A 115,343-nucleotide genomic window follows, 5' to 3' on the forward strand; every position below is an offset into this window, starting at 1 on the left:
GGTGCCGGGCGACCACGCGCCCAAGCCGCCGCTGCCGGTGCGGCAGCGGTCCACGGCGGACGGCGTCTGATCCGCGATGCCACGCTTCCGGCTCCAGGGCACCCGGGTGCTCGCCGTGGACCTCACCGGCGACACCGTCAAGGCGAAGAACGGCGCGATGGTCGCCTATGAGGGCGAGATGACGTTCAAGAAGATGACCGGCGGCGGCGAGGGCCTGCGCGGCCTGGTCACCCGCCGGATCACCGGTGAGTCGATGGCCGTCATGGAGGTGAAGGGGCACGGCACGTGCTACTTCGCCGACCGGGCCACCGAGATCAATCTGGTCCGGCTGAACGGCGAGAAGCTGTACGTCGAGGCGAGCAATCTGCTGGCCACCGACTCCGCGCTGCGCACCGGCACCACCTTCACCGGGCTGCGCGGCGCCTCGCAGGGCAACGGCCTGTTCACCACGACCGTCGAGGGCACCGGGCAGGCGGCCGTGATGTCCGACGGGCCCGCGATCGTGTTGCGGGTGTCGGCCGCGACGCCGCTGATCGTGGACCCGGGCGCGTACATCGCGCACACCGGGAATCTGCGGCAGCAGCTCCAGCAGTCCGTGGGCTGGCGCACGGTGATCGGCGAGGGGTCGGGCGAGAGCTTCCAGATCCGCTTCGAGGGCGAGGGGCTGGTGTACGTGCAGCCCAGCGAGCGCACCACGATCGGGGGTCAGCTCTGATGCCGTTCACCAGGATCAACTCCAAGATGGTGGAGGCCGCGATCGCCCCGGGCCAGCGGATGTTCAGCCAGCGCGGGGCGATGCTGGCGTACCGCGGTGAGGTCTCCTTCACGCCGAGCATCACCGGCGGGCAGGGCGGTGTGATGTCGATGATCGGCCGCCGGGTCGCCAACGAGGCGACGCCGCTGATGACCATCGAGGGCGACGGCTCGGTGATGTTCGGGCACGGCGGGCACCACATCCACTCCATCGACCTCGCGGGCGAGACGCTGTACGTCGAGGCCGACCGGCTGCTCGCCTTCGACGGCTCGCTCCGGCAGGGCACCATGTTCATGGGTTCGCAGGGCGGTGTCATGGGCGTCATACGCGGTCAGGTCACCGGGCAGGGCCTGTTCACCACCACGCTCCAGGGCAAGGGGTCGGTCGCCGTCATGGCGCACGGCGGTGTCATCGAACTGCCCATCGCCCCGCAGCGCCCGGTGCACGTCGACCCGCAGGCGTATGTCGCCCACCGCGGCGACGTACGCAACAAGCTGTCCGCGGCGCTCGGCTGGCGCGAGATGGTCGGGCGCGGTTCGGGCGAAGCGTTCCAACTGGAGCTGTCCGGGCAGGGAATGGTCTACGTACAGGCGTCGGAGGAGAAGCTGTGAGCGGCGGTCCGATGGGCTGGGGCCCTCCGGGGGGCGGCGCACCGGGCGGCGCGCCGGGCGACAGCGGCGGTCCCGTGGTGTACGACCCGTACACGCTGCCGGTGAACGACAACGTCAACCCGTACGCCTTCTGCGTGGAGTTGGACGGGCAGTGGTTCCTCCAGAAGGGGAAGATGATCGCCTATTACGGGCAGGTCGACTTCCACGCGATCGGGCACGGCCCGCTGGACCGGCTGGTCGCCACCAGCTTCCACTCGCCGCTGCACGCCGCGGACTGGGTGGTGGCGCAGGGGCGCGGCAAGATGCTGCTCGCCGACCGGTCGTACGACATCAATTCGTACGATCTGGAGGACGGCAATCTGACCATCAGGTCGGGGAATCTGCTGGCCTTCGAGCCCACGCTGGCGCTCAAGCAGTCGATCATTCCCGGCTTTCTGACGCTGATCGGCACGGGGAAGTTCGTGGCCGCGTCCAACGGCGCGGTGCACTTCGTGGAGCCGCCGATCCGGGTCGACCCGCAGGCGCTGGTCGGCTGGGCGGACTGCCCGTCCCCCTGCCACCACTACGACCACGCGTATCTGCGCGGTGTCCTCGGCGGTATCCGCGCGATGACCGGGATCGGCGGGGCGTCGGGCGAGGAGCACCAGTTCGAGTTCGTCGGCGCGGGGCAGGTGCTGCTCCAGTCCACCGAGACGCTGATGGCCGAGGTCGACACCGGCGGCGTGCCGGGACAGGCCGGACCCGGCGTCCCCGGCGCGGGCGCACCCGGGCAGGGCCGTTTCGGACGGTGACCGTCCCGCTACCCTGACGATCATCCGCGGTGTGACCGCCGGTAGAATTCACTCTATGGAGACCGTGACAGCAGAAGCTGAAAGCGCTACGGCTTGGCTCACCGAGGACGAGCAGCGCGCCTGGCGCATCCATCTGGACGTCAGCCGGCTGCTCATGTACCAACTCGAGCGGGACCTCCAGTCCTTCGGCCTGACCAACAACGACTACGAGATCCTGGTCAACCTCTCCGAGGCCGAGGAGCGGCGGCTGCGCATGAGCGATCTGGCGCGCTCCACGCTCCAGTCCAAGAGCCGCCTCTCGCACCAGATCACCCGCATGGAGGCGGCCGGTCTCGTCCGCCGCGAGAACTGCGAGTCCGACCGCCGCGGTCTCTACGCGGTCCTCACCGACCAGGGCTGGGCCACCATGCGCCAGGTCGCCCCCCGTCATGTCGCCGCGGTCCGCGCGCACTTCATCGACCTCATCGCCCCGGAGGACCTCGCGACCTACCGCCGCGCCATGGCCCCGGTGGCCGACCACCTCCGCACGGTCCGCGAGAAGTAGCCCCGCGGGCCTCAGCGCCTCAGGGGCTCAGTGCCTCAGGGGCTCAGGAGAGGTCCCGGGGCTCGTTCGAGGTGAGGCCGGCGATCAGTTCGTCGGCCGCCGCGTAGGGGTCGAGGGTGCCGTCGGTGACGCGCTCGGCGAGGGAGTCCAGGCGCTGGTCGCCGCGGAGGTCGCCGATGCGGGAGCGCAGGGCGGTGACGGCGATGTGCTCGACCTCGGTGGCGGCCCGGGCCCGGCGGCGGGTGGCCAGGACGCCGCGCTCCTCCATCCAGGCGCGGTGCTTCTCCAGGGCTTCGACGACTTCGTCGATGCCCTCGCCGCGCGCGGCGACGGTCTTGACGATGGGGGGCCGCCAGTCCCCCGCCTCGCGGGCTTCGCCGAGGCCGAGCATGTGGTTCAGCTCGCGGGCGGTGGCGTCGGCTCCGTCGCGGTCGGCCTTGTTGACCACGTAGACGTCGCCGATCTCCAGGATTCCGGCCTTGGCGGCCTGGATGCCGTCGCCCATGCCGGGGGCGAGCAGCACGACGGAGGTGTCGGCCTGCGCGGCGATCTCGACCTCGGACTGCCCGACGCCGACGGTCTCGACGAGGACGATGTCGCAGCCCGCCGCGTCCAGCACCCGGATGGCCTGGGGGGCGGCCCAGGCGAGGCCGCCGAGGTGGCCGCGGGTGGCCATGGAGCGGATGTAGACGCCGGGGTCGGAGGCGTGCTCCGACATACGGACGCGGTCGCCGAGCAGGGCGCCGCCGGAGAACGGCGACGACGGGTCGACGGCCAGGACGCCGACCCGCTTGCCCGCCTTGCGGTACGCGGTGACCAGCGCCGAGGTCGACGTGGACTTGCCGACGCCGGGCGACCCGGTGAGGCCGACCACGTACGCGCCGCCGGTCAGCGGCGCGAGTGCGGCCATCACCTCGCGGAGTTGCGGGGACGCCCCCTCCACGAGCGAGATCAGCCGGGCCACGGCCCTCGGCCGCCCCTGCCGCGCCTGCTCGACCAAGGTGAGGACGTCCACCACGTCTGTTCGCTCCCTCTTCCCGCTCACTACCGAAAAAGCCCGAAAAGACCCGGGAAGAACCCGGAAAAGCCGTGGAGCCGAAGGGCCGGGGCCCGTCAGTTCCCCGCGACCGTGATGATCAGCGCGTCGCCCTGTCCGCCGCCGCCGCACAGCGCCGCCGCTCCCGTACCGCCGCCGCGCCGCTTCAGTTCGAGGGCCAGGTGCAGCACGATACGTGCTCCCGACATGCCGATCGGGTGGCCCAGGGCGATGGCGCCGCCGTTCACGTTCACCTTTTCAGGGGTGACGCCCAGGTCCTTCATCGACTGGACGGCGACGGCCGCGAACGCCTCGTTGATCTCGATGAGGTCGAGGTCGTCCACGGTCAGGCCCTGCTTGCCGAGCGCGTGCCTGATGGCGTTGGACGGCTGGGACTGGAGCGAGTTGTCCGGGCCGGCGACATTGCCGTGGGCGCCGATCTCGGCGAGCCATTCCAGCCCCAGCTCCTCCGCCTTGGCGCGGCTCATGACGACCACGGCGGCGGCGCCGTCGGAGATCTGCGAGGCCGTACCGGCGGTGATCGTGCCGTCCTTCTTGAAGGCGGGCCGCAGCTTGCCCAGCGACTCGGCGGTGGTCTCGGGGCGGATGCCCTCGTCCTGGCTGAAGACCACCGGGTCGCCCTTGCGCTGCGGGATCTCCACCGGGGTGATCTCGGCGTCGAAGACGCCGTTCTTCTGCGCGGCGGCGGCCCGCTGGTGGGACAGCGCGCCGAACTCGTCCTGCGGGGCGCGCTCGATGCCGAGCCGCCCGTTGTGCGTCTCGGTCGACTCGCCCATCGCGATGTTCTCGAAGGCGTCGGTCAGCCCGTCGTACGCCATCGCGTCCAGCATCTCGATCGCGCCGTACTTGTGTCCCTCGCGGGACTTGGGCAGCAGGTGCGGGGCGTTGGTCATGGACTCCTGGCCGCCCGCGACCACGATGTCGAACTCGCCGGCCCGGATGAGCTGGTCGGCCAGCGCGATGGCGTCGAGGCCGGACAGGCACACCTTGTTGACGGTGAGCGCGGGCACGCTCATCGGGATGCCGGCCTTGACCGCCGCCTGCCGGGCCGGGATCTGGCCCGCGCCCGCCTGGAGCACCTGGCCCATGATCACGTACTGCACCTGGTCGCCGCCGATTCCGGCGCGGTCGAGCGCGGCCTTGATCGCGACACCGCCGAGGTCCGACCCGGAGAAAGTGCGCAGGCTGCCCAGGAGCCTGCCCATCGGGGTTCGGGCACCTGCGACGATCACGGATGTACGTGCCTGGCTGGTCATGGTGCGGCCCCTTCGGCTGAAGAGAGAAGTTAACGAGGGTTATCGTCAATGTACTGAGGGGTAGGCCGCTCGGTCACCCGTCGGAACGTGTGACGGCGCGCACGTTGCGTGACCACGTACCGGTGCGGTGCACTGTGTCCATGGCTACTGGGCTGACCCGCATCGACCACATCGGCATCGCCTGCTTCGACCTGGACGCGACCGTCGAGTTCTACCGTGCCACCTACGGCTTCGAAGTGGCGCACAGCGAGGTGAACGAGGAGCAGGGCGTACGCGAGGCCATGCTCAGGATCAACGGCACCTCCGACGGGGGCGCCAGCTACCTCCAGCTCCTGGAGCCCACCCGGGAGGACTCCGCGGTCGGCAAGTGGCTGGCCAAGAACGGCGAGGGCGTGCACCACATCGCCTTCGGCACCGCGGACGTGGACGCCGACTCCGCCGCGATCCGCGACAAGGGCGTACGGGTGCTCTACGACGAGCCGCGCAGGGGCTCGATGGACTCCCGGATCACGTTCCTGCACCCCAAGGACTGCCACGGCGTACTGACCGAGCTGGTCACCTCGGCGGAAAAGACCACGGCAGAGACAGCGAAGGGCTCCCGGGACCACTGACCCAACCCCCGTCCTGCCCGGTAGAGTGACCGGGCCGACCGGGGTGGGCACGCGGGTACGCTCGCGCTCCGCGACGTTGATCTGACACCATTCTTCGTAGAGCTCTGTCTTCAAACGGAGTGACGAGGAATCTCACCCGGTTGGCGGGTGAGTACGCCAGGAGACCGATGGGACCGCGGAGTGCGGGGCAACGACAGCTACCAGGCTGACGACCACCTCTCTCAGCTCGAAGCCGAGATGGAGCGGCTTCGTACCGAGCGGGGCAAGGCCGTCGACCACGCCGACGACCTCGGATACCAGGTCGAGGTGCTGCGCGCCAAGCTGCACGAGGCGCGCCGCAATCTGGCGTCCCGCCCTGCCTACGACAACATCGGCCACCAGGCCGACCAGCTCCTGCGCAACGCCCAGATCCAGGCCGACCAACTCCGCGCCGACGCCGAGCGCGAGCTGCGCGACGCCCGCGCCCAGACCCAGCGGCTGCTCCAGGAGCAGGCCGAGCACCAGGCCCGCTTCGAGGCGGAGTGGCACGCCGAGGCCATCGCCCGGCGGCGGCAGCTCGACGAGGAGCTGGGCGAGCGCCGCGCGACCGTAGAGACGCACGTCAACGAGAACGTGGCGTGGGCCGAGCAGCTGCGGGCCCGCAGCGAGTCGCAGGCCCGCCGCCTGCTGGACGAGACCCGCGCCGAGTCCGAGGCCGCGCTGGCCGCCGCCCGCGCCGAGGCCACCCGGGTCGCCGAGCAGACCCGCGAGCGGCTGACCTCGGAGGCGCAGGCCGCGCGCAACGAGGCGGAGCAGCTGCTGCGCCGGGCCCGCACCGACGCCGAGCGGCTGCTGACCGCCGCCTCGACGCAGGCGCAGGAGGCCACCAGCGAGGCCGAGCAGCTGCGCACCTCCACCCGCAGCGAGTCCGACGAGGCCAGAAGCCGGGCGATCGAGCTGTCCCGGCTGGCCGAGGAGCGGCTGCGGGAGGCCGACGAGGCGCTGCGCACCGCCCGCGCGGAGGCCGAGCGGCTGCGCGAGGAGGCCACGGCCGGCGCCGCCAAGCGCCTGGCGGCCACCGAGACGGAGAACGAGCAGCGCACCCGTACGGCAAGGGCCGAGATCGCCCGCATGGTCGGCGAGGCCACCAAGCAGGTGGACAGCGCCAAGGCCGAGGCCGAGCAGACCGTCGCCGACGCCCGCGCCGAGGCCGAGCGCATCCGTACCGAGGCGCAGGAGACCGCCCGCGCCGCCGCGTCCGAGGACGCCGCCGCCCAGCTGGCGCAGGCCGCCAGGTCGGCCGAGGAGATCCTGACCAAGGCGTCGGAGGACGCCCGCTCCACCACGAAGTCGGCGGGCGAGGAGGCCGAGCGGATCCGGCGCGAGGCCGAGGCGGAGGCCGAGCGGCTGCGCAGCGAGGCCGAGGCGTCCGCGCAGGAGCTGCGCGGCGCCGCCCAGGACGACACCGAGGAGTACCGGGCCAGGACCGTCGAGCTCCAGGAGGAGGCCAGGCGGCTGCGCGGCGAGGCCGAGCAGCTGCGGGCCGACGCGGTCGCCGAGGGCGAGCGGATCCGCGGTGAGGCGCGCAGGGAGGCCGTCCAGCAGATCGAGGAGGCCGCGAGCCGCGCCGAGGAGCTGCTGGCCAAGGCGAAGGCCGACGGCGACGAGCTGCGGCAGGGCGCGGCCGCCGAGGCCGACCGGATGCGGACCGAGTCCGTCGAGCGGGCCTCCGCGCTGAACACCAAGGCCGAGGAGGCCCTCCAGCACGCCCGCGCCGAGGCCGAGGAGCTGCGCCAGGAGGCGGAGCGGCAGGCCGCGACGGTCAAGGAGGAGGCCGAGCAGGCCGCCGAGCGGCAGCGCACGGAGGGCGAGACGCTCGTCGCCCGGATGCGCGAGGAGGCCGAGACCGACCTGGTACGGCTCCGCGAGGAGGCCGAGGCCCGGCTCGCCGCCGCCGAGCAGTCGCTGCGCGACGCGGACACCGAGGCGGAGCGGCTGCGCCGGGAGGCCGCCGAGGAGGCCGAGCGGCTGCGCCAGGAGACCGCCGAGCGGGTCCGCACCCTCCAGGAGCAGGCCGAGGCCGAGGCGGTACGGCTGCGGGACGAGGCCGCGGCGGACGCGGCGCAGACCCGCGCGGAGGGTGAGAGCGTCGCCGTACGGCTCCAGGCGGAGGCGGCGGCGGAGGCCGAGCAGCGGCGCGCGGAGGCCAAGGAGCACGCGGACCGGGTCCGCGCGGAGGCCGCCGCGGCGGCCGAGCGCCTCGGTACGGAGGCCGCGGAGGCGCTGGCCGCCGCGCAGGAGGAGGCGGCCAGGCGCCGCCGCGAGGCCGAGGAGCTGCTGGGCGCCGCCCGCGGCGAGGCCGAGCAGGAGCGCGCGCAGGCCCGCCGCGAGAGCGAGGAGTTGCTGGCCGCCGCCCGCAAGCGCGTCGAGGACGCGGCGGCGGAGGCCGACCGGCTGGGCGCGGAGGCCGACCAGCGGGCCGCGGAGGCGGTCGCGGCGGCCGAGGCCACCGCGCAGCAGGTCCGCGACTCGGTCGCGCATCTGCACCAGGAGGCCGAGGAGGAGATCGCCGGGCTCCGCTCGGCGGCCGAGCACGCGGCCCAGCGGGTGCGCGGCGAGGCCCAGGGCGAGGCGGACCGGCTGCGCGCGGACGCCAGCTCCGAGCGGGAGCGGGCGTCGGAGGACTCGGCGCGGATCCGCCGGGAGAGCCAGGAAGAGGCCGACGCGGCACGGCAGTTGGCCGACCGTACGGTCACCGAGGCGATCGAGGAGTCCGACCGGCTGCGCGCCGAGGCCCGCGACGACGCCAACCGGATGCGTACCGACGCGGCGGGCCAGGCCGACCAGTTGGTCACCAAGGCCCGCGAGGAGGCCGAACGGCTCGGTATCCTCGCCAAGGACGCGCTGGACACCGCGGAGCGCGAGGCCGAGGAGGCGCGGACGCATTCGCAGCGCGTCCTCGACGAGGCGCGCGAGGCGGCCAACAAGCGCCGCAGCGAGGCCGCGGAGCAGGCGGACGAGCTGATCGGCAAGGCGCAGGCGGAGGCCCGCAGGACCGCGGCGACGGCCGAGGAGCAGGCCGACGCGATGGTCGGCGCGGCCCGCGGCGAGGCCGAGCGGCTGGTCAACGAGGCGACGGCAGAGGGCAACAGCCTGGTCGAGCGGGCGCGGACCGACGCGGACACCATGCTCGGCGAGGCCAGGCACGACGCGACGGCCATAAGGGAACGTACCGAGGAGCTGCGCCAGCGCGTGGAGTCCGAGGTCGAGGAGCTGCACGACCGGGCCCGCAAGGAGGCCGCGGAGGCGATGAAGACCGTCGGCGAGCGGGTCGACAAGCTGGTCACCGCCGCGACCGAGCAGCTCGCCGAGGCGGAGCAGAAGGCCGCCGAGATCAAGTCCACGGCCACCTCCGAGGCGAGCAAGGTCCGTATCGCCGCGGTGAAGAAGGTCGAGGGCCTCCTGAAGGAGGCCGAGCAGAAGAAGGCCGAGGCCGAGCGCGAGGCCGAGCGGGTCAAGGGGGAGGCCCGCAGCGAAGCCGATCGCATCGTGACCGAGGGCAGACGAGAGCTGGAGATCCTCGTGCGCCGCAGAGAAGACATCAACGCGGAGATCTCTCGCGTCCAGGACGTGCTGGAGGCGCTGGAGTCGTTCGAGGCACCCGGTGGCGGTGTCACCGCTGGTGCGGGCGCGGGAACCACTCGTTCGAGTGGCAAGCGCATCGACGATGCTCCACTCGATTGAGCGGACATTCTCCATACCTAATAGGCAATGGCTCGGTGACACGCCGCCTGGGCCCCTAGGATTCCCCCTATCACCTCAACCGGTCTGAATCGACAGGATCCCCATGAGCGACACTTCCTCCCCCTTCGGCTTCGAGCTCGTTCGGCGCGGATACGACCGCGGACAGGTGGACGACCGCATCACGAAGCTCGTCGCCGACCGTGACAGCGCACTGACGAGGATCACCGCGCTGGAGAAGCGCATCGAGGAGTTGCACCTCGAAACCCAGAACGCCCAGGCCCAGGTCAATGACTCGGAGCCGTCGTACGCGGGTCTCGGTGCCCGTGTCGAGAAGATCCTGCGCCTCGCCGAGGAGGAGGCGAAGGACCTGCGCGAGGAGGCCCGCCGCGCCGCCGAGCAGCACCGCGAGCTGGCCGAGTCGGCCGCCAACCAGGTGCGCAACGACGCGGAGGCGTTCGCCGCCGACCGCAAGTCGAAGGCCGAGGACGAGGGCGTCCGTATCGTCGACAAGGCGAAGGGCGACGCTTCGCAGCTCCGCGCCGACGCCACGAAGGACGCGCAGAACAAGCGCGAGGAGGCGGACGCCCTCTTCGAGGAGACCCGCGCCAAGGCCGCCCAGGCCGCCGCGGACTTCGAGACGAACCTGGCCAAGCGCCGCGAGCAGTCCGAGCGTGACCTGGCGGGCCGTCAGGCCAAGGCCGAGAAGCGCCTGGCGGAGATCGAGCACCGCGCCGAGCAGCTCCGCCTGGAGGCGGAGAAGCTGCGCACCGACGCCGAGCGTCGCGCGCGTCAGACGGTGGAGACCGCTCAGCGTCAGTCCGAGGACATCGTCGCGGACGCGAACGCGAAGGCCGACCGGATCCGCAGCGAGTCCGAGCGCGAGCTGGCGGCGCTCACCAACCGCCGCGACAGCATCAACGCTCAGCTCACCAACGTCCGCGAGATGCTGGCGACGCTGACCGGTGCCGCGGTCGCCGCGGCCGGTGCTCCGGCCGACGACGAGCCGATCTCGCGTGGCGTCCCGGCGCAGCAGTCCCGCTGATCTCCCGATCGGAAGCTCGGGCCCGGTCAGGAGCCACGGCCGCAGGAAGGGCCAGAGCGTCTGAACACGGGCTGAAGCCTCTGAACACGGGCTGAACGTTCGCCGACGGGTCGCCCGACACCCCCGCCCATCCCGGGCGGGGGTTTCGGTTTACTCCGGGGCGGTTGCTAGCCTCGCCACCATGATTGAGTTGCAGGGGCTCACCAAGCGGTACGGGGACAAGACCGCCGTCGACAATCTGACCTTCACCGTGCGCCCCGGCGTGGTGACCGGCTTCCTCGGGCCCAACGGCGCGGGCAAGTCCACGACGATGCGCATGATGCTCGGGCTGGACAACCCGACCTCGGGCAACGTACGCATCGACGGTCAGCACTACGCGCAGCTCAGCGAGCCGCTGAAGTACATCGGCGCACTGCTGGACGCCAAGGCCATCCACGGCGGGCGGACGGCGTACAACCATCTGCTGTGCCTGGCGCAGTCCAACCGCATTCCGCGGCACCGGGTGGACGAGGTGCTGGAGACGGTCGGTCTGACGGCCGTGGCGAAGAAACGTTCCAAGGGCTTCTCGCTGGGCATGGGCCAGCGGCTCGGCATCGCGGGGGCGCTGCTCGGCGACCCCGAGATCCTGATGTTCGACGAGCCGGTCAACGGTCTCGACCCCGAGGGCATCCACTGGATCCGCAACCTCATGAAGGGGCTGGCCGCGCAGGGCCGTACGGTCTTCGTCTCCAGTCACCTGATGAGCGAGATGGCGCTGACCGCCGAGCATCTGATCGTGATCGGCCGCGGCCGGCTGATGGCCGACACCTCGATGGCCGACTTCATCGAGAAGAACTCCCGCTCCTACGTGCGGATTCGCACCCCCCAGCCGGAGCGGCTGAAGGACGTGCTGGCCACGGCGGGGTTCACCCCGGTGACCACGAGCGACGGCACGTTCGAGATCCAGGACGGCGACACGGCGCAGCTCGGCGAGCTGGCCGCGCAGCATCAGGTGGTGCTGCACGAACTCAGCCCGCAGCGGGCATCGTTGGAGGAAGCGTTCATGCAGCTCACCGCGGACTCGGTGGAGTACCACGCGGGCGGTGTGCTCGCGCCGCCGCCCGGTCCGGGTGGTGCCGCGCCACAACCCGGCGCCCCGCAGTGGGGTGCGGACTGGCGCAACTCCGGCTCCGGGAAGGGGAACTGACATGGCGTCTCCTACCGCCGTCCTCCAGTCGGAGTGGACGAAGATCAAGTCGGTACGGTCCACGGTCTGGACGCTGGCGCTCGCCTTCATCGTCACCGTGGGTCTGGGCGCGCTGATCTGTCTGGTGGTCAACAACACCTTCCACGACAGGTCCGCCACGGACAGGGCGACCTTCGACGCCACGAACACCAGCTTCTTCGGCATGTCGCTCGGCCAGTTGGCACTGATCGTCTTCGGTGTGCTGGTGATCTCCAGCGAGTACAGCACCGGCATGATCCGCACCTCGCTTGCGGCCGTCCCGCAGCGCGGGATGTTCTACTTCTGCAAGGTCGCCATCGCGGGCCTGCTGGGCCTGGTGGTCGGCATGGCCACCAGCTTCGTCGCGTTCTTCCTCGGCCAGGCGCTGCTCGGCTCGCACAAGACGTCGATCAGCGACTCGGGGGTGCTGCGGGCCGTCTTCGGCGCGGGGCTCTACATGACGCTGATGGTGCTGCTGTGCGTCGGCGCCGCCGCGATGATGCGCAGCCCGATGCTGGGTCTCGGCATCCTGATGCCGTTCTTCTTCCTGGTCTCGCCGATCCTGTCGGCGGTGCCGAAGGTGAAGACGTTCGCCAGGTACCTCCCCGACCAGGCGGGCCAGAAGATCATGCAGGTGGTGCCGGATTCGGGCGACCACACCGCGTACGGCCCCTGGGGCGGTATCGGCATCATGGCGATCTGGGTGATCGTGGCGCTGGTCGGCGGTTACGTGGTGCTGGCCAAGCGCGACGCCTGACGCGGTAAGGGGCCGCCTCCCGGGCGGCCCCGCACGTCGGCCGAGTCCCGACTGTCGCAATGGGGGCACCTCCCGGGTACAACTTCGGGGGACGGTGGGGGGAACCAACCCCCACCGGCTACGCTTCCTCCCTCACGGGGGCGAGTCGCCTCCGTTGCAGCGAGGGGCGGAGCATGATCCAGGCAGTCGGCCTGACCAAGCAGTACGGCGCGAAAACAGCCGTGTACAACCTGTCGTTCCAGGTACGGCCTGGCACCGTCACCGGATTCCTCGGCCCGAACGGGTCGGGCAAGTCCACGACGATGCGGATGATCCTGGGCCTGGACGAGCCGACCTCCGGCCAGGTGACCATCGGCGGAGTGCCGTACCGGCGGCTGCCGAACGCGCCGCGCAAGGTGGGCGCGCTGCTGGACGCCAAGGCGGTGCACGGGGGCCGCAGCGCCCGCCAGCACCTGCTCTGCGTGGCGCAGCTCTCCGGCATCCCGGCCCGCAGGGTCGACGAGGTGCTGGGCGTCGTCGGCCTCCAGGACGTGGCCTCCCGCCGCTCGAAGGGCTTCTCGCTGGGCATGGGCCAGCGGCTCGGCATCGCGGGCGCGCTGCTCGGCGACCCGGAGGTGCTGCTCTTCGACGAGCCGGTCAACGGCCTCGACCCCGAGGGCATCCACTGGGTGCGCAATCTGATGCGCAAGCTGGCGAGTGAGGGCCGTACGGTCTTCGTCTCCAGCCACCTGATGAGCGAGATGGCGCTGACCGCCGACCACCTCATCGTCATCGGCCGCGGCCAACTGCTCGCCGACATGAGCGTCAAGGACTTCATCGCGCACCACTCGACCGGCTACGCGCTGGTCCGCACGCCCGCCGAGGGCGGTGAGCGGGAGAAGTTCAGCAAGGCGCTCACCGACGCGGGCGCCGCCGTACAGCCGGAGCAGGACGGCGCGCTGCGCGTCACCGGCCTCGAACTGCCCAGGATCAGCGACATCGCGTACGACGCCGAGGTCCGGATCTGGGAACTGTCGCCGCACCAGGCGTCGTTGGAGGAGGCGTACATGCGCCTGACCAGCGGCGCGGTCGACTACCGCTCGACGCAGGACCCGCGCCAGGGCCTCCAGCACGCGGCGCCGTACGCCGTCCAGGGCCCCGGCGGCTACGCACCGCCGCCGGGAGCGCAGGGCTGGCAGCAGCCGTACGGACAGCAACAGCCGTACGGGCAGCCGGGTTACGGGCAGCAGCAGCCCGGCTGGGGGTACCAGCAGCAGCCGGTGGCCGCGCCCGTACCGCAGCAGTCGTACGCTCCCCAGCCGCCGCCGGCCGCTCCCGCCGCTCCCGCACCTCAGCCCGCACCCGCCGCACCGCCCGCACCCGCCGCTCCGCCCGCACCCGCCGCCCTGAACATGGACAAGTCCGACAGCGAGGACGCCCGATGACCGCCCCGGCCCAGTTCCCGGCCTCCGCCCCCCACGGCGGCTACCAGCAACAGCAGCCGCCGCAGCCGCAGTTCGCCTCGCAGTTGCCGGTCGCGCAGACCACCCTCGGGCAGGCGGTGCGCTCGGAGTGGACGAAGATCCGCACGGTGCGCTCCACGGTGTGGACGCTCGGCGTGATGCTCGTCCTGGTCATCGGCATCAATCTGCTGGTGGTCGTGCCGATCGACCACAGCAACGACACCAGCGTGCCGGTGCTCGCGCCCGGCCTGTTCGGCCTGATCCTGGGCCAGTTGGCGATCATCACGCTGGGCGTGCTGGTGATCACCTCCGAGTACGGCACCGGCATGATCCGCACCACCCTGACCGCGTGCCCGCGGCGCTCGCGGGTCCTGACGGCGAAGGCGATCGTCTTCTTCCTGCTGTCCTTCGTGACCACCACGGTCGCCTGCACGATGACCGCGCTCATCAGTTGGAGCGTGATGTCCGGCAAGCGGGTCTCCGGATACGACCTGGAGGACCCGCACCCGGGCGTCGTCATCAAGGACGGCGTGACCGCCGCGAGCGGCACCGAATGGCTGGGCGCGACCGTCGGCGTCGGCCTCTACGTGGCGCTGCTCGGCCTGCTGGCGCTCGCCGTCGGCACGCTGCTGCGGCACTCGGCCGGGGCGATCACCACCATGCTGGGCGTCGTCCTGCTGCCGCTGCTGATCGCGATCTTCCTGCCGTCCAGCCTGGACGGGGCCCGCGACAAGCTGGTGCGGTTCTCCGCGCCCAACTCGCTGGCCTCGCTCTACCACTTCCCGATGATCGGCGAGGGCGACCAGAACGGCCTGCCCCAGCTCATCACGCTGGCCTGCGTCACGGCGGTGCTGCTGGGAGCGGCGTACGCGACCCTCAACAGCAGGGACGTCTGAGCGCCAGGAACGTCTGAGCGTCAGCAACGTCTGAGCGTCAGGGGCGTCTGAACACCGGCGCCGCCCGAGGCGTACCGGACCGCTCAGCCGCTTCAGCCGCCGCCGGACATGGCCCCGGTTCAGTGCCGGGGGGCGTTACGGGACCGCTGCACCTTGCTGGTGCGGCGGTCCCTCGCGTTCCAGCACGCCCGGTGCCAGTGCCGCCGGTCGTCCACTCCCCCGTACTCCCGCCAGGCCACCACGTGCCCGACGCCGGGCGGGATCTCCTGGTCGCAGCCGGGGCAGCGGTAGTGCTTGCCGGAGGCGCTGCCCGCGACCGGGCGCACCACCCACTCCTCGCCCTGCCACTCCACGGTGCTGCCGGCGCCGAACCCCGACTCCTGCTGCTCCGTACGGTCGGCGGGGCGGCCTCCGCCGGGCGGGCGGTTTCGACGCGGCGACACGGGACACCTCGCGCTCTGCTGGGCTTCGCGGACTCTCCGTCAAGGGTACGCGGCCGGTCGGTCCATACCGGAACACCCGCCTCGCGCACACCAGAACGGCTCATCTCCAATATGACTGCCGAAAATCATGAAAACGTCCCAGAAAGCCGTGCCTTTGGCACGTGCCAAGCGTTACCAAGGGAGGAGGGATGAGCAATGCGAGTTGGGACTTTCGTCATAGCGGCCCAGTTCCCCGGTCAGGGCCAGGGAGAGGCGCTGCACCGGGCGATATCCTCGGCCGAGGCCGCTGACGCCGCGGGACTTGACACGGTATGGCTGGCAGAGCACCACTTCGTCCCGTACGGCGTGTGCCCGTCGGCCGTCACCCTCGCCGGGCTGCTGCTCGGGCGTACGCGGCGGATCGGCGTGGGCACCGCGGTGAGCGTGCTGCCGACCGCACATCCGGTGGCGCTGGGCGAACAGGCCGCGCTGCTGCACCTGGCGTCCGGCGGACGCTTCACCCTCGGGGTCGGCCGCGGCGGCCCGTGGGTGGACCTGGAGGTCTTCGGCACCGGACTGGCCGCCTTCGAGGCCGGTTTCCCCGAATCGCTCGACCTGCTGCTGCGCTGGCTGCGCGAGCCCGCGGTCGGGGCGGACGGTCCGCGCTACGCCTTCCGCGAGGTGTCCGTCGTACCGCGCCCCGACGAGCTGTACGACCCGGCGGCGGAGCCGGTGGCGGGCTCGGGGCCGCCCGTCGTGGTCGCCTGCACCTCCCCCGCCACCGTCCGGCTGGCCGCGGAGCGCGGGCTGCCGATGCTGCTGGGGATGCACTGCGGGGACGAGGAGAAGGCCGCGATGGTGGCGGTCTGGCGGGAGACGGCGCTGGCCGCCGGGCACTGCCCCGACGCCGTGTCGGCCGCCGGTCATGTCTCGGCGGGCGTGGCCCAGGTCGGGGACACCAGGTCGGACGCGGTGGAGACGCTGCTCAAGTCGATGCCCGGCTGGCTCCAGCGCGGGCTCGGCGCCCACCGCACGGTGGACGGCAGCGCGCGGGCCATGCGCGACCCGCACGCCTACACCGAACTGCTCTGTGATCTGCACCCGGTGGGTCCGCCGCGGCTGTGTGCCGACCGCCTCGCGGCGACCGCGGAACGGACCGGTATCACCCGGTTCGCCCTCCTGGTGGAGGGCTCGGGGGACCTCACCGCCACCTTGGACAATGTGGCCAGGCTGGGCGCCGACGTGCTCCCGGAACTGGCCTGATTACGCGGGCGGGTCCGGTTGCGGGAGCGGGCCGCATTGTGCCGACGCCCAGTGCGCGCTAGGGCCGTGACCGGCGGTGTTCGCCGGGCGGGGCGTTACGTCAGCAGTCCCTGAACTCCGGTGACTGGTTGAGCACTTGGGACCTGACGGAAGTGAACTTGCCGTAGCTCTCGGCGATCCCGGGGTCCACCGTGTCCAGTGGGAAGACCGCCACGCGGTGGCAGTTCTGGAAGGCGAGCCGCACCCCGAAGTGCCGCTGTAGGGCCCCTCGTATCGCGTCGCTGGCCAGTGCACGGAGCAACTGGCCGCGTTCCTTCTCGCTCGGCGGCGGCACCTGGTTGTCGGCGAAGGCTCCGCCGTCGACCTTGAGCTGTGCCACCAACGAGCTGATCATCTCCCACGCGTAAGGGAGGGACGTCCTGACGCAGTCGACGAATTCCTGTTCGTCGACCTCGCCTCGCTCGGCCTGTTCGAGGAGGGCCGGTGAGACGTCGAGCGACATGGGTACTCCTCTCGTGACCCCGTGATCACACGGAGCCAGACGGACGGGTTGCCGGCGGCCGGACCAGCGTTCCCGCACGTCCGGCCTCCGCTTCAACCGTAGGGTCGTTGGTCCGACCGCACCAGGAGGTAGCACACTTAACCGGCCAAGTTTCCGCAGTCGTCCGGAGTCGTACGCACAGGGGCGGACGGGACGTGCGGGGGCGAAACGTGCGGCGGTGAATCACACGGGGCCGAATCGCGTACGGGGCGGCGCGTCCAGTAGCGTTGCGCACCATGCGTCTCGTCATCGCCCGCTGCTCCGTCGACTACGCGGGCCGGCTCTCCGCCCACCTGCCCTCCGCCACCCGGCTGCTGCTCATCAAGGCGGACGGCAGTCTGTCGGTGCACGCCGACGACCGGGCCTACAAGCCGCTCAACTGGATGTCCCCGCCCTGCACGCTCAAAGAGGGCGACGACGGCGTCTGGACGGTCGTCAACAAGGCCGGTGAGCAGCTCATCATCACCATCGAGGAGGTCCTGCACGACTCCTCGCACGAACTCGGTGTCGACCCCGGCCTGATCAAGGACGGCGTCGAGGCGCACCTCCAGGAGCTGCTGGCCGACCGGATGGAAGTCCTCGGCGAGGGCTGGACCCTGATCCGCCGCGAATACCCCACCGCCATCGGCCCGGTGGACATCCTGTGCCGCGACGCCTCGGGCGCCACCGTCGCCGTCGAGCTGAAGCGGCGCGGCGACATCGACGGTGTCGAGCAGCTCACCCGCTACCTCGAACTCCTCAACCGCGACCCCCATCTCGCCCCGGTCCGGGGGGTGTTCGCCGCCCAGGAGATCAAGCCTCAGGCCCGCGTGCTGGCCACGGACCGCGGCATCGGCTGTGTCGTCCTGGACTACGACGGCATGCGCGGCATCTCCGACGACAAGCTGCGGCTGTTCTAGCCCGCCCCATTGACTCGCCGCGCTGGCCCGCCCCTTTGACTCGCCCCTTTGCCTCACCGCTTTGGCCCGCCGCGCTGGTCCGCGGCTTCGAGGGAGTCGAGCCGGCGCGGGAGGCGGGCGCCGGCCCGGGCGGGGGTCAGTCGAGGCAGAATTCGTTGCCCTCCGGGTCGGTCATCACGATGTGGCCCGGACTGAGGAGGGCGGGCTCGTGGCGGGCGAGGCGGGTGGCGCCGAGGGCGACGAGGCGGTCGGCCTCCTTCTCGTGGGCCGCCATCCGCTCGTCGCCCTCCAGGCCGGGGGCGGCGCGGACGTCGAGGTGGACGCGGTTCTTGGCCTGCTTCCCCTCGGGGACGCGCTGGAAGAAGAGCCGGGGCCTGACACCCGAGGGGTCGACGGCGGCGGAGCGTTCGTTGCGCAGCTCGGGCGGTACACCCATCGACTCCAGGGCCTCGTCCCAGGACGAGAAGCCCTCGGGCGGGTCCTGGAGCCGGTAGCCGAGGGCCTCGGCCCAGAAGACGGCCAGCGCGTTCGGGTCGGCGCAGTCGAAGGTGATCTGGATGTCGCGGACTTCCTGGTGCTCGTTCATGATCCCAGCGTGACGCATATAGCGGACAGATACGTTCCGTGATGGCCGGGCGGTGTGGAACGATCACCCGATGACCGTAGAAGCGACGACCGAACGGGTGCTGCGGCTGCTGTCGCTCCTCCAGCACCGCTCGTCCTGGACGGCCGGTGAACTCGCCGCCGAGCTGGGCGTCACCGACCGCTCGGTGCGCCGCGACGTGGAGCGGCTGCGCGCGGTCGGCTACCCCGTGCACGCGGTCCCGGGCGTCGGCGGCGGCTACCGGCTCGGCGCGGGCACCCGGCTGCCGCCGCTGCTGCTGGACGACGACGAGGCCATCGCGACGGCGGTCTCGCTGCGGCTGGCGTCGGGCGGCACGGTCGCGGGCGCGAGCGAGGCGGCGCTGCGGGCCCTCGCCAAGCTCGACCAGGTGATGCCGCCCCGGCTGCGCGCCGAGGTGCGGGCCGTCCAGGGCGCCACCGACACCCTGGTGGGCCCCACCGACGAAGTCGACCCGGACCTGCTGATGACCTTCGCGCGGGCCTGCCGGGACACCGTACGCGTACGGTTCGCGTACAGCGGCCGGGACGGCGGCACGGCGCGCGAGCGTACGGTCGAGCCGGTGCGGATGGTCACCACGGGACGCCGCTGGTACCTGATGGCCTGGGACGTCGACCGCGACGACTGGCGCACCTTCCGGCTCGACCGGATGCGCGACGCGCAGACGACCACCTGGCGCTTCCGGCCCCGCGAGCACCCCGACCCGGTCGCCTACGTGCGGCGCTCCGTGACCGAGTCCCCGTACGCGCACCTGGCCCGCGTCCGGCTGCGCGCCCGGACGGAGCTCGTGAGCGACATGGTGCCGCCGCAGGTCGGACGCGTCGAGGACGACGAGCGCGACGGCTGGTGCGTCCTCGTCATCGGCGCGGATTCCCTGGAGGTGACCGCCGCCCGCGTGGCCGCGCTGGGCTTCGAGGCCGAGGTGCTCGAACCGCCGGAGCTGCGCGAGGCCGCCGCCCGCCTGGCCCGCCGCCTCGCCGCCATGGCGGAGGGCGGCTGACCTCAGCCGGTCGGCGCGACGGTGTCCGTGGGTGCGGGGCCGGTGGCTCCGGGGCCGGTGGCTCCGGCTTCCGTCGTCGGCGGGGTGAAGGTGCCGGTCCTGGTGGGGGCGGCGCCGGAGGGGGTGAGGTTCGGCGGAGAGGAGACGTCGGCCGATGACGAGTCCGTCGTCGGCGGAGTCGTCGGGGTATCCGTGTCCGTCGGCGACGGCGACCCGGTATCGCTCGGCGTCGGACTACTTGTCACCGTCTTCGTCGGCTTGGTGGACGACGTGTGAGTCGGGCGAGTCGTCGTGTGCGGCGGCGAGGGCGGCGTGTTCCCGCCCGGTGCCGACGTCAGACCGCCGTCAGGGGGCGTGAACGGGGCTCCGGGGGCCGTTGTCGGGCCGCCCGTCGTCCCGGCCGGTGTCGACGGCGTCGGGGACGTGGCGGAGGCGGACGGCGAGGCGGCCGTGGGGCCGTCCGTCGAGGGATCGTCCGTCGGGGCGTCGGTCGAGGGGTCGTCCTGCTGGGCGGACTCGACCGGCTGGACCTGGTTGGGCTTGGGGCCGTCGCCCGAGGTGGCGCCCATGGTGACGATGGTGGCGAGGGCCGCCGCGAGCGCGACGCCGGTGCCGACCACCACCAGATTGCGGCGTCGGCGGTGCGTGGCGGGGCGCCCGGCCTCGCCCTGCGGTGCCGGGGCGCCGCTCTTGTTGATCACCGTCAGCGGCGTCGTGGCCGCCGTGATCGCGAGCGGCGCCGTACCGCCGGAGCCGCCCGGCGGGAGTTCGAGCAGCGCGGGCAGGTTCGGGAGGCCGCCGCCGTCACGGTCGTTGACCAGCGCGAGCGTACGGCGGCCGACGACGGTGCCCTGCCGGTCGGCGAGGGCCCCGCGCAGGGCGATGGACGCCTCCAGTTCGGCGCGGGCGCGGTCGGTGTTGCCGGTGCACAGCGCGAGGACGCCCAGCTCGTGGTGGAAGTACGCCTCTTCGGCGACCTCGCCCGACAGCCGTGCGGCCTCCTGGCCGATCCGCAGTGCCCGCTCCCAGGCGCCCCAGTGCAGCGCGGCGGCGAAGGCGGGCGCGACGGTGCGGGCGAGCAGGACGGCCGCGCTGGGGTTGCCGCCGTCGCGGCAGGCGGACATCGCGGCGAGGATCGCCTCGGACTCGGCGGCGGCGCGCTCGGGGCCGACCGAGGGGTGCCCGGTCCACCAGGCGTAGTGCAGGGCCGCGGTGTGCGACTGGACCGCGCTCAGCTCGCCGTCGGCGGTGAGCCGCGGCGCGAGCTGCTGGACGACTCCGGCGGCGAGGCGGAAGTGCGCGGAGACCGGTACGGCCAGGCCGACCGCGGTGAGTTCGCCGAGGGCCGCGTCGCCGTGGGTGTCACCGACGAGGGCGGGCAGGTGCGAGGGGTGCGGGCACTCGCCGTCGAGTGCCACGGCGAAGGCGAGGGCTTCGCGGGCCGATTCGCTCAGCCTGCTGGCGAGCAGTTCCGCGGGTGCCGCGCTCTCGGCGAGCGACGGCAGCGGCAGGTCGACGGGCGGGCCGGTGTATCCGGCGGGGCCGGGCTTGGGGGCGGACCCCGGTATCTCCGGTGTCGCGGAAGTCGCCGCGGTGTCCGGGCCGGTGGAAAGCGCGTCCTCGGGGTCCTCGGCGCCGTGCCCGGAGGCTGCGTCGGGACCCTGGAGTATGTCGAAGCCGGTGAGGTCGGGTATGGGCGGCGTTCCGGCGCCCTGCGGGCCGGTCGGCGAGCCGTTCTCCCACACCGAGTCGTCCCAGTCGGGCTCGGGCGGCTGGCGCAGCGCGTCCCGCTGCCGCAGCAGCGCGCCGGCCTGCACGAAGCGCAGCGGCAGGCCCTCGGACTCGAACCACAGGTCGGCCGCCCACGCGGTCTCGTCCTCGCCGAGGGGCCGCCCGGTGACGAATTGCAGCAGGTCAACGCAGGCGACGCGGGTCAGGCCCGACAGGAAGACCTCTTCGATCATCGAGTCGGCGGACGGTGTGGTGACGTCGGGCGTCGCGGACATCAGGAAGGCGCACTCGGGGGCCGCGGAGAGCAGTTCCTCCAGCCCCGCGCCGCCGAATTCCAGGTCGTCGATGACGACGACGGCGCCGGTGTCGCGCAGCAGGCCCGGCAGGTCCGCGCGGTCGGGGCGGTGGCCGTCGGTGGCGTAGACGGTGGCGAAGAGTTCCTGGAGCACGTCGGCGGGGGTGCGGCGGTAGCCGGACAGCCAGAGCACGCCGTCGGGGGCGAGGTCGGCGCAGGCGTTGGCGACGGACTCCAGCAGCGCGGTGCGGCCCGCGCCGGACGGTCCGGTGACCCGTACGGAACGGCCCCTGGCCAGCAGCCGGATCAGCCGCTCGCGCTCCTCGTCGCGCTCCAGCAGCGGCAGTTCGGGGGCGGGCGGTCCCGGCGGCGGCGAGGGGCGGCCCGCGGCCAGGTGCGCGACGCGCTCCTCGGAGGTGCGGCGCAGCGGCAGCGGGCGCTCGGCGGGCGGGCAGAGGGTGACCTCGGTGCCGTCGACCGGGTTGACGGTCAGCAGGTAGTCGGAGGTGGTGACGCGCAGCACGCGGGCGTTGCCGCCGCTGGAGGTGCCGCCCAGTTCCGGGGTGAGCGGGTCGCGGGAGGCGCGGGGGCCGCGCAGCGCCAGGGTGCTGTCCGTGAGGGCGGGCAGGGACCCGGTGGCGTGGCCGTTGCCGTGGCCATTGCCGTGGCCATTGCCGTGGCCGTGGTCGGCGGGGGCACTGAAATCGGAGCCGGAGCCCGCGGCGAAGTCGGAGCCGAAGCCGGTTCCCGGGCCGGGCGTGGGGGCCGGGCCGAAGTCGGCGGCGAAGTCCGCGCCGTGCCCGAATTCGACGCCCTGGCCGAAGTCGGGGCCGGTGGCGGGGCGCGCGTCGGCGTCGGCGACCGTCAGGTCGTCGACGTCCGGTATCGGGCGTTCGCCCGACTCGCCGGTGCGGTGGTCCATCTCGTACGCCCCCCAGGTGCGTGACGTGCGGGGGCCCGATCGGGCCGCCCTGTGTCCGCTGCCGGACCCGGCCCGATTCCCCTTTTCTGGCGTACGGGGTGGCACGCCTGCTGGCAATCTGCGGCAAACTCTAAAGGCTGCCACAGTATTCATGAAGTGCCGGGGCCACGGTGCCGCCCTTACGTCACCTTTCGGCCTCGATCGCGAGGATTCGGTGCAGCCGGGTGGCGACCAGCAGGCGCTGCATTCGCGGCGGGACCCCGCGCAGCACGAGCCTCCGGTTGGCGCGGCCCGCTCTGCGGTGGGCGCCCATGATCACGCCGAGACCGGTGGCGTCCCACGAGTCCAGCTCCGTGAGATCGAGCACCAGGTCCCCGCGGCCGGAGTCGACGGCGGTGTGCAGGGCCGAACGGGCGTCCGCCGCGCTCCGGACGTCGAGGCGGCCCCCGACGACCAGCTCGGCGTGGTCGCCCTTGATGTGCATAGTCGCTCCCCGAGGAGTGCCGGCTCGTGGGCCCGGCTCGTGGCATGGCCGCCGCGGGACGGCGACGGCACGGATCATCCGTATGTCTTCACACAACTGACGGTCCGTCGTATGGAGAAGTTGCCGTCTGTGAGCGAACCGATACCGAATTCACTCCTGGGGGTGACGTTGTTTAGTACGCGTGCCCAGGATGCGCGTTCCGTACGGTGCCCCGGTGCGGGTGGAAACTCAGTACGAGTAGAAGCCCTTGCCGCTCTTGCGGCCGAGGTCGCCCGCGTCGACCATGCGGCGCATGATCTCCGGCGGCGCGAACTTCTCGTCCTGCGACTCGGTGTAGATGTTGCCCGCGGCGTGCAGCAGGATGTCCACGCCGGTGAGGTCGGCGGTGGCGAGCGGGCCCATCGCGTGCCCGAAGCCGAGCTTGCAGGCGATGTCGATGTCCTCGGCGGAGGCGACGCCCGACTCGTAGAGCTTGACGGCCTCGACGACCAGGGCCGAGATCAGCCGGGTGGTGACGAAGCCCGCCACGTCGCGGTTGACGACGACGCAGGTCTTGCCGATCTCCTCGGCGAAGGCGCGGGCGCGCTCCAGCGTGGCGTCGCTGGTCTTGTAGCCGCGGACAAGCTCGCAGAGCCGCATCAGCGGGACCGGCGAGAAGAAGTGGGTGCCGACGACGCGTTCGGGGTTGCGGGTGACGGCGGCGATCTTGGTGATCGGGATTGCGGAGGTGTTGGAGGCGAGGACCGCGTCGTCGCGCACGATCGTGTCGAGGGCGCGGAAGATCTCCTGCTTGACCTCGATCCGCTCGAAGACGGCCTCCACGACGATGTCCGCGTCCGCGGCGGCGTCGAGGTCGGTGGTCGCGGTGATCCTGGCCAGCGCCGCCTCGGCGTCCGCCGCGTCCAGCTTGCCCTTGGAGACGAACTTCTCGTACGAGGCGCGGATGCCGTCGGTGCCGCGCTTGAGCGCCGCGTCGGTGACGTCCCGCAGGACCACGTCGTACCCCGCCTGGGCCGACACCTGCGCGATACCGGAGCCCATCAGTCCCGCTCCGACGACGGCGAGCTTCTTCGCCACGGCACACACCTCTCCATTGGGGCCGAGCCATTGCGGCCGACTGGCCGAATTCGCTGATCTCGCCGGACCTTAACGCCCGTTCACCTCCGCGCGCAGCAGGAAGTAAGCGGTGTCACCGTGTGTCCTTCGTCGCACTGGGCGTCAACCGGCTGTCGGACGGGGGCGGGAGACGGCCCGTCGGGCGGGCACGCTCTACGCTCGACCGTATGGTCAACCTCACCCGCATCTACACCCGTACCGGCGACGACGGCACCACGGCGCTCGGCGACATGAGCCGGACCGCGAAGACCGACAGCCGGATCGCCGCCTACGCCGACGCCAACGAGGCCAACGCCGCGCTCGGTGTGGCGCTCGCGCTCGGCGCGCTGCCCGAGGAGGTCGCCACCGTCCTGGTGCGCGTGCAGAACGACCTCTTCGACGTCGGCGCCGACCTCGCCACTCCGGTGGTCCCCGACCCGGAGTACCCGCCGCTGCGGGTCGAGCAGACCTATGTCGACCGGCTGGAGGAGGAGTGCGACCGCTTCCTCGCCGATTTGGAGAAGCTCCGCAGCTTCATCCTCCCCGGCGGCACGCCCGGCGCCGCCCTGCTCCACCAGGCGTGCACCATCGTCCGCCGCGCCGAACGCTCCACCTGGGCCGCTCTGGAGGACCACGCGGACACGATGAACCCGCTCACCGCGACCTACCTGAACCGGCTCTCCGACCTGCTGTTCATCCTCGCCCGCACCGCCAACAAGTCCCGCGGGGACGTCCTGTGGATCCCCGGCGAGAACCGCTGACACCAGGGGCCCGACATGGTCCAGACCTCTTGACCGGTGGTCCAGACCTTTCTAGGCTCCGGCTGACCCATACGGCCGGGGGTCGACACCGCCGCCCGTCGGCCTCCGGTCCTCACCGGGCGCGCCCGGGAATCCGCCCGGCCGAAACCCGCGCCGAGCGACGCACCGGCCCCTGAAACGCGCGAAGCCGCGCCTCCCAGAGGCACGGCAAGGAACAGGTGCTACGCCACGTTGACCCGCTGGCCGGGCGGCGCCGCTTCGAGCCAGGCGAGGAAACCCGTCAGGGCGTCGTCGCTCATCGCCAGCTCCAGCCGGGTGCCCTGATGCTCGCAGGAGAGCACCACCGCGTCCGACAGCAGGGCCAGCTCCTCCGAGCCCTGCGGGTCCCGGCGCCCCAGTACCTCGATCGCCGGACGCAGCAGCACCCGCCGCGGGCGGGGCGCGTACGAGAAGACCCGGAACCACTCCACCCGGTCACCGCTGTAGCGCGCGACTCCGTACACCCAGCCCTTGCCGCCACCGCCGGCCGGCTCCGCGTCCTGCTCGGGAGCGGGGCGCAGGCTGCAGTCGAAAGTGCCGCCTGGCCGTTGGATCAGCCGGCGGCGCAGTCCGAAGACGAAGAGTCCGAGCAGCGCGGCGGCGATCACCGCGCCACCCACCTCAAAGGAGAGGATCACGTCCACCGACCTCCTCGCCTAGAAATGGGTTACTGCCCTTGCTGTACCGGAGCCGCGGACCGCCCCAGGAGGGCAGTCCGCGGCACCGTGGTCGTTCGGTCACGCCTGGTACGTCTGCTGATGCGGTTGTGGTGGTGCGGTTGCCCGGTCAGCCGGTCGCGCCGACCCGCGGACCGTCCTGCGGACCGGTCAGTGCGCTCCCGCGGCGGCGGCGAGCCGGACCTCGGCGCGGCGCTCGGCCGCGGCGTCGGTCTCCGACTTCGACCGCTCAAGAGCACGCTCGGCGCGCGCCACATCGATCTCGTCCGCCAGCTCCGCGATCTCCGCGAGAATCGAGAGCTTGTCGTCGGAGAAGGAGATGAAGCCACCGTGCACGGCGGCCACGACAGTGCCGCCGTCAGAGGTGCGCACCGTCACCGGGCCGGACTGGAGCACCCCGAGGAGCGGCTCGTGTCCCGGCATGATGCCGATGTCACCCGACGTGGTACGGGCGATGACCATGGTGGCCTCGCCGGACCAGACACTACGGTCCGCGGCGACCAGCTCGACGTGAAGATCGGCCAAGACGGCTCCTCGGGTTGGCACCCACCGTCCTCAGTGGATGCGTAAGACACAGAATAAGGGGTGCGAGAGGGGGCGGGCGCCCCGGGGCTTCGCCACGGGACTCACCGCCCCCCTCTTACGCTGTCGCGCGCGCTCCTACCGACGCGGACGCGCGGCCTGCGCGAGGCTCCCGCGTCAGTTGACGCCGAGCTTCGCCGCGTTGGCCTTGAGGTCGTCCAGGCCACCGCACATGAAGAACGCCTGCTCCGGGAAGTGGTCGTACTCACCGTCGGCGATGGCGTTGAACGCGGAGATCGACTCGTCCAGCGACACGTCGGAGCCGTCGACACCGGTGAACTGCTTCGCCGCGTGGGTGTTCTGCGACAAGAAGCGCTCGATCCGGCGGGCGCGGAAGACGGTGAGCTTGTCCTCTTCGCCCAGCTCGTCGATGCCGAGGATGGAGATGATGTCCTGGAGGTCCTTGTACTTCTGCAGGATTCCCTTGACGCGCATGGCGCAGTCGTAGTGGTCCTGCGCGATGTAGCGCGGGTCCAGGATGCGGGACGTGGAGTCCAGCGGGTCCACCGCGGGGTAGATGCCCTTCTCCGAGATCGGCCGCGAAAGCACGGTCGTCGCGTCGAGGTGGGCGAAGGTGGTCGCCGGGGCCGGGTCGGTCAGGTCGTCCGCGGGGACGTAGATCGCCTGCATCGAGGTGATCGAGTGACCACGCGTCGAGGTGATCCGCTCCTGGAGCTGACCCATCTCGTCGGCCAGGTTCGGCTGGTAACCCACCGCGGACGGCATACGGCCGAGCAGCGTGGAGACCTCGGAACCGGCCTGCGTGAAGCGGAAGATGTTGTCGATGAAGAACAGCACGTCCTGCTTGGCCACGTCACGGAAGTACTCCGCCATGGTCAGACCGGCCAGCGCCACGCGCAGACGGGTGCCCGGGGGCTCGTCCATCTGACCGAAGACCAGCGCGGTCTGCGGCAGCACGCCCGACTCGGCCATTTCCGCGATGAGGTCGTTGCCCTCACGGGTGCGCTCGCCGACACCGGCGAACACCGAGACGCCCTCGTGCAGCTTGGCCACACGCATGATCATTTCCTGGATGAGCACGGTCTTGCCGACACCGGCGCCGCCGAACAGACCGATCTTGCCGCCCTTGACGTACGGGGTCAGCAGGTCGACGACCTTCAGGCCGGTCTCGAACATCTCGGTCTTCGACTCGAGGTCGTCGAACTTCGGCGCCTTGCGGTGGATCGCCCAGCGGTCGGTGACCTCGGACTCGGCCTCCGGCTCGTTCAGGATCTGGCCCAGGGTGTTGAACACCCGGCCCTTGGTGACGTCGCCGACGGGCACCGTGATGCCGTCGCCGGTGTCGGTCACCGGGGCCTGGCGGACCAGGCCGTCGGTGGGCTGCATCGAGATGGCGCGGACCAGGCCGTCGCCGAGGTGCTGCGCCACCTCCAGCGTCAGCGTCTTCGTGCCGGACTCGGCGCCCGTGTCGGCCACGTCGACGTGCAGCGCGTTGTAGATCTCCGGCATCGCGTCGACGGGGAACTCCACGTCGACGACCGGGCCGATGACCCGCGCGACGCGGCCGGTGGCCGTAGCGGTTTCAACAGTGGTGGTCATAGTGGTTAGTCACTCCCCGCGTTCGCGTCGGCCAGCGCACTGGAGCCGCCGACGATCTCGCTGATTTCCTGGGTGATGTCGGCCTGTCGGGCCGCATTGGCAAGCCGCGTGAGCGACTTGATGAGGTCTTCCGCGTTGTCGGTCGCGGACTTCATCGCACGGCGGCGGGCCGCGTGCTCCGAAGCCGCCGCCTGGAGCAGCGCGTTGAAGATGCGGCTCTCGACGTAGCGAGGCAGCAGCGCGTCCAGCACACCCTCGGCGGAAGGCTCGAACTCGTAGAGCGGCAGGATCTCGCCCTTGGCGGCCCGCTCCTCGGCACCGGCGGCGGCCGTCTCGTCCAGCGAGAGCGGCAGCAGCCGGGCGTCGACCGGGGACTGCGTCATCATCGACACGAACTCCGTGAAGACGATGTGCAGTTCGTCCACGCCACCGTCGGCCGTGTCCTTGAGCACCGACTCGATCAGCGGCGCCGCGACCTTCTTGGCGTCGCCGTAGCCGGGGCTGTCGGAGAAGCCGGTCCAGGACTCGGCGACCGTCCGCTCGCGGAAGCTGTAGTACGCCACGGCCTTGCGGCCGATGAGGTACGAGTCGACTTCCTTGCCCTCCGCGCGCAGCCGCTCGATGAGCCGGTCGGCCGCCTTGATCGCGTTGGACGAGTAACCGCCCGCCAGACCGCGGTCGCTCGTGACGAGCAGGACCGCGGCGCGGCTCGGGTTCTCGGCCTCGGTGGTCAGCGGGTGCTTGGTGTTGGAGCCGGTCGCCACCGCCGTGACCGCACGGGTCAGTTCATCGGCGTACGGGGACGAGGCCGCCACCTGGCGCTGCGCCTTGACGATGCGCGAGGCGGCGATCATCTCCATCGCCTTGGTGATCTTCTTCGTGGCGGTGACGGACTTGATCCGGCGCTTGTAAACCCGAATCTGTGCGCCCATGCGATCAGCCCTCGACCAGCAGCGCGCCCGAGGACGTCTCGAACTGCTTCTTGAAGGCGGCGACCGCGTCGGTGAGCACCTCGACGGTCTCGTCCGGCAGCTTGCCGGTCTCGACGATCGCGGTGAGCAGCGACTTGTGCTCGCGGTGCAGGTAGTCGAGCAGCTCGCGCTCGAAGCGGCGGACGTCCTCGACCGGTACGTCGTCCAGCTTGCCGGTGGTGCCGGCCCAGATGGAGACGACCTGGTCCTCGATCGCGTACGGCGCGTACTGGCCCTGCTTGAGCAGCTCGACCATCCGCTGGCCGCGCTCGAGCTGGGCCTTGGACGCCGCGTCCAGGTCGGAACCGAAGGCGGCGAACGCCTCCAGCTCGCGGAACTGGGCCAGGTCCACGCGCAGCCGTCCGGCCACGCCCTTCATGGCCTTGATCTGCGCGGAGCCGCCGACGCGGGAGACCGAGATACCGACGTTCAGCGCGGGGCGCTGACCGGCGTTGAACAGGTCCGACTCCAGGAAGCACTGGCCGTCGGTGATGGAGATGACGTTGGTCGGGATGAACGCCGACACGTCGTTCGCCTTGGTCTCGACGATCGGCAGACCGGTCATCGAACCGGCGCCCAGGTCGTCGGAGAGCTTGGCGCAGCGCTCCAGCAGGCGGGAGTGCAGGTAGAAGACGTCGCCCGGGTAGGCCTCGCGGCCCGGCGGACGGCGCAGCAGCAGGGAGACCGCGCGGTAGGCGTCGGCCTGCTTGCTCAGGTCGTCGAAGACGATCAGTACGTGCTTGCCCTGGTACATCCAGTGCTGGCCGATGGCAGAACCGGTGTACGGGGCGAGGTACTTGAAGCCGGCCGGGTCGGACGCCGGGGCGGCGACGATCGTCGTGTACTCCAGGGCGCCGGCCTCCTCCAGCGAGGCGCGCACGCCCGCGATGGTGGAGCCCTTCTGGCCGATGGCGACGTAGATGCAGCGGACCTGCTTCTTCGGGTCGCCGGAACGCCAGTTGTCGCGCTGGTTGATGATCGTGTCGATCGCCAGGGCGGTCTTGCCGGTCTGCCGGTCGCCGATGATGAGCTGGCGCTGGCCGCGGCCGATCGGGGTCATCGCGTCCACGGCCTTGAGGCCGGTCTGCATCGGCTCGTGCACCGACTTGCGCTGCATGACCGTGGGGGCCTGCAGTTCAAGGGCGCGGCGGCCGTCGGTCTCGATCTCGCCGAGGCCGTCGATCGGGGTGCCGAGCGGGTCCACGACCCGGCCCAGGTAGCCCTCGCCGACCGCGACGGAGAGCACCTCGCCGGTGCGCTGCACCGGCTGGCCCTCCTCGATTCCGTTGAACTCGCCGAGGACGATCGCGCCGATCTCGCGCTCTTCCAGGTTGAGGGCGAGACCGAGGGTGCCGTCCTCGAACTTCAGCAGCTCGTTCGCCATGGCCGAGGGCAGACCCTCGACCTTCGCGATGCCGTCTCCGGCAACGCTGACCGTGCCGACCTCCTCGCGCGAGGCGGCGTCCGGCTTGTACGACTGGACAAAGGTCTCCAGCGCGTCCCGGATCTCCTCCGGCCGGATCGTGAGCTCCGCCATCTGGGTTCCCTGCTCTCCTTGTTGGGCCCGAAAGTCTTCTTGGGGGTTTCTGGGGTCAACCCCCAGAAAGGCTCTGTTAGGCTCCGTCGGCCCAACTCGGGCCGCTCGTACTGCGTCGTCGTGCTTCGTACTGCGTTCTGCGTGGCTGGCGCCGCGCGGTCCTGGTGGAGCGACCGGCTGTCAGCCCGCCATCCGCCGGGCCGCCTCGTCGAGACGGTCGGAGATGGCTCCGTTGATGACCTCGTCACCGACCTGCACCCGGACTCCGCCGAGGACCGTGGGGTCCACGTCCAGGTTCAGATGCACCTGGCGGCCGTAGATCCGGGCCAGTGCGGCGCCGAGGCGCTGCTTCTGCTGGTCACTGAGCGGAGTCGCCGACACCACTTCCGCGACCATCCGGTCACGGCGGGCCGCGGCCAGCTTGGACAGGGATTCGATCCCCGACTCCAGGCTACGTCCCCGCGGCGTGGTGACCAGCCGGACGACCAGCCGTTCGGTGACCGGATTGGCCCGCCCGCCGAGCAGCGTGCGCAGCAGTGCGGCCTTGGCCGGAGCGCCGACGACGCGGTCGGTGAGAGCGGAGCGCAGTTCGGTGCTGCCGGAGACGATCCGGCCGAAGCGGAACAGCTCGTCCTCGACGTCGTCGAGGTGACCGGCCCGCTGGGCGGTGGCGAGGTCGGCGCTCGACGCCAGCTCCTCGACCGAGTCGACCAGGTCGCGCGAGCGCGACCAGCGGGACCTGACCATGCCGGTGAGCAGGTCGAGGCTTTCGCCGCCGATCTGGCCGCCGAGGAGCTGCCGCGCCAGCGACGCCTTGGCCTCGCCGGACTTCGCCGGGTCGGTCAGGGCGCGACGGAGCGTGCCCTCGCGGTCCAGCAGCCCGGTGACGGCGGCCAGGTCCTCGGCGAGCTTGGCCACGTCGACGGACTGGACGTCCGTCAGCGCGTCGAGCCGTTCGCGGGCCGCGCCCAGCGCGTCGCGGCTCGCGCCGTTCATCGCGCCGCCTCGGCCGTCGCGGAACCGGCGGCGGGAGCCGCGTTGTCCAGGCCGTCGAGGAAGCGGTCGATGGTGCGGCTCTGCCGGGCGGAGTCCTCCAGGGACTCACCGACGAGCTTGCCCGCCAGTTCGGTGGCGAGCTTGCCGACGTCCTGGCGCAGCGCGGCGGCGGCGGCCTTGCGGTCGGCCTCGATCTGCGCGTGACCCGCGGCCACGATCTCCTCGCGCTGGCGCTGGCCTTCGGCCCGCATCTCCGCGATCAGCGCGGCGCCCTGCTCCTGCGCCTCCTGGCGCAGTCGCGCGGCCTCGTGCCGGGCCTCGGAGAGCTGCTCGCGGTACTGCTCCAGCGTCTGCTGGGCCTCGGCCTGGGTGGCCTCGGCCTTCTCCATGCCACCTTCGATGGCCTCACGGCGCTCGTCCAGAACCTTGTTGATGTTCGGGAGGAGCTTCTTGGCGAGGAAGAAGAAGACGATGGCGAAGGCGATCAGGCCGATGATGAGCTCGGGGATCGGCGGGATGAGCGGGTTCTCCGCTGTCGCCAGCGGTACCTGGGCGATCACATCAGTGCCTTCCGTCTAGGTTTCTGTTCGTCGGCCGGGATCAGGTGGCCGGGTAGACGAACGGCATGACCAGACCGATGAGGGCGAGCGCCTCACAGAAGGCGAAGCCGAGGATCTGGTTGGCGCGGATCAGACCGGCCGCCTCGGGCTGGCGGGCGAGGGCCTGGGTGCCGTTACCGAAGATGATGCCGATGCCGACGCCGGGGCCGATGGCCGCGAGGCCGTAACCGATCGAGCCGAGGTTGCCCTTGATCTGGGTGGCGGCGAGCGTCGCGTGCGCGAGAGCGGACATGCCGGTTCTTCCTTATCTTTCTCGGACCGGTGGGGGTTGGCCACCGGACATCTATCGGGTCGTGGGGGCGGTGCTCAGTGGTGCTCGGCGAGCGCGCCCTGGACGTAGCTACAGGCCAGGAGCACGAACACGTACGCCTGAACGGCCTGGATGAACAGCTCGAAGGCGGTCATCACGATGGTCATCACGAACGAGACGCCCGCGTAGGCGATGCCGATGCCGTTGAGCATGTACCAGCTCGCGATGGTGAACAGCAGCAGCAGCGTGTGACCGGCGAACATGTTGGCGAAGAGCCGGACCGCGTGGGTGAAGGGCCGCACCAGGACGTTCGAGAAGAACTCGATGGTCATGGAGAGCGGCAGCACGGCGCCGAGTGTCTTGTCGTAGCCGGTGATGTTCTTCAGGCCGCCGACGAAGCCGTGCTTCTTGAACGTCAGGTACATCCACGTGACGTAGACGATCGCGGCCAGCCCGACGGGGAAGGCGATGATCGACGTCACGGGGAACTGGGCGACCGGGATGACCGACCAGATGTTCATGATCCAGACGAAGAAGAACAGCGAGACCATCAGCGGGACGTACTTCTCGCCGACCTTCTTGCCGAGCGTCTCGTAGACGATGCCGCGGCGGACGAAGTCGTAGCCCGCCTCGCCCACCATCTGGACCTTGCCCGGGACCACCTTGGGCTTGTTGAACGCGGCCCAGAAGAATCCGACGACCACGATCGTGCTCAACAGCGCCAGCAGCATCGGCTTGTTGAAGTGGAAGCTGCCGATCGAGAAGATCGGCTCGAAGACGAACGAGTGCAGTCCGGGGGCCGGGAAGCCGCACCCGTCGAAGAGGTGGCAGTTCGTCTCGAAGGCGAGAACCTGGTCAGCACTCACCGCGAGCTCCTTCAGCGTGGCGCATGGGTACGGCAACCTCGATGTGTCGGCGGGCCTGACGGCCACGGAACGGCACTGGACTGGTGGGTCGGATGTGTACGCGGCGAGTCGGCGCTGAACCGAGCGGCAGGGCAGGCTTGAGCGCCGCTCGCGGCAGCTCCGCCGCAGTTGAGTCCGGACGATAGCAAACGAGCGGCAGGGTCTTTACACCGGCCCTACCGAACCCGCGGCTCACGACGGTGTTCCCGCCGACTCGGGCTCGACGTAAAGGATCTTGGTCTTCATGTGCGCGCGTGCCTGCGCGGCGATCCAGACGAGCGCAGCGGCCAGCAGCGAGAAGGCGAACGCGCGGGTGTTGAAGAGCGAGGTGTGCTTGAACACCGCGAGCACGATCGCCAGCAGCAGGATCTGCACGGTGTAGAGCACGAGGCCCATCATCTGGAACAGCGACGGGTACGCCTTGGCGGTGCGCTGGAGCACCACCATCCCGATCGCCATGAAGGCGATCACGACCAACGTGCCGGCGGCGGCGCCGATCGCTCCCTTGCCACCGGCCACCGCTCCGCTCACAGCGGTGGCGATGACACCGGCCGCGGCAGTGGGGACGGTGCAGTTGAGGAGAGTTCGGACGTCGTTGGACTGCATGGTGGCAGCTCCTCCGGCGGGAGTTGGGGAAAGCGGGTGTCGTCGGAGACGAGCGTAATCCGGGTTTGGGGACGTGCCTCACGCCGGAAGACCATCTCACTACGGTCTTTCGGCTTGTTTCCCGGGTTTCGTGAACGGTATCACAAAGTATTTAGCCAGGGCTTTACCATGGAGATGTGCTCACTGTCACACGGGAGAGGTATCGACACGCCGTTCAACTGACGTCCTATTTGCCCACTTCGGGGAAATTGCCGGATATGCCGGACTTAAAGGACTTTATCGATGACGGTCAACTACCGGCTGCCGACGCCGCTCAGAGCCTGCCCGACACCTACCGGCGGCTCTCGACGGGACGCCGGTCCGGCAGCCGCGAACGGTCGCCGATCGCCGTCGATCCGTGCAGCGGCGGACGGTCCTCGGAGCGCATCTCCCGCTCGGCCGCGGCAGCGGCGGCGGCCAGCCGGCGGCGTCGGCGCCGGTAGCGCGGCGGTACGAACGCCTCGGCCCAGTGCGGCGCGCGCGGCCGGAACCGCGGCAGCAGCAGGACCAGCAGACCCAGCGCGCTCAGGCCGACGATCACCATGACGATGCCGAGGCTGGAGGAGTTCACCGAGAACGCCACCGCGGAGAAGGCGAACAGCGCCGACCAGAAGTACATGATCAGCACGGCCCGGCTGTGCGAGTGCCCGATCTCCAGCAGCCGGTGGTGCAGGTGGCCGCGGTCGGCGGCGAACGGCGACTGCCCCTTCCACGTCCTGCGGACCACGGCAAGCACCAGGTCGGCGGCCGGGATCGCGATCATCGTCAGCGGCAGCAGCAGCGGCATGTAGACCGGCACCATGAAGTGCACGGTGCTGCGGCTGGAGCCGGTGAAGTCGGTGATGGCGTCCGGGTCGACCTGCCCGGTGATGGAGATCGCGGACGAGGCGAGCACGAGGCCGATCAGCATCGACCCCGAGTCGCCCATGAAGATCCGCGCCGGGTGGATGTTGTGCGGCAGGAAGCCCACGCACATGCCGATCAGGATCGCGCTGAACAGCGTGGCGGGCGCGGCGGCCTCGACGCCGTAGCCGTACCACATGCGGTACGCGTACATGAAGAACGCGATGGCGGCGATGCAGACGACGCCCGCGGCCAGACCGTCGAGGCCGTCCACGAAGTTGACCGCGTTGATGGTGATGACGACCAGCGCGACCGTCAGCAGCGTCGACTGGATCGGGGTGAGCGCGACCGGGCCGACACCGGGCACCGGCAGCCACAGAATGGTCAGGCCCTGGAAGACCATCAGACCCGCGGCGATCATCTGCACGCCGAGCTTGACCAGCGCGTCGACGCCCCACTTGTCGTCCAGCACACCGAGCAGCCAGATCAGCCCGGCGCCGGACAGCAGCGCGCGCGGCTCGTTGGACTGCGAGAACACGTCCCCGATGTTGCTCAGGTGCGCGGCGACCAGCAGACCGGCGCACAGCCCGCCGAACATCGCGATGCCGCCCAGCCGGGGCGTGGGCTCGCGGTGCACGTCACGCGCGCGGATCGGCGGCATGGCGCCCGCCGCGATGGCGAACTTCCGTACCGGGCCGGTCAGCAGATACGTGACGGCGGCGGCGACGCACAGGGTCAGCAGATACTCGCGCACGAGCAGCCTCCGACGACTTCGGGGGCGTAGCAGCGCTGCGCACACGTCCGGGGGATCCTCACAGCGTCACACCCTAGTGGTGGCCGGGCCGAGACGGCGAACATCAATCAAGACTCACAGGGAGGGCCCACGGTTGCACACCGGCTGTACGGGGAATGTGAAGGGGTTGTCCCGGGCGTGCCGTCGCGGGCTCAGACGGCCGCGGGGATGCCCGTCAGGGCGGTGACGACGGGGTCGAGCGCGGTGTGGATCTCGTCGCCGATGCTGCGGAAGTACGAGATGGGAGCGCCGTACGGGTCGTGGACCTCGTCGGCGTCGGGGCTGGGCGCGAGCAGCCAGCCGCGCAGCGCGGCGGCGGCGCCGACCAGGGCGCGGGCGCGGTCGGTGACACTGCCCTCGGGCAGCGTGGTGGGGTCTATGGCCCGCACCAGGCGGGTGAACTCCTTGAGCGTGAAGGTACGCAGACCCGCCGCGTGTCCCATCGAGATCACCTGGGAGCGGTGGTCGCGGGTCGCGGTCAGGACGAGGTCGGCGTCGATCACATGGTCGTCGAGCAGCTCCCGGCCGGTGAAACCGGTCGGGTCGGCGCCGTACTCGGCGAGTACGGCGGCGGCGTGCGCCTCCATCGGCGCGCCTTCGTGGCCCCAGGTGCCCGCGGACTCCACGACGATGCCGGTGGCGCCGTCGCCGAGGCGGCGCGCCAGCCCATGCCGCGTCAGCCGCTCGGCCATCGGCGAGCGGCAGACGTTGCCGGTGCAGACGTGGAGGATGCGGAAGGCGTCACCGCCCTGTCCGGGGAGGGTCCCCGCGCGGGCGGCGAGGCCCGGTATGCCACGCCCGTCGGGCGCAGTCAACTGCGCTCCTCCAGGTCGGGGACCACCTTGCGCAGCTCCTCCGCACTGATCGCCCCGGCCCGCAGCAGTACCGGGACCTTCCCCGTCACGTCCACGATCGAGGAGGCGACGGCGGACGGGGTGGGGCCGCCGTCGAGGTAGACCGCCACGGAGTCGCCGAGCATGCCCTGGGCGGCGTCGCAGTCCTGCGGCGAGGGGTGTCCCGTGAGGTTGGCGCTGGAGACGGCCATCGGCCCGGTGGCGGTCAGCAGCTCGATCGCGACCGGGTGCAGCGGCATCCGGACGGCGACGGTGCCGCGGGCGTCGCCGAGGTCCCAGTTGAGCGACGGCTGGTGCTTGGTGACCAGGGTGAGCGCGCCGGGCCAGAAGGCGTCGACGAGCTCCCACGCCTGCTCGGAGAAGTCGGTGACGATGCCGTGCAGGGTGTTCGGGGAGCCGACCAGGACGGGCGAGGGCATGTTGCGCCCGCGGCCCTTGGCCTCCAGCAGGTCGCCGACCGCCTCGGCGTCGAAGGCGTCCGCGCCGATGCCGTACACGGTGTCGGTGGGCAGGACGACGAGTTCACCGCGCTTGACGGCCGAGGTGGCCTCGCGCAGGCCGGTGGCCCGGTCGGTCGCATCCGAGCAGTCGTATCGCCGTGCCATTAGCTGACCTCCAGAAGATGCTGTGTCCCCGTCATGGTGTCGCCTTACGGGCCGTGGTGAAACGGGGGCGGTTGTTGAGATCGGGGTGGTCGGCCGCGTCCGCCCAGCCCGCGTCCTCCTTGAAGATCCACGGCACTTGGCCGCCCTGGGAGTCGGCGTGCTCGATGACGACGACGCCGCCGGGCCGCAGCAGCCGGTGCGCGGTGCGCTCGATGCCGCGGATGGTGTCCAGGCCGTCCTCGCCGGAGAACAGGGCGAGTTCGGGGTCGTGGTCGCGGGCCTCGGGCGCCACGTACTCCCACTCGGTGAGCGGGATGTAGGGCGGGTTGGAGATCACCAGGTCGACGTGGCCGTTGAGTTCGGGGAACGCGGTCAGCGCGTTGCCCTGCCGCAGGTCGACCTTGCTGCCCTCGACGTTCTTGCGGGCCCACTCCAGGGCGTCCTCGGACAGCTCCACGGCGTGCACCCGCGAGCGCGGCACCTCCTGGGCCAGCGCCAGCGCGATGGCGCCGGAGCCGGTGCACAGGTCCACGATCAGCGGTTCCGCGACGTCCATGGCGCGTACGGCGTCTATCGCCCAGCCGACCACCGACTCGGTCTCCGGGCGGGGCACGAACACCCCTGGCCCCACCTGGAGTTCGAGGTAGCGGAAGAAGGCCCGGCCGGTGATGTGCTGGAGCGGTTCGCGTGCCTCGCGGCGCGCCACGGCCTCCCAGTACCGGGCGTCGAACTCGGTGTCGGCGACGCCGTGCAGTTCGCCGCGCTTGACCCCGTGGACGTACGCGGCGAGTTCCTCGGCGTCGAAGCGTGGCGACGGCACGCCCGCGTCGGCCAGTCGCTGGGCGGCCTGCGCCACCTCGGCGAGCAGCAGGTTCACTCTGCCTTCCCCCCTTAGCTGCCGTCGCCAGCGGCGGCCAGTTTGGCCGCCGAATCGGCGTCCACGCAGGCCTGGATCATCGCGTCCAGGTCCCCGTCGAGCACCTGGTCCAAGTTGTACGCCTTGAAGCCGACCCGGTGGTCCGAGATGCGGTTCTCGGGGAAGTTGTACGTACGGATGCGCTCGGAGCGGTCGACGGTACGGACCTGGCTGCGGCGGGCGTCGGAGGCTTCCTTCTCGGCCTCCTCCTGCGCGGCGGCCAGCAGCCGGGAGCGCAGGATGCGCATCGCCGACTCCTTGTTCTGGAGCTGGCTCTTCTCGTTCTGGCAGGAGACGACCAGGCCGCTGGGGAGGTGTGTGATGCGGACCGCGGAGTCGGTGGTGTTGACGGACTGGCCGCCGGGGCCCGACGAGCGGTAGACGTCGATCCGCAGGTCGTTGGGGCCGATCTCGACCTCGACCTCCTCGGCCTCCGGGGTGACCAGCACGCCGGCCGCGGAGGTGTGGATACGGCCCTGCGACTCGGTGGCGGGCACCCGCTGGACGCGGTGCACGCCGCCCTCGTACTTCATACGGGCCCAGACGCCCTGGCCGGGCTCGTGGTTGCTCTTGGCCTTGACCACGACCTGGACGTCCTTGTAGCCGCCGAGGTCGGACTCGTTGGCGTCGAGGATCTCGGTCTTCCAGCCGACGCGCTCGGCGTAGCGCAGGTACATCCGCAGCAGGTCGCCGGCGAACAGCGCGGACTCCTCGCCGCCCTCCCCCGCCTTGACCTCGAGGATGACGTCCTTGTCGTCGCTGGGGTCGCGGGGCACCAGCAGCAGCCGCAGCCGCTCGGTCACCTCGTCGCGCTGCTTCTCCAGGTCCTTCACCTCGGCGGCGAAGTCCGGGTCGTCGGCGCCGAGTTCGCGGGCGGTACCGATGTCGTCGCCGAGCTGCCGCCAGGAGCGGTACGTGCTGATGATGGGGGTCAGCTCGGCGTAACGCTTGTTCAGCTTGCGGGCGTTGGCCTGGTCCGCGTGGACCGCGGGGTCGGCAAGCTGCTTTTCGAGGTCGGCGTGCTCGCCGATCAGTTCCTCGACCGCCTCGAACATCTTCGGTTCCCTAGCTGGATGAAGTGGCTGCCTGGCCTGGCTGGCCCGGGACGACAAAGCGCCGGTCCGGTCACCCATGACTGGGCGACCGGGAACCGGCGCTTGCGGGTCGCTACTTCTTGGCGGACCCGGCGGCCTTGCCGAAGCGGGCCTCGAAGCGGGCCACACGGCCGCCGGTGTCGAGGATCTTCTGCTTGCCCGTGTAGAACGGGTGGCACTCGGAGCACACGTCGGCGCGGATCTGGCCGCTCTTCTCGGTGCTGTGAGTGGTGAACGAGGCGCCACAGGTGCAGGTGACCTGGGTCTCGAAGTACTCGGGGTGGATGCCTTGCTTCAAGGGATGCTCCTAGGTTCGGGAGGGCGCCGGGTCGTACCGCGGGTTTGCGTGCACGTGAACCGGAGCCAGCGGTCCAGTCTGCCAGGACTGGCCGTATCTCCCAAAACGAGGGGTGGGCCCGGATAATTCCCGGCCCGAAAGCGCAGGTCGGAGCGGGTGCGGGGCGCGGGCCCCGGAGCGGGCCCGGGGCGGGCCCGGGGCGGGTCCGGCCAGGTCAGGGCGTGGTGCTCGGGCTGAGGCCCGGGCTCGGCGAGGTGCCCGGGTCCGCGGTGGCGCCGGCCCCGACCACCTTCTTGGCGTTGACCTCGTCGGCGGCCGAGCCCTTGGTGGCGGCGGCCGGGATCGGCCGGTCGGCCCGCAGCGCGGCCCACACCATCGCGGCCTGCGCGGGCATCGGCTCCACCCGGTTGGGATCGCTGACCGCGTACTGGACCGGCAGTGTCACCATGTGGACATTCGTCGAGTCCAGGCCGCGCACGCTCTCCGCGAAGCCCATCAGGGAGCCGACCGAGGCGAGGTCGGAGTCGGTGGTGATGGCGCTGGTGGCGGTGTCGGCGACGTCGATCAGCTTGGTGGGGCTGGTCAGCAGGCCGAGCCCGCTCACCCGGTTCATCAGCGCCTTCATGAACGCCTGCTGGAGCTGGATCCGGCCCAGGTCGCTGCCGTCGGCCACGCCGTGCCGGGTGCGGACCAGGCCGAGCGCCTGCTCGCCGTTGAGGGTGTGGGTGCCCGCGGCCAGGTCCAGGTGGCTCTTGGTGTCGTGTATGGCCTGGGTGGTGGTGAGCGGGACGCCGCCCAGCGCGTTGATGAGGTTCTTGAAGCCGGTGAAGTCGACCTCGATGTAGTGGTCCATCCGCAGGCCCGTCATGGCCTCGACGGTCTTGACCGCGCAGGCCGGGCCGCCGACCTCGTAGGCGCTGTTGAACATGACGCTCCGCACGGCCGGTGCGGTGCCCCCGCCGGGCTTGGCGCACACGGGCCGGGGGACGAGGGTGTCGCGCGGGATGCTGACCACGCTGGCGGCCTTGTGGCCCTTGTTCAGGTGCACGATCATCGCGGTGTCCGAGCGGGCGCCGCCGCCCGCGTGGCCGTACTCGCTGTTGGCGCCGGACCGGGAGTCCGAGCCGAGCACGAGGATGTCCATCGCGCCGTTGCCCAGGGCCGCGGGGCGGTCGGTGCCGAGCGCGGAGTCGATGTCGACGCTCTTGATGTTGCCGTTGAGCCGGAAGTAGAGATAGCCCGCGCCCGCGCCGCCGAGCAGCACCAGGCCCGCGGTGCCCCAGGCGACCACGCGCAGCACCCGGCGGCGCCGGGTGCGCTGGTGCCGCCTGCTGCCCTTGCCGTCGCTGACGGCAGTGGCCCCGGTCGGCAGCTGGTCCTCGGACATGGCTCCCTCCGTTTCCTGGGCGTCGTGGGCGTGCACGGTCTTCGTGGGCTTCGCCGGCGTCACGGTCTTCGTGGGCTTCGCGGGCATTCGTCCCGAAGTGTCAGACGCTCCATCCTCCGCCGAGGTTCCCCTTCCCGGCATCCGGGGAGACCGGGAGAAGACGTGCGAGCGCCCGCGTACCCCCAGGTCAGGGGGTACGCGGGCGCTCTTTTGATCACCCTGCGTGAAACTCAGCCGAACAGGTTGTACGCATTCCAGCCGGTCCCGATCTTGACCTTGGCCGCGTAGGGGCCGGACGCGGAGCCCGTGCCCTTGTACAGCCACAGCGTGCCCGAGGCGTCCCGGGCGACCAGGTCGGCCTTGCCGTCGCCGGTGATGTCACCGACGGCCGCGAAGGCGTTGTACGCGTTCCAGCCGGTCCCGATCTTCGTACGGGCCGCCCAGGGCCCGGACGCGAGGCCCGTGCCCTTGTAGAGCCACAGGGCGCCCGCGCTGTCCCGCGCGATGATGTCGGGACGGCCGTCGCCGGTCAGATCGCCCTTGCCGTAGATCTGGCCGTTGAAGATGTCCCAGCCGCCGCCGATCTTGGCGCGGGCGCCGAGGGCGCCCTTGCCGTTGCCGGGGTAGAGCCACGAGTTCCCGCTGGTGTCGGTGGCGACCACGTCCGGCAGACCGTCGCCGTTGACGTCACCCGGCGTGATGATCGACTTCATGACGTTCCAGCCCGGACCGATCAGCACATTGTTACCGCTGTATCCGTCCAGCCAGAACAGCCGGCCGTCCGTGGTGCGGACGACCAGGTCCTGGTAGTCGTTCCGGTCCAGGTCGCTCTGACGGACCAGGTTCAGTCCGCTGAAGTCGCCCATCGACGCCTTCGGGGCGAAGGCGCCGCCGGTCGACACGTACTCGTACGCCGATCCGGCCGGTGTCACGGCGACCAGGTCGGCCTTGTCGTCCAGGCTGAGATTCGCGTCGTCGATCCGGGGGTTGACGGCGCCGACGTAGGCGCTGACCCGGCTGAAGACGCTGTACGTGCCCTGCGCGACACAGTCCTTGGTGCCCCACGAGACGACGCCGACCAGCTTCCCGGCGACCACGAGCGGACCGCCCGAGTCACCGTTGCAGGTCGCGGTGGTCCCGGCGTCCGCGCCGGAAGCGGGCGCTCCCGCGCAGACCATGTGGCCCGCGACGAATCTCGACCCGTACACCGTTGTGCACGCGGTGTTCGCGGCGACCGGCAGGGTCGCCTTCCGCAGCGTCTGCGAGGGGTCCGGGCTGCCGGAGCTGGTGCGCCCCCAGCCGTAGACGGTTCCCTGGGTGCCGGTGACGTACGAGGCGCTGTCGGTCGCCGTGGTGATCGGCAGCGGCTTGGCCGTCGTGGGGACGTCGAGCGTCAGTACGGCCACGTCGTTGTCGTACTCGGGGTTGTCGTACGTCGGGTTGCTCCACTGCCGCCACACGCCGGTGGCGGTACCGCCGTGCAGATCCGTGGTGGTGCCGTCGGCGCTGTCGGTGGGGAGCTGGTCGGTGCCGCCGATGACGACACCGTGCAGATTCCAGTTGAGGCCCGCGACGCAGTGGGCGGCGGTCAGGATCTTCGACGGGGACACCACGGTGCCGCCGCAGAAGAAGCTGTCGTCGTCCTTCGTCGAGTCGGTGCCCTTGTCGTCGAAGTACCAGAGCTGGACCATCCACGGCGCGCTGGAGATCGTCGTGGTGGTGCCGCCGATGATCTTCGGGTCGACCGTGTGCGGGCCGGCGGAGAGCTTGGTGCGGGACGGGCCGTCGTCCGCCGCCACCGCGCCCGCGACGCGGGCGCGCAGTTCCGCCTGGGACGGCGCACTGGGGTGCCCGGCCGGGTGGAGAACGGGCGGCTGCGGGTCGCCGGCCTGGGCCGGCGTCGCCAGGAACAGACTCACGGCGCCCGCGGCGACCGTGGCTGCGAGGACCGCTGTACGGCTGCGCCGCCAGCGCCCCCGGCCCTCATGGGCAGAGAACACTCAGAACTCCTGTCGTAGAAATGCGCGACGGCCGCCAACGGGCGGTGGCCGCACGGGAGATGTGCACAGGAGCGAGTAGCTGACCGGACGTCGGCGAAAAGGGGCGCGGGCAGGCTGAAGCACAGCCCTGCGGCCGGGTCGGACGTCCGAAGATGGTTCCCCCCACCTGCGACTGGCAGATCATATGACTGCCAGCTTGGCCCGGACCACCCTCACCGGTAGCCGGGAACACATGTTTGAGCAAAGAAACAGCTCGGCCCGCCGGGAAACCGGCGGGCCGAGCTGTTTCTCGTCTGTCCTGACCGGAAGGTCAGTCGTTGTTGCCCGGCGTCGTCTTCGCGATCTGCATCAGGAACTCCGCGTTGGACTTCGTCTGCTTCATCTTGTCCAGCAGCAGCTCGATCGCCTGCTGGGAGTCGAGCGCGTGCAGAACGCGGCGGAGCTTCCAGACGATCGCCAACTCGTCCCGGTCCAGCAGGATCTCTTCCTTACGGGTACCGGACGGGTCGACGTCCACCGCGGGGAAGATCCGCTTGTCCGCGAGCTTGCGGTCGAGCTTGAGCTCCATGTTGCCGGTGCCCTTGAACTCCTCGAAGATCACCTCGTCCATCCGCGAGCCGGTCTCGACCAGCGCGGTGGCCAGGATGGTCAGCGAGCCGCCGTCCTCGATGTTGCGCGCCGCGCCGAAGAACCGCTTCGGCGGGTAGAGCGCGGTCGAGTCGACACCACCGGACAGGATGCGGCCGGAAGCGGGCGCCGCCAGGTTGTACGCGCGGCCCAGACGGGTGATGGAGTCGAGCAGCACGACCACGTCGTGGCCCAGCTCCACGAGCCGCTTGGCCCGCTCGATGGCCAGCTCGGCGACCGTGGTGTGGTCCTCGGCGGGGCGGTCGAAGGTCGAGGAGATGACCTCGCCCTTCACCGACCGCTGCATGTCGGTGACCTCTTCGGGACGCTCGTCGACCAGGACGACCATCAGGTGGCACTCGGGGTTGTTCGTGGTGATCGCGTTGGCGATGGCCTGCATGATCATGGTCTTGCCGGTCTTCGGCGGGGCCACGATCAGACCGCGCTGGCCCTTGCCGATCGGCGACACGAGGTCGATGATCCGGGTGGTCAGCACGCCCGGGTCGGTCTCCAGACGGAGCCGGTCCTGCGGGTACAGCGGCGTGAGCTTGTTGAACTCCGGACGGCCGCGGCCGGAGTCGGCGCCCATCCCGTTCGCGGAGTCCAGCCGGACCAGCGCGTTGAACTTCTCGCGGCGCTCGCCGTCCTTGGGCTGCCGTACGGCGCCGGTGACGTGGTCGCCCTTGCGCAGGCCGTTCTTGCGGACCTGGGCGAGCGAGACGTACACGTCGTTGGGACCCGGCAGGTAGCCGGAGGTCCGGATGAAGGCGTAGTTGTCGAGGATGTCCAGGATGCCCGCGACGGGGATCAGCACGTCGTCGTCGGAGACCTGGACCTCGCCGCCGCCGAACTCGTCGCGGCGGTTGCCCCGCCCGCGGCGGTCGCGGTAGCGCCCGCGCCGACGGCCGCGACCGTCGCCGAACTCGTCGTCGTCCTGCGCGTTGCCGCCGCCGCCCTGGCCGCCCTGCTGCTGGTTCTGGCCGCCCTGGCCGCCGCCCTGCTGCTGGTTGCCCCGGTCGCCGCGGTCGCGGTTCTGCCGGTTGCCGCCGTCGCGGTTGCCGCCCTCGGCGCCGTCCTCGCCGCGCCCGCGGCGGTCGCGCTGCCGCTCACGGCGGTCGCCGCGCTGGCCGCGCTGCCGGTCCTGGCGCTCGTCGCCGGACCCGGCGGCGCCGCCGCCGTTCTGCTGCTGCTTGCCGTCGCCCTTGGCGTCCTTGGCCTCGGTACGGCTGTCGGTCTTGCCCTCCGCGGTGTCGGCGGCGGCCTCGGCGGCGCGCTCGGCCTTCGCGGCCGACTTGGCCTGCTCACCGGCGGGCTGGCCGGGAATCTCGATCTGCTGGGGCTCCGCGGGCGCGGTGGCGGCGGCCTTGGCGGGGGCGGCCTTGGCCGCACCGTCCGCCTCGGCGGGCGCCTCGGCCAGCCGGGCCCGCGACGTCGCGCGGCGCTTGGGCTTCTCGGCCGCGGGGGCCTCTGCCGCGGGCGCGGCGGCCTGGGCCGTCGCGGCGCCGCCGCCCGCCTGCTTCTCCTTGATGGTCTCGATCAACTGGCTCTTGCGCATCCGCGCGGTGCCCTTGATCCCGAGACCGGAGGCGAGCTGCTGCAACTCGGCCAGGACCATGCCGTCAAGACCGGTCCCGGACCGGCGTCGCCGTGAGGCACTGGCCGTGGCAGCACCGGTAGCAGGCGCGTCGGCATCGGACGCGGCGACAGAGTTCTCTGCGCGCACGCCCATCAGATCGGTGGTGTCGCTCACGAAGGGTCCTTCCCTGGAGCGGACGTCGGCCTGTCTGGCTCGGCGACCGGTCGTGCTGTCCGGATCTGGGCGTTTCCGCTGCTCAGAGCCGGGGCGGTGGTCCGCCTGACGGCGGCAGAAATACATTCGGGGCTCGGCACGACAAGGGTTCTGGTGCCGACTCCGGAGCGTGCTCGACACTGCGCAGGACTGCTGCCTATGCGGTGTGGGAGGCTCCCGGAAGATAAGCGGTCCCACGGAAGGGACACAGTGCATCGCGCCCATTGGGCGTCGAATGCAGGCTTGAGGTTAACACTACCGGATCCAACAAACATTCCCCCTCTCTACGACCGGCAATCGTGTCACTGCCCCCCCGCGAGCGGCAGGACACTGGCTCCGGCCGTGTCGAGCGCCAGACGGTTGGCCGCCCAGCCCTCGCCGGCGAGCCGGGTGACCTTGTCGGCGGCGCCCTCCTCGGTGAGCGCCAGCACCGTGGGTCCCGCACCGGAGATCACGGCCGGTACGCCGTCGGCGCGCAGCCGGTTCACCAGCGCCAGGCTCTCGGGCATGGCGGGCCCGCGGTAGTCCTGGTGCAGGCGGTCCTCGGTGGCGGGCAGCAGCAGCTCGGGGCGCCGGGTGAGCGCCTCCACCAGCAGCGCGGCCCGGCCCGCGTTGGCCGCGGCGTCCACATGCGGGACGGTACGCGGCAGCAGCCCGCGGGCGGTCTCGGTGAGCAGGGGGGTGGCGGGTACGAACACCACGGGGACCAGCGAGCGCGCCGGGTCCAGCCGGATCGCGCGGGCCGCGCCGCCCTCGGTCCACGCCAGGGTGAAGCCGCCCATCAGGCAGGCGGCGACGTTGTCGGGGTGGCCCTCGATCTCGGTGGCCAGCTCCAGCAGCGCGATGTCGTCGAGTACGGCGGGGCCGCCTATCGTCACCGCGCGGGCGGCGATGATGCCCGCGCAGATGGCGGCGGAGGACGAACCGAGGCCGCGGCCGTGCGGAATGCGGTTGGCGCACACCACCTCGAGGCCGCGCGGCTGACCGCCCAGCAGGTCGAAGGCGGTCCGCAACGACCGTACGACCAGGTGCTTCTCGTCCCTGGCCAGGGTGTCGGCGCCCTCGCCCGCGATGTCCACGTGCAGGCCGGAGTCGGCGACGCGGACCACGACGTCGTCGTACAGGCCGAGCGCCAGGCCGAAGGCGTCGAAACCGGGGCCCAGATTGGCGCTGGTCGCGGGGACGCGCACTCGTACTGCGGCGGCGCGGAACGCGGGACCGGCCATCGTTCGACGAATCTCCTCGTGCGGTTCGCCCTGCGGGCGCGGCGTCATCGCCGGGCGGCGGGGCGGGGGAGGCACTGCCCATTGGCAACTGCCGGAGTCGGGCACACTGCGGTGCCGCTGAGGTAAGCCTATCGAAGGAAGGTTCTCCTGCGACATAGGGCGCACGAAGAGCGCGTGATGCGTGTCGCCCCTCCCCTGTGCGCCCCGTGCCTGCGGCACGCTTCCCCATGACGGCGAGCCGATCTTTTCAGAGCCGCCGCACCGCCGAGAACGGCGAGCCGATCTTTTCAGGGGCGCGGGGAACTGCGCGACAAGCCCCCACCGGGCTGTCAGCCCGGAAAAAGCCGCAACTGCCCCGCTGGGGCCGGTTGTTAGGCCGCCCCACCGTCGGTGGCTGAGCGCGCAGTTCCCCGCACCCCTGGCGGGGCGCGTCCCGCCCCGGAGACGGCCCGGCTCAGACCAGCCCGAGCCGCTGCGCAGCAGCATCGGCATCGACCGGCACGATCACCGGCTGCGGAGCACCCTCCACGGCCCACCCGGGGTCCTTGAGCCCGTTCCCGGTGACCGTGCAGACGATCCGCTGACCGGGATCCACCTTGCCCTCTTCGCGGGCCTTGAGCAGCCCGGCGACCGAGGCGGCGGAGGCGGGCTCGACGAAGACGCCCTCCTTCGCGGCCAGCAGCCGGTAGGCGGACAGGATCTGACGGTCGGTCACGGCCTCGATGAGGCCGCCGGACTCGTCGCGGGCCTGCTCGGCCTGCTGCCAGGACGCGGGGTTGCCGATCCGGATCGCGGTGGCGATCGTCTGCGGCTGACGTACCGGCGCGCCGTTGACGATCGGCGCGGCGCCGTGTGCCTGGAAGCCCCACATCCGCGGCCGCGAGGCGGACACACCGTCCGCCGCGTATTCGCTGTACCCCTTCCAGTACGCGGTGATGTTGCCCGCGTTGCCGACCGGGAGGAGGTGGATGTCGGGGGCGACACCGAGCGCGTCGACGATCTCGAAGGCGGCGGTCTTCTGCCCCTCGATACGGGCCGGGTTGACCGAATTGACCAGCGCCACCGGGTACTTCTCGCTCAGCCCGCGCGCCAGGTCGAGGCAGTCGTCGAAGTTGCCGTCGACCTGGAGGATGCGGCTGCCGTGCACCAGCGCCTGGCCCATCTTGCCGAGCGCGATCTTGCCCTGCGGCACCAGCACCGCGCAGACCATGCCCGCGCGCACCGCGTAGGCGGCGGCCGACGCCGAGGTGTTGCCGGTCGAGGCGCAGATGACGGCCTGCGCGCCCTCTTCCTTGGCCTTGGAGATGGCCATGGTCATGCCCCGGTCCTTGAAGGAGCCGGTGGGGTTGGCGCCCTCGACCTTCAGGAAGACGTCACAGCCGGTCAGCTCGGACAGGAGCTGGGCGGGGACCAGCGGGGTGCCACCCTCCAGCAGCGTGACCACCGGGGCGCCCGGGGCGACCGGCAGCCGGTCCCGGTACTCCTCGATGATGCCGCGCCACTGGTGGGTGCCCGACATTCGGGGCCGGTCGACGGTTCCGTTGTTCATGGTGCTGTTCATAGCGGGCCCTACTCCCCTTCCACGCGCATGATGCTGGCGACGCCGCGTACGGTGTCGAGTTTCCGCAGGCTGGCGACCGTCGCCGAGAGGGCGGAGTCGAGCGCGCGGTGAGTGACGACGACGAGAGAGGCCTCGCCGTCCTTACCCTGCTGCCGCACCGTGTCGATGGACACGTCGTGCTCGGCGAAGACCGTCGCGACCTGAGCCAGGACGCCCGGTTTGTCCGCCACGTCGAGGCTGATGTGGTAGCGGGTGACCACATCGCCCATCGGGCTCACCGGCAGTTGCGTGTACGCGGACTCGCCGGCGCCGGTGGTCTCGGCCAGCTTGTTGCGGCAGGCGGCCACCAGGTCGCCGAGGACGGCGGAGGCGGTGGGTGCACCGCCCGCACCAGGACCGTAGAACATCAGCCGCCCGGCCGCCTCCGCCTCGACGAAGACCGCGTTGTACGCCTCGCGCACCGAGGCCAGCGGGTGGCTGAGCGGGATCATCGCGGGGTGGACGCGCGCGGTCACCGAGCGCCCGTCAGGGCGGCGCTCGCAGATGGCGAGCATCTTCACCGTGCAGCCCATCTTCCGCGCGGACGCGATGTCGGCGGCGGTGACCTCGGTGAGGCCCTCGCGGTGCACGTCGTCGATGGTCACGCGGGTGTGGAAGGCGATTCCGGCGAGGATCGCGGCCTTCGCGGCGGCGTCGAAGCCCTCGACGTCGGCGGTCGGGTCGGCCTCGGCGTATCCGAGCGCGGTCGCCTCGTCCAGCGCCTCGCTGTACCCGGCGCCGGTGGAGTCCATCTTGTCGAGGATGAAGTTCGTCGTGCCGTTGACGATGCCCAGCACCCTGTTGACCTTGTCGCCCGCGAGCGACTCGCGCAGCGGCCTGATCAGCGGGATCGCCCCGGCGACGGCGGCCTCGTAGTACAGGTCGACACCGTGCTCGGCGGCCTTGGCGTGCAGCTTCGCGCCGTCGGCGGCGAGCAGCGCCTTGTTCGCGGAGACCACGGACGCGCCGTGCTCGAAGGCGGTGGTGATCAGCGTGCGGACCGGCTCGATGCCGCCGATGACCTCGACGACCACGTCGATGTCGCCCCGTTTGACCAGGGCGGTCGCGTCCGTGGTGAGGAGTTCGGCGGGGACGCCCTCGCGGACCCGGTTGGGGCGGCGTACCGCGATCCCGGCCAGTTCGATGGGGGCACCGATCCGCGCGGCGAGGTCGGCGCCCTGCGTCGTGAGGATGCGCGTGACCTCTGAGCCGACCACTCCACAGCCCAGCAGCGCCACCTTCAGCGGACGCGTACGCATCATCCGACCTCGTCTCTCGTACAGCTCCGTGCGGACCCGGGGTCCGTACAGCTCTTGGATGGGAACCAGTCTCACTCACCGGACGGGAGATGCCACGCCCTGTCCGGTGAGTGAGACCGGCCGTTCACCCGGCGATATTTCACGTCACCGAGCGCGTTCGGCCCGTGAGATTACGCGTCGGCGGGCCCTCGTACTGCCGAATCGCCTCAACGTGCTTGCGGGGACGGTGAATTCTTCACCATCGCGGGCGCTTCGCGCTGCCGGCGTCCCGGCGGCCTCGGGCGGCTTTTCGGCGGCTCTTCTGCGGCTCTTCTGCGGCTCTTCTGCGGCTCTTCTGCGGCTTTTCGGCACCTTCGGGGTCAGCCGACGTCCAGCCGCAGCAGGTCGTCCTCCGTCTCGCGGCGGACGATCACCCGCGCCCGGCCGTCGGTGACCGCGACCACCGGGGGCCGCAGCGCGTGGTTGTAGTTGCTGGCCATCGCCCGGCAGTACGCGCCGGTGGCCGGTACGGCGAGCAGGTCGCCGGGCGCGAGGTCGGCGGGGAGGAAGGCGTCCTTGACGACGATGTCGCCGCTCTCGCAGTGCTTGCCGACGACCCGGCTGAGCATCGGCTCGGCGTCACTCGTACGGGACACCAGCGAGACGCTGTACTCGGCGTCGTAGAGCGCGGTGCGGATGTTGTCGGACATGCCGCCGTCGACGCTGACGTACGTGCGCAGGCCGTCCAGCGGCTTGATCGTGCCGACCTCGTACAGCGTGAAGGCGGTCGGTCCGACGATCGCGCGGCCCGGCTCGACCGAGAGGCGGGGCACCGCGAGCCGGGCCGCCTCGCACTCGCGGGTGACGATCTCGCCGAGCGCCTTGGCGATCTCCTGCGGCTCGCGCGGGTCGTCGTCGGTGGTGTACGCGATGCCGAGGCCGCCGCCGAGGTCGATCTCGGGCAGCTCGACGCCGTGCTCGTCGCGTACCTCCGCCAGCAGCGACACGACACGGCGGGCGGCCACCTCGAAGCCGGCCATGTCGAAGATCTGCGAGCCGATGTGGCTGTGGATGCCGACCAGTTCGAGGCTCTCCAGCTTCAGCACCCGGCGGACCGCCTCCGCGGCCTGCCCGCCCGCCAGCGCGAGACCGAACTTCTGGTCCTCGTGCGCGGTCGCGATGAACTCGTGGGTGTGCGCCTCGACGCCGACCGTCACCCGGATCTGCACGCGCTGCCGCTTGCCCTGCCGGTCCGCCTCCGCGGCGACCCTGGCGATCTCCTGGAACGAGTCCAGCACGATCCGGCCGACGCCGGTCTCCACCGCGCGCTCGATCTCCGCGGTGGACTTGTTGTTGCCGTGCAGCGCGATCCGCTCGGCGGGCATCCCCGCCTCCAGCGCCACCGCCAGCTCCGTACCGGAGCAGACATCCAGATTCAGCCCCTCCTCGTGCAGCCACTTCACGACCGCGCGGGACAGGAACGCCTTGCCCGCGTAGAAGACGTCCGCGTCGTGCCCGAAGGCCGCCCGCCACGCGCGGCAGCGGGCCCTGAAGTCCGCCTCGTCGAGGATGTACGCGGGCGTGCCGTATTCCTCGGCGAGCGCGCGCACGTCCAGGCCGCCGACTTCGGCGGCGCCGTCGGCGTTACGGGTGACGGTGCGGGACCAGACGCGGGTGTCGAGGGTGTTGAGGTCAGCGGGCGGGGCGGCGTAGTGGCCCTCGGGCAGCACATCGGCGTGGCGGGGCCCGGCGGGGTGTGCGGAACGGCTCACGGTGTCGTCTTTCTTCGCAGATCGGGGGTTGTTTTATGGGGTGCTGGGTTGTGGACCGGCCTCGTCGTCGGCCCGCTGTCGCTCGCCGGGCTTCCGGCCCTCAGACGCGGTCGGGAGCGCTGATGCCGAGGAGGTGGAGGCCGTTGGCGAGCACGATGCCGGTGGCGTCGGCGAGCCGGATCCGGGCGGCGTGGACGGCCGAGGGTTTCTCGTCGCCCTTCGGCAGCGCGGGGCACTCGTCGTGGAAGCGGAGGAAGGCGTCGGACAGCCGTTCCAGATGGCGGGCGAGCCGGTCGGGCGCGCGGCGCCGTGCGGCGGTCTCGATGACGCGGGGGAAGTCGGCGATCAGGCCGAGCAGTTCGGTCTCCGCGGGGTGGTGGTACGGGTCGTCCACCGTGCTCTCGATCTCCACGCCCAGGTCATGGGCGTTACGGAGCAGCGCGCGGGTGCGGGCGTGGGCGTAGCGGATACGGAAGAGCGGGTTGCTCTCGCGCTGCGCGAGGAACGTGTCGTCCGTACGGGGCGGGTCCTCGGCGGGCGGCCGGAGCAGCGACCAGCGGGCGGCGTCGGGGCCGAGGCGGGCGACGGGGTCGTCCTGGGGTTCGGCCGCCGTCACGCGTTCCTCGGCGGCTCCTGGCGCGGCGCCCGCGGCGCGCAGCAGCCGGTTCACGGCCTCGGCGACGGCCTGGGCCCGTACGGCCCCTTCGTCCGCGGCCACGCCGCCGGCCTCACCGGCCAGGCCGTCCCCGGTCCCGTACTCCGGGCCCTGGGCGCGCACCTGCCGGACGACGTCCGCGTACGCCCACGCGTTGAGGGTGATGTTGAGGAAGCCGGGGCCCGCGATCTCGACCAGCGCGATGCCGGGCTCGGCGCTGAGCCGCCTGCTGAGGATCTCCGCGACCTGTCGCGGCGGGCGCCCCGCGGCTCCCGCGAGCTGCAACGCCACGTTCGTCGCGTAGTCCCCGCATCCCGGCCGTGGGGGCCTCTGCACCACGACTCGCTCCGGCACCTCCACCCCCAGCTCCCCCGCCGCGACGGCACGGCGCACCGTACTCAGCACGGTGCGGGACAGCTCAGCGGGGGTCACGCGGCAAAGCCTAGGCGAGGGGGTGGGCCCGGGGGCGACCGGGTTTTCCCAGGGGGTCGCGGCCGCGGCTTTGCGGGGGGGGCGGGGGGCGTCTTTCGACGCGGGGGGCGGGGCGGGGGCCGCACGGGCCGGTGCGGGGTGCGGCGCTAGCTCTACGCGGGGGCAGGAGCCATCGCCCGCAGCGGCTTTACGGGGGCGGGGCGAGGCGGGCGCGGCACTCTCGCCCTACGGAACGGGCCCCTGCCGAACGGGCTCGGGTACGGTCCCCCAGCCCTGTCCAGGCACCGGGCTTACGCGGAACCGGGTGCGGAAGCCGTCTGCCCGCGGGGCTCGGGCGGCACGGGGCCGCGCCGGACCAGCCCACGTACGGTCTCCACGAGGTCGGCGGGCTCGAAGGGCTTCGCGACATAGGCGTCCACCCCGCCCGTCCCCTCCGGCAGGGACCCGGCGCTCACCATGACGATGCCCACGCGCCGCGTCTCCGGATCCGGGTCCGCCCGCAGCCGCGCCGCCGTCCGTACCCCGTCCAGCCGCGGCATGACCACATCCAGCGTCACCACATCCGGCCGCACACTGTGCACGATCTCCAGGCACTCGGCACCATCAGCCGCGGTCACGACCTCGAAGCCCTCCAGCTCCAGGTTGACCCTGATCAGTTGCCGGATCACCTTGTTGTCATCCACAACAAGCACCCGGCCGGACGCACCCGCCACACCTCGAAGAGTAGGCGTGCCCCTCTCGATGCGTCCGCGTTTTGCCCATTTCTTCCCCGCCACGGGTGAACCCCCCTCCCCCCAGCACCCCCCACCTCCCCTCCCCCACCCAAACCCTGTCCAGCCCACCTCCCCCAACCTGCTAATGTTCTTCCCGTCGCCCCCGTAGCTCAGGGGATAGAGCAACGGCCTCCGGAGCCGTGTGCGCAGGTTCGAATCCTGCCGGGGGCACTCCGGAAACAAGGCTCTGACCAGCAGAAATGCCGGTCAGAGCCTTGTTTGTCCATGCCAAAAGACACACGGTCTTCTGACCGTTGCTCTTTTCGGCGCGAGAACCCTACAAACCAGCATTGAGCGCACTCGGTATGGCCAGCGCCGCAGGTCAAGCAGCCAGTCGTCGAGCGACGACCGCCTCCCCCTTCGCCGAGGGCACCCTGCGGTCCCGACTCACCCGCTGGCCGCGTTCCGCACAAACAACCCTGTGACCTGCGACGAATGCCGCAAACGTAAGAGGTCCCGAGGGTCGTTGCTCTTGGCTAACAGCATCATGCCGGGGCGAACTTTGTAGGATCCCCACAAGCGTTTTCCAGCTCGCGTCTTAGCATGTAGAGCACTGCAACTGGGCGGTAAGTAGGACCGATTGACCCTGTTAGCCGAGCGCTCTGCCGCCCCGCGCTGCACCAAGTGGGTGAAGGAGACGACGGGACACCCCGTTGCGAATTCGCTGATCGAGCGGTAATGCCGCGTGCGGTGATCTCCGCCCAGGTGGCGCAGGCCGGGCTGCGGCGGCACACTCGCCGGCGTCACCCTCCGGAATGCCTTCTCGGCGGAATCTCGGCGTTGGACGCCACCGGGCTGTTCATTGCCATTGGCTACGACCCACGCACCGAGGTGTTCGCCGACCAGCTCGACCTCGACTACGACGGCTACATCACCGTCCAGGGCCCGGCTACTCGCACCAGCATCCTCGGCATACAGACACCGGCAAGCGGGTCCCACCGGGACGATCCGAGACCCCATGCCCTGAAGCCGCGAGCCATTCGGGAAGCGTGGCTGGACCAGTCGCGGGAACGTGGCCTGATGGCCCCGAAAGGGCGCCACCGTTCCCTCGGTTACCGGCGACAACGCCCTATTTCTTACTCGGCTGGAGGCTTTCGTTGGGCTACATAGAGCGCTGTCAGCAATGCGAACAGCGGAGCAATGAATGTCCCCGCCTCGGAAGGGGAAGCTGTCCGCGTAACAATCAACGTGGCACCGATCGCAAGCGCGACTAAAGCGGTAGCGATCGCCCACCAAGGAACGTCCTGCCTCACAACGAAGCCCTTCCGTCTTGCCGTATCAAACCGCGCTGCAGCCTCGCGGGAATTAAAGGAGAAAGCGGTCGCCCGCCAAGGGGTAAACATAATTGCACGGGGACAGGATCAGTGTCACCAGTTGAGGTGGTGACCGGCGCGACTCGCAGGATCTTTATCGACTGCGTCGGCGTTCGAGTGGGCAGCGACCAGCTCGCGCAGTCGACGCCTGATCTCAAAGAGCCCGGTCAATGACGACCAAAGTTCCTGAAGTTTTTCACGTACGGTGGGTGCCTCGGCAAAGACAGACGCCTGTTCATCAACGTATCCTTCACGCTCCTCGCTCGGCATAAGCCAGGAGAGGCATTCAATGATAAAGATCCCTAGCGCCGAAGCTGTACGCAGTCGGCGAGGCTGAACGCGACGACTCGGCGGACGATAAAGGATCGTCCTGGTCCCGTATCCGTCGTGATCCCATAGGGCATCTTCCGAAGAAATCTTCGGTTTCATGTTCCGGCCCCTTCTGCCGTCTGAGGCCGAGCTGAGCCTGGCGTCATTCGACTTCGAGCAGCGCTAAGTTGCGCAAGTTCAACTCGCGCTTCCTGCTGGCCTTCACGAGTCAGGCGGTAGTACCGTCGGCGCGGCCGACGTTCGGCTTCTGCCTCTTCGTCGTTTTCCCAGTAGCGCTCGACCCAGCCTTGCTGCAACATGCGCGTCAAGATCGGCAGAAGGGTGCCGTTTGGCAGACCGGTATTTTGCGTCAACTCCCGTGCCCACGTTGCATCCATGGGCTTGGTGAGCATGAAGCGCAACACGGATTCCGCGTGCGGGGTGATCTTGAAGTTGCTCACACCAGCGAGTCTACCTAGGTAGAGCACAATTGTCTACCTAGGTAGAACCCTGCCAATCCGTCCGGCTGCGGCTTCTATCTCCCGGCACCATGCCAGCGCTCCACCCACGTTCTGCACCTGCTACCAAGTCCCGGAGGCGCCTCCCGGCCTGCCGCTGTCGCGGCTACCCCGGCGAAGCGAGGAAGCGCTCGGAATTGCGTCCGCAGGGGCGGTGCAAGCGCAGGCGTCTAGATCCAGCATGCCCGTGCCGCACCAGGCGGCCCGCCGGAGCCGCGTCTTGGCCGGCGGCGAGGGAATCGGGCAGCCTCGTTGCTCCGAGCCAACTGGCGACCAGCCCCACGCCACAGGCAAGAGGTTGGGTGCCCTCGGCCATCTCGCGAGAGTCCTCCTCCGCGAACGGTCCAGCATGCCCGCCATTCGAATATCGGCGTTGAGCCGCAGTCCCGCGCGTGGCCCGGCGCTAGAGGGCGCGCCGGGTGGTGACGAGGTGGCCGTTGTGGAGGCGGTGATCGAGGTCGAGGCCGCTGTCGAGCATCGCGAGGACGTCGAGGTGGCGGTCGGCCGGCACGGTCGCCACCCGGCGGCCGTCGCGGGTGGCCCGGATGGTCGGGTGGCGCTCGCTAGGCCGTGCGACGTTGACCGGGCCGTCGGGTGTCCCCGCCACCAGCCGGGTCAGCGCAGTGGTGGCGGCACGGTTGTCGAGGAGCTGGTTTATCGGGTCGGAGGGAGTGCGGACGTAGTCGAGGAGGTCTTGGACCTCGTAGTCGCTCGCCCGGTACTGCTGCGTCCAGCCGTCGATGTGGTGCCGGGCGGTCCACTGCCGCAGGCCGGCCGACCGGTGCCCGAGACGGGCGGCGTCGCGGCCGAGGAGGTGGGCGATGCGCCGGGAGGTGATGCCGGAGGTGAGCAGTGTCAGGGCCTGCTCGGTGTCGACGCCGTGGCGGATGTGCCAGGCGGTGTGCGTGTTGAGCCTGGAAGCGGCGGGAGAGAGCTCGGGGCTGGTGTTGACCAGATTGATCAGGGCGCCGACGGTCCAGCTCAGGGCGTGCCCGAAAGCGGTGCTGATGTTGCGTACCGCCTGTTCTAGCGCCCACCCGTCAGCAACGCCGGGCTGCCAGGAACGGGCAAGATCGGGAATCGTCGTACCGGAGATCCACTCGCGAAGCGCGGGAGCGATCGGGACGCTCATCTGCGTGCCCCGCGTCTCCTTGTCCTTGAAGCTCCAGGTTCTGGTGACCTCCGGGACGTGGTCGAGCAGGCGGTCGAAGACCCGGTGCTCGGTGAGGAAGTCGAGGGTGCGTTGCAGCGGCCATTCCTCCGGCTCGCCGAGCCGGTCGTTCCCGGTGGTTCCGGTGACGTCGTCCACCGTGTGCCGCTCGAGCAGCACAGCAAGCTGACCCGCGAGCCAATCGAGGTAGCGGGCCGACCCCAGGCTGGTGCCGGTAGCGGCCCACCGGCCGCCCTGGGCCGGGTCAGTGGTATCGAACACGGTGGCGACCTTATCCGCGAGGGTGAGCCACCGGCTGGTGTGCCGCCCGTTCCCCGTCTGGGACAGGGCGAACAGCTCGTCCAGGGCGTCGATGGGATTGCCTCGCGGTGCCGCCGAGGAGGCGTGGAGGTGGAGAACGAGCCAGACAAACGAGGCGAAATCCGCGGCGATGCCGTCCGCCAGCGCGAAGACTCCGTCGGCGTCCTGCCGCAGGGTGTCCTCGGCGGCGGCGAGTTCGGCCAGGGCCTCGCCGGTCAGCAGTGCGGAGACGACGCGCAACTGCTCCGGATCGGGGTTAAGGGAGTCGAATTCGGTGGGGCGGGGCGGGTAGGGACGGGTCAGGAAGATCCACCCCTCGCTCTCCCGGCCGGCCCGCCCGGCTCGGCCGATAGCGTTGAGGAGTTCGGCGGGGGACAGAGCGCGCTGGCCGTCGTAGGTAAGCGGATCCCCGTCGACCTTGTGGTGGACGATAACGGTGCGCACCGGCAGGTTGACGCCGTCGGTGAGGGTGCTGGTGCTGGCAATCGCCACGATCTCGTTGCGGCGCAGCGCCCCCTCGACGGAGCGAAGGACGTCCTCGGGCAGGGCGCCGTGGTGGTAGGCGACGCCGCGCCGGGCGCAGCGCACCAGCGGGTGCTCCGCGCCGAGGGTGTCGGCGAGGTAGTCGGTCAGGACTGCGGCCTCAGGCCGCTCGGGCAGGCGCTCGGCGATGGCGAGCGCCGCGTCGCGTGCTGCCCGCCGGGTGCCGACGACCATCAGCACGCTGCCGTTCGCGGTGAGTTCCGCAGCGCCGGCGGCGAAGACCTGGTAGTCGGCGATCCCGCCTTGCAGACGGGTCCGGGCGTTCCACCGGCCTGCGGAGCCGGCGAAGCGCCGCGTGCCCACCTCGCCGGTAGTCAGCCGGGCGATGGCGGAGGAGGCTGTCGGCCGGACAGCGAGGAGGGTCTCGACGGGCACGGTGGCGAGCACCGGCGAAGCATGCTTCGCCGTCGGCCGCCGCTCGGTCAGCTCGGCCTGCTCCGTCATGAGGTTCGGATACATGAGACCGTGCATCCGGCGCGGGCCACGCCAGGTGTCGGTGAAGTACACCTCCCGCTCAGGGCGCAGCGGGTCGAGCCACGAGGCGATGTCGCCCTTATTGCCGACCGCCGCGGACAGCAGCACGAGCCGGATATCGCTGCGGGCCCGCAGCAGCGTGAGCAGGCTCTCCAGCACGAAGCCGCGCCGCCCCTGGCCCATGTGGTGGGCCTCGTCGACGACGACCAGCCCGACGTCGGCCAGCGCTTCGCCGGGATTGTTGCGGATCACGTGCATGAGCCGCTCGGGGGTGACGATCTCCACGTCCCCGCCGTCCGGCTCGGCCGAGGAGGCCCAGGTGCCCAACGGGAACTCCGGCTGCTCTGCGGCCAGGCGCCGCCCGAGCACCCGCAGCCGGCCCCGCAGCGCCGTGCGCATCTCCCGCCCCAGGCTGCGCATCGGCGACACGTACACCACGCGCCCGGGGCGCTGCGCCAGGTGCGAGCAGATCACCAGCTGGGCCATCAGCGTCTTGCCCGCGCTGGTCGGCACGCTGATCAGGCTGCGTGACGTCGCGGGGTCGAGCGGGTTGCCGCGCTCGAGCTTCAGGAGCTGGCGCTGCGGCGGCCAGAGCGTCATCACTGGGGGCGCGGACAGCGCGAAGCTCCGCGCCACGGCTGGAGGAGTGCCCGGGGGGAGCAGCTGGTACAGGCTGCTGGCCGCCATCTCCCCGCTCAGCTGGAACAGGTGCGCGGCAACCCACCGCGCCAGCCGGTCGCCTTGGCCGGCCGTCTGCGTCATCACGTCCAGCAGCAGCCGCTGCGCCGCCAGCAGATCCCGCTCCTCGCCGATCCCCAGGAACTGGTACAGGTGGAAGACGGCCTCCACGACGGCCTCTGCTGGCCCGTACATGGTCCCCGCCAGGGACTCGCGGCGGGTCATCGCCCGCACTCCTCGCAGCTGCCGCCGCCAGACACGCAGCGTCTGGTTCAGTTGCGGGCGGTCAAAGCCGAGGAAGACGATGCCGGCCTCCACCGCCAGGGTACCGATGTGCCCACGCAGCTCACCGGTGATGTCGAGGAGAGTGCGGACCTGCCGGTAGACGGCGGTGGCGTTCGGGTCCTGCTCGCTGCGCCGGTACCCGGCTTGGGCGGCGAAGGCGATCTGGAGCCGCTCAGCCGCTGGCCGGCGTTCGTCGCCCAAGGCGAGGTCCATCAGGTGCGCGCTGGCGGCGAAGGCCCGGCGCACGCGCACCCCGTCGTAGCCGGGCGTCTCCGGGTCGAGCGCGGCAAGCCCGTGCAGGTACCACGCCGTGGCGAGGGTCTCGTCCTCGATCTCCCGCTCGCCGCGGAAGGCCGCGATCTCCAGTTCGGTCATGGCCGCGAGCAGGTCCTGCGCACTGGGCAGCACCCCGCCCACCCGGTACTCGCCGAGCGCGGACGCGAGCACCTCTGGGTCTAGAGTGCGCTCCACACGTACCTCCTCACGTCCTTCGCAAAGTCTTCAAGATCCTCGATCGCCACCACTACGCCCTGCAGCGCGCCCGGGTGGGTGTGGGTGGTGAAGTGCTGGTGCGAGCGCTCGAAGGCGGTGTCCGGGGTGTACACGGCGTCGAGGGCGATACTGACCCCGCCGTTGCCCGACGCCTCGGCGTCCACCCATTGCCGAGCCATCGAGGCGACGAACAGCCGGGTGTCGGGGGCCAGCTCCCGGCCTCCCCACGAAAGCTGACCCAGGTACCGGGCCCCCTGGGTGTTCAACTGCTGCCACGCTTTGCGGATCGTGTCGCTCGGCTTCGTCTTCTCCGCAGTGAATTTCTTCATCTCCCACAACCGGAAGACGAACCCCAACTCGCTGCCGGGCACCCGGTGGATCACCAGCCCGTCCGGGCCGCTGTCGGTCACTGTCGACGATGGTGGGTCCAGGATCTCCACGCTGCGCCCCGTCTCGGGGGGAAGGTCGCGGGTGGAGAGGTACCAGAGCCACTCACCCACGTAGCCCGTGACGCCGGTAGGGTCGTTGGCCTCGAACACCGGGCCGGCGTAGAGCAGGACGTGCGCCCGGTCAGGGCCGGCCAGGGGGGTGCCGCCCAGCGCACTGTCGCGCCAGAGCTGGTAAGCGAGGTCATCCAGGTCGGTGCGGGCCCGCATGATCTCGTCGGCGACGATCCAGGCTGCCGCAGCACGGTCCTCGGGCTCCGGCCCGACGGTCACCACCAAATCCCACGAGCACACCTGTTCGACACCGCGGCTCTCACGCTGAGTGAGGTGCACGAGGCGTCCTCCGGCGGCCTGGGCGTACCCCATGGCCTTCAGTGCGGGTATCGGCACCCGTTCCCACCCCCGCCCGCTCCCGTCCTGGTGCCGAGCCCTGCAGCGACACGAGATCACCATATACAGCGAGAACTGGGTGGATCATGGGTTTCGCCGCCAGCACCACCGGCCGACCCATCGCCGAGCTCGAACCCCGACACCACCTGCGGACCCCGACCGAGGACCGTATCCGGGCCGTCCGCTCGACCGGCTCACAGAACCTGCCCCTGCACGATGTCGCGCGCAGAAGAGGGTCCGGCTGAGGATTCTCCAGATCGCGCTCGACCTGCTGACCTGGACGCCGATGCTTGCACTGAACGGCCAGGCCCGGCTTTGTGTCACGCGCCGCCCGCTCTGCCCAGACCGGGGCCGGACCCGGGACAGGTCGGCCATCCGCACTGCTTCCCGCATGCTGAGGTTTCCTCGCCCAAGAAGCGCACCTCTTCTGGAAAGCTCGCTTAAGAATGCGCAGCTTCCCGCACTTGGAAACAACCCAAAACTGGAAACTTTTGCTGTCTCGTGCGATCCTTCCACCATGGAGATGATGGCGTCCGACGAAGAAACCTTGTTGCAGAACGGCCTCGACGCCCTGCGCCGGCTCCTGGGCCCGGAGTGGGAGGTGCGCGTCCAGCCGGAGCCGGCGGATCAGGGTGACACCGGCGCCGATGCAATCGTCCAACTGCAGGCGACTGGGGACAGCACGTTCGCCCAGCTCCTGGTCGACACCAAGACCTCGCTTACGCCTCTTGCGGTCCGCGAGCAGCTGGCCCCAAAGGCCGCGTTGATGCGGCGGCTGCAGCACTACACCCAGCCGCTGGTGATCACCGCCGCCCTCACCGAGAAGACGAAGCAGGAGCTGCGTCAGCACAACATCGGCTACATCGACCTACTAGGGAACGTCTGGCTGCGCATCTCTCGTCCGGCCGTGGTGATCATGGCTGACAGCCACCAGCGTGCTCCGCGTGCCACCTCCACCGCCCCGGCGGCCAGGCCGAAGCTCGCCGGCCCCCGGGCAGGACGGCTGGTCCGCCTGCTCGCCGACGTCGCACCGCCGTACCGGGCCTCGCATCTGGCCACACTCACCGAGATGAGCAGCGGCTACGTGTCCAAGCTGCTGGACGCCATGGAGGACCTCCTCCTGATCCGGCGCGACGGCCGCCAGGTGGTCACGGTCGACTGGCAGGGCCTGCTGCGCGCCCGCGCCGAGCAGCTGTCCGTGCTGCGGCACAACCCGTTCGTCGGCATGATTGCCCCGAACGGCCCCGAGCCGCTCCTGGACGCCGTCCGCGCCCTCCAGAAAAAGGAGAAGAAGCTCGCGCTCACCGGCTCCTACGCCGCCCGGCAGATCGCACCGCTGGCCGTCGGCGGCCAGGTGATGCTCTACGTCCAGGCCACACCCAACAGCCCCTACGAGCTCGGGGACCGGCTCGGTCTGCTACCCGCCGAGCAGGGAGCCGACACCCTGCTGCTGCGCGCCCACGACGACGTCGTCTTCCACCGCACCCGGACCGACGCAGACGGACTCAGGCAGGTCGCACTGAGCCAACTCGTACTGGATTGCCTGTCCGGCCCGGGACGGATGCCGGCCGAAGGGGAGGCCGTCATCTCGTACATGGCGGACAACGAGGACCAGTGGCGGATTCCCGGAATCTCGGTACTCACCGGCGGCCCGCGCCCCTAGGATCACGCCACCGGAGATGTCACCCAGGTACGGAGCAGCCCCATGGCGAAGGTCCCCGACGGAGTCGACCCCGAGCAACTGACCGTCGTCGCACGGCGGGTGCTCCTCGACGGGCTCGAAGCGCTGCGGGAACACCGGGACGCCATCACCGTCGTCGGCGCCCAGGCCGTCTACCTGCGCACCCCGACCGCGGCCGTACGGTCGGCGGCCTTCACCTCCGACGGTGACCTGACCTTGGACCCGGCCCGGCTGCCCGACCAGCCCCTGCTGGACCAGGCTCTGCGCGATGGCGGGTTCGAACTGCTCAAGGCCGACGGGCCGGGCCTTTGGGGGCGTAGGGAGCAGGTCGGGGACCTCAGCGTCCTGGTCGAACTCGACCTGCTCGTCCCAGAGTCTCTGGCGGGCAAAGGCACGCGCAGCGCGAAGATCCCCCCGCACGGGAAGATGAGCGCACGGCGGACGCCGGGGCTTGAGGTCGCTGTCGAAGACCGCTCCCCCATGACGATCGCCGCGCTCGAAGACGGAGACGGGCGGAAGGTCACCGTCAACGTCGCCGGGCCCATCGCGCTGCTCGTCGCCAAGGCCCACAAGATCAGCGACCGGCTCGCCGACAAGGACCGGCACCCGGACCGGCTGACCGACAAGGATGCCGGCGATGTGCTACGCCTGTTCATGGGCACCCAGCCGCGCCAGGCCGCCGCTGACGCCACCCGCCTCCTCTCGAATGAACGCGCCGGAGCGACCACAGCTACCGGGCTGAAGCTGCTGGCCGACCTGTTCGGGCGCCCCCGCTCCCCCGGCGTGGACATGGCTGTGAACGCCCTGGCGGCGGATGTCCCCGAGGCCCGGATCCGCGCGCTGGCTCCCGCCTTCGTTGCAGTCCTGGACCGCAGCCGCGATCGGGCTCCCGTCTGATCTCGGAAAATGAGCCCCGGGCCACCAGGCCGCGAATGTGCATCCCAATCCCATGAGCCCTACCCCTCGCCGGTGAGCACCCGTACGCGCCACTGGACGAGGGCGTTTCGGATGGTGAGGGTGCGGGGGTGGTCGGGACCGACGTGGCCGGTGGTGGTCCCGAAGCCGCAGCCCTTCCGCACGATCCCAGCTAGCGCAGAGCCGTAGTCCGTCCGTCCTGCGCAGACGGTCAGGTCACCGAAGTCCGTGGCGAACTATATGAGCCTTTAGGTTTGGGCGTTCTCCTGACAAGTACGACAACCGCCCGGAGAATCGCGCGTATGGATCTTCGTGCGGCGAAGGGGGGCACAACGGTGCGGATCAGAACCGTGTCCGAGAAGGATGACAGGCTCCTGCAGGCGGTCATACGCCTCGGGGATCGCTTCACCGACACGCTGGGCTTCCTTCCGCAGACAGTGTTCGAGCAAGCTGCACGGTCTGGAACTCTGATCGCCGCCACAAACGGCTCGCAGCTCGTCGGCTACGCGCTTTATGGCCTGCCTGCCGACCGCGTGCGCCTGACCCATCTCTGTGTCGAACCCGAACACCGTGGGACGGGCGTCAACCAGCTGCTCGTTGACGCCATATCCGAACGTCACCAGGACCGTCTCGGCATCCTCCTCAAGTGCCGGAAGGACTACGGTCTGGAGCGCATGTGGTCCCGGCTCGGCTTCGTACCGCGAACCGAAGTGGACGGCCGCGGCAGAACGCGCAAGCCGCTGGTCGTGTGGTGGCGCGATCATGGACACCCGGATCTGTTCAGCTAGTTGGAGCCGACGGCTCTGTTGACCGCCGCGATGGACTGCAATGTCTTCGCCGACATCCACGCCTCCCGCGCTCGCACGGGGTCCGAAGAGAGCCGGGCACTGGCTGCGGAATGGCTGGAGAATCTGCTCGACCTGGTCGTCCTGCCACAGCTGATGACCGAGATCCAAAACCTCGCCGATCCCGCCGAGCGGCGGATCCAGCTCCAGGCCGCGACCACTGGTTACCACCCGCGGCGGCTCGACAACCGCGTTGACCACGGCCGCATCTTGCGGACACTGATCGAGTCGGCCTGGGAGACTCTGGGCATCGAGTTGCCCCGCGCGGAAAACGACCTCGCCGACCTCCAGTACGTCGTAGAGGCCAGTGCAGCAGGCGTCCAGCACTTGATCACCCGCGACGCCGGCCTGCTCGAACTCAGCCCCATAGCGGAAGCCATCTGCGGAGTTCGAATTCTGCGACCGGCCGACATCGTCCTGCAGATAGATGAACTGACAAGGGCACAGGTGTACCAGCCAGGCAGCCTTCTGGGCACAACCCTCACCACGACAGCCGTCCCTGCCTGCCATGAGCAAGAGCAGCTGGTCTTCCACAACCACCTCGGCGGGGAAAGACAGAAGGCGTTCAAAGCACGGCTGCGGTATCTGGCTGCTCAACCCGACCAGTGGAACCGGCAGCAGATCATCGACGACCAGGGCGGGCTCTTGGCGACCTACTGCCACGGAGAGCGCGGCGAGGAACTGCAAGTCCCGCTCCTGCGCGTCAACGAGAAGCATCCCCTTGCATCGACGCTCGCCCGGCAGATCCTGTTCATGCTGCGCCAGCGCTGCCGGGACAGCGGGCTGGAGATCCTTCGGCTGACCGACCCCCACCTGCAGCGCACCATGCTCTCGGCCACCACCGAGGACGCTTTCCAATCCCATGGAAACAATCGGCTGGCCTTCGTCCTGGACCAGATCACCGACACGGCCGCACTCGACCGCCGTGCCGCTGGCCTCGCTGGACGCGTCGGCCTCGACCTTCCGCGCCTGCAAGCCCCGATGCCCGCCGCAGCCGCATCCGCGGTCGAGCACGCCTGGTGGCCGGCCAAGATCACCGATGCCGACCTCCCGACGTTCCTGGTCCCCATCAGACCGAAGTGGGCCTACGACCTGTTCGGCTTCCCCACCGGTCTGCTCCCCCGTAACAACCTTCTAGGACTCAGCCGCGAACATATTTACTACCGTTCGCCTCGCTCTCGAGGCGAGAGGTACCCCGCACGGATCCTCTGGTATGCCAGCTCCGACAAGGGTCAGTCCCTGTCCTGCGTGATCGGCTGCTCGCGCCTCGACCAGGTCGTAGTCGATGACGGGGAACAGCTGTACCAGCAGTTCAAGCACCTGGGCGTGTACCAACTCGACGATGTCCTGGCCATCTGCGACGCAGACAACCGAGCGATGGCCCTGCGCTTCTCCGACACGGGCCTGTTCCCACGCCCGGTGTCCCGCAAGCGACTTCTTCAACTCGGGGCTCGTTATGGAGACAAGGTCAACGTACAGTCAGTCTTCAAGATCTCGTCCGACCTGTTCCATGCCCTCTACGAGGAAGGCCACCCAGCGCGGTGAACGACACGGAACGCGCCCTGCTGATCTCCGTCCACCCGAGATTCGCCACGGCCATCCTGGAAGGCACCAAAACGGTCGAACTCCGGCGTCAGCGGGTCGCCGTTCCAGAAGGGACCCCCGTCGTTCTCTACGCCACCTCTCCCGTCATGGCCATCGTCGGAACCGCCCGCGTGAGCCGAGTCGACTCCGCCACGCCAGCAGTCATCTGGCGTCGGCATCGCGCGGACAGCGGCATCAACCGCGACGAGTACAACGCCTACATGCACGGGGCATCGCAAGCATCCGCCCTCGTCCTCAAGTCGCCCCAACCCCTGGAGCAGGCCGTCCCCCTGGCACGCCTACGAGTCGGCGGACCCTTCCACCCTCCCCAGAGCTATCGATACGTCACCCGCTCCTTCCTCATCGAACTCCTCTGCGGTCACGAAGCGGAAGCTCAACTACTAGGTCAACTGAAGACAGCGCAACCCTCGGAATCACACCCGGTTCGGACACTCACCCCACGGGCCAACCCGAAAAGCGGTATGCGATCCTCATCGCTTCTGACGGTGTCCACCTCGTAGCGGCACGTCCGACTCGCGATCGTCCGTCACCGGGGACACCGAGGTGGCTCCGCAGCGCGTTGCGTCGACCACCCCGCCTGGGGACTCCACGAGCTCAACTGGCGAAAACAACAATCAGGGTGCGAGACGCATCCGCCTCCTGCCATGCTGTGAGCCAGAGATGAGGGCCCCCTCGCCGAGACCCCGGCTTCCATTAGGTGCATCTATGCTATGCCTCTTTTGCAAGAGAGACAGTCAGGGTTCACGAAGCGTTGAACATGTCGTGCCTGAATCATTGGGCAACACGACCATGACTCTTCCAGCAGGAACAGTTTGCGATGCATGCAATAACTATTTTGCAGTCAAAGTTGAAAAACCGCTCCTCGAATCGCCAGAACTTATCGCCCTGCGATTCCACGAGACCATACCGAGTAAAAAGCGACGCATCCCGCCCCTACTGGGCACAGTTGGACCAGGCCTTCCCGCGTTTGTCCAGCGATACGTCGATGGCAACTTTATGGCCACGATAAGCGTAGAATCGGACGCGCTTCCCTACCTAATATCAGAGAAGCCGTCAGTTGTCAATCTTCCTGCCCTAGTGGACAACTGGCCGGCCGTTCTAGCTTCGCGGCTCATGGCCAAAGCCGCCCTGGAATCCTTGGCCCAACGACTCCTCGGCAATCCAATAGGGATGCGTTCCCTGGTGGCCGATCCTCAGTTGGACCCCATCCGGGAGTACGGTCGCTACGGGAGCGGAAAGCCATGGCCAATAAGTCAACGTCGAATCTACGACGTGGAAAAATCGTGGACCCTCTCAACGGGCGAGGTCGTGCAGCGTGTATGGGAATCCGATTTCCTCTACACCTCATTCGGAGAGGTGTACTTCGTTCTAGCGATTTTTGGGCTCGAACTGTGCATCAATCTACTGGATCGCGATTTGCGCGGATACGCCGCCTGGCTCCAGACGAACAACCATGCGAGCCCTTTGTACCACGGGAAGAACAGTTAGCCCGACATCTGTGGCACGGGTGAGCCCCGCCGCTCCTGACCGTCTTATCACCGCCACGTCTTTCCCCTCGTCGATAGAGGGCACGAGCCTGCCACACCGCACCCCGACCGCCTGATGACACTCGTTCCGGCCGTCCGCCATGATGGGCCAGATCGCAATGGGAAGGAGGCGGATGACCGGTCTGGGATGGGAACGTTGGGCCCTCGAGGGAGTCTCCGACGCAGACCTGCCCGACGGCTGGGGATGGAAGCTGACAAGGCCCTCCGGCCGCGGCCTGGGTGACGACGCTGTCGACTATGCCGCCGCGTTGCGTGACGGGCTCACGGTCCCGGTCGAGGAAGAGCCCGGTGTTCTACTGCGCCGCCGCAAGCAGCCGTGGCACCGAGCCGCCCCCCACGCCACCGGCTCGTCCTATCTGCCGTTCGTTACAGAGTTTCCCTTCGCGCTGTGGATCATCACCCTCGTTCCCGCCGGCGATGAGGACCGCAAGGGGCAGAACTGGCACCAGAAGATCTGGCGCCGGGTGCCGGCCTGGTGGGCGCTGGGCCCACAGGGCCGCACAGCAGCTGCGCTCATCGCCCGTATCGAGCGGGCCACGTGGCAGGAGATCCTTGCCATGCGCCGTTCCTATGACCAGGCGTGGCCACCCGGCCACCAGGACCGCGCCTGGTACGAGGCCCAGGATCTCGCAACGACCGCCGGCCGCAGCACGCCAAGAGGCCGCATTGAGGTCCGCGCTGATCGGACACGCCGAAGGAGCCCTTGGTCGAGCTGCGCGCTCCCATGGAAAAAGGATCGAAGCCTTCTCAGACGAGCAGAAGACGGCAGCCTTCGCAGCCGTCGCCCTGGCTATCGAAGACCTATCCCCCGACCTGGCTCGACGGCTCCTCCGCCCCCTGCAGCTTTCCCTCGGCGACGTCCGCACCTGGCCGGTCCCCTCCTGGGCCGACACCGACTCCCGTAATAGAGGGCAGCCGCTCTAGGTTTCGAGCCACTGCGCATTGAGCAGGCCACTCTGTCGGAAGACACAGCGCAGCGAGGGACGCATCCACCGTGTTTACCCTGCGGTGCGATCCGGGCGGGAGTCATAAGCCTCGAGAAGATCTTCGATGCGCTGGTTGTTGATGGACTGGCGGTCGTAGAGACATTTGGCGTAGCGGGTGAGGAGGACTTCGACGCTGTTGCCGGCGCGTTGGGCGACTTCGGCGGGGTCGGCGCCGGCTGCGAGCCAGGTGGACAGGGCGGAGTGGCGCAGGTCGTAGGGGCGTTTGGCGAGTGGGGTGGCGGCGAGTTGGGGGGGTAGGGCGAGGGTGCGGGCTTCTTTCCAGACGCGGTGGATGATGGTGTAGCCGACGATGTTGCCGCGTTCGGTGAAGAACAGTCGCCCGTCCGGGGCGGTCCCGTGGGTTTGGACGCTGTCGCGCCAGATCGCGACCAGAGGTGGTGGTAGAGGGACGATGCGGACTTCGCCCGGGGGGCGGTTCTTCAGCCCTCGGTCGTCGTGAAACTCGCCGCTGTCGGTCCACTTCTTGCCGGCCTGGGGGCGGGTGCGGTGCAGCACCAGCCGGCCCCAGCCGGTTTCTGGCAGGGTGCAGTCCGGCAGGGTCACCGCGACAGCCTCTTCGGGCCGGAGCCCGGCGTAGTACATTCCCGCGAACAAGCCCACGAGCCGGCGTCCCTTGGCCCGGTGGTAGCCACCGACGTAGGAGAGGGCGGCGAGGAGGTCGCGGGCCTGGTGGGGGTTGATCACCGACCGCGGGTCGACCGACCTGGCCTGCTTCGGAACCCGCCACCGGATCCGGTTCAGCGGATGACTGCCCAGCTCCCCCTGCTCCATCGCGTAGTACAGGGCTTTCACCAGGACCTTGCGCTTGCGCCGCACCGTCTCCGGCGCCGCCGCGCTCCCGTCGCGCCTCAGGCGCAGCGCCTCCAGGACACTGCGGGCCACGACCGGGTCATGGAAGTCGACCAGCGGCCTTGATGCCTTCGCCACCCACGCCAGGACCAGCCGGTCCCGGGCGGGGATGTCGTGCTCGCTCGCACCGGGGCCCAGGAACGCCCACGAGCGCAGCGCCCGGTGCAGCACATCATCACCCGGCCGGCCCGGCACATCCCACAGCATCGCCCTTGTGACGAGGGCCAGTGCCTCACTGGTCTCGTTGCGCGTTGTCGCCGCCCGCCCCACCCAATGATCCCGCGCGTAGGTGACAGCGAACGCGTACCAGGTCAGCTCCGACGGCCCCCGCGACCCGTAGGGCCCCGGACCGGACGGAGCCAGCCCCACCCGGATCGCCCGCGCCAGCTCCGCACCCAGCTCCCCCGCCACCGCAGTCACACCCCGGCCGCGGTCCACCGGGGTGTCATGCCGGAACTCCCGCACCCGCTGGCGGCCGATCACCAGCCCGCCACCCACCCCGGTCAACCCGCCCTGCACCAGCTGCTGCACCATGGCCATTCCCCTCACGTCGAGGAGGCAGGACTGCCCACCGCCCAAAGCCACCATCCGCACCACCACCCGAATGGCCCAACCCGCACCCGCCGCTGTCCCGTCCCTGCCGCCGGAAACCAAGGTCACCCAGCGCAACCAGACAGCGCGCGTGTCCGATCGCGCTCCTTCACGCCCCCCAACGCCGACCCAGGCCAGGGATGCCAGCGCACTGGGAGGGGTACCGATATCGGGTGACCGAACGACACCACACAACCTGACAGCACCTCAGATTTTGTCCCGGAGCGAGTGACGTATTTGTGACGCGGAGCGCATGATGAAACGTCAGGTAACTCTCTGACCTGCGGAAATGCGCGTAAGAGTGACGGCCTCCGGAGCCGTGTGCGCAGGTTCGAATCCTGCCGGGGGCACCCTGCACTGGGTGCCAAAAGACCCCGCCACCAGCATCAACGCTGAGGTCGGGGTCTTTGCCTATGCGCAGCCGGAGGCGGCTTGCGGCAGCCGTTTGCCAGTGATCACGTTGTAATGACGTGTTGATCTTGGGGCCCCAGGGCGGCCGCGAATGCCTCATCCTCTGCCTCCCGCCCCGCGAGGCCACCTCGATTCCTGTGGCAACTGTCCACGTTCGTTCCCTACAGTCGCCGCATGGCCACCGAGGACGAGCACCCATGGCAACCCAACATCACCGCGATGCTCACCGACCAGACGAGCGCGTGCAAGCCAGCACGCGAAGCCATCGCAGCCGGCGCCGAGGTAAAGGTCTGGGACGACGAGGTGCCCCAGTGGATGGTCGCCGGTATCGCCGCAACGAGGTTGAGGCGAACGTTGGCCCGCGGCCTGCAAGAGGTAATCGGCCTCGACGAGACTGTCGCGATCCTTGCACGGCACCGCGGTGAGCAACTGCGTACCGGGATTATCGACGCAGCAGACCGGCTTTGGTTCTTCACCCTGTACTTCGACGCCACCGGGACCGAACTGTTGGCGTGCAGCGGTGTCAAACGCTCTAGGCAGCCCAGCACGAAGGACTCATTCACGCCCTGAGCGGATCCGCATTAGGTCGACCAGCGCCGACAGGAGTCGGACGGCTTGGGCCCGGCCGGTCGCCAGCGCCGACAACCGGGCCTCGTAGACCGACAGTTCCATGCCACCCTTGCAGTCGATACCGACCAGTGCGACCGGCTGCGGCGCAAGGCCAGCCACGAGGGCGTTGATCAATGTGGACTTGCCGGAGCGCGTAGCGCCGACGATCAGCCAGTGCGGTATCTCCCGAAGATCGACAGTCCACTGCCTCTCGGTCTCCAAAACTCCGACCGCGACCCGAAGCAGCCGGCCACTCCCCCACTGCTGCGGTACGCGCGGTGCCGTGAGCGGATCTTGCGACGAGGCGTCGATCCGTACGTGCCCGGGTCGCAGCGGCGTGGCCCGTACCACGTGCACCTGCCACGCCTCCGCCAGCGCGGGCGCCGCCTTGGCGAAGTCGGCCGGCACCTGGCCCGGCAACAGCCTTACGACGAACCAGAATCCGCCGCGCTTCGGCCGCACCTGCACGGGCATCCCGAGCTGCACGCCGCTGGGCTCGCCCGGACCGGCCCACGAGGAGCCCATCGCCACGCGAACCGATGCAACCCTGGCCCTCGTCGACCTCCTGCGTATCCCACTGGGCGAACCGCCCTACACATACCACGCGCTGGAGATCGCAACCGGGCCTGCGCCAGCTCTACCGCACCTACGTACCGTTCTCCGCCCTGGTCGGCACGAAGTACGAAACCGAGGTGCCCCCGCCACCGCCGAACCTCTACGCAGCGCTCGCCAACCTCGGCCACGAACTCCACTTCACCGAATACCTCCGCCCCCAGATGTCTCTCCCCGACGAGGCCCAAGCCCGCCGCCTCCCCGAAGGCGTCCCCCTCCTGACCATCCTCCACGTCACCCACACCCCAGAGTTCAAGCCCCTCGCCATCGAAGCGTTCCACCGCGCCGGCGACGACCTCGAACTCTCCTACGGCCGCTGACCAACCGCCAGGTCCAGACTTCCTCTACTCCATCAAGGCGGCTCGCTCGCGCTCGCCGCGCGGCCCCGGCTCACCGCAAGGGACGCCGCTCCTGTCTCCGCCCCGCTTCGTCTCCGGCTCCGCCGGTCGCACGCCAGCAGCCAGCCACACGACCAAACTCAGACGGGGCCGGAGGACGCTTGAGGGGTCGGCTCCGCAGCTTTACGAGTTGGTGCGTGATAGCGGGTGAGGCGTGTTTGGCCTGTTCATGGCCCGACCTCAAGCAGTGATGTTGCGGTCGGAGACCATGCCTGCGATGGCTCGGTAGGTGTCGGGGAGGCGGTCACAGCGCTGGGTCCAGCGCTGGAGCTGCTTCCAGCGTTTGTGGTCGGCGAGGGCGTGTTCGACGGTGATTCGGTCGGACGCGTGGCCGTGGCAGTCTCGTTCCCACTGTTCCACTCTGCCGGGCAGTGCCCCCAGGCAGGGTTTTCTCGGAGGGGTGATCGCTTGCCCACGGTGGTCGCGGCTCAGGCCCGGGTAACCGTCGTCTAGGAGGACCTTGACGTCGGGGAAGTGCCGGAAGCAGACAGCGACACCCTCGTTGCGGGCCGCCGTGACGTCGTGCATACGGCCAGGTCGCAGGGCATCGGTCCACAACGTGCGGCCCCGCCAGTCGGCGATTACGGTCGCCTTCATTGTGTTCTGCTTCTTCTTGCCCGAGACGAACGCACGCCGTCCGCCGCGGCCGGCCGGTGGCCGGCGGACCTGAACCTCGGTGGCGTCCAAACGCAGCTCGACGCCTTCGGCCCGGGCGTAGGCAAACACATCCGTCAGCGTCCGAAGCCGCAGACCGGGGCGGTCGGGAACTGCGCACCCCCGCTCCGCCAGGAGCGTGCGCGTCTCTCCGATCGCCCAGGCAACGGTGGACCGGTCGACGCCGAACAGCAGCCCCAGCACCGAGTGCGGCAGGTCGTGCCGCAGATGGATCAGCGTCGCCACCAGCCGATCGACGAACACCAGCACCCGCGGCCCGCTTCGGGACCCCGCCTCGTGCAGCATGGCGACGACCCTCGACCACGGCCTGCCACGGCGCCGCCAACTCCACGGCCAGGTAAGCAAGATGATGCCGCGAGAGCCCAATGAACAGCCTATGCGCCAGCACCGCCCGATTGACCGTGATCGCCACAGCGGGATCATGTCATTCACCTGGCACGACACCTCACCCGCTATCACGCACCAACTCGTAAGACAGCCCCCATGGGGCGAGCCTCGAAGAACGGGGCCAACATCGGGCCATAGCGGGCAGGACCAGAGCCTGCCCGAGTCGCGGCAAGCTTACGGGCCCCATCTCTCGCCCCATGCCAACTCCCACCCAAACCCGCTCCTCCGACCTTATAAGCCATCTACACACCCGGAATGGTCGGCGCACTCAGTCCTTGAGAGCGCGCATAGTGAACTAGCCAACCCTTCGACGTAATTTCGATTGAACGCCGTCGCTGGTCATCATCATCTTTGCTGCTGGTAACCAAACCGTACCGTTCAAGCTCCACCACGTTTTTGCGCATATGCGCACGATCATTGAAACCGAATTGGTCATGATCGCTAGGGGAGCATGTCCCCCCGAACACAGCTAGGTCTTCAAGCAGCTTTCGCGGTCGTGGTTGTAGTCTCGCGCTAGCCTCATGCTTAATCGCCAGACTCTCAATCCACCCTGTAAACGCCTCAGCAATCTCAAGCTCAGATTTCGACAGAAAGAACCCCGACTCATAATCTTGAGAGAAGCTTTGGGCGTGCCGGAGAGAATCACGCAGATTCTTATGGGTGACTTCGTACACATGCCCAAAAGATGCCGCCGAAACCGGGGCCTTGCTGCCACCCTTGACCGAGTAATGACTTAGTCGCGTTTCAATCAAGGCCGGCATGTACTCGTCTGCGACAGGTGTGATCTCGATGGGCTCAGAGAGCACTCCATTTAGTCGCGGCGTAGCCGCAACGCTTCGCGCGATCCCCCGCGCCCCGCACAGTACCCAGCGCATGCCACCCAACTGCAAAACGGGATCCCGGATCTCTTCTAGAAGACGGCGGGCAGCGTTACTGGTTTCTAGCAACTCCAAATTATCGATGACCCCGACGAGACCACCGGTTCCCTCAGGGAAGGCGTCTCGCAACCAGGTACGGATCGTAGCTTTGAAGCCTGCGTTAGAGAACCCAGATGAACTATTGGCCGCAGTATTTCCAGATACCCCACCACCACCAAATGGTGACGACAAGTTGAAACCACGCCCCTTGAGCACGGGGGAATCAAGCCACGCCTTGACGTCTTTCGTCCGCGGCACCTTGCGGTCGGCCCGCCTCAAGACATCCTCGTAATCAAGAAAGGCTCGCGCAATTGCGAAGTAGCAATCACTGATAAATTCTGAAGCATCTTCCTTGATTTGCAGAGGCTCGGGCAGTGAGACGTAAAGCTGAGGCGTCTTCCTGTCCAGGAATCGCTCAGTCGCCACCCAGGCCGCAACAGCAACTAGGCTTGTTTTGCCGACACCATTAGGGCCCTCAAGAACGACGTGAGTATCTCCTTCTTCGATCCGTCGCAGTAATGCCCTCAGTTCCATGTCGCGTCCGACGAGCAATTCTCGGCCGTCCGCGCTCGACGGAAGCGGCTTGACAACATAAGGGTTGCTGCCAAAGCCGAGATCGTGCCAGAAGTTCATCAACCCCTCCTAAGCGCCCGCTCGATGTTACAAGAGAAGCACTCTGGGCGTCAGCTGAACGCTTGGCAGAGACCAGGCCAGTCCTAGGATCGGTCAGCAGCGTCAGCGCACACGTGGGACAGGCCACATCATTAGTCTAGTTCGCAACAGGCGAGTGTCGCTCAGGCAAGGGTGCGGATGGCGTCGGGGATGATGCGGGCGAAGGTAGTACCCTCCCGTCCTGGCGGCCGATCGAGACGATCCGAGCGCGCCATCGAACATCTCTTCCCGACGACAGCGTGATGTCGGCACACACGGCGTTCCGCCAGAATCCCTGTGCGATCGTGGAGGTCGAGCGGGCCCGAAGAAGTGATGTCGCAAGCCAACTCTGGGTACGGGCGTCCGTAGTGAACTACGAGGACGGGTAGCGGGTCCGTCTGAGGTGCACGCCAGGGGGAAATCACGAGTAAGCGGGCGGACGCCCCGGAAGCCCCGTAGGGGGCCGCACGAGGCCAGCACGGAGCCGCCACATTCGCCTTCCAAACTAGCGACAGTCATAGGCACCACCAGAATTACTGTGCTGCTTCCGGTTGGGCTGCGGCGCTCGGGTGCCGGTCCCGCCCTGAAGCAGCCGCCGCACGGCTTGGCCAGACCGCGAGTTACGCATGTCAGCGACGCCTCTGCGGGATGCCAATACGCCACGCGGTGCCGCCCGAGTCGAGGCCGTCTTCTTTGGACCACTCGTCCAGTTGCTCGACCGGAGGCCAACAGTGAGCAAGGCCAGCGAGGCGTCCGGCGGTCTCGAGACGATCGTGCCAGGCAAATCGCGCTCTCCCCGAAGACGTTGACGTCGGACTTCAGGGTGGTGGGGAAGTCCGCGAGGGCGCCGAGCGGAGTTGTTCGGCCAGGACCCCAGCGGCGCGATTGCTCTCAGCCCAGCCTTGGACGTAGGCACGCCCGGGTCGAGAGATTCGGCTCGGCTGGCGCAGACGCCGCTTGGGTTGGTCATTTTGGGGTCTCCTCGCTCTCCGGTGTAGGGGTGCGGACGGCCGCGATGCCGAGACGGAGGAGTTCGGCGAGGCGTTCGGCGGTTTCAGGGGAGATCCGGCCGAGGTCGATGAAGCCGTGGCCGAAGGCGTTCATGTCGGCGCGGAGGAAGGGGAAGTCCCGTTCCATGCCAAGGGCGACCAGCACGCGGCGGAGGGAAGTCACGGCATCGCGGGCCGCGTACCACTCGTGGCTGTCGATCGGCGACCAGAGGGCCGCGTCACGCTCCTGTCGCCCGTCACTCGGCATCGGCTGTCTCCTGGCCGTACTTTTCAGCGCGGGCGAGAAGTTTGGCGGAGGCGGCGAGCATCACGGCCAGGGCTACGGTTTGCAGCGGCGAGCCGTGCTGGGAGTGGGTGGGTGCGTTCAGCCACTCGAAGCGGTCGCCGGTCAGGGCCATCGGGCCGGGGACGACGATGTACGAGCCCTCGCTGAGGATGCGGTATTCGGGAGGGGCCGAGGTTTCGCGAGACAGCGAGCCCACGAAGCGCGGCCCGGACTCGGGCGGCAGGAAGAAACCCATCCGGCTCGCCCCGCGATCGACCATCACCGCGCCGACCGGCATTCCACGGCGCCGGAGCTGGTCGAATGTCTCCATCCCCGTCTGTTGGTCGACCGCCAGGACGTCGAAGAGCGCACCAGTGGCGACGAGTTGGGGCTGTCGCGGGTCGTCGAGCCACATCATGCGGCACTGCGTCGGGTCCTCCGACGCCAAACTCAGCCATTCGATTCCGCGGCGTGTCATCATCTGCACGCGCCATCACCCCAAAGCGTCCGGCCGCGGACTGTCCGCCACCACGACCAGCCTCGAACCGCGCCCCCTGAGCTGGGCAGATGACGACAGATGACGTGAGGTGACGAGCAGGAGCAGTACGCGTCATCCGCCGTCCCCCCGCCGGTCCCTCAGTCTGCGGCGAGATCAAGCGCGTAACGCATCGATCACGTAAGGTGATGAGTCAGCCACTAATCGCGCGACGCAGCGAAGAGGCCGGGTGGGATACGTGATCGGCGAAGACGGCGCCCAGATCCGGGCAGCGCGAAAGCAACGAGGATGGGGCCAACTGAGGCTCGTCAACGAGCTGCGTCGGGCTGCGCACCAGCGTGGAAGCGCACTTCCTACGGACGCCAGCGTGAAGCGTCGCATTGCGAGTTGGGAGAACGGGCACAGCCAGCCCGACGACTTCTACGGTCCGCTCCTTTGCGATGCGCTCGGCGTCACCGGAACCGAATTGGGGCTCCGGCCGAGCGCGGTCGACGGTGAGCCCCAACTCCTCGAAGCCCGCTATCCGCCGACGCCGGACGCGGCGGTCTCGGCCGTTGACCGCCTGTGGCGAGCCGATCTGAACGGCTACGAGCCACTGTTGACCTCAGAGCCATCCGAACATGCCTGGAGCGACGCGTCGTTACGGTGGCTGGTCGCGCCCGAGCCGGCGCCGACGCAGGCCGCCGACCGTACGAGTTCGCGCGTCGGTCTGGCGGACGTAGCCATGGTAAAGGCCACCAGCGATACGTTCGCCTCGCTGGACGACCAGTTTGGGGGCGAGCACGCCCGGCATTCGGTCATCCAGTATCTCAGCCGTGACGTGGCGCCGCTGCTCGGCGGCCGATATACCGAGGGCGTTGGGCGCGCACTGTTCTCGACGGTCGCCGAAGCGACGCTCCTCGCCGGGTGGATGTCGTACGACGCCTGCCACCACGGACTCGCTCAGCGCTATTTCCTGCAAGCGCTCCGCTTCGCGCAGGACGGCGGCGACCGCCGGCTCGCGGGCAGCATCCTGTCGGCGATGAGCCACCAGGCCACGTTCCTCGGCCGCCATACGGAGGCGGCGACACTTGCCCGTGCGGCACGTATGGGCATCTCGGGCGTGGCCACGCCCACGCTCATGGCGCAGTTCCACGCGATGGAGGCACGGGCCCTGGCCCGGACCGGCGACAAGCGCGGCTGCGAACAAGCCCTCACCGAGGCGGCGCGCTTCCTGGACCGCCGCAACTCCGGCGACGAGCCGGAGTGGATCACCTATTTCGATGACGCTGAACTCGCCGCCGAGGCCGCGCACTGCTTCCGCGACGTCAACAGCGCCCGCCAGGCCGTCGAGCACGCCGGGAACGCGATGAGCGGCAGCCACGTACGGTCGGACTTCTTCGTGACGATGGTGCTCGCCGACGCGCATCTCCGGGCGGGCGACGTCGAGGAGGCGTGCCGGGTGGCCCTGGACGCGCTGGACCTGGGCGAGCAGCTACGGTCCGCCCGGTGCGTCAGTTACCTACGCGAGTTTCGTGCCGCGCTGACCCCGCATGGCACAACCACCGCTGTGCGTGAGCTGCACGAACAGGCGGCAGACCACCGGCTATGGCTGGCGACCGGCCGCGAAAGTGCGTAGGAGTGCGTAGTCAGAAGGGACGCCAATCACGGCGTGTGGCGCCTGTGCGGATCGCTTTCACGCGGCGGGCGAACTCCTCGGCTGCCCTCGGCTCGACCGCGGCCTTCCCACCCATCCAGAGCGTCATCATAAGCTCGCGCAGGTCGGCGAGGACCGGGTAGCCGGGCCAGTTCATGACGTCGAAGCCGTAGTGGTGGACGAAGGACTCGTACTGCTCCCGCGTGTGCCACCCGTACCGGTCGTAGTAAATCGCGGTGAGGATCAGGTCCCATTCACGCGGGGCCAGCGCGAAGCCGTCGAGGTCGATGAGGACCGCCTGCCCGGAGCGGGCGCGGAGCACGTTGCCGATGTTCGCGTCGCCGTGGATGACACCGAAGGGCAGAACGAAGTCGAGCCGGCCGTAGTCCTTCTCCAACTGGTCGGCCAACTCAGCGAGAAACGCCGCGTCTTCCGGGTGGACGCCGTCACCGAGACCATTCAGCGAGGCCCGCACCTTCGCCATCGGATCGAAGTACGGCAGCCCCAGCGACTCCGGCTCCTCCAGCCAGTGAAGCCGCCTCAACAGGTCGGCCAGCTCGGGCAGGGTCGCGTACTCTTCCGCGTCCTGGACGCTTTCCCAGAACGTGACCACACGCCCGTCGACCACCGCTGGCTGCGACACCCCCGCCAGCACGCGGTTCGCCGGGAAGTCCTCCGCACCCAGCCATCGGGCTACCCGTACGGCACGCTCCATCTCCGCCAGCGCATCGGGATCGGCAGCGATACGTACGATCACCGGCCGGTCGGCAAGGGCGTACACCGCGTTGGAGCCGAGCCTCAGCAACCGGGCACCGGTCGAGTCCAGGCAGACCGACGCGCATGCCTCACGCAACACGGCGAGGGTCGTCTCGGCCGTGAACTCCACAGCTCCACTACCTGTTTGACCGTCGCCAGCCGCACCAGACACCATGCGACTGACGATACGGGTGTACGGGGACCCCTACAGGCCCTCACGTCATAGGGACGTGATGATCTTCCCCACGGCAAGCGACAGCCACGGCTCCCGCCCAGCTCAGCGCCTCGCGACAATCAACGGCCTCGCTGGCCTCCCGAGCCGTGTGCGCGGGTTCGAATCCTGCCCGGGGGGGTTCGGCAGGAGTGTCAAAAAACCCTGCCAGCAGCGTCAGCGGTGAGGTCGGGGGCTTTGCGTATGTGCGGTCGGATGCGGCGGACCGCGGCGGCCGTTTGCCAGTGATCGCAGGTCACGACGGGTCGGTGAACGTCTATCCAGGCCAAGGGGAGAAGGCTTTCGACTGGTCGAGACGGAACAGGGGACCGGGGTTCTCGGGTGCCCAGCCACGTGTGAGGGCAGCGCGCACAGCGGAGGCGACGTCTGATGGGAGCACCGGGCTGCCCGCCGAATGGACCGCGTTCCGCATGTGCGGTTGATCTGTTCTGACGGTGAGAACTGCGCCGGACCGATCAGCGCGTTCGACCGCGTATGTGCAAGGCGCCCAGCCGAGGAGCTGGTCGTACGTCGGCCTGCGCCGCAGCCGCCACCGGTAGGTCACGCCATCGACCACGATCCGTCGTGATCCCTTTTTCACCAATGTCATACGCACCCCCTCGGCAGCGCGGATGCTATCTGTTCACGCTCAACCGCCGCGATTGGATTCGGCGAAAGCTGACGGGGACCGCACCAGTTGTGCACCTCACCGGAGTGCGTTCACGCGTTGGCGAGGGAGGGGCGGGCGGCGGGTCAGGCGGAGACGGGGTAGAGGAACCAGCGGGACTCGTCGTTGGTGCCGCAGGTGGCGATCATGAGGCGGCGGTCGGAGCCGCCGGGGCTGACGTTGCCGGGGCGGATGCAGAGGTTGCCGCTGATGAAGCTGCGGATGTGGACGGCGCTGTTGCCGACGGGTTCGAGCCACCAGAGCTGGTTGTCGGCGAGGGTGCCGTCGCAGTTGGCCTCGTTGAGGGTGGTGCCGGCGGGCTGGGGGCCGCGGTTGGGCATGTCGAGGCAGAGATCGTCCTTGGCGTTGACGAAGAGGACGAGGTCGGTGCCGCCGGGGCCTTTGCCGACGGGCTGGACGCGCATGTTCCAGATCTGGTTGTCGTTGCTGGTGCCGTCGCACTTGTGGGTGTTGACGGACCCGCCGACCTTGCCCGCGCCGAAGTAGGGGATGTCGGCGCACAGCGCCGTCGCGGCGTTCAGGAGCAGCGCGGTGGAGGGGTAGACGGCGATGGTCGGCGTGGGAGTGGCGGTCGCCTTCTCGGACCGCTTCGGCGAAGGCGTCGGCGAGTGGGTGGTGTGGACCGGCGCCTTGGGCGTGGCGGAGTGCGACGGCTTCGGCGTCGGCTTCTGCGCGGTCGGGCTGACGGAGCCGGTGGGGAGGTGGGCGAGCCGGTCGGCCGCCTTGGTCTGCGCGGCCGTGAGCTCCTTCGCGTCCTGGTCGGCCTGGTGGCCGCGCCAGGCGCCGATCCCCATGGTGGCGCCCGCGGCGAGCGCCAGTACGGCCGTGGCGCCCGCGACCCTGGAGCCCAGCCGGGAACGCTCCCCCGGCTGACGGGCACTGCTCGTGAGCACCTCGACGAACCGTGCCCGCCGCCGCCGCTTCGCCTCGTCCTGATCGGTGTCGCTCAACGCCCGTTCCCCACTCGCCAAGAGTCCAACAAAGAGATGCCCATCGCTCAGACGCACATGAAGGCCCTCAGGTCACACCCGGCCAGTCAAGCACCAGGACCGAGGCCAACGGCCGCCCCCGAAACCGGATGGGCACGGAATGAGCACGGAATGAGCAGAAGGACCGGCGGGACGGCGCCGCCCGGCCCGGTGCGGCGTCCACCGGCCGCGTGCCTTGCGCGGCGGTGCCCGTACCGCTTGGTGACCGGAGTCCCCCACTCCCCTTGCGCACCACGAATATCACACGGCGCGCGCACCCCGCTACGGCGGTTCCTCTCGCGGATCCGGTGCCGGTGCGGGCACCGGATCCGCCGAGGTGTCCGGGGCGATCGGCGCTCTCGCCCTCACCGCCTCGTGGCCGGGCGCGGTTCGGAGCCGAAGAAGACCTCGGGCGCCGGTTCCCCGCCGGAGGCGGCCCGGTGCCGCGGGCCACTGGCCGTACCGAAGCCGAGTCGCAGCGGCGAGGACGGGGGCGAGGACGGGACGGTGGCCGCCACGTGCCGGTCGGGTGCCGAGGACGCCGGGGCCGGGGCCTGGTCCGAGGCCAACTCCGGTGCCGACAGCGGCGATACGGGCGGTACGGGCCGCTGCTCCGGTACGGCGCCGACGGGCTCGGTCGCCGCCCACCGCGCGGTGTACGGAGCGGGGTCCGCCTGCTGGAAGAGCAGGACGGGGCGGCCGTCGTCCGGTCCTGTCGTCCAGGGGGTTCCGTCCGGCGTCAGTACGGTGACCCGGAGCCCGAGCACGGGTGCGGCCACCGCGAGCACGAGCCAGTCCGCGTCATCGGAACCGGTCCCCGTACGTACGGCTTCGACGGCCGCTTCCTCGGAGCCGACGAGCGGCGCCGTCCGTCCGGGGGCGGTCAGGCCCGTGAGCGGCGGCCACAACCGCCGTTCCCCCGGCGGCCGTTGCGCGTCGGTCACGAGCGCGTCGGCCAGGGTGTCCCGCAACTCCCGCGACCCGGCGGGCCGTCCGTGCCCCACGAGCCGTCCGCTCTCCACGGGCGCGACGGCGGTCAACGCGTGTGTCACCGCGTCCCCTTGGTCGAGGATGTACAGCGGCGCCAGCCCGCGCTCGGCCAGCCGGTCCTCCTGCGAGCGTGCGGGGGACGGGAGTTCGGGGGCGGCGTGCGACGGACGTACGGCCACGGGCATCGCCGGTGCCGCTGGTGCCACGGGCATCGCCGGTACCGCCGGTACCACGGCTTCGACCGGTACCGGACGGGACACGGGCGCCTGCTCCGTGACAGGAGCCTCGTACGCGACAGGGACCTCGCCCGCCGCCGGGGCCTGATCCGTAGCAGGCTCCTTGCCCTTCCCCGGCGGAACGTCCGCGCCCGCCCGCACGCGCGGCGCCGCGAAAGAGGTGCCGGTACGAGGCGTCACGGGAACGTGGACCGCCTCGTCCCCCGGCAGGGCAGGCACCATGTGCAGGCCGTCGCCGGAGAGCACCGGCACGTACGCGGTCGCGGACGGATCGAACTCGTCCCATACCTCGGCGACCTGCTCGATGTTGCCGACCTCGCCGATCCAGCCGCTGTCCCCGTACATGATCATGCCGGTCGGCGTGTGGATGAAGTCGTCACCGAAACTGACCCAGCCACCCGGAGACAGGACCGTGCCGTCCGGCAGCCTGATCCAGCCGCCCGGATCGACCTCGTACCCCAACGGCCGTGACGACGACGGCGTGTCGGCCGGAGGCAGCGGCAGGTCGAACACCGCGAACTCGCCGGGCCCGTCGGCCGTACGCGGACCCGCCGCAGGAGCGGGAACCCGCACCAGACCCGTGTCGGAGCGCGGCTCCATCAGCGTTACCACCCGCCCGATGCCCCACTGCTCCCGGATCGGATCGATCCCCACGTCCGGCGAACCGCCCCGTGCTCCCCACCGGTTGCCCGGCAGATCCCACGAGCCGCTCGGCCGCCCCGCCGAACTTCCCGGCCGACCCGACGACCCGCTCGGTCGGCTCGACGACCCACTCGGCCGACCCGACGACCCGCCCGGACGGTCCCAAGACCCGCTGGGCTGGCCCGACATACCGCTCGGCTGCCGTGACAGTCCGCTCGGCCGCCCCGAGGACACGCTGGACCGGCGCGACAGCCCGCCCGGCTGGCTCAAGGACACGCTCGGCCGCCGCGACGAACTCCCCGGGCGGCCCGACGACCCTCCCGGCCGACCTGACGAACCGCCAATCGGCCGGTTCGAGCCCGGAATTCGAGGGTGCCGGTGCGCGAAGTAGACGTCCCAAGCGTGCCCGGGCGGATACATGTTCCGGACGGGCGACGGCATCGCGAGGTCCTGGTACATGTTGTACAAGCCCTCGTACTGACTGGCCGCGACAGGCGTGCCGGTGAAGTCCATGATGTTGAGGATCGCGCCCGTGTCGATCTGGCTGAGACCGACGTTCAGGTAGTCCACCCCGTCGTGCGGGAGCGGAACGGCCCTCGGGGTGATCGACGGCGCGTTGCGCGGACCGACCAGGAACGGGAAGGGGAACGCGGGGTCTCCGGCGAAGATCGGAGTCGCGTTCACCTCCCACGGGTCGAGCAGCACGATGTTGCGAGGCCGCTCGGGATAGCCGACCGCGATGAACACGTGGTCGGTGTACGGCGCGATGGCGTGCAACGGGTGTTCGCCCGGGTGGAGGTTGAGCGGCACGTGCCAGATCCGCATCCCCGGGGGCAGCTGCCTCCGGTTCAGGAGGACGTAGGTCAGGGCCGCGTGCTCACCGCAGTTGCCGGTGTTGACCAGTGACGCCTGGGCCGCGCTCTGCCCCAACGACTCCTGGATATTGCGGGGTTGAACGCGGGGCACCTGACGGGCCAGGTGGTTGCGCACCAGGAGCGCCCCGCCCGTCGCCGCGACCGAGGACGCCTGATTCGACTGGCCTCCGTGCAGGATCTCGCGTACCCCGGCGAAGATCTCATGGCCGAGGTCCATCAGCCACAGCTCGTTCTGCAAAGGCTCCGACGGGAGCATGTCGGGCGGAAGGGGGTCGCCCATCCCCACCCGCCGTCCGCCGCGACTCGCCGCCTCGGCCGCGTCCCGCTGCGCGTAGTAGTTGGTGTGCCACTGCACGGACTGACGGTTGAGCCGCTCGATGGCGAACCACTGCTCGGGCGCCATGCCGGGCGGCGGAGCCGTCGCGGTCGGTACGTAGAAGGGGGCGGGCTGCCAGCTCGGCAGGCGGGGTGAGGGCGGCGCGTCCGCCATCTCCACGTCCTCCGGCTCGAAGGAGCGCGCAGGCGGCCGACTGGGCCCCGCGGACGGCGGATACGGCTGCCTGCTCGACCCTGCGGTCGGCGGATACGGCTGCCGACTCGATCCGGCGGTCGGCGGATACGGCTGCCGACTCGATCCCGCCGACGGCGGATACTGCTGCCTGCTCGATCCCGACGAGGGGTACTGCTGCCTGCTCGGCTCGGCGAAGGAGGACTCCCTGCTCGGCCGGCGGGTGAACCCGGAGGAGGGGTAGGACAAGACGCCCGTCCGCCGGACCGACCCGGAGGAGGGATAGGACCGGCGGCTCGACCGGCGACCGGAAGACGACACCGGCGGCCTGCTCTCCTCCCTCGGATCGGTGTAGACCGTAGTCCTGGAATACCCTCCCGAACCCGAGTACGACGATGACCCGCCCGGGAGCGACATCGGACGACCGGTCACGATCATCTGCGCGATGGCCTGGCCACGCGGCCGCAGCGGCATACGCTGCCGCCAGTCGGGCAACTGCGCGTGCAGCTCCGGCACATCGGCCACCGTCACCGGCGGATGCGTCGCGTCCAGCCGGTGCAGCTCCGTGTTGATGTCCTGGGCCAGGACCACCTGATCGAATTCACTCAGGCCGGAACCGTGGCCGGACGTCCCCTGCACGGGAGGCGACGGCACGGCGGACGGCGTCGGCGCCATCGGCCGGACGACGGGCGCCCAGGCCGCCGCGGGCGTCTCGTCCCAGCCGGAAGTCCCGTCCGTCGCGGGCTCCTTGCCCTTGGCGGACGGACCGGGTGAACCGGATGTGCCCGCCGTGCCCGCCGTGCCCGCCGTGCCCGCCGTGCCCGCCGTGCCCGCCGTGCCGGTCGGCACGGGGCCACGGGGCCGCGGCGTCCCGGAGCCGGGGTGCGCGATCGGGGCCGCCGCCTGCGTCTCCGAGTCGGTACGGGGCCGCAGCGGGATGTGCACGGCCTGGTCGCCGGGGTGTACCGGCACCATGTGCAGGCCGTCGCCGGAGGGCACCGGCAGGTGAGGGGCCGCCGACGGGTCGAAGTGGTGCCAGGTCTCGGCGATCTGCTCGATGTTGCCGACCTCGCCGATCCAGCCACTGTCGCCGTGCATGATCGCGCCCGTGGGGGTGTGGATGAAGTCGTCCCCGAAGCTGACCCAGCCGCCGGGCGACAGCACGCTGCCGTCCGGCAGCCTGATCCAGCCGCCCGGATCGACCTCGTACCCCAACGGCCTTGACGACGACGGCGTGTCGGCCGGAGGCAGCGGCAGGTCGAACACCGCGAACTCACCGGGTCGACCGGTCGTACGCGGACCGGCCTCCGGGGCAGGACCGCGCACCAGACCCGTGCCGGAGCGCGGCTCCGCCAGCGTGACCACCCGCCCGATGCCCCACTGCTCCCGGATCGGATCGATCCCCGTGTCCGGCGAACCGCCCACCGTACGGGCCGGGCCGCCCGGCTGGTCCCACGGCATGCTCGGCCGACGCGACGAGCCGCTCGGCCGCCGTGAAGAACCGCTGGGCTGACCCGAAGAGCCGCCAGGCTGGCGCGATGAGCCGCTGGGCCGACGCGAAGAACCGCTGGGCTGACGTGACATGCCGCTCGGCTGCCTCGACGGCCCGGCCGGTCGACCCGAAGAGCTGCTCGGCCGACTCGACGAACCGCTCGGCCGGATCAGGCCGGACGGCTGACCCGACGAACCGCCCGGCCGGATCAAGCCGGGCTGCTGGGGGTGCCGGTGCGCGAAATAGGCGTCCCACGCGGGGCCGGCCGGGTACATGTTCCGGACGGGCGCCGGCATGGCGAAGTCCTGATACATGTTGTACACCCCCTGGTACTGGCTGGCGGGGAGAGGCGTACCGGTGAAATCCATGATGTCGTGGACTTCGTGCCCGATCTGACGATGGCCGATGGCCAGGTAGTCGATTCCGTCATTCGGCAGAAGAACGGCCCGCGGGTTGATCGACGGCGCATTGCGCGGACCGACCAGGAACGGGAAGCGGAAAGCGGGATCCCCGGCGAAGATCGGAGTCGCGTTCACCTCCCACGGGTCGAGCATGACGATGTTACGGGGCCGCTCGGGATAACCGACCGCGATGAACACATGGTCGGTGTACGGGGCGACGGGGTTGTCGCCGCGTTCACCCCGGTGCAGATTCAGAGGCACGTACCAGATCCGCATGCCGTCGGGCAGCCTGTGCCGGTTCACGAGCGTGTAGGTCAAGGCCGCGTGCTCACCGCAGTTGCCCGTGCCGGTGATGGATGCCGTGGCCGCGCTCTGCCCCAGTTGTTCCATGGTATTTCTGGGCTGCTCCCGGGGAGCGACCTGCCGGGCCAGGGAAAGGCGAATCTGGAGCGCCCCGCCCGTCGCCGCGACCGAGGACGCCTGATTCGACTGGCCCCCGTGGAGAATGCGGCGTACGTCGGCGAAGACCTCATGACCGAAGTTCAACAACTCGATCTCGCGCGGCAGCGGCTCGAACGGCAATGTGTCGTGCGGAGAGACCGGAATTCCCTGATTCCGCAGGTTCTGGCGGATCGCCTCCTCTTGAAGGCCCATTCGCCGGTAGTAATCGGTGTGCCATCGCTCGGAGATCCGCTGGGCCTCCAGGATGTCGTGCCAATGCCTGTCGGAGATGCCGTGGGGCCGGACCGTCGCGGTCGGCGCGTAGAAGGGGGCGTGCTCCGGGGGCGGCGCGTCCATCATCTCCACGTCCCCGATGTCAGAGACGGGGGTGCGCGGTCGGCTCGAACTCGGCGGCGGGTACGGCTGTCGGCTCGATCCCGACGGCGGCGGGTACGGCTGTCGGCTCGATCCCGACGGCGGCGGGGCGTACGACTGCCCGCGCGACCCGGAGCTGCTGGGCTGCCTCCTCGGCGCGGGGGCGGGCGGCGCGATCGGTCGGCGGCCGAGCCCGGAGGAGGGGTAGGACAGCAGGCCAGGCCGCTGGACCGACCCGGGGGAAGGATAGGACCGCCGGCTCGACCGGCGCCCGGAGGACGAGACCGGCGGCCTGCTCTGCTCCCTCGGGTCGGTGAAGACGGACGTCCTGGAATATCCTCCCGAACCCGAATGCGAGGACCCGCCGGGGAGCGACAGCGGCTTGCCCGTCACCATCGTCTGCGCGATCGCCTCACCGCGTGGCCGCAACGGCATGCGCTGCCGCCAGTGGGGCAGTTGGGCGTGCAGCTCGTCCACGTCCCCGGGGCGGACCGGAGGGCGGCGTGGATCGAGCCGGTGCAATTCGCGGTTGATCTCGTGCGCCAGGATCACCTTGTCGAATTCGCTCAGACCGGGACCGTGGCCCGACCCCTCCTGCTCATGCGGCTGTTCGCCCGGCGGCACGTGCTGCGAGGGGGGTGCCTCCTCCGACGCGGGCTCCTTGCCCTTGCCCTTGCCCTCATCGGTCGCGGGCTCCTTGCCCTTACCCCCGTCCGTGGCAGGCTCTTTGCCCTTGCCCTCGTCCGTCGCAGGCTCCTTGCCCTTGTCCGACGAGGCGGGGGCCGGCTCGGTGGTGGTCTCCGACGTGGACTTGCCGTTCTGGGGCTGCTTGCCCTCCTTGCCGGAGGGCGCGGGCGACTTGGGCTCGGGGGCCACCGTGGTCGGCGGGGCCTCCTTCGTGTGCGGTGCGGCGGCCGGGGGTTCCTTGCCGACCGGCGGTACGGTCTGGCCGCCGTCGGGCCGACTGCCCTTCCCGGAACCGGAGTCCTTACCGGAACCGGGCTCGTGCGGCGGCGGCGCGGTCTCGATCTGCGTGTGGCTGCTGTTGCCCTGGTTAGGACGCAGATTGCCAGGGCCGTCGCCCGAACTCCCGTTGCCGGAGTTCGACCGCCCGCCCGGTACGTCGTCGAGCGTCGCAGGACCGTCGTAACCGGGACCCTTGCGCGTAGGCTGCTTCGGCGCGGGCGGCAGCTTCGGTCCGGCCCCGTGCGAGCCGTCGCCCCGGTTGCCTGAACCGGGCGGCTTCCACAGGCCGTTCGGGTCCGGGATGCCGCCGCCCAGGCGGTGTCCCGGATTCTCCATCGGATCGGAGCTGACGGGCTTGGACGACGTCCCGGATGACGTCCAGGACGATCCGCCCCGACCCGGCTCCTTCCAGCCCGAATCCGGCGCGGGCTTCGCGCCGCCCAGCGTCCGGCCGGGATTCGCCATCGGGTCGGAGTGCAACTGCGACTCGCCGGAACCCTGCGGCTTCGACTCCGGCGCGGGGAACGGATTCTCACCCGGACCACCCAACCGACGCCCCGGATTGTCCATCGGATTCGGACTCAACGGCACCGGCGACGACTCAGAAGAACCACCCGAACGCGGCTCCCTGGCCGGTACCGGCTTCCCGTCACCCAGCGTCCGGCCGGGATTCGCCATCGGGTCGGGGCCGGTGCCGCTCGAAGCCGGGGGTTTCGATGTCCCGCCCTGACGGTTCCCGCCCTGGGAGTTCCCGCCCTGCGGATTTCCGCTCTGGTGGTTGCCTCCCTGCGTGTTGCCGCCCTGGGAATTCCCTGCCTGCGGGTTCCCGCCCTCCTTGCCGGAGGGCACCGGCGGTTTGGGCGCGGGGGCCACCGGGGTCGGCGGGGCCTCGCCCGGAGGCGGTGCGGTCTCCGTCGTCTCCTTCCGGGGCGGCGGCGCGCTCTGGCCGCTGTCGGAGTGACTGCCCTTGCCGGAGCCGGAGTTCGTGCCGGAACCGGGCTCGTGCGGTGGCGGCGCGGTCTCGATCTGCGTGTGGCTGCTGTTGCCCTGGTTGGACCGCAGATTGCCGCCGTCGCCCGAGCCCGCCGCGTCGCCGCCGTTCTGCCGCCCGCCCGGCTTGTCGCCGAGCGTCGCGGGCTGGTCATGGCCGGGCCCCGTACGCGCCGGTGCCTTCGGCGCGGGCGGCGCCGTCGATCCGTTGTCGCGCGGACCACCGCCGCGGTTGCCAGAACCCGGTTCCTTCCAGAGGCTGTTGGGGTCGGGCTTGCCACCGCCGAGGCGGTGCCCCGGCCCGTCCATCGGATTCGACCCGCCCGGCCCGCCGGGCTTCCCTTCGGTGCCCGATCCGGACGATCCGTCGGAGCGGCCGTGGGAACTCGTCGCGGGATAGTCGTACCCCGGCCCGGTCGGCTGCGCCTTCGACGGACCGTTGCTGCCCGGCGCGTCCGGATTCGGTTCCTTCCAGAGGCTGTTGGGGTCCGGCTTGCCACCGCCGAGGCGGTGCCCCGGCCCGTCCATCGGGTTGCCGGAGCCCGAACCGTCGGGACGGCCGTGGGAACTGGTCGCCGGGTAGTCGTAACCGGGCCCGGTCGGCTGCGCCTTGACCGGCCCGCCGCCCTCGGCCTTCGTGCCGGGGCCGGGGAACGGATTCTCGCCGGGACCGCCCAGCCGCCTGCCCGGATTGTCCATCGGATTCGGGCTCAGCGGCTTGGACGACCCACCGGACCCCTTGGACCCGTTGGAACCGTTGGAACCGCTCGAATCGCTCGAATCGCCGGAACTCTCGCCGTACGGGCGGTCCTTCACGCCGTGCGGGTTGCCGGGCGGAGCGCCCAGCGTCCTGCCCGGGTCCTTCGCACCCCCCGGTGAACCGTCGCCCTTGCCCGAAGAGCCCGACGACCCGTTAGAACCGCCGTCACCGTACGGGCGGGACGTCACCCCGTGCGGGTTGGCGGGCGGAGCGCCCAGCGTCCTGCCCGGATCGGACTCGCCCTTGCCCGACGAACCCGATGAACCCGATGAACCGGACGAGCCCGACGACCCGTTCGAACCGCCGTCGCCGACCGGACGGGTCTTCACCCCGTACGGATTGGCCGGCGGAGCGCCCAGCGTCCTGCCGGGGTCCTTCGAACCCCCGGCGGAGTCGTCGCCCTTGGGGGCGGGCGCGCCGACGTCGCTGCTGTGGTGGCCGCCGCCGGGTCCGCTGTTGGTGCCGCTGAACTCGCCGCCGGAGGAGTGCTTGGTGACGATCGGTCCCGAGTCGGGGGCGGGACCGCCCTTGCCCGATCCGTCGGTGATCGGCGTCGCGTGGTCGCCGCCGCCGATCCGCGACGGGGGCGGACCGATCGGGGACTTCCCGCCGCCACCGCCGCCCAGCGGTTTGCCGCCGATCGGCGTGGGAGGCGGAGGTGAGACGGGCGGCGGGGCGCCGGTCTTGGGGCCGGAGCCCGGCTTTCCCGGACGCGGGGTGTAGTGGAAGGCCCCGAGCCCGCCGCTGATGCCGCCGAAGGCACCGCCGATGCCCAGGCTCCACGCCTCCATGCTCCAGTCGACCTCGTAGTCGGTACCGGCGATGTCCGCGCCGATCTTGCCGACGGCGATGTCGAAGGCGAGGTTGGACGCGGCGCCGATGACGGCGCTGCCGGTGATCTCGATGACCGCGGTGGCCACCGAGCCGATCCGGGCGGCCATCTGGGCCATGATCGGGATCAGCCGGGCCAGCAACTGGCCGATCATGGCGAGCAGTCCGCTGAGCAGCGGGCCGAGGGCGAAGAACACGGCGCCGAGCAGGGCGCCGAGGATGTCGGCCCACATCGCGGCGTTGAGCTTCTTCGCGTACTCCGCCGCGGCCTTGTGCAGTTCGTCGGCGTAGCGGTTGATCGTCTGGCCGATGGTCCAGGCGGTCTCGGCGGCGCTGTCGATGGTCGGGGCGACGCCTTCCTGCCAGGCCAGGCGCGCTTCGTCACCGGCTTTGCCGGTCATGCCGAGCTCGGAGACGTAGCCGTTGACGGCGACCTTGCGCTCGTGGAGGTCGTCGCCCATCCGGATCCAGGCGTTGCCCAGTTCGTAGATGTCGTCGAGCTTGATGGTGTTGAGTACGGAATCCGCGTCAGCCATGGTCGGGGCCGCTTTCCTCGGGCGTACCGCTGCTACTCGGACGGGTGCTGTTCTCGGGGCCGCCGCCCAGGCGGGTCACCGGTCCCGTGACGTACCGGGCCACGTCGGGCTGCCTGGCGGCGGGTTCGGGGGAACCCGGATCGTCGCCGTGCCCCGCCACGACGCCCGCGGGCACCGGCTCGGCGGCGGGGCCCGGTACGCTCACCGGCTCGCCGCCTTCACGAAGAGCCGTTACGCCGGGGCCCGTTTCGCCGGGGGCCTCTTCGCCCAGCTCGTCGATGGCGACCTGGACGATGGCGGGGACGGCGGAGCTGCGGCGGATCAGCGTGCCGCGGCCCGGCTGACGCCGGTAGGCGCGCTGGTCGCCGATCAGGACGCCCTCGCGGTGGTCGCCGGACAGCAGCAGCCCGTCGGTGCCGATCTCCTTGAGCTTGCTCAGCAGGGGGTCGGACAGCAGGGCGCGGCTGGCACCGCCGACGCGGCGGGCGAGCACGAGGTGGAAGCCCAACTCGGCGGCCTGCGGGATGAATTCGGCGAGCGCGGCGAGCGGGCCGTGGCCCATGGTGCCCGCGGCCAGGTCGTAGTCGTCGGCGACGACGTACAGCTCGGGGCCGTGCCACCAGTCGCGCGCGGCGAGTTGGGTGGCGGTGACGTCGGCGGGGGGCATCCGGGTGCGCAGTGTCTCGGCGAGGGCCTGCGCCTGGGCCGCGACCAGGTCGGCGTTGCCGCCGCGGGCGCCGATGTACTCGTCGGGCACGGTGCCCAGCAGGCTGTGCCGGTAGTCGACGACCATGAAGCGCAGGTCGCGCGCGCTGTGCCGGGCGGCCAGGCCGCGCATCCAGGCGCGCAGGAACGCGGTCTTGCCGGAGCCGGAGTCGCCGAAGACGACGAAGTGCGGGGCGTCGGCGGTCAGGTCGAGGCCGACCGGGCGCTGGTCGGACTCGCGCAGGGCGATGGGCACTTCGCGGGCGCCGAGGGCGGGGCCGTGACCCTCCCAACGCTCGGCGGGCGGCAGCGCGGCGGCGGCCGCCAGCTCGCGGACGGTGATCCGCGCGGGCAGCACGCGCAGCGCCGGGACGGCGGGCCGCCGCCAGCTCTCGGCGAGCCGGGCCACCAGCGCCTGCCCGGCCTCGGCGAGCCCTTCGACGCTGTCGACGGCGTCGAGCCGGGGCAGCGCGATGTGGTGGGTCAGGCCCGCGGCGGCAAGGCCCCGGCCGGGGATGCTCTGGCCGAGCGCGCGGGCGGCGGGGCGGCTGATCTCGGACTCGGTGGGGTCGTTGAGCCGCAGTTCGAGGCGGCCGGGGATGCTGTCGCGCAGGCCGATCCGTACCTCGGCCCAGCGGTTGGCGGTCAGCCAGAGGTGGACGCCGACGCCGAGACCGCGGGTGGCGATCTCGGTGAGGGTGACGACGGCGTTCTCGTCGGTGGTGTGCAGGGCGGCGAGGTTGTCGACCACCAGCACGACGTCGGCGGACCGTACGCCGTCGGGGACTTCGCCCGCGGCGCGGCGGGCGCGCAGTTCGGCGGCGGACTGGATGCCCAGGTCGCGGAACATCTGCTCGCGCGCGGTGACCAGGCCGGTGATCTCGGCCAGCACCCTGCGGACCCGCTCGTCGTCGCGGCGGCCCGCGATGCCCGCCACGTGCGGTGCGTCGCCGAGGCCGTGCAGCGAGCCGCCGCCCATGTCGATCCCGTAGAACTGGAGCTCGTCGGGGGTGTGGGTGAGCATGGCGCTGAGCATCGCGGTGCGCAGGAAGGTGGACTTGCCGCTCTGCGGGGCGCCGACCAGGGCGATGTGGCCCTGACGGCCCGCCAGGTCCAGTACGAGGGGCTGCTGTTCCTGCCGGGAGGGCACGTCCAGCACGCCGACCGGGAACTTCAGCTCGCCGGAGTACGGCCACAGGGCGCAGCGCAGGCCCAGTTCCGGGTCGGCCTCCGGTTCGCCGAGCAGCGGGTCGAGGGTGAAGCGCGGGGGCAGCGGCGGCAGCCACACCTGGTGGCCCGCGGTGTCCTTGTCGGCCAACCGCTCGACGGCGAGCTGGAGTTCGGTCGAGCCGCCCTCCGGGTCCCAGTCCCAGCCGGGCGTCTCGGCCTCGTCCGCGGCGAGCGGCGCGAGGTCGCCGTGCACGGCGAAGGGCACGGGTTCCAGGGCCGGTCCCGCGCTGTCGGCGTCGTGGTCCTGGTAGGGCGCGGAGACGTACGCGACGCGGAAGCGTTCGTAGACCGACTCGTCCACCTTGAGGTAGGCGGAGCCGGGGATGGCGGGCAGCGTGTACGCGTCGGAGGTGCCGATGACGGCGCGGGACTCGGCGGCGCTGAAGGTGCGCAGGCAGATCCGGTACGACAGGTGGGACTCCAGGCCGCGCAGCCTGCCTTCCTCCAACCGCTGGGTGGCCAGCAGCAGATGCATGCCGAGCGAGCGGCCGACCCGGCCGATCTGCACGAACAGGTCGATGAAGTCGGGGCGTTGGGAGAGGAGTTCGCCGAACTCGTCGACGATGATGAGCAGATAGGGCAGCGGCTCCAGCGGTTTGCCGTTGATGTCGGTGGCGCCCGCCGCCTGCCGCAACTGGTATTCGCGGACGGAGTCGACGTTCCCCGCCTCGCGCAGCATCCGCTGCCTGCGCTGCTGTTCGCCGCGCAGCGCGTCGCGCATCCGGTCGACGAGCGCGAGGTCGTCGGCGAGGTTGGTGATCAGGCCGGAGACGTGCGGCAGTTCGGTGACGCCCGCGAACGTGGCGCCGCCCTTGAAGTCGACCAGGACCAGGGCCAGGTGCTCCGGCGCGTGGGCCATGGCGAGTCCGGTGACCAGGGTGCGCAGCAGTTCGCTCTTGCCGGAGCCGGTGGCGCCGACGATCAGTCCGTGCGGGCCGATGCCGCCCTGCGCGGACTCCTTGAGGTCCAGGGTCAGCGGTTCGCCGGTGCCGGTGACGCCGATGGGGACGGAGAGCAGTTCTCTGTCGTCGGGAGCGCGGCGCAGGGCGGCCGGGTCGAAGTGGGCGATGTCGGGGACGCCGAGCATGTCGGAGAGGGAGACGTGTTCCGACAGGACCTGTTCACGCTCGCCGGTCAGCCGCAGCGGGGCCAGCGAACGGGCGGTGGCCTCCAGGACGCCGGGCGCGACCTCGTCCACGACGGCCTGCTCGACCGGGGCGTGCAGCGCGGCCGTACGGCCTTCCAGCGCGAGGCCGCCGCGGGCGTCCGTGCGGGCGCGTACGTCCACCCGGCCCGGCTCGGAGCCCTCTTCCTCCACCAGGCACACCACGTGCACGCCGAGGTCGGGGCCCGCTTCGGTGAGCAGGTCGGACAGCAGCGCCGAGCGGGCCCACGGCGCGTCGGGCTCGTATCCGTCGAGGAAGACCACCACGTGACCGCGGGGCCTGGTGTCGCGCTGGGAGATCAGGCGGGCGTTGCGCTCGGCGCGGGCGGCGACCGCCCGGTCGAGGGTGGCCTGGAGGTGGTCCTGGAGTCCTGCGAGGTCGTCGGCGAGCAGCGGCACGACTTCCTGTTCACGGCGCTGGGCCTGGTCGGGCTGCTGGGCGTGCGGCAGCCACTTGGCCCAGTCCCAGTCGGAGTTGCCGCCGGTGACGACGGCGATCCGCACGTCGTCGGGGGCGTGCAGCACGGAGAGCTGGAGCAGCAGGGTCTGGGCGAGCTTGCGGGTGCGGTCGCGCGGGCCCAGCAGGCTCACCACGCCCGCGGCGCGCAGGTCGAGCCAGGCGGCCTGGTCGGCGACGGTGCCGTGCGCGCGGACCAGTTCGGCCGCGGCGTGCTGGCAGGGCGTGTCGACGTCGATGGTCGGGTCGTTCTGCCCCGGCATCTGGAGCGCGTCGGCCGCCGCCACCGTGCCGGTGCCGAGCCGCAGGTGCAGGAAGTCGTCGTCGCCCGGGCGGCGTTCCCAGACCCGGCGGCGGCGGGTGGCGATCGCCCAGAGCCGGTCCGGGTGCGGGTGCCGCCACGCGTCGGCGGCGCGCTGGCCGAGCTGGGAGCGCATGACCTGCTTGCGCACCCCGGCCAGGTACTCCAGGTACCGCTCCCGCTGCCGGTACTGGTTGCGGCGGCGGTGGCTGCGCAGTTGCATCCGGACGCCGATGGTGATGCCCACGGAGACCACGACGAAGGCGATGCCCAGCAGGATCATCCACGCCTTGCCGTAGGCGATCATGTACGCGGCCATGCTCATGCTGGACAGCAGGGGCAGCAGGAGCATCAGCCAGCCCGCGGCGCCCTGCGGCTGTGGCCGCTGGGGCAGGCCGGCCAGTTTCGTCCGGCCCTCCGGCATCGGCGGGGGCGTGATGCGGACGGGGCGGTGGAAGGGGATTCGACTCACGATGGCTGCCTAGCGGGCTGTCGGGGCGGTGGGGGCGAGGTGGCGGGGGCGGTGCGCCGGCACTAGAACTCCATGGTGACCGCGGTCTTGTTGGGGTCGGTGACCGCGGCGGGCGGCTTGTCGCTGGACTTCCCGTCGTCACTGGTCAAGGCCGTGCGGAACGACTTGAAGGCGTCGGCGATGCCGTCCTCGGCGGTGGTGTAGTTGTACGCGGCCATGCCGACCCCGTCGGCCAGCGCGGACAGAACTCCCTTGTGCGGGTCGTCCTCCGTGCCGAACAGCTCGGTCATGACCGACACCCACTTCCTGTTGACCTCGTCGGCGTCCGAGGCGGCCTGGCCCTGCCAGGCGACGTGCAGTCCCTCCAACTGGCCCCGGATGGTGGTGAGGCTCGACAGGACGGTCTTGCTGAGGGTGACCAGGTCGTTGGCGTCGGACTTCAGGCCCGTCGGGGAGATGTTGAGGACGGAGGTGTCGTAGTCGGCGGTGCCGGAGTCGGCCATGACGCGCCTTTCTCGGGGAGCGGATACCGGTGCGGCACCTGCATGCTGACAATTCCTCATATAAGTGGTAAACCTGGCGGTGTCCTGCCGGGCCCATGCTTGGCGAACCGGCCGTGCGGTCGGCGCGAGAGAGACGAGGCAGACGACGTGACCGATCCGATCACCTCGAAATACGACACCACTCCGCTGCCCGATCCGCCCGCGGACGGGTCGGAGACGCCCAACCCCGACCACGACAAGAACCTCGACGGTCTCGTGCCGACCGACAAGGTCATCTGGTCCACCCCGCCGTCCTTCAACATCGACCCGAAGGACAGCCAGTCCGACCAGGGTTCCGGCCCCGACCCGAACTCGTACGAGGCCGCGGCGGACCTGAAGATCGACCTGAGCGCGGTACGCGTCGCGGAGAAGTCGATGCTCACGGAGGCCCGCGGCGCGGTCGACCGGTACGAGGAGCTGCGCAAGCGGGTCATGGCCGTCAAGGGCCATGTCTTCGGGCAGGGCGCCCAGGACAAGAACGCGGAGGGCGAGGGCCACACCTCGCTCTCGTCCGGGTACGACCCGTCGGTCGGCAAGACGCACGACAACCCGTTCGCCGAGACCGGCGTGAAATTCGGCGCGGACATGAACCCGGCCCAGGACCGCGCCCTGCTCCAGATCGGCTCGACGCTGGAGAAGCTCGGCGAGTACATCGCGCTGCTCAACCACTCGGGGCAGGTGTACGCGCACACCGACCGGGAGTCGCGCTTCCCGCCGCCGCCCGCGGGCTGAACGCGCCGCCGCGTACCGCCCACGCGGTGCGCGGCGGCGGCACTCAGCCATGGGTCCCGCCGTCGCTGAGGTTGTTCAGATTGACGTGCTCGGAGTCGTGGTAGTTGTTGTACGACGTCGTCATCCGCGAGGCGATGTCCTTGAGCAACTCGTCCAGTTCGTGCTGGACCTTGTGGAACCACGTCATCATCGCCGCGAACGACTCGTGCGACGGGCTGGACCAGTCGGCGCCGATCTGCTTCACCTTGGCGTCGATCGAGTTCATGGTGGTGGTGATCGTGCCGGACTCGCGTTTCACCACTCCGATCGCGTCGTTCAGCGCCGCCAGGTCCGCGCGCCACTCTTCCGGGGTCGGTTGGTCCGACATCCGCGGGTCACCTTCCTTTCAGCCGCTCCGAAGTCCTGTGCCGAAGTCCTGTGCCGGGCCTGCGCCGAAGTCCTGTGCCGGGCCCGCCGCCGTACGGTGCGCCCGCCGGGCAGCGGGGCGTACGTCCGCCCGCGCGGTCAAGCGGCGCCTCCCGGGGGGAGGTCGGCGGGCAGCAGCGTGGTGAGCAACTCCACGTCGGCCGCCGCGAGATCGACGGCGCTCAGGTCGAGTTCGGCCACGCGGTACGCGTGCCGCTCGGTCATCCGCTGGAACACCTGCCGCGCGCTGCGCCCGTTGCCGAACTGCTCGCCGCGCGGGACGGCCGCGAAGTAGTCGTGCAGCGCGGCCGTCGTCTGCGGCGCGAAGGTGTACTCGTGGTCGACGGCCTGGTGCTCCACGATCCGCACCAGCTCCTCCGAGGTGTAGTCGTCGAAGAGCAGGGTGCGGGTGAAGCGCGAGGCCAGGCCCGCGTTGGACTCCAGCAGCCGGTTCATCTCGCTCGGGTATCCGGCGACGATGACCACCACCTCGTCGCGGTGGTCCTCCATCAGCTTCACCAGCGTCGAGATGGCCTCGGAGCCGAAGTCGGTGAACTGCCCCTGCGGCACGAGGGAGTACGCCTCGTCGATGAAGAGCACCCCGCCCAGCGCGCGCCGGAAGACCGCCGTCGTCTTGGGCGCGGTGTGGCCGACGTACTCGCCGACCAGGTCGCCCCGGTCGGCCTCGACCAGGTGTCCGCGTTCGAGCAGGCCGAGGGCGGCGAGGAAGCCGCCGTACAGGCGGGCCACCGTGGTCTTGCCGGTGCCGGGATTGCCCGCGAAGACCAGGTGCCTGCTCAGCGGCGGCGCCGCGAGCCCGGCCTCCTGGCGGACCTTGACCATCTGCATGAGCTTGGTCAGCGTGACCACGTCGCGTTTGACGCTGTCCAGGCCGACCAGGCGGTCCAGCTCCACATGGAGTTCCGCGAGCTTCGCGCGGGCCGCCTCCGCGGTCGACTCGGTCTCACCGGCGGCCTGTTCGGCCTTCTCCGCGGCCGAGCGGGGCGCTCCGGCGACGGCGGGCACCGCGACGCGCCCCTCCTCCCCCGCCGCCGGGGGCGCGAGGGTCGGCAGGAGCGGATCGGTCGCGTCCTGGACCAGGCAGTCCTCGGCCCGCACGTCGGCCTCGTCGTCCCGCAGCAGGTCGGTGTCGGTGCCGTCCACGGTGCAGCGGCGCAGCAGGAAACGCGAGCGGGCACCGGCGTAGACGGCGGGGAAGCGGCTCTTGGTGAGGTGGCAGTCCTCGTACAGGCCCTCGCCGCCCTCCTCGACGAACAGCGCGTTCTTCGCCGCGCCCTCGACGGTGAGGCCGCGTACGCGCGGCCGGGCCCCGGCGCGTACGACGACGCCGCTGCCGCGCGGCTCGCGGACCGCGCCGCCTTCCACGACGGCCGTGCTGCCCTCCTCCAGCAGCAGGCCCGCGGTGCCGCTGCCGGTGACGGTGACGTTCTCCAGCCGGGCGCCGGTGTCCCGGCCGACCCGGACGCCGGTCTCGCCGGAGGCGGTGATCTCGCACTCCGCGAGCAGCGGGCGGTGCGTGGTGTGCAGGTGTACGCCCTCCCGGCCGCCGGACACCCGGCAGCCGCGGACGGCCGCGTCGCCGCCCTGCACGTACACCCCGGCCAGGCCCGCGTCCGTCATCTCGCAGTCGTCCGCGAGGAGTTCGGACCGTTCGGTGACCCGCACGCCGTACTCGGGCGAACCGCTGACGGTGCAGCCCCTGGCGTGCAGGCGGGCCCCGCCGCCGAGGTGCACGCCGGTGTACGCGGTGTCCCGTACGGTGCAGCCGGTCAGCGTCACCTCCGCCTCGGCCACCGCGTACAGGCCGTTGGCGCCGCTGCGGGCGAAGGTGGAGTCGTGCGCGGTGGCCCGGCCGGCCCCGCTGACGGCCAGCGCGGTGTCCTGGCAGTCGACGGCCCGCACGCCGGTCAACTCGGCGGTGGCCTCGGCGGTGACCAGGATCGCGGCGCCGGTGGTGTGGTGCACATGGCAGCCGTCGAGCAGGACGGAGCTGCTGCCGTCGGCCAGTACGCCGGCGCCCTCGGTGCGGAAGATCTCGCAGTCGCGCAGCCGTACGCCCGGGGTGTCGTGGCCCTGGCGGGCGGCGGATCCGGTGGCGGGCGCGGCCGGTTCGGCGTCCTCGCCGTGGGCGAGGGGCCGGTGACCCGCGCCGGAGGCCGCGCGGGTCAGGCGGCCCGCCGTCTCGCGGACCCAGACGCCCGCGGCGCCCGTCTCGTGCAGGCGGCAGTCGCGCAGCGCCGCGGTGGCGTGTCCCTCGACCACGACGGCGGTGCCGCCGCTGCCGCGGACGTCGCAGCGGGTCAGCGTCGCGTGCGCGCCGCCCGTGAGCAGGACGCCGCGCCCGCTGGCACCGTCCACCAGGGCGTCGGTCAACTCGGCACGCGCCTCGTCCTCGACCACCAGGCCGTCGCCGACGCAGCCGCCGACGGTCAGATTCTCCAGTGTGGTGCGGCTGGTGCCGGTCAGCCGGACCGCCGCGCCCTCGGCCTTCCGGACCGAACAGCCGCTCAGCAGCGGGGCGGCGGTGCCCGCGACCTCGATCCGGCCGCCGGTGATCTCGCAGTCCCGCAGCACCGGTTCGCCCGCGCGCACCAGCAGCGCGGCCTCGCGGGGCACGGCGGACACGAGGGTGAAGCCGCGGATCTCGGCGCGGCCCGCGTGCACGGTGACGGCCGGGCCGCGGACGGCGACCAGCCGTACGGCGCCCTTCGCCACCAGGGTGACATCCTTGTCAAGCAGCAGGCTCTCGCTGTACGTGCCCGCCTGCACGGTGATGACGGCGCCGGTGTCCGCGCTCCGCACGGCCGCCGCGATGGTGCGGTGGCCGCCCCAACTGCCCGGCGCCACGCGCTGGGCGGCGGCCTTCACCGGGCGCTCCCGGGGGTCGCCCGCCGGGTCACGCGGCGGGTCGAGGAGCGCGTCACAGGGCGGACGTGCCGGGCCGCGGGTCGCTCGGTCACAGGCCGCTCCCCAGGTCGGCCAGCCAGCCGAAGAGGCCGAACACACCGGCGGCCAGCGGTACGGCGGCCACGAACAGAACGCTGGTGACGGCCGCGGGCCAGGTCGGGCGGTCCGGCTCGATGGGCCGCAGAGCCGCGCCGAAGGCGAGGAAGAGTCCGCAGGCGACCAGGACGGCGCCCACGCCGAAGGCGGCCAGCGGGCCCGCCAGCCGCGAGTCGAACGCGTACAGCGGCACCCGTACGGTCAGCGCCACGAGCCCCAGCACCCCGGCGGCCAACTGCGGTACCACCGCGCTCAGTACGCGTACGGTCGCGGCCTGGAGCAGCAGTCCGACGCTGACGCAGCCCGCCAGCACGAGGGCGTAGACGTCGTGGGAGGCGCTCAGGGTGAGCAGGGCCGCCGCGAGGAACACCCCGCTCACCACGCTGAGCAGGGTGAGCAGCGCGTTGCTGCGGTGGACGACGGTGGCCACGGTCCCGTCGTCCAGCGCGGGCGCGCTGACGTCGGGTCCCGAGGGCACGAGCACCGCGATCTGGCCCGCGGCCCTGGGCAGCAGCCCCGCGGTCAGGAACAGCGCCACGGACACGACGGCGGCGGAGCCGGTGAGCCCGGCGTGCGAGGCGGTCAGCGCCACGGTGAGCAGCGCGGCCACCAGTGTGAGCAGGTTGAGCACCACGGTGGCGGGCGACGGCAGCGCGACCAGCCCGATCACCGCGCCGAGCACGGCGAAGACGGAGACGAGTACAGGGGTGGCGACAGGACCGTGCACCGGTCCGTCCAGGCCGACGCAGGCCAGCAGCGGGACGGTGGCGAGCGCGAAGAACTGCCGTACTGCGCGCGGCAGCGGCCAGTTCTTGCGCTCCGCGTACCAGGCGAGCAGCGCCGAGCAGAGCGCGGCGAGCGCGAACAGCGCCGCCCACGGGCCGGCCGGCCGGAGCGCGCCGAGCCAGGCCGCCGCGGCCACCATGAAGACCAGGCCCGCGCCCACGACGCACTGGGCGCGGCGGCGGGAGCTCCACAGGCCGCCGTCGTCCTGGGCGCTGGCGACCTGTTCGTCGAGGTCGGTGACGGTCAACTCGCCCAGTTCCGCCGCCCGCTGGTCGCGCAGGTACAAGGTGGCGCCGTCCACGATGCCCGCCGCCGACAGCGAGTCGCCGGGGGCCATCGGAGCGCCGCCCGACTCGGCGAGCGACCAGACCGGCGGCAGCGCCTCGGACTCGGACTGCCCGCACAGGGAGGCGAGTCGGGGAACGTACTCGGCGATCGGGGCCTGCGCCGGAAGCGCGAGGTCGATCCGCCTGCGTTCGCCGACCACGGTAACCCGGCAGCGTTCATCGGGCACGGATGTTTCCTTCGGTGTCGGACCTCACGGCCGCGCGTCCGCGGGCCGCGGTGGGTCGGTGCCGCCGGGGTTCGGAGACACCGACGTCAAAGACGGCGTTCGGCGGCGCCTGGTTTCGGTGGCGTGGGGTTTTTGTGACGCGTGGTCTTCGTGGTGCCGGTCTCAGTGGCGCCAGGTGGAGATGTTGGACCACTCGGCGTCACTGTAATTGCTCCAGTTCACATGCATCGCCTGGGCGATGCGGCCGAGCACACCGTCGGGTCCGAACAGGCCGTCGGCCGCCAGGTCCCACTCGTTCTGCATGTCCTGGTAGTAGGTGGCGGCCTGGCTCTCCCGCCACGCCTCCACCATCGGCGCCAACTGCGACTTCAGCGACTGGAGTTCGCCGGAGATCTCCCCGGCCCTGGCGTTGATCACGCCGCCCGCCGCCGCCAGTCCCTCACCGACGTAGATCGGCGTGCCGTCGATATCGGCCATGAATCGCTCCTCGTTGTGCGGCCCGGATCAGTTGAAGTTGGTGCCGGACGGTGCCTTCGGCAGGTCCTCGCCGAGCGCGGCGAGGTTGTTGAGGTTCTGCTGCTCGGAGTCCTTGTAGTTCACGTAGTTGCCCTGGAGGCCCTTGGAGATTCCCTCCAGGGCGTCGTGCAGCATCCGCGCGTAGACGTCGTACTCCGCCATCAGCGTCTGGAACTGGTTGTGGGCGATGCCCTGCCAACTCGCTTCCAGACTGCTCACATACGTCTTCAGCTCCGCCAACTGCCCGGCGATCTCGCTCGCCGTGGACATCGTGTTGCTGGAGGCGGTGGCCAGGTACTCGGGTGTGACCCGGTACGTGACGCCACCGACGCTCACAGAAGGCTGGTCAGCCATGGAATCCGCCCTTCCTCGCCCGATACCCCGGCAGTCAAACACCGTTTGGGCCCGGTCCGGGCCGCACGAACCGCAGTGAGCAGAGTCTGAGCAGGTTCTGAACGCGTCGGGAGCGGGGGCCCCGGGCCGGTCAGTCGGGGAGGTGGCGGGCGAAGCGGGCGTGGGTGGTCTGGCGGCTGGTGCCGAAGGCGCGGCCGATGGCCTCCCAGGAGACGAGGGAGCGGCGGGCGGCGCGGACGGCTTCGCGGCTGAGCGCGGGGGCGGTCTCTTCGACGCGGGCGACGACGCGCAGCGCGGTGAGGGGCTGGTCGCGGGAGAGTTCCTCGACGCGCCGCCGCAGGGCGGCGAGCATCTGCTCGACGTCGTGGGGGACGGCGCCTTCGGTCGCGGTGACGTGGTACTCCCAGTCGGCCATCGGGCCGGTGCGGGAGTCGTTGCCCTCGGTGGCGTCGTCGTCGCCCCGGATGATGGGGTGGGTCTCGGCGCCGCGCCAGCCGCACTCGCAGGCGCCCTTGACGCCGATCGCGCGGGGGCCGTCCGCTCCGTTGTACGACCACCAGGGCTGACGGCCCTCGGGCGGCGTCGCCGGTTCCGCGCCGTCGGCCAACACCGCTGTCACATAACCGGTGTGGCGCCGGGTCTCGTCCACCCACTCCATGGCTCAGCCCTCTCCGCACCGGGAAAAACGTTCCTCAAGGTTCCCTGACAACGCGCTCGGCTGTCAAAGAATTTTGACAGTCGCGCCGCTGACACCTGCCCCGGAGACCCCAGGGTGTGTCCTAGGGGGCTCACGCCTCGCGGAGGGCCTGTTCCACGGCGGTGCGGACGCGGGCGTCCTCGGCGGCTTTGCGCTTGGTGCGGGTGCGGCGGGTGTGGAGGAAGGCGGCGACGGCCAGGGCGAGGAGGACGAGGACGAGGGCGGTGAGGGTCCAGGGGAAGGCCCAGGTGTGGGCCGTGGACTGGACGGTCTTGAGCTGGGTGGTGGAGCCGGAGGCGTCGGTGAACAGCGGGGTGAGGGTCACGGTCGCGGTGAGGCGGACGGCGGGGGCCACGTCGTGGACGGGCACGCTCACCTTCCAGCTCTCGCCGGGGAGCAGTTCGGGCGGCGTGGCCGTCTTGCCGCCGGTGACCGCGAACCAGCCGAACAGGCCCTTGAGCTTGACCGACTGGCGGGTCGACATGATCGCGTTGCCGGTGTTGCGGATGCGGTAGGTGACGGTGGCGTCGCCCTTGGAGAAGGGGGCGGCCGTACCGCCGTAGGAGACGTGCAGGTCCTCCACCGCGAGCGTGGGCTTGATCGCGCCGCTGACCCGCAGCTTGATCTTGATGCCGAGCCGCCGGTCGACGTTGATGCCCTGCGCGTCGTCGGGCTGGGTCAGCGAGGTGAGGATGCCGCCCACGTAGTCGCCGGGCGTCGCGTTGGCCGGGATGGCGAGGGTGAAGGGCACCTCGACGGTCTTGCCCGGCTGGACCACGACGCGCTCGCGCGCCGCGCGCGCCCACACGCCGATCGCGCGGGACTTCTTGTCGGCGGGCAGCAGGTCGAGTTGGCCCTTGTCGGTGGTGAAGCCGTCGGCGGCGTACACGCCGAGGTCGACCGGCGCCTTGCCCCGGTTGGCGACGACCATCGCGTCCTCGACCTTGCCGCCGGGGTTGACGGCGTAGCTGTAGCTCGACCGGTCGGCGCCGAAGCTGTTCGACGCGGTGCGTACGGTCCAGGCGACGTCGCCCTCGGCGGCGGCGGCCGGTCGCGCGGACAGACCGGTGACCGCGAGGGCGAGGAGCAGCGCCAGGACGGCGGTACGGACGAAGGTGGCGACGACGGTCGTCCGGCGGGTCACGGGCACATGCATGTCGGGGTCCTCGGGCGTTCTGGTCGGAGCTGTCGGAGCTGAGGAACCGGTGGGGCGGGCGCCCGCGGGCGCCTGCCCCACCGGGTGGTGCGGGGTCACTCAGGTGGAGCGGTCAAGCGGGCGGGATCAGCTACTGAGCGCGGTGATCGTGAGAGTCGCGCGGTAGTCGCCCTTGGCGACGCTGCCCGGGATCTTCAGATCCAGGTCGGCGCCGAGCTTGGCCGTGCCCTTGGTGTGACCCTGGTCCGCCCAGCCGAGGCCGCGCGAGACGGACAGGCCGGAGCCGCCGTCGTAACCGGAGTTGACCGTGCCGCCGGCCTTGGCACCCGCGCCGGGGGCGAGGATCTTCGGCGTCCAGCCGAGGTACGCGCCGGAGAACTTCTTGGCGCCGTCCGTGAAGTCGCCCACGCTGGCCGAGATCGACCAGGGAGCGAGCGAGCGGCGGCTGTCCGACACGACGATCGGGTTGATGGTGCCCGTCGCGTCGAAGTAGTCACCGTCGTGATCCTTGGCGGTGCCGAGGTCCACCAGGCCGTTGTAGCCGTCGATGGTCCAGCCGAACTCGCCGGGGGGCGCGGTGGGCACCTTGACCGCGAGGTCCTGGCCGGTGCCGTGGTACGGGTGCACCGTCACCTTGTCGACGACCGAGCCGATCGGCTGGCCCTCGGGGGTGTTGACGCAGGAGACCTGGCCCAGCTCGACCGCCGCGTTGGGCGCGGTGCAGGTGCCGCTGCGCAGGTTCTCGACGACGAGCTTGTCGTTGCGCACCTGGACCTTGACGTAGGAGCGCACGTGCTCCTGGTTCTGCACCGAGTTGTACCAGTAGCTGTCCGGGTTCAGCGGGTCGGGACCCTGGCCCGTGACACCGGTGCCGCTGCTGTCCGGCTTGGTGATGTCGTAGTACTTCGAGCCGGACGCCGAGTTGGCCGTCACGTAGAGCACACCGCCGGGACCGGGGTACACGTCCGCCTGGCCGGGCTGCTCGGCCGCGTCCGCCTTCTGACCGTTCTTGATCAGGTAGCTGCGGGAGTAGCTGTGGTCGTGGCCCTGGAGGACGACGTCCACGCCGAGCTGAGAGAAGGCGGTGGTGAAGTCGGTACGGCGCTGCTTGTTGTCCGAGTCCTTGGCGTGGCTGGCCGGGGAGTAGATCGCGTGGTGGTACGTGAGCACCTTCCACTTGGCCTCGGAGCCGTGCTTGTTGATGATGTCGGTGACGTACTTGACGTGCGCCTCGTCACCGCCGCCGCCCGAGGAGGCGGCGTAGCTGTTGCTGTTCAGGTCGATGAACAGCACGTCCTTGTAGATGTACCAGTAGTCACCGCCCGAGGTGTTCGAGCCCGGGTTGCCGTTGCCGTAGTACGGCGCCGAACGGTCGGTGTTCGGGGTGTACAGGTGCTGCTCGTACGCCTTGCCGCCGACGTCGTGGTTGCCGATGGTCGCGGCCCACGGGTACTGACGGAGCTTGTCGGGGGCCAGGAAGGAGTCCCACTGCGCCTCGGTGTTCGCGGTCTCGACCTGGTCGCCGCCGGACACCAGCAGTTCGGCGTTCGGGTTGGCGGCCAGCGAGACGTCGAGCGTGTCCTTCCAGCCCGCCTGGTCCTTGGCGAGGTTGCCGGAGGAGCCGATCTGCGGGTCGCCGTAGAACAGGAAGTCGTAGTCGCCCTCGAAGTCCTGCGTCTTGAAGGCGTAGGTCTGCGACCAGTTGCCCACGGAGCCGACACGGTAGGAGTACGCCGTGTTCTCCTTCAGGCCGGTGATGGTGGCGTGCCGGTTGAAGCCGCCGCTGGTGGCGATGTTCGCCCCGCCGATGGCGTCGAACGTGGCGGCGTCCGCCGGGAATTCACCGTTGACCAGGGTCGCGGTCGGGGCGGCCTGGATGACCTGGGCCGTGTCGGCCGAGGAGTACCAGGTCACCGTGCGCTGCGTCTCGTTCGCGCCGACACCGAGGATGATGCTGGTGAGGGCGGCGGGGTCGGCGGCCACGGCGGGGGAGGTGAGTCCCGCGCCGACGGCGAGCGCCAGACCCATGGTGACCGCGGTGGCCCCGGTGACCACGCGGCGTCGTACGGACCCGTGGGTCCGTACCGATCTGATCGATCTCATCTGTGTTTGTTCCTTTTTGGACGGAACTGCATGGAGCTGAGGTCATCAAGCTCCCATCGGTTGGTAAACAGGCGGCAAATGCGATCTTCGCCTGACCTGAACTTCACCTCAGTTGAAGGCTCAGCCACCGCCCACCCGTTGCAGGAACCACACAAGTCCCATAAGCGCTACACCTGCGGAAACGGTGCCGGTCACCCAGAGCCCCGCGGTCGGCGAACGGCGGCGCAGCAGGGCCAGCAGGGGGAAGACGACGGCGATGATCGACAACTGCACGACCTCGATGCCGACGTTGAAGACCAGGAGGGAGCCGAGCAGCGTCCAGGACCACGCCTGGTCGATGCCGAGCGCGCCCGCGAAGCCGAGGCCGTGGACGAGGCCGAAGCAGAAGACCACCGCGAGCCGCAGCCAGCCCGCCCGGTCGAGGGCGACGTGGTCGCGCAGGAAGCCGCGCCCGCCGGAGCCGGGCCCCGAGCCGGAGGCGCCCCGGGCCGAAGCGCCCGGATCCAGGTCGGAGGCGTGGCTGCCGCGCTGCCGTATCCGCCACAGGTGCCAGCCCGCGACCACCGCGATCGACAGCGCGATGACCGGCTCGACCAGCCGCGACGGCACGTCGACCGCCCCGAGCGCGGCGAGCATGAAGGTCACCGAGTGCGCGAGCGTGAAGCTGGTGGCGGCGAGCACGATCTCGCGCAGCCGCCGCGACCCGGCGATCAGCGCCAGCAGGAACAGGATGTGGTCGGTGCCGGTCAGCAGGTGCTCGGCGCCCAGCCGGAAGAACTCCCAGAACCAGGCGTACCAGGGCTGGTCGATCGAGAAGGACGGGTGCGCCGCGTCGAGCGCCGCGCTGCCGGAGCGGCCGTCCAGGTCGTACGTGACGATCGTCTTCGTACCGCGGACGTATGTCTCGCTGTCGGGGAACAGGCCGCTGCGGACCCGGTGGTCACCGGCCAGCTCCTGGCAGTCCCAGTCCAGCAGCAGGACGGTGTACGGCACGCCCTCCTGCCGGTCCATCGTGAAGTCGCCGACCTGCTCCGGCGCGCACGCCTTGCCCGCGGCGGTGACCGAGAAGCGCTGGGTGACATAGGCGACGGCCGACTTCTTGTGGGCGTTGAGGGCCGCGGCCTGCGCTGTGGTGTCACCGGCGTCGAAGGCGCCGTTGCCGGTGCGGAAGAGGTCGTCGTCATGTTCGGCATCGGCAGCGGATATGACGAAAAGGTCGTATTCAAGCTTGAGGGAAGTACGGACATGGCCTTCGTCCGCCGCCGTCACATGGACGTACGCGGTGGACGAGAAGCCGTGGGCGAACGCCGGTTGGACGGCGCCGAGGAAACCGATCAGCGCCGCGGCGATGCAGATGACGGCGCGACGGACCCGCTCTGACATGGGACTCCTTGGGTAGGAGGAGCACGCTGCACGTCACGGGTGAACTGAAACCGGCGGGTCGGCGAACCCTGGGCCAACAAGGTCCGCAAAGGCGTTCGAGGTTCCCCACGGAGGCGATCGGCGTCGCAGGATGGACCCGCGGCACCCGCCCATGGCTCTCACCAGGGCGTTCTCTCGTCACACCGTTCACAGCAAGCCCTCGGCACCTCGCTCACCCCTTATCGCTCAGCGCTCAGCACCTATCGCTCAGCGCTCACCGCTCACCTCTCTCCGCTCAGCACCAATCGCTCAGCAGTCACCGCTCACCACTCATCTCGGAGGACGATCGACGTGCGCCCCCCGCTTCGGGCCGTTGCCATGCTGGCGGCGGTCACCGCGCTGGCCCTCGGAACCGCCGGATGCGGCTCCGACGACGACTGGTCGCAGCCGCGCGCCAAACCCTCGCCCGTCGGCACGCTCGGCCCGCGCTTCGTGGACAGCGTGTCGCCGCCCGCGCCCGAGTCGACCGTCACCCCGGCGCCCGGTTCGTGGGAGGGCGTCCACCCGCCGAAGGGCTACCGCGTGGTGCTGCTCAGCGCGGGCACCGACCGGCCGACGCGGTCGCTGGTCGACGCGGTCGAGAAGTGGGCGGACGAGGAGCACGTCAAGCTCAGGACCGTCGTCGCGGACGGTGCGGCCGACCTGCTGCCGAGCGTCACCAGGGCGCTCGACATGCACGCGGACCTCATCGTCAGCGCGGGCAACGACCTGATCGACCCGCTCGTGCCGGTCACCGCGAACCACCTGTCGCAGCAATTCCTCGTCGTGGGTGCGGAGTTGGCCGAGCCGACGCACAATGTCACCGCCGTCGACTGGTCCGGCGCGTCCTTCCGCGGCGAAGGGCTCGGCATGTCCTCGACGTACGACGCCGGTTCGTTCACCGCCGCGCGCTGCGCGGCCTCGATCAGGGCGGGGGTCGCGGCCGTGCTCAGCGACCTGACCGGGATCGTGATCTGGCTCGACAAGGTGTAGGCGGAGCCGCGGCGACCGCCCGGAACCGCGAACGGCTCCTATACTCCCTGCTCATGACCGACATCGACGAGCAGGGCCGGCCGCTTCCCCCCGAGACGGGCGGGGAGACCGAGACACTGCTGGGCTTCCTCGACTTCCAGCGGGCGACGCTGGCGTGGAAGTGCGCGGGACTCGACGCGGCCGGGCTCGCGGCGGCCCTTCCCACCTCCACCATGACGCTGGGCGGCATGCTCAAGCACCTGGCGTACGTGGAGCAGTGGTGGTTCTCGCAGTGGCTGGCCGGGCGGTCGCCGGAGGCGCCGTGGGACACGGTCGACTGGTCGGCGGACGCCGACTGGGACTGGCACTCGGCCGCGGACGACACCCCCGAGCAGATCCGTACGCTCTGGGAGGACTGCGTCGCGCGCTCGCGTGAACTGACCGCCGCGGCGCTGGCCGAGGGCGGGCTCGACACGCTCTCGCGGCGCGCGGACTCGGCGGGCCGGGCGCCCAGCCTGCGCTGGATCCTCTTCCACATGGTCGAGGAGTACGCGCGGCACGTCGGCCACGCGGACCTGATCCGCGAGTCGGTGGACGGCCTCACCGGGGAGTAGCGAGCGCGCCCCGCGCGGCGGTGAGTTGGGGAGCCACGACGGGGAGTGCCTGACGCCATGTCACCACGGCGACCGGCGGGGGCGTTCGGCGACGAGGCCGACGCCTGACGGACCGTCACATCGGGCCACCGCGGGCGCGCTCCGGATGCCCCGCCCCGCCCGCGACCGGCGCGGTCCCCGCTACGGCCTCGGGCCGTCCTCGCGCAGCGCGCGGTCGACCAGGGCGCCCGCCGCGCCCGGGTACGCGGTCGGGTCGCACAGGGCGGCCAGCTCGTCCGGGCCGAAGTGGCCGGCCAGGTCAGGAGATTGGGCGAGGACGTCGGCGAGCGGGCGGCCGGAGTCGGCGGCTGCCGCGGAGGCCGCGGTGAGCAACGCGCGGGCGGCGGCCTTGCCGAGACGCGGGGTGAGGACGGCGACGATCCGCTCCGAGACGACCTGACTGCCCGTCATGTCCAGGTTGTCGCGCATACGGGCCGGGTGGACGGCGAGCCCCTCGGCCAGTTCCGCCGCGGTGTGCGAGGCCCCGCCGACCAGTCGCAGGCACTCGCGCAGGAACTGCCACTCGGCGTGCCACACCCCGGCCGACCGTTCGTCCTCCGCGACCAGACACTGCGTCAGACCGGCCGCCAGCACCGGGACTTGGAGCGCCGCGCTGCGGATCAGCGTGGACAGCACCGGATTGCGCTTGTGCGGCATCGCCGACGACGCGCCGCGCCCCGCGACTCCCGGCTCCGCCACCTCCGCGACCTCGGTCCTGGCCAGCGACTGCACGTCGACCGCGATCTTGCCGAGGACGCCCGCGGTGAGCGCGAGCGCCGCCGCCAGGTCCGCGACGGGCGTACGCAGCGCGTGCCAGGGCAGTACGGGCCTGGCGAGGCCGGTCTCGTCGGCGAAGGCCGCGACCAGCTCGTCCAGGTACTCCCCCGGGTCACCGGCCCGCCCGTCGCCGTCGACTCCCGTACCGGCGGCGGTGTCCCCGGCACCGGCGCCGTACCCGTCGACCCGCGCATACGCGAGGTATCCGGCCAGCGTGCCCGCCGCCCCGCCGAGCGAGACCGGCAGTCCGTGGTCGAGCAGCGCGGCCAGCCGGGCGTCCGCGTCGAGTACGCCCTGCCGCCAGCCCGCCGCCTTGAGGCCGAAGGTGGTCGGCACGGCGTGCAGCGCGAGGGTGCGGCCCGCCATCGGGGTGTCGCGGTGCTCGGCGGCGAGCGCGGCCAGCGCGCGCTCGACCCGCGCGAGGTCGCCGCGGATCAGCCGCAGCGCCCGCGCGGCGACCAGCATCATCCCGGTGTCGAGGACATCCTGGCTGGTCGAGCCGCGGTGGACGTACTCGGCCGCCGCCGGGTCGTGTTCGGCGACCGCCCGGGTCAGCGCCTGGACCAGGCCGACCACCGGGTTGGCGGTCTCGCGGGAGGCGAGCGCCAGCGCGCGCAGGTCCATCAGGTCGGTGTGCGCCGCCGCCGCGATGGCCGTGGCCGCCGACTTCGGCAGCGTGCCGAGCCTGGCCTGCGCGCGGGCCAGCGCGGATTCGGCGTCCAGCATCGCCTGGAGCCAGGCGATGTCGGACACCGCCGCCTCGACCGGGGTGCCCGCCCGGACCGGCGAGAGCAGCCCGGCGTCGATGAGGGTGTCCTGCTCACTGGGCCGGCTGCTCATACGATCACTCCGAAGGTGTGGGTCTCGGCCAGTACGGCGGGGTCCGCGCCCGAAGCCCCGGCGACAGCGGCGGAAGCGCCGACGCCGGAACCGGCACCCGTGGCCCCCTCGCCGGAAGTCCCGTTGCCCGCGGCCCCGCCGCCGGAAACACCGTTGCCGGAAACACCGTTGCCGGAAACCCCGCTCCCGGAAGCCCCGCTGCCCGAAGCCCCGGACCCGGCCCCGGACCCGGCCCCGGCCAATCTGGCCGCGGGGACCGCGCCCCGCGCCTCCGGGTCACCGGCGCCCCGGCCGCCCGCCGCCAGCGCGAGCAGCGCGCACGCGATGGACTCCGAGTCGCCGAGCGTCACCGAGTCGACGCCGGGCCTGATGCCCGCCGCCGTGACCCAGTGCACGGACTCGGTCGGCACACCGTAGGCGAAACGGCGCGGATGCGCCTGCCCGCGCGGGTCGAGCAGCCGGTAGGGGCGCTCGGTGACGGCGAGGCCGCCGGACTCGTATCCGCCGCCCGATCCGGTCGGGATGCGGTACGGCGCGCACTGCTCGGTCGCCATCAGGTAGTTCAGCAGCGGCTCGGCGGTCCGGCGCAGGTCCGGCTCCGGCAGCCGCGCCTCGATCAGCGCGGAGGCCACGACCGGCGGCCCCGGCACGACATGCGACGAGGCGACGAAGGCGGGCCTGGCCGGGTCGAGGCGCACTTCGGTGCCGGGTCCCGTGACCACCAGCACCCGCGCCTCGATCAGCGCGATCATCTCCTCGATGCGGGAGGCGGGGGGCCCGATGGACAGGAAGGCGTTCATCGGGGTGTACCACCCCTCCAGCTCGTCCCGGTGCGACGTGCCGTCGAGTCCGCCGTGGTCCACGGCCAGCCGCACCTCGTTGCGCAGATCGCGCAGCACGTCGAGCGCGGCCTTCAGCGGGCCGCTGACATTGCCCGCCCTGGCCTCGCGCACATCGCGCGCCAAGTACCCGAGCAGCCAGACCCTGAACTCCTCCCGGTCGGCGAACCGCCGTCCCAGGTAGGGCGTCAGCAGCCGCTCCCAGCTCCAGCGCTCCTCCGGCTCGACGCCGTACTTGTCGAGGAGTTCGGTCTCCTCGCGCGACCCGGCCGTCTCCAGGAAGCGCACGCCCAGCTCCGCGCCCTCCGCCGCGCGGTCCTGGGCGTGCAGCAGCGCCTGGTAGTAGACGCTCTGGACCTCCTTGGAGATCAGCGGCCACAGATGGGTCCGAAAGTGCAGTCCGGGACCGCCGGTCGCCCGGTCGCGGGAGGCCGCGATGTAGGCGGGGGTGAGCAGCCGCGGGTGGTAACGGCCGTACGCGCCCTTCTGGTTCTCGCCGCGCGCGTGGTACGGGACCCCGCGCCGGGAGGTCGCGTACAGCGACGGCTCGCGCCCGGAGGGCAGATAGACCAGCCGGTCGCCCTCCCTGCGGAAGGTGCCGCCGCGGCCCGCGGTGAGCAGCGTCATGTGGTCGAAGAAGTTCAGGCCGAGGCCCCTGAGCAGCACCGTCTCGCCGGGAGCGATCCGGGACAGGTCGACGTCCGCCGGGTTGGCGGGGGTGATGTACGTCAGCCGGTGGATCGCGGCCAGCGTCGCGGTGCGCTCCTCGCGCGGGGTCGGGCGCGCGGCGACATGGCCCTGGGCGAGGACCACCGCGTCCAGCCCGTGCAGCCATGCGCCGTTGTCCAGCCGGATGCTCTGCGGCCCGTCCGGGTCGCCCATGGCGTCGGCGACGGCCACCGCGCGCGAGCGGTGTTCCTCGACGGTGACGTGCGCGGGCGCGTTGCCGGTGATCCGCAGGAAGCAGGAGCGCAGGTAGCGGCCGTAGAAGGCGCGGGTGGGGTACGAGTCGGGGTCGAGCCGCCGGGCCTCGGCCAGGTCCTCCGGGTCGTGCGCGTCGGGCATACGGCTCCCCGGCACGGCACCGCCCGGCGCCCCGGCCCCCGGGTCGCCGTCTCCCGGCCCCAGCAGGCCCTTCGCCCACTCGTACAGGCTCGGGCCCGGCTCGATGGGGCCGTCGATGGTCACCCGGTCGTCGGTGAAGACGGTGATCTGGGAGGCGACGGTGTTCATCAGCAGATGCCGCGACTGGTCGGTGCGCCAGACGCTTCCTGCCCCCGGCTCGGCGGGGTCCACCACGTGGACCGTCAGCGAGGAGCAGGAGGGCGACTTGCGCTCGTGGGCGCAGAGCCGCTCCAGTACGGACAGGCCCCGCGGGCCGGCGCCGACGAGGCAGACGGCGAGGTCCGCCGCAATGCTCATGGGTCTTCTCCATCCGGTGGCCTGGTCCCCCGACCGGGCACGGGTGCGGGCGCGATACGCCGGTGGTGACCGGCGCGGGCGGTTGCCATGAGGGGAGGCGGAGGCGAGAGGGAACCTTGTGGGCGGGTGTTTTCGGGCAGGGCAAGGCGTACGGGCGGCTCGGGGCGGTGCCCCGAACCGCCGGCACCGGGTCGTCACGGCATGGGGAGGATCAGCTCTTGCGGGTGAACTCCCGTACCGCGGTGGCGAATTGGGTGGGCTGGTCGAGCGGGAGGAGCGAGTAGCTGTCGGCGATCTCGACGAGGCTTCCCTGCGGCAGGATCTCGGCGAGCCGGCGGCCGTGCGCGGGCGGCATGACGCGGTCCTTCTCGGCCCACACCACCAGCGCGGGCCGGTCGAAGGAGGAGAGCCCCTCGCTCACGCCGACCAGCAGCTTCTTGTCGGCGGCGATGCCGCGGAGCACCCGCACCGTGTCGCGCCGCACGTCGGCCTGGGCGAGGATCGGCTTGATCCAGTTCTTGCTGACGGCGTCGCCCCGCTTGGTGAGCCAGCCGAAGGCGATCGGCTGGCGCCGTACCAGCTTCAGCCGCATCTGCTGCATGAAAAGGCCGAAGAAGGTGGGCGACAACTTGCCGGTCATCACGACGGTCTTGCCGGTCAGCCCCGGCGGAAAGTTGTCGAATGCGTCGCAGGACGCCAGCACAATTGAGCCGACGCGCGGCGCGCCTTCGTCCACGAGCAATTGCACGACGGCGCCGCCGGTGTCATTGCCGACCAGGGTGACATTGTCCAGATCCAGCCGTTCGAGGAATTCCCCGACCAGCCGGGCGAGTCCGCGCGGCGAAAGGTCGGCGTCCTCCTTGACCGGCTTGGTGTGGGCGCCCATCGGCAGCACCGGCACCACGCACCGGTGGTCGGCGCGCAGATCGGCGACCACGTCCGCCCAGAGGGTCTCGTCCATCAGGAGGCCGTGCAGCAGGACGAGCACCGGCCCGTCGCCGCCGGTGTCCTGGTAGTCGATCGTCCCGGCCGAGAGTTCGATCTGTTCCATGGTCATACGTCAAACCCGTCTGTCGGCTCGCCGTGGCGGGGTTTATTCGACGGATGCTCCGTCAGCACTCCCCGCATTGGCCTCAGTTGGTGGTCAGCGGCTTGAGCATATCGAGCGGATTGCGCCCGCTCCAATGTCCGTCGACCGCGTACGGCCTGAGCCGCACGAACAGCGTTTCGTGGTGGAAATCGCGTTCCTCGTGCTTCTTCATCGCCCTGACGTGGCCGCCGGGGTAGGAACCGACCGTGTACTGGCGCATTTCCTTGACGCTGCGCCAGAGCGAGAAGGTCGCCACCTGATTGGGCGGCCTGATCAGCGAGGTGCCCTCGAGGAAGGCGGGGTGGTGGGCGGCGTCGCGCTCGGCGTGCGAGGCGGCGGCGACGAACGGCACCACCCGGTTGAGGCGTACGCGGGCCAGGGTGAGCACCCCGATGGGGTGATCGTCCACGGGTATCTCGCGGCGCGGCAGCTCCAGCAGGCCGGGCCAGGCGCCGAGGGTGCGGACCGGCTCGAACCGGGCCCGCCAGCCGTTCTCGTACGGCTTGGCGACCGGGTGCGACAGGAAGCGGTCCAGCGCCTCGTCGTTGTCCCACGCGGCGATCATCGCGGCGCCGGTGGGCTTGACGTCGAACATCGCGCTCTGCGAGCGCAGCGGGCTCATCAGGAAGGGGCTCGCCCAGTGCAGGCCCTCGTGCGCCTCGGGCTTGGGCCCGTTGCGCAGGGCGCTCATGGCCTTGGCGGGGCCGACCTCGGCGAGGTGCAGGGACATGATCATGCCCGAGCCGATACGGGGTGTTTCCAGGTTCTCAGGCACGCTGGCAGTCGCCTTTCGTCGCGTGGGCGCTTCCGGATCTCATCGCGTGGGCTCTTCGACGGGCACGGCGGTCTTCTGGGTCACCAGCAGCCGCCCGGGGTCCTCGCCGGTCTCGCGCCCGATGATCTCGGTGGCGACGCGGCGGCCGGAGTAGATCGCCCCGGACATCGACCCGAACTCGTGGGGCACGGACTCCGCTCCGGCCCAGTGGATCCGGCCGACCGGCTGCTTGAGCGCGGGACCGTACTCGGTGTACAGACCGGGCGGGGCGTAGGCGTGGTAGCAGCCGCGGGTGTACGGCTCCGCCATCCAGTTCTGCTCCAGCAGGTCGTACGGCTTGCCCGCGCGCGGTCCGAAGAAGCGCTCCAGCTCCCGCAGGACCAGGGCGCGTCGCTCCCCCGCGGGCAGCTTGGCGACCTGCCGGGCGGGCGGCCCGGTGACGAAGCCGGTGAGGACGCCGGGCGTGCCGTCGGGCGGGCAACTGTCGACCGTGGCGCGTACCGGGCTGGAGTGGCTGATCACATGCCCGGTGAAGCCCTCGGCGCGCCAGAACGGCTCGTCGTACAGGGCCAGGTACTTGATGGCGGCGCCCATCGTCATGCGCTGGCTGACGTGGTCGCGGTGCTCGGGCAGCGGCGGGTCGTACTCGATCCGCCCGGCCAGCGGCACGGGCACGGCCATCACGACCCAGCGGCCGACCGCCTCGAATCCGGCGCCGCGCACCCGGACGTGCTCGCCGGAGTGCTGGATGCTGCGGACCTCGGCGTTGAGGTACGTCTCGTCGTCGACGGTCTTCGCCAGGGTCGTCGCGAGGTTGTGCGAGCCGCCGACGAAGCGGTTCTCCAGGGTGCCGCCGGTGATCTGGGTCATGGCCCTGAACCCGCCGGTGCCGTTGGAGTAGTTGAGGACGTGCAGCAGGGAGACGTCGGCCGGTGCGGCGGCCATGCCCGCCTCGATCATCAGCCGCATCAGGGCCCGGCCGCCCTTGGTGCGGACATTGCGCTGCGTCCAGGACCACATGGTCTCGCTGTCCCACTGGGTGGCGTGCGGGGCCTCCCAGGGGGCGTCCTGCGGTACTTCGCGGCGCATCCGCTCGATGCGCAGCGCCGCCTGCCCGAAGTCCAGCAGCGTGGCCGCGCTGACCTTGGGCGCCATGCCCTTCCAGGGCTGCATCTTGCCGCCGTCGTCGATCAGCCGGTAGCCGGTGTCGTAGACCTTCGCGGTCTTGATGCCGACGGACTGGGCGGCCCGGTGGCTGATCGTCCCGGCCTGGCCGTAGAACTCACAGCCCAGTTCGGCGACCTTGCCGTCCCCGAGGGGCTTGCTCAGCGACCGGCCGCCGAGGCGGGAGCGGGCTTCGAGCAGCGCCACGCTCTTCCCGGCCATCTTCAGTTCGCGCGCGGCCGTGATCCCGGCAAAACCCGCACCGACGACGATCACATCGGCTTCTATCGATGGGTACTCGCTGATGTCGTGCAATGCCCTCTCCTACAGTTCGGGTGTCGATCCGCGCTGGGTTCCGCCGTGCACCGGCCGTGACGTGGACCGTGGTTACGCGCCGTCGCGCAGCACCACGTCCTGGCTGACCGCCTCCAGACCGCCGTTGTCGCGGTTCTTGATCATCTCGGTGAGGAGGTAGCGCCGGGCCTTGACGGTCGCGGTGCGCTGGAGGTCGTCGGGCGTGACCTCCAACGGGACGCCCAGGCCGGTGATCCCGGCGGAGGCGGACTTCCAGACCTCGGGGTCGAGGGACTTCCCGTCGCGCATGCAGACCACCGGGACCGGCTTGCCCTGCTCGTCGGGGACGACCACGATCTCCTCGGCGTTGGGAATCCGCTCCAGCAGCACGTCCTCGATCCACAGGCAGCTCTCGACACCCTCGATCCGGTCCGCGATGCGGTCCAGGATCTCGATCTGCCCGAGCCGGCCGCGCCGCCCCCAGTCGCCGGTGTCGAACCACTTGCCGTGCCGCCGCTCGGCGAACTTCTCCGGCGTGCCCACGAACGACAGCGCGCGGGCCGGGGTCTTGACCTGGATCATGCCCGGTTCCGACTGGTCGGAGCGGCGCTTGCCGGTCTCCGGGTCGGCGATCCTGGCCCGGATGCCGGGCACCTCCCAGCCGACGCTGCGGGTGTCGCGGCCCTTGAGCCGGCCGAACGAGCCACGGGTGTACGGGCGGACCGACACCACCTGCGTCTCGGTCATGCCGTAGCACTGGAGCCAGACCGGGTACTTGCGCTTGGACGCGTCCAGCAGCGCCTGGATGGTGCGCGGGTGCATCGCGTCGAAGGAGTTGAAGTACAGCCGGATGCTGGA

General features: G+C 70.6%; 91 protein-coding genes, 1 tRNA gene and 2 pseudogenes (2 of these 94 only partly in view). 30 read left to right on the forward strand and 64 right to left on the reverse strand.

Going from position 1 to position 115,343, the window contains the following annotated elements:
* The 5 genes in view from ACIP4Z_RS09835 to ACIP4Z_RS09855 are tightly spaced (at most 55 nt apart) and all read left to right on the forward strand, a layout consistent with a single transcriptional unit that may run on beyond the window.
* Window positions 1-70: the final stretch of a DUF2127 domain-containing protein gene (locus ACIP4Z_RS09835; RefSeq protein ID WP_355349651.1), read on the forward strand. It extends 755 nt beyond the left edge of the window; the window shows 70 of its 825 coding nt (coding positions 756-825); the start codon falls outside the window, past its left edge; the stop codon is at window positions 68-70.
* 6 nt (window positions 71-76) lie between these two features.
* A complete protein-coding gene (locus ACIP4Z_RS09840; RefSeq protein ID WP_355349653.1) occupies window positions 77-715 on the forward strand; it encodes an AIM24 family protein in 639 nt (212 codons plus the stop codon).
* A complete protein-coding gene (locus tag ACIP4Z_RS09845) occupies window positions 715-1,365 on the forward strand; it encodes an AIM24 family protein (RefSeq protein WP_355349656.1) in 651 nt (216 codons plus the stop codon). Before ACIP4Z_RS09840 ends, ACIP4Z_RS09845 begins: the two co-directional genes overlap by 1 nt.
* A gap of 11 nt (window positions 1,366-1,376) precedes the next feature.
* On the forward strand, window positions 1,377-2,156 hold the full coding sequence (locus tag ACIP4Z_RS09850) for an AIM24 family protein (RefSeq protein ID WP_401306582.1): 780 nt from the start codon (window positions 1,377-1,379) through the stop codon (window positions 2,154-2,156).
* Window positions 2,157-2,211: 55 nt separating this feature from the next.
* On the forward strand, window positions 2,212-2,700 hold the full coding sequence (locus ACIP4Z_RS09855) for a MarR family transcriptional regulator (protein ID WP_355349659.1): 489 nt from the start codon (window positions 2,212-2,214) through the stop codon (window positions 2,698-2,700).
* Window positions 2,701-2,743: 43 nt separating this feature from the next.
* Here ACIP4Z_RS09855 and meaB read toward each other — a convergent pair whose 3' ends face one another.
* Window positions 2,744-3,718, reverse strand: a complete 975-nt coding sequence (meaB, locus tag ACIP4Z_RS09860; protein ID WP_355349662.1) for a methylmalonyl Co-A mutase-associated GTPase MeaB — start codon at window positions 3,716-3,718, stop codon at window positions 2,744-2,746.
* A gap of 95 nt (window positions 3,719-3,813) precedes the next feature.
* Window positions 3,814-5,013, reverse strand: a complete 1,200-nt coding sequence (locus ACIP4Z_RS09865; RefSeq protein WP_401306279.1) for an acetyl-CoA C-acetyltransferase — start codon at window positions 5,011-5,013, stop codon at window positions 3,814-3,816.
* A 140-nt stretch (window positions 5,014-5,153) separates the two neighbouring features.
* Between ACIP4Z_RS09865 and mce the strand changes: the two genes are divergently transcribed.
* From mce to ACIP4Z_RS09900, 7 genes are all read left to right on the forward strand, one after another.
* Window positions 5,154-5,624: a methylmalonyl-CoA epimerase gene (gene mce / locus ACIP4Z_RS09870; RefSeq protein WP_355349668.1), complete on the forward strand. Its 471-nt coding sequence runs from the start codon at window positions 5,154-5,156 to the stop codon at window positions 5,622-5,624.
* A gap of 180 nt (window positions 5,625-5,804) precedes the next feature.
* Complete coding sequence (scy, locus tag ACIP4Z_RS09875) at window positions 5,805-9,347, forward strand: polarized growth protein Scy (protein WP_401306281.1); 3,543 nt, start codon at window positions 5,805-5,807, stop codon at window positions 9,345-9,347.
* Window positions 9,348-9,450: 103 nt separating this feature from the next.
* The gene (locus ACIP4Z_RS09880) at window positions 9,451-10,389 is read left to right on the forward strand and encodes a cellulose-binding protein (protein WP_188281921.1); all 939 of its coding nucleotides are present in this window, start codon (window positions 9,451-9,453) and stop codon (window positions 10,387-10,389) included.
* A gap of 181 nt (window positions 10,390-10,570) precedes the next feature.
* Window positions 10,571-11,575 (forward strand): ATP-binding cassette domain-containing protein, encoded by a 1,005-nt coding sequence (locus ACIP4Z_RS09885; RefSeq protein WP_391044606.1) that lies wholly within the window; start codon window positions 10,571-10,573, stop codon window positions 11,573-11,575.
* A 1-nt stretch (window position 11,576) separates the two neighbouring features.
* On the forward strand, window positions 11,577-12,350 hold the full coding sequence (locus ACIP4Z_RS09890) for an ABC transporter permease (RefSeq protein WP_355344138.1): 774 nt from the start codon (window positions 11,577-11,579) through the stop codon (window positions 12,348-12,350).
* 173 nt (window positions 12,351-12,523) lie between these two features.
* Complete coding sequence (locus tag ACIP4Z_RS09895; RefSeq protein WP_401306284.1) at window positions 12,524-13,774, forward strand: ABC transporter ATP-binding protein; 1,251 nt, start codon at window positions 12,524-12,526, stop codon at window positions 13,772-13,774.
* Entirely contained in the window at window positions 13,771-14,688 is a 918-nt protein-coding gene (locus ACIP4Z_RS09900; RefSeq protein ID WP_391044602.1) for an ABC transporter permease, read from the forward strand. Before ACIP4Z_RS09895 ends, ACIP4Z_RS09900 begins: the two co-directional genes overlap by 4 nt.
* A gap of 119 nt (window positions 14,689-14,807) precedes the next feature.
* Here ACIP4Z_RS09900 and ACIP4Z_RS09905 read toward each other — a convergent pair whose 3' ends face one another.
* The gene (locus ACIP4Z_RS09905) at window positions 14,808-15,131 is read right to left on the reverse strand and encodes an ATP/GTP-binding protein (RefSeq protein WP_355344147.1); all 324 of its coding nucleotides are present in this window, start codon (window positions 15,129-15,131) and stop codon (window positions 14,808-14,810) included.
* 195 nt (window positions 15,132-15,326) lie between these two features.
* On the opposite strand from ACIP4Z_RS09905, the gene ACIP4Z_RS09910 reads away from it, so the two are divergent.
* A complete protein-coding gene (locus ACIP4Z_RS09910; protein ID WP_355344150.1) occupies window positions 15,327-16,373 on the forward strand; it encodes an LLM class flavin-dependent oxidoreductase in 1,047 nt (348 codons plus the stop codon).
* A 100-nt stretch (window positions 16,374-16,473) separates the two neighbouring features.
* Here ACIP4Z_RS09910 and ACIP4Z_RS09915 read toward each other — a convergent pair whose 3' ends face one another.
* Window positions 16,474-16,875: an SCO5389 family protein gene (locus ACIP4Z_RS09915; RefSeq protein WP_188281928.1), complete on the reverse strand. Its 402-nt coding sequence runs from the start codon at window positions 16,873-16,875 to the stop codon at window positions 16,474-16,476.
* A gap of 275 nt (window positions 16,876-17,150) precedes the next feature.
* Here ACIP4Z_RS09915 and nucS point away from each other — a divergent pair, with 275 nt between their 5' ends.
* A complete protein-coding gene (gene nucS / locus ACIP4Z_RS09920) occupies window positions 17,151-17,813 on the forward strand; it encodes an endonuclease NucS (protein ID WP_355344154.1) in 663 nt (220 codons plus the stop codon).
* Window positions 17,814-17,949: 136 nt separating this feature from the next.
* On the opposite strand, the gene ACIP4Z_RS09925 is transcribed toward nucS, so the two are convergent.
* Window positions 17,950-18,399 (reverse strand): VOC family protein, encoded by a 450-nt coding sequence (locus ACIP4Z_RS09925; protein ID WP_355344157.1) that lies wholly within the window; start codon window positions 18,397-18,399, stop codon window positions 17,950-17,952.
* Window positions 18,400-18,469: 70 nt separating this feature from the next.
* On the opposite strand from ACIP4Z_RS09925, the gene ACIP4Z_RS09930 reads away from it, so the two are divergent.
* Window positions 18,470-19,435, forward strand: a complete 966-nt coding sequence (locus ACIP4Z_RS09930) for a YafY family protein (RefSeq protein ID WP_355344160.1) — start codon at window positions 18,470-18,472, stop codon at window positions 19,433-19,435.
* A gap of 2 nt (window positions 19,436-19,437) precedes the next feature.
* Here the strand turns inward: ACIP4Z_RS09930 and ACIP4Z_RS09935 are convergent, their stop codons facing one another.
* The 3 genes from ACIP4Z_RS09935 to ACIP4Z_RS09945 all read right to left on the reverse strand — a co-directional run bounded on the left by ACIP4Z_RS09935 (window position 19,438) and on the right by ACIP4Z_RS09945 (window position 23,944).
* On the reverse strand, window positions 19,438-22,383 hold the full coding sequence (locus tag ACIP4Z_RS09935; protein ID WP_401306287.1) for an ATP-binding protein: 2,946 nt from the start codon (window positions 22,381-22,383) through the stop codon (window positions 19,438-19,440).
* A gap of 184 nt (window positions 22,384-22,567) precedes the next feature.
* A complete protein-coding gene (locus ACIP4Z_RS09940) occupies window positions 22,568-22,867 on the reverse strand; it encodes an STAS domain-containing protein (RefSeq protein WP_188281939.1) in 300 nt (99 codons plus the stop codon).
* A gap of 228 nt (window positions 22,868-23,095) precedes the next feature.
* Window positions 23,096-23,944 carry a 3-hydroxyacyl-CoA dehydrogenase family protein gene (locus ACIP4Z_RS09945; protein WP_401306290.1) on the reverse strand — a complete coding sequence of 283 codons (849 nt, stop codon included), beginning with the start codon at window positions 23,942-23,944 and terminating at the stop codon, window positions 23,096-23,098.
* Between the two features lie 206 nt (window positions 23,945-24,150).
* Between ACIP4Z_RS09945 and ACIP4Z_RS09950 the strand changes: the two genes are divergently transcribed.
* On the forward strand, window positions 24,151-24,723 hold the full coding sequence (locus ACIP4Z_RS09950) for a cob(I)yrinic acid a,c-diamide adenosyltransferase (RefSeq protein ID WP_355344170.1): 573 nt from the start codon (window positions 24,151-24,153) through the stop codon (window positions 24,721-24,723).
* A 221-nt stretch (window positions 24,724-24,944) separates the two neighbouring features.
* Here the strand turns inward: ACIP4Z_RS09950 and ACIP4Z_RS09955 are convergent, their stop codons facing one another.
* The 25 genes from ACIP4Z_RS09955 to ACIP4Z_RS10075 all read right to left on the reverse strand — a co-directional run bounded on the left by ACIP4Z_RS09955 (window position 24,945) and on the right by ACIP4Z_RS10075 (window position 52,317).
* Entirely contained in the window at window positions 24,945-25,400 is a 456-nt protein-coding gene (locus tag ACIP4Z_RS09955) for a DUF2550 family protein (protein WP_391044592.1), read from the reverse strand.
* A gap of 189 nt (window positions 25,401-25,589) precedes the next feature.
* On the reverse strand, window positions 25,590-25,964 hold the full coding sequence (locus ACIP4Z_RS09960; protein WP_355344176.1) for a F0F1 ATP synthase subunit epsilon: 375 nt from the start codon (window positions 25,962-25,964) through the stop codon (window positions 25,590-25,592).
* Between the two features lie 174 nt (window positions 25,965-26,138).
* Complete coding sequence (gene atpD, locus ACIP4Z_RS09965; protein ID WP_355344179.1) at window positions 26,139-27,581, reverse strand: F0F1 ATP synthase subunit beta; 1,443 nt, start codon at window positions 27,579-27,581, stop codon at window positions 26,139-26,141.
* A 5-nt stretch (window positions 27,582-27,586) separates the two neighbouring features.
* Window positions 27,587-28,513 (reverse strand): F0F1 ATP synthase subunit gamma, encoded by a 927-nt coding sequence (locus ACIP4Z_RS09970; protein ID WP_391044588.1) that lies wholly within the window; start codon window positions 28,511-28,513, stop codon window positions 27,587-27,589.
* Between the two features lie 4 nt (window positions 28,514-28,517).
* Window positions 28,518-30,089 (reverse strand): F0F1 ATP synthase subunit alpha, encoded by a 1,572-nt coding sequence (gene atpA, locus ACIP4Z_RS09975; protein WP_355344185.1) that lies wholly within the window; start codon window positions 30,087-30,089, stop codon window positions 28,518-28,520.
* Window positions 30,090-30,269: 180 nt separating this feature from the next.
* Window positions 30,270-31,085, reverse strand: coding sequence for a F0F1 ATP synthase subunit delta (locus ACIP4Z_RS09980; RefSeq protein ID WP_401306294.1), 816 nt, complete (start codon window positions 31,083-31,085; stop codon window positions 30,270-30,272).
* Complete coding sequence (locus ACIP4Z_RS09985) at window positions 31,082-31,645, reverse strand: F0F1 ATP synthase subunit B (RefSeq protein ID WP_188281951.1); 564 nt, start codon at window positions 31,643-31,645, stop codon at window positions 31,082-31,084. The genes ACIP4Z_RS09980 and ACIP4Z_RS09985 overlap by 4 nt, the downstream gene beginning before the upstream one ends.
* A gap of 40 nt (window positions 31,646-31,685) precedes the next feature.
* Window positions 31,686-31,937, reverse strand: a complete 252-nt coding sequence (atpE, locus tag ACIP4Z_RS09990; RefSeq protein WP_188281952.1) for an ATP synthase F0 subunit C — start codon at window positions 31,935-31,937, stop codon at window positions 31,686-31,688.
* A 74-nt stretch (window positions 31,938-32,011) separates the two neighbouring features.
* Window positions 32,012-32,836, reverse strand: coding sequence for a F0F1 ATP synthase subunit A (atpB, locus tag ACIP4Z_RS09995; protein ID WP_391044822.1), 825 nt, complete (start codon window positions 32,834-32,836; stop codon window positions 32,012-32,014).
* Window positions 32,837-33,052: 216 nt separating this feature from the next.
* Entirely contained in the window at window positions 33,053-33,466 is a 414-nt protein-coding gene (locus ACIP4Z_RS10000) for a hypothetical protein (protein WP_188281953.1), read from the reverse strand.
* 331 nt (window positions 33,467-33,797) lie between these two features.
* Window positions 33,798-35,102 carry an MraY family glycosyltransferase gene (locus ACIP4Z_RS10005; protein ID WP_188281954.1) on the reverse strand — a complete coding sequence of 435 codons (1,305 nt, stop codon included), beginning with the start codon at window positions 35,100-35,102 and terminating at the stop codon, window positions 33,798-33,800.
* A 191-nt stretch (window positions 35,103-35,293) separates the two neighbouring features.
* Window positions 35,294-35,956 carry a protein-tyrosine-phosphatase gene (locus tag ACIP4Z_RS10010; protein ID WP_188281955.1) on the reverse strand — a complete coding sequence of 221 codons (663 nt, stop codon included), beginning with the start codon at window positions 35,954-35,956 and terminating at the stop codon, window positions 35,294-35,296.
* Window positions 35,953-36,600, reverse strand: a complete 648-nt coding sequence (locus ACIP4Z_RS10015) for an L-threonylcarbamoyladenylate synthase (protein ID WP_188281956.1) — start codon at window positions 36,598-36,600, stop codon at window positions 35,953-35,955. The genes ACIP4Z_RS10010 and ACIP4Z_RS10015 overlap by 4 nt, the downstream gene beginning before the upstream one ends.
* A gap of 31 nt (window positions 36,601-36,631) precedes the next feature.
* Window positions 36,632-37,477 (reverse strand): peptide chain release factor N(5)-glutamine methyltransferase, encoded by an 846-nt coding sequence (gene prmC, locus ACIP4Z_RS10020; protein WP_188281957.1) that lies wholly within the window; start codon window positions 37,475-37,477, stop codon window positions 36,632-36,634.
* A 14-nt stretch (window positions 37,478-37,491) separates the two neighbouring features.
* Complete coding sequence (prfA, locus tag ACIP4Z_RS10025) at window positions 37,492-38,571, reverse strand: peptide chain release factor 1 (protein ID WP_355344200.1); 1,080 nt, start codon at window positions 38,569-38,571, stop codon at window positions 37,492-37,494.
* 112 nt (window positions 38,572-38,683) lie between these two features.
* Window positions 38,684-38,908 carry a 50S ribosomal protein L31 gene (gene rpmE / locus ACIP4Z_RS10030; protein ID WP_188281959.1) on the reverse strand — a complete coding sequence of 75 codons (225 nt, stop codon included), beginning with the start codon at window positions 38,906-38,908 and terminating at the stop codon, window positions 38,684-38,686.
* A 214-nt stretch (window positions 38,909-39,122) separates the two neighbouring features.
* The gene (locus ACIP4Z_RS10035; RefSeq protein WP_391044579.1) at window positions 39,123-40,295 is read right to left on the reverse strand and encodes an LCP family protein; all 1,173 of its coding nucleotides are present in this window, start codon (window positions 40,293-40,295) and stop codon (window positions 39,123-39,125) included.
* Window positions 40,296-40,525: 230 nt separating this feature from the next.
* Window positions 40,526-42,295 (reverse strand): trypsin-like serine protease, encoded by a 1,770-nt coding sequence (locus tag ACIP4Z_RS10040; protein WP_355344206.1) that lies wholly within the window; start codon window positions 42,293-42,295, stop codon window positions 40,526-40,528.
* A gap of 310 nt (window positions 42,296-42,605) precedes the next feature.
* Window positions 42,606-44,672 (reverse strand): transcription termination factor Rho, encoded by a 2,067-nt coding sequence (gene rho, locus ACIP4Z_RS10045; protein WP_355344209.1) that lies wholly within the window; start codon window positions 44,670-44,672, stop codon window positions 42,606-42,608.
* Window positions 44,673-45,013: 341 nt separating this feature from the next.
* A complete protein-coding gene (thrB, locus tag ACIP4Z_RS10050; RefSeq protein ID WP_355344212.1) occupies window positions 45,014-45,937 on the reverse strand; it encodes a homoserine kinase in 924 nt (307 codons plus the stop codon).
* A 454-nt stretch (window positions 45,938-46,391) separates the two neighbouring features.
* Window positions 46,392-47,486, reverse strand: coding sequence for a threonine synthase (gene thrC, locus ACIP4Z_RS10055; protein ID WP_401306300.1), 1,095 nt, complete (start codon window positions 47,484-47,486; stop codon window positions 46,392-46,394).
* Window positions 47,487-47,506: 20 nt separating this feature from the next.
* The gene (locus tag ACIP4Z_RS10060) at window positions 47,507-48,799 is read right to left on the reverse strand and encodes a homoserine dehydrogenase (protein WP_355344218.1); all 1,293 of its coding nucleotides are present in this window, start codon (window positions 48,797-48,799) and stop codon (window positions 47,507-47,509) included.
* Between the two features lie 356 nt (window positions 48,800-49,155).
* Window positions 49,156-50,547: a diaminopimelate decarboxylase gene (gene lysA, locus ACIP4Z_RS10065; RefSeq protein WP_355344221.1), complete on the reverse strand. Its 1,392-nt coding sequence runs from the start codon at window positions 50,545-50,547 to the stop codon at window positions 49,156-49,158.
* 100 nt (window positions 50,548-50,647) lie between these two features.
* The gene (nrtL, locus tag ACIP4Z_RS10070) at window positions 50,648-51,634 is read right to left on the reverse strand and encodes an ArgS-related anticodon-binding protein NrtL (protein ID WP_391161548.1); all 987 of its coding nucleotides are present in this window, start codon (window positions 51,632-51,634) and stop codon (window positions 50,648-50,650) included.
* Window positions 51,635-51,924: 290 nt separating this feature from the next.
* The gene (locus tag ACIP4Z_RS10075) at window positions 51,925-52,317 is read right to left on the reverse strand and encodes a response regulator (protein WP_391122650.1); all 393 of its coding nucleotides are present in this window, start codon (window positions 52,315-52,317) and stop codon (window positions 51,925-51,927) included.
* 189 nt (window positions 52,318-52,506) lie between these two features.
* Between ACIP4Z_RS10075 and ACIP4Z_RS10080 the strand changes: the two genes are divergently transcribed.
* A tRNA-Arg gene (locus tag ACIP4Z_RS10080) sits at window positions 52,507-52,578 on the forward strand.
* 1,196 nt (window positions 52,579-53,774) lie between these two features.
* Here ACIP4Z_RS10080 and ACIP4Z_RS10085 read toward each other — a convergent pair.
* From ACIP4Z_RS10085 to ACIP4Z_RS10100, 4 genes are all read right to left on the reverse strand, one after another.
* Window positions 53,775-54,149: a hypothetical protein gene (locus ACIP4Z_RS10085; RefSeq protein ID WP_401306304.1), complete on the reverse strand. Its 375-nt coding sequence runs from the start codon at window positions 54,147-54,149 to the stop codon at window positions 53,775-53,777.
* Window positions 54,146-54,490, reverse strand: a complete 345-nt coding sequence (locus tag ACIP4Z_RS10090) for a helix-turn-helix transcriptional regulator (protein ID WP_401306306.1) — start codon at window positions 54,488-54,490, stop codon at window positions 54,146-54,148. The genes ACIP4Z_RS10085 and ACIP4Z_RS10090 overlap by 4 nt, the downstream gene beginning before the upstream one ends.
* A gap of 460 nt (window positions 54,491-54,950) precedes the next feature.
* Window positions 54,951-58,469, reverse strand: coding sequence for a DEAD/DEAH box helicase (locus tag ACIP4Z_RS10095; RefSeq protein WP_401306308.1), 3,519 nt, complete (start codon window positions 58,467-58,469; stop codon window positions 54,951-54,953).
* Entirely contained in the window at window positions 58,454-59,326 is an 873-nt protein-coding gene (locus ACIP4Z_RS10100) for a hypothetical protein (protein WP_401306310.1), read from the reverse strand. The genes ACIP4Z_RS10095 and ACIP4Z_RS10100 overlap by 16 nt, the downstream gene beginning before the upstream one ends.
* Before the next feature lie 92 nt (window positions 59,327-59,418).
* On the opposite strand from ACIP4Z_RS10100, the pseudogene ACIP4Z_RS10105 reads away from it, so the two are divergent.
* From ACIP4Z_RS10105 to ACIP4Z_RS10115, 3 genes and pseudogenes are all read left to right on the forward strand, one after another.
* Window positions 59,419-59,657 (forward strand): annotated as a pseudogene (locus tag ACIP4Z_RS10105) (IS1380 family transposase); the annotation flags it as partial.
* Between the two features lie 186 nt (window positions 59,658-59,843).
* Window positions 59,844-60,989 carry a hypothetical protein gene (locus tag ACIP4Z_RS10110; RefSeq protein ID WP_401306585.1) on the forward strand — a complete coding sequence of 382 codons (1,146 nt, stop codon included), beginning with the start codon at window positions 59,844-59,846 and terminating at the stop codon, window positions 60,987-60,989.
* 42 nt (window positions 60,990-61,031) lie between these two features.
* Window positions 61,032-61,904 carry a hypothetical protein gene (locus ACIP4Z_RS10115; protein WP_401306312.1) on the forward strand — a complete coding sequence of 291 codons (873 nt, stop codon included), beginning with the start codon at window positions 61,032-61,034 and terminating at the stop codon, window positions 61,902-61,904.
* Window positions 61,905-61,963: 59 nt separating this feature from the next.
* Here ACIP4Z_RS10115 and ACIP4Z_RS10120 read toward each other — a convergent pair whose 3' ends face one another.
* Window positions 61,964-62,086 (reverse strand): hypothetical protein, encoded by a 123-nt coding sequence (locus ACIP4Z_RS10120; protein ID WP_401306314.1) that lies wholly within the window; start codon window positions 62,084-62,086, stop codon window positions 61,964-61,966.
* Between the two features lie 138 nt (window positions 62,087-62,224).
* Here ACIP4Z_RS10120 and ACIP4Z_RS10125 point away from each other — a divergent pair, with 138 nt between their 5' ends.
* From ACIP4Z_RS10125 to ACIP4Z_RS10140, 4 genes are all read left to right on the forward strand, one after another.
* Window positions 62,225-62,710, forward strand: coding sequence for a GNAT family N-acetyltransferase (locus tag ACIP4Z_RS10125; protein WP_401306316.1), 486 nt, complete (start codon window positions 62,225-62,227; stop codon window positions 62,708-62,710).
* Window positions 62,711-62,728: 18 nt separating this feature from the next.
* On the forward strand, window positions 62,729-64,312 hold the full coding sequence (locus tag ACIP4Z_RS10130) for a GNAT family N-acetyltransferase (protein ID WP_401306318.1): 1,584 nt from the start codon (window positions 62,729-62,731) through the stop codon (window positions 64,310-64,312).
* Window positions 64,309-64,872 (forward strand): ASCH domain-containing protein, encoded by a 564-nt coding sequence (locus ACIP4Z_RS10135; protein WP_401306320.1) that lies wholly within the window; start codon window positions 64,309-64,311, stop codon window positions 64,870-64,872. Before ACIP4Z_RS10130 ends, ACIP4Z_RS10135 begins: the two co-directional genes overlap by 4 nt.
* 205 nt (window positions 64,873-65,077) lie before the next feature.
* Window positions 65,078-65,860, forward strand: coding sequence for an HNH endonuclease (locus tag ACIP4Z_RS10140; protein ID WP_401306322.1), 783 nt, complete (start codon window positions 65,078-65,080; stop codon window positions 65,858-65,860).
* 1,057 nt (window positions 65,861-66,917) lie between these two features.
* On the opposite strand, the gene ACIP4Z_RS10145 is transcribed toward ACIP4Z_RS10140, so the two are convergent.
* Entirely contained in the window at window positions 66,918-68,309 is a 1,392-nt protein-coding gene (locus tag ACIP4Z_RS10145) for a tyrosine-type recombinase/integrase (protein ID WP_401306324.1), read from the reverse strand.
* A 642-nt stretch (window positions 68,310-68,951) separates the two neighbouring features.
* Here ACIP4Z_RS10145 and ACIP4Z_RS10150 point away from each other — a divergent pair.
* On the forward strand, window positions 68,952-69,347 hold the full coding sequence (locus ACIP4Z_RS10150) for a hypothetical protein (protein WP_401306326.1): 396 nt from the start codon (window positions 68,952-68,954) through the stop codon (window positions 69,345-69,347).
* Here the strand turns inward: ACIP4Z_RS10150 and ACIP4Z_RS10155 are convergent.
* Entirely contained in the window at window positions 69,333-69,911 is a 579-nt protein-coding gene (locus ACIP4Z_RS10155) for an FtsK/SpoIIIE domain-containing protein (protein WP_401306588.1), read from the reverse strand. The two genes, ACIP4Z_RS10150 and ACIP4Z_RS10155, sit on opposite strands and share 15 nt — an antisense overlap.
* 167 nt (window positions 69,912-70,078) lie before the next feature.
* On the opposite strand from ACIP4Z_RS10155, the gene ACIP4Z_RS10160 reads away from it, so the two are divergent.
* On the forward strand, window positions 70,079-70,318 hold the full coding sequence (locus ACIP4Z_RS10160) for a hypothetical protein (RefSeq protein ID WP_401306328.1): 240 nt from the start codon (window positions 70,079-70,081) through the stop codon (window positions 70,316-70,318).
* Window positions 70,319-70,576: 258 nt separating this feature from the next.
* On the opposite strand, the pseudogene ACIP4Z_RS10165 reads toward ACIP4Z_RS10160, so the two are convergent.
* The 4 genes and pseudogenes from ACIP4Z_RS10165 to ACIP4Z_RS10180 form a co-directional block, all read right to left on the reverse strand.
* A pseudogene (locus tag ACIP4Z_RS10165) lies at window positions 70,577-71,483 on the reverse strand (transposase family protein).
* Between the two features lie 217 nt (window positions 71,484-71,700).
* Window positions 71,701-73,008 (reverse strand): hypothetical protein, encoded by a 1,308-nt coding sequence (locus ACIP4Z_RS10170; protein ID WP_401306330.1) that lies wholly within the window; start codon window positions 73,006-73,008, stop codon window positions 71,701-71,703.
* 984 nt (window positions 73,009-73,992) lie between these two features.
* Window positions 73,993-74,283 carry a hypothetical protein gene (locus ACIP4Z_RS10175; protein WP_401306332.1) on the reverse strand — a complete coding sequence of 97 codons (291 nt, stop codon included), beginning with the start codon at window positions 74,281-74,283 and terminating at the stop codon, window positions 73,993-73,995.
* The gene (locus ACIP4Z_RS10180) at window positions 74,273-74,782 is read right to left on the reverse strand and encodes a bifunctional DNA primase/polymerase (protein ID WP_401306591.1); all 510 of its coding nucleotides are present in this window, start codon (window positions 74,780-74,782) and stop codon (window positions 74,273-74,275) included. The genes ACIP4Z_RS10175 and ACIP4Z_RS10180 overlap by 11 nt, the downstream gene beginning before the upstream one ends.
* A gap of 382 nt (window positions 74,783-75,164) precedes the next feature.
* On the opposite strand from ACIP4Z_RS10180, the gene ACIP4Z_RS10185 reads away from it, so the two are divergent.
* On the forward strand, window positions 75,165-76,415 hold the full coding sequence (locus tag ACIP4Z_RS10185; protein ID WP_401306334.1) for a hypothetical protein: 1,251 nt from the start codon (window positions 75,165-75,167) through the stop codon (window positions 76,413-76,415).
* 10 nt (window positions 76,416-76,425) lie between these two features.
* On the opposite strand, the gene ACIP4Z_RS10190 is transcribed toward ACIP4Z_RS10185, so the two are convergent.
* The 5 genes from ACIP4Z_RS10190 to ACIP4Z_RS10210 all read right to left on the reverse strand — a co-directional run bounded on the left by ACIP4Z_RS10190 (window position 76,426) and on the right by ACIP4Z_RS10210 (window position 93,932).
* Complete coding sequence (locus tag ACIP4Z_RS10190; protein ID WP_401306336.1) at window positions 76,426-77,364, reverse strand: phosphotransferase family protein; 939 nt, start codon at window positions 77,362-77,364, stop codon at window positions 76,426-76,428.
* Between the two features lie 789 nt (window positions 77,365-78,153).
* The gene (locus tag ACIP4Z_RS10195; RefSeq protein ID WP_355344242.1) at window positions 78,154-79,038 is read right to left on the reverse strand and encodes an RICIN domain-containing protein; all 885 of its coding nucleotides are present in this window, start codon (window positions 79,036-79,038) and stop codon (window positions 78,154-78,156) included.
* A gap of 383 nt (window positions 79,039-79,421) precedes the next feature.
* Entirely contained in the window at window positions 79,422-89,099 is a 9,678-nt protein-coding gene (locus ACIP4Z_RS10200; protein ID WP_401306339.1) for a hypothetical protein, read from the reverse strand.
* Window positions 89,092-93,429, reverse strand: coding sequence for a type VII secretion protein EccCa (eccCa, locus tag ACIP4Z_RS10205; protein WP_401306342.1), 4,338 nt, complete (start codon window positions 93,427-93,429; stop codon window positions 89,092-89,094). Before eccCa ends, ACIP4Z_RS10200 begins: the two co-directional genes overlap by 8 nt.
* Before the next feature lie 62 nt (window positions 93,430-93,491).
* Window positions 93,492-93,932: a WXG100 family type VII secretion target gene (locus ACIP4Z_RS10210; protein WP_401306345.1), complete on the reverse strand. Its 441-nt coding sequence runs from the start codon at window positions 93,930-93,932 to the stop codon at window positions 93,492-93,494.
* 147 nt (window positions 93,933-94,079) lie between these two features.
* Here ACIP4Z_RS10210 and ACIP4Z_RS10215 point away from each other — a divergent pair, with 147 nt between their 5' ends.
* Window positions 94,080-94,703, forward strand: coding sequence for a hypothetical protein (locus ACIP4Z_RS10215; RefSeq protein ID WP_355344254.1), 624 nt, complete (start codon window positions 94,080-94,082; stop codon window positions 94,701-94,703).
* Window positions 94,704-94,746: 43 nt separating this feature from the next.
* On the opposite strand, the gene ACIP4Z_RS10220 is transcribed toward ACIP4Z_RS10215, so the two are convergent.
* The 9 genes from ACIP4Z_RS10220 to ACIP4Z_RS10260 all read right to left on the reverse strand — a co-directional run bounded on the left by ACIP4Z_RS10220 (window position 94,747) and on the right by ACIP4Z_RS10260 (window position 105,641).
* A complete protein-coding gene (locus ACIP4Z_RS10220; RefSeq protein ID WP_355344257.1) occupies window positions 94,747-95,070 on the reverse strand; it encodes a WXG100 family type VII secretion target in 324 nt (107 codons plus the stop codon).
* Window positions 95,071-95,207: 137 nt separating this feature from the next.
* Window positions 95,208-97,997, reverse strand: a complete 2,790-nt coding sequence (locus ACIP4Z_RS10225; RefSeq protein WP_401306349.1) for a right-handed parallel beta-helix repeat-containing protein — start codon at window positions 97,995-97,997, stop codon at window positions 95,208-95,210.
* Between the two features lie 88 nt (window positions 97,998-98,085).
* Window positions 98,086-99,432, reverse strand: coding sequence for an EsaB/YukD family protein (locus tag ACIP4Z_RS10230; protein WP_355344263.1), 1,347 nt, complete (start codon window positions 99,430-99,432; stop codon window positions 98,086-98,088).
* 162 nt (window positions 99,433-99,594) lie between these two features.
* Window positions 99,595-99,909: a WXG100 family type VII secretion target gene (locus ACIP4Z_RS10235; RefSeq protein WP_188281815.1), complete on the reverse strand. Its 315-nt coding sequence runs from the start codon at window positions 99,907-99,909 to the stop codon at window positions 99,595-99,597.
* A gap of 27 nt (window positions 99,910-99,936) precedes the next feature.
* Window positions 99,937-100,302: a WXG100 family type VII secretion target gene (locus ACIP4Z_RS10240; protein WP_223186817.1), complete on the reverse strand. Its 366-nt coding sequence runs from the start codon at window positions 100,300-100,302 to the stop codon at window positions 99,937-99,939.
* Window positions 100,303-100,432: 130 nt separating this feature from the next.
* The gene (locus ACIP4Z_RS10245; RefSeq protein ID WP_355344267.1) at window positions 100,433-100,960 is read right to left on the reverse strand and encodes a hypothetical protein; all 528 of its coding nucleotides are present in this window, start codon (window positions 100,958-100,960) and stop codon (window positions 100,433-100,435) included.
* A 130-nt stretch (window positions 100,961-101,090) separates the two neighbouring features.
* A complete protein-coding gene (locus tag ACIP4Z_RS10250) occupies window positions 101,091-102,155 on the reverse strand; it encodes a WxL protein peptidoglycan domain-containing protein (RefSeq protein ID WP_401306354.1) in 1,065 nt (354 codons plus the stop codon).
* A gap of 126 nt (window positions 102,156-102,281) precedes the next feature.
* The gene (locus ACIP4Z_RS10255; RefSeq protein WP_401306357.1) at window positions 102,282-104,258 is read right to left on the reverse strand and encodes a fibronectin type III domain-containing protein; all 1,977 of its coding nucleotides are present in this window, start codon (window positions 104,256-104,258) and stop codon (window positions 102,282-102,284) included.
* A gap of 120 nt (window positions 104,259-104,378) precedes the next feature.
* On the reverse strand, window positions 104,379-105,641 hold the full coding sequence (locus ACIP4Z_RS10260) for a HupE/UreJ family protein (RefSeq protein ID WP_355344276.1): 1,263 nt from the start codon (window positions 105,639-105,641) through the stop codon (window positions 104,379-104,381).
* Between the two features lie 330 nt (window positions 105,642-105,971).
* On the opposite strand from ACIP4Z_RS10260, the gene ACIP4Z_RS10265 reads away from it, so the two are divergent.
* Window positions 105,972-106,652 carry a hypothetical protein gene (locus ACIP4Z_RS10265; protein ID WP_391161561.1) on the forward strand — a complete coding sequence of 227 codons (681 nt, stop codon included), beginning with the start codon at window positions 105,972-105,974 and terminating at the stop codon, window positions 106,650-106,652.
* A gap of 53 nt (window positions 106,653-106,705) precedes the next feature.
* The gene (locus ACIP4Z_RS10270) at window positions 106,706-107,245 is read left to right on the forward strand and encodes a DinB family protein (RefSeq protein WP_401306362.1); all 540 of its coding nucleotides are present in this window, start codon (window positions 106,706-106,708) and stop codon (window positions 107,243-107,245) included.
* Between the two features lie 180 nt (window positions 107,246-107,425).
* On the opposite strand, the gene ACIP4Z_RS10275 is transcribed toward ACIP4Z_RS10270, so the two are convergent.
* The 6 genes from ACIP4Z_RS10275 to ACIP4Z_RS10300 all read right to left on the reverse strand — a co-directional run.
* Window positions 107,426-108,901: an adenylosuccinate lyase family protein gene (locus ACIP4Z_RS10275; RefSeq protein WP_401306365.1), complete on the reverse strand. Its 1,476-nt coding sequence runs from the start codon at window positions 108,899-108,901 to the stop codon at window positions 107,426-107,428.
* Window positions 108,898-111,162 (reverse strand): FAD/NAD(P)-binding protein, encoded by a 2,265-nt coding sequence (locus ACIP4Z_RS10280; protein WP_401306368.1) that lies wholly within the window; start codon window positions 111,160-111,162, stop codon window positions 108,898-108,900. The genes ACIP4Z_RS10275 and ACIP4Z_RS10280 overlap by 4 nt, the downstream gene beginning before the upstream one ends.
* Before the next feature lie 211 nt (window positions 111,163-111,373).
* The gene (locus ACIP4Z_RS10285) at window positions 111,374-112,219 is read right to left on the reverse strand and encodes an alpha/beta hydrolase (RefSeq protein WP_355344291.1); all 846 of its coding nucleotides are present in this window, start codon (window positions 112,217-112,219) and stop codon (window positions 111,374-111,376) included.
* A 76-nt stretch (window positions 112,220-112,295) separates the two neighbouring features.
* Window positions 112,296-113,027, reverse strand: a complete 732-nt coding sequence (locus tag ACIP4Z_RS10290; protein ID WP_355344294.1) for a spheroidene monooxygenase — start codon at window positions 113,025-113,027, stop codon at window positions 112,296-112,298.
* A 39-nt stretch (window positions 113,028-113,066) separates the two neighbouring features.
* Complete coding sequence (locus ACIP4Z_RS10295; RefSeq protein WP_391044485.1) at window positions 113,067-114,506, reverse strand: FAD-dependent oxidoreductase; 1,440 nt, start codon at window positions 114,504-114,506, stop codon at window positions 113,067-113,069.
* A gap of 72 nt (window positions 114,507-114,578) precedes the next feature.
* Window positions 114,579-115,343 carry the end of a class I adenylate-forming enzyme family protein gene (locus tag ACIP4Z_RS10300; RefSeq protein ID WP_355344300.1) on the reverse strand. Its footprint extends 945 nt past the window's final position, so the window shows 765 of its 1,710 coding nt (coding positions 946-1,710); its start codon lies beyond the right edge, outside the window; its stop codon occupies window positions 114,579-114,581.

It is taken from the genome of Streptomyces sp. NPDC088910 (assembly GCF_044749865.1).
Lineage (GTDB): Bacteria > Actinomycetota > Actinomycetes > Streptomycetales > Streptomycetaceae > Actinacidiphila.

Excerpts from the sequence above, each read along its gene's own strand:
- ACIP4Z_RS09840 (WP_355349653.1), top strand. The coding sequence starts at position 77 with ATGCCACGCTTCCGGCTCCAGGGCACCCGGGTGCTCGCCGTGGACCTC.
- ACIP4Z_RS09845 (WP_355349656.1), top strand. The coding sequence starts at position 715 with ATGCCGTTCACCAGGATCAACTCCAAGATGGTGGAGGCCGCGATCGCC.
- ACIP4Z_RS09850 (WP_401306582.1), top strand. The coding sequence starts at position 1,377 with ATGGGCTGGGGCCCTCCGGGGGGCGGCGCACCGGGCGGCGCGCCGGGC.
- ACIP4Z_RS09855 (WP_355349659.1), top strand. The coding sequence starts at position 2,212 with ATGGAGACCGTGACAGCAGAAGCTGAAAGCGCTACGGCTTGGCTCACC.
- ACIP4Z_RS09865 (WP_401306279.1), bottom strand. The coding sequence starts at position 5,013 with ATGACCAGCCAGGCACGTACATCCGTGATCGTCGCAGGTGCCCGAACC.
- mce (WP_355349668.1), top strand. The coding sequence starts at position 5,154 with ATGGCTACTGGGCTGACCCGCATCGACCACATCGGCATCGCCTGCTTC.
- ACIP4Z_RS09880 (WP_188281921.1), top strand. The coding sequence starts at position 9,451 with ATGAGCGACACTTCCTCCCCCTTCGGCTTCGAGCTCGTTCGGCGCGGA.
- ACIP4Z_RS09885 (WP_391044606.1), top strand. The coding sequence starts at position 10,571 with ATGATTGAGTTGCAGGGGCTCACCAAGCGGTACGGGGACAAGACCGCC.
- ACIP4Z_RS09890 (WP_355344138.1), top strand. The coding sequence starts at position 11,577 with ATGGCGTCTCCTACCGCCGTCCTCCAGTCGGAGTGGACGAAGATCAAG.
- ACIP4Z_RS09895 (WP_401306284.1), top strand. The coding sequence starts at position 12,524 with ATGATCCAGGCAGTCGGCCTGACCAAGCAGTACGGCGCGAAAACAGCC.
- ACIP4Z_RS09900 (WP_391044602.1), top strand. The coding sequence starts at position 13,771 with ATGACCGCCCCGGCCCAGTTCCCGGCCTCCGCCCCCCACGGCGGCTAC.
- ACIP4Z_RS09910 (WP_355344150.1), top strand. The coding sequence starts at position 15,327 with ATGCGAGTTGGGACTTTCGTCATAGCGGCCCAGTTCCCCGGTCAGGGC.
- ACIP4Z_RS09915 (WP_188281928.1), bottom strand. The coding sequence starts at position 16,875 with ATGTCGCTCGACGTCTCACCGGCCCTCCTCGAACAGGCCGAGCGAGGC.
- nucS (WP_355344154.1), top strand. The coding sequence starts at position 17,151 with ATGCGTCTCGTCATCGCCCGCTGCTCCGTCGACTACGCGGGCCGGCTC.
- ACIP4Z_RS09925 (WP_355344157.1), bottom strand. The coding sequence starts at position 18,399 with ATGAACGAGCACCAGGAAGTCCGCGACATCCAGATCACCTTCGACTGC.
- ACIP4Z_RS09930 (WP_355344160.1), top strand. The coding sequence starts at position 18,470 with ATGACCGTAGAAGCGACGACCGAACGGGTGCTGCGGCTGCTGTCGCTC.
- ACIP4Z_RS09935 (WP_401306287.1), bottom strand. The coding sequence starts at position 22,383 with ATGGACCACCGCACCGGCGAGTCGGGCGAACGCCCGATACCGGACGTC.
- ACIP4Z_RS09940 (WP_188281939.1), bottom strand. The coding sequence starts at position 22,867 with ATGCACATCAAGGGCGACCACGCCGAGCTGGTCGTCGGGGGCCGCCTC.
- ACIP4Z_RS09950 (WP_355344170.1), top strand. The coding sequence starts at position 24,151 with ATGGTCAACCTCACCCGCATCTACACCCGTACCGGCGACGACGGCACC.
- atpD (WP_355344179.1), bottom strand. The coding sequence starts at position 27,581 with ATGACCACCACTGTTGAAACCGCTACGGCCACCGGCCGCGTCGCGCGG.
- ACIP4Z_RS09970 (WP_391044588.1), bottom strand. The coding sequence starts at position 28,513 with ATGGGCGCACAGATTCGGGTTTACAAGCGCCGGATCAAGTCCGTCACC.
- atpA (WP_355344185.1), bottom strand. The coding sequence starts at position 30,089 with ATGGCGGAGCTCACGATCCGGCCGGAGGAGATCCGGGACGCGCTGGAG.
- ACIP4Z_RS09980 (WP_401306294.1), bottom strand. The coding sequence starts at position 31,085 with ATGAACGGCGCGAGCCGCGACGCGCTGGGCGCGGCCCGCGAACGGCTC.
- atpE (WP_188281952.1), bottom strand. The coding sequence starts at position 31,937 with ATGTCCGCTCTCGCGCACGCGACGCTCGCCGCCACCCAGATCAAGGGC.
- ACIP4Z_RS10000 (WP_188281953.1), bottom strand. The coding sequence starts at position 33,466 with ATGCAGTCCAACGACGTCCGAACTCTCCTCAACTGCACCGTCCCCACT.
- ACIP4Z_RS10015 (WP_188281956.1), bottom strand. The coding sequence starts at position 36,600 with ATGGCACGGCGATACGACTGCTCGGATGCGACCGACCGGGCCACCGGC.
- prfA (WP_355344200.1), bottom strand. The coding sequence starts at position 38,571 with ATGTTCGAGGCGGTCGAGGAACTGATCGGCGAGCACGCCGACCTCGAA.
- ACIP4Z_RS10035 (WP_391044579.1), bottom strand. The coding sequence starts at position 40,295 with ATGTCCGAGGACCAGCTGCCGACCGGGGCCACTGCCGTCAGCGACGGC.
- thrB (WP_355344212.1), bottom strand. The coding sequence starts at position 45,937 with ATGGCCGGTCCCGCGTTCCGCGCCGCCGCAGTACGAGTGCGCGTCCCC.
- thrC (WP_401306300.1), bottom strand. The coding sequence starts at position 47,486 with ATGAACAACGGAACCGTCGACCGGCCCCGAATGTCGGGCACCCACCAG.
- ACIP4Z_RS10060 (WP_355344218.1), bottom strand. The coding sequence starts at position 48,799 with ATGATGCGTACGCGTCCGCTGAAGGTGGCGCTGCTGGGCTGTGGAGTG.
- ACIP4Z_RS10085 (WP_401306304.1), bottom strand. The coding sequence starts at position 54,149 with ATGAAACCGAAGATTTCTTCGGAAGATGCCCTATGGGATCACGACGGA.
- ACIP4Z_RS10110 (WP_401306585.1), top strand. The coding sequence starts at position 59,844 with ATGGAGATGATGGCGTCCGACGAAGAAACCTTGTTGCAGAACGGCCTC.
- ACIP4Z_RS10115 (WP_401306312.1), top strand. The coding sequence starts at position 61,032 with ATGGCGAAGGTCCCCGACGGAGTCGACCCCGAGCAACTGACCGTCGTC.
- ACIP4Z_RS10125 (WP_401306316.1), top strand. The coding sequence starts at position 62,225 with ATGGATCTTCGTGCGGCGAAGGGGGGCACAACGGTGCGGATCAGAACC.
- ACIP4Z_RS10140 (WP_401306322.1), top strand. The coding sequence starts at position 65,078 with ATGCTATGCCTCTTTTGCAAGAGAGACAGTCAGGGTTCACGAAGCGTT.
- ACIP4Z_RS10145 (WP_401306324.1), bottom strand. The coding sequence starts at position 68,309 with ATGGTGCAGCAGCTGGTGCAGGGCGGGTTGACCGGGGTGGGTGGCGGG.
- ACIP4Z_RS10150 (WP_401306326.1), top strand. The coding sequence starts at position 68,952 with ATGGCCACCGAGGACGAGCACCCATGGCAACCCAACATCACCGCGATG.
- ACIP4Z_RS10155 (WP_401306588.1), bottom strand. The coding sequence starts at position 69,911 with ATGGGCTCCTCGTGGGCCGGTCCGGGCGAGCCCAGCGGCGTGCAGCTC.
- ACIP4Z_RS10170 (WP_401306330.1), bottom strand. The coding sequence starts at position 73,008 with ATGAACTTCTGGCACGATCTCGGCTTTGGCAGCAACCCTTATGTTGTC.
- ACIP4Z_RS10175 (WP_401306332.1), bottom strand. The coding sequence starts at position 74,283 with ATGCCGAGTGACGGGCGACAGGAGCGTGACGCGGCCCTCTGGTCGCCG.
- ACIP4Z_RS10180 (WP_401306591.1), bottom strand. The coding sequence starts at position 74,782 with ATGATGACACGCCGCGGAATCGAATGGCTGAGTTTGGCGTCGGAGGAC.
- ACIP4Z_RS10190 (WP_401306336.1), bottom strand. The coding sequence starts at position 77,364 with ATGGTGTCTGGTGCGGCTGGCGACGGTCAAACAGGTAGTGGAGCTGTG.
- ACIP4Z_RS10200 (WP_401306339.1), bottom strand. The coding sequence starts at position 89,099 with ATGGCTGACGCGGATTCCGTACTCAACACCATCAAGCTCGACGACATC.
- ACIP4Z_RS10210 (WP_401306345.1), bottom strand. The coding sequence starts at position 93,932 with ATGGCCGACTCCGGCACCGCCGACTACGACACCTCCGTCCTCAACATC.
- ACIP4Z_RS10220 (WP_355344257.1), bottom strand. The coding sequence starts at position 95,070 with ATGTCGGACCAACCGACCCCGGAAGAGTGGCGCGCGGACCTGGCGGCG.
- ACIP4Z_RS10235 (WP_188281815.1), bottom strand. The coding sequence starts at position 99,909 with ATGGCCGATATCGACGGCACGCCGATCTACGTCGGTGAGGGACTGGCG.
- ACIP4Z_RS10240 (WP_223186817.1), bottom strand. The coding sequence starts at position 100,302 with ATGGCTGACCAGCCTTCTGTGAGCGTCGGTGGCGTCACGTACCGGGTC.
- ACIP4Z_RS10245 (WP_355344267.1), bottom strand. The coding sequence starts at position 100,960 with ATGGAGTGGGTGGACGAGACCCGGCGCCACACCGGTTATGTGACAGCG.
- ACIP4Z_RS10250 (WP_401306354.1), bottom strand. The coding sequence starts at position 102,155 with ATGCATGTGCCCGTGACCCGCCGGACGACCGTCGTCGCCACCTTCGTC.
- ACIP4Z_RS10255 (WP_401306357.1), bottom strand. The coding sequence starts at position 104,258 with ATGAGATCGATCAGATCGGTACGGACCCACGGGTCCGTACGACGCCGC.
- ACIP4Z_RS10260 (WP_355344276.1), bottom strand. The coding sequence starts at position 105,641 with ATGTCAGAGCGGGTCCGTCGCGCCGTCATCTGCATCGCCGCGGCGCTG.
- ACIP4Z_RS10270 (WP_401306362.1), top strand. The coding sequence starts at position 106,706 with ATGACCGACATCGACGAGCAGGGCCGGCCGCTTCCCCCCGAGACGGGC.
- ACIP4Z_RS10275 (WP_401306365.1), bottom strand. The coding sequence starts at position 108,901 with ATGAGCAGCCGGCCCAGTGAGCAGGACACCCTCATCGACGCCGGGCTG.
- ACIP4Z_RS10280 (WP_401306368.1), bottom strand. The coding sequence starts at position 111,162 with ATGAGCATTGCGGCGGACCTCGCCGTCTGCCTCGTCGGCGCCGGCCCG.
- ACIP4Z_RS10285 (WP_355344291.1), bottom strand. The coding sequence starts at position 112,219 with ATGACCATGGAACAGATCGAACTCTCGGCCGGGACGATCGACTACCAG.